Source organism: Olsenella sp. KH3B4 (assembly GCA_900111695.1).
Lineage (GTDB): Bacteria > Actinomycetota > Coriobacteriia > Coriobacteriales > Atopobiaceae > Tractidigestivibacter.
In genome coordinates, this window is sequence record FOHD01000005.1 from 1 (window position 1) to 115343 (window position 115343).

Annotated in this window: 92 protein-coding genes and 1 pseudogene (1 of these 93 running past the window's edge); 25 read left to right on the forward strand and 68 right to left on the reverse strand. The window is 62.3% G+C overall.

Features of this window, described 5'->3' with window-relative positions:
• The 16 genes from BMX94_RS05665 to BMX94_RS05740 form a co-directional block, all read right to left on the reverse strand.
• Positions 1-216, reverse strand: a 216-nt coding sequence (locus tag BMX94_RS05665) for a transposase (protein WP_143052275.1), incomplete at its 3' end; no start/stop codon positions are given.
• Between the two features lie 184 nt (positions 217-400).
• Entirely contained in the window at positions 401-3499 is a 3099-nt protein-coding gene (locus BMX94_RS05670; protein WP_091004664.1) for a DUF4422 domain-containing protein, read from the reverse strand.
• A 55-nt stretch (positions 3500-3554) separates the two neighbouring features.
• Positions 3555-6857 carry an FtsX-like permease family protein gene (locus BMX94_RS05675; RefSeq protein ID WP_286160040.1) on the reverse strand — a complete coding sequence of 1101 codons (3303 nt, stop codon included), beginning with the start codon at positions 6855-6857 and terminating at the stop codon, positions 3555-3557.
• A gap of 53 nt (positions 6858-6910) precedes the next feature.
• The gene (locus BMX94_RS05680) at positions 6911-7612 is read right to left on the reverse strand and encodes an ABC transporter ATP-binding protein (RefSeq protein ID WP_091004668.1); all 702 of its coding nucleotides are present in this window, start codon (positions 7610-7612) and stop codon (positions 6911-6913) included.
• Between the two features lie 254 nt (positions 7613-7866).
• Positions 7867-9213, reverse strand: coding sequence for a Y-family DNA polymerase (locus BMX94_RS05685; RefSeq protein WP_091004669.1), 1347 nt, complete (start codon positions 9211-9213; stop codon positions 7867-7869).
• A gap of 1 nt (position 9214) precedes the next feature.
• Positions 9215-9796 carry a DJ-1 family glyoxalase III gene (locus BMX94_RS05690; RefSeq protein WP_091004670.1) on the reverse strand — a complete coding sequence of 194 codons (582 nt, stop codon included), beginning with the start codon at positions 9794-9796 and terminating at the stop codon, positions 9215-9217.
• A 127-nt stretch (positions 9797-9923) separates the two neighbouring features.
• On the reverse strand, positions 9924-10385 hold the full coding sequence (locus BMX94_RS05695) for a fructose PTS transporter subunit IIA (RefSeq protein ID WP_091004672.1): 462 nt from the start codon (positions 10383-10385) through the stop codon (positions 9924-9926).
• 117 nt (positions 10386-10502) lie between these two features.
• Positions 10503-11645 (reverse strand): glycerate kinase family protein, encoded by a 1143-nt coding sequence (locus tag BMX94_RS05700; RefSeq protein ID WP_091004674.1) that lies wholly within the window; start codon positions 11643-11645, stop codon positions 10503-10505.
• Between the two features lie 173 nt (positions 11646-11818).
• Entirely contained in the window at positions 11819-13009 is a 1191-nt protein-coding gene (locus BMX94_RS05705) for an iron-containing alcohol dehydrogenase (protein WP_091004676.1), read from the reverse strand.
• A gap of 34 nt (positions 13010-13043) precedes the next feature.
• A complete protein-coding gene (locus tag BMX94_RS05710; protein WP_091004678.1) occupies positions 13044-14255 on the reverse strand; it encodes a thiolase family protein in 1212 nt (403 codons plus the stop codon).
• 63 nt (positions 14256-14318) lie between these two features.
• On the reverse strand, positions 14319-15170 hold the full coding sequence (locus tag BMX94_RS05715; protein ID WP_091004680.1) for a 3-hydroxyacyl-CoA dehydrogenase family protein: 852 nt from the start codon (positions 15168-15170) through the stop codon (positions 14319-14321).
• A 52-nt stretch (positions 15171-15222) separates the two neighbouring features.
• Positions 15223-16818 carry an acyl CoA:acetate/3-ketoacid CoA transferase gene (locus tag BMX94_RS05720; protein WP_091004682.1) on the reverse strand — a complete coding sequence of 532 codons (1596 nt, stop codon included), beginning with the start codon at positions 16816-16818 and terminating at the stop codon, positions 15223-15225.
• Positions 16819-16821: 3 nt separating this feature from the next.
• Positions 16822-18426 (reverse strand): class I adenylate-forming enzyme family protein, encoded by a 1605-nt coding sequence (locus tag BMX94_RS05725; RefSeq protein WP_177171346.1) that lies wholly within the window; start codon positions 18424-18426, stop codon positions 16822-16824.
• A gap of 97 nt (positions 18427-18523) precedes the next feature.
• Entirely contained in the window at positions 18524-19411 is an 888-nt protein-coding gene (locus tag BMX94_RS05730) for a class II fructose-bisphosphate aldolase (protein WP_091004686.1), read from the reverse strand.
• A 116-nt stretch (positions 19412-19527) separates the two neighbouring features.
• A complete protein-coding gene (locus BMX94_RS05735; protein WP_091004688.1) occupies positions 19528-20649 on the reverse strand; it encodes a PTS fructose transporter subunit IIC in 1122 nt (373 codons plus the stop codon).
• Positions 20650-20976: a PTS fructose transporter subunit IIB gene (locus BMX94_RS05740; protein WP_091004690.1), complete on the reverse strand. Its 327-nt coding sequence runs from the start codon at positions 20974-20976 to the stop codon at positions 20650-20652.
• 323 nt (positions 20977-21299) lie between these two features.
• Between BMX94_RS05740 and BMX94_RS05745 the strand changes: the two genes are divergently transcribed.
• The 3 genes from BMX94_RS05745 to BMX94_RS05750 are packed head-to-tail and all read left to right on the forward strand — an operon-like array spanning position 21300 to position 23790.
• Positions 21300-21869, forward strand: coding sequence for an STM3941 family protein (locus tag BMX94_RS05745; protein ID WP_091004692.1), 570 nt, complete (start codon positions 21300-21302; stop codon positions 21867-21869).
• A complete protein-coding gene (locus tag BMX94_RS10605) occupies positions 21869-22792 on the forward strand; it encodes an AEC family transporter (protein WP_177171347.1) in 924 nt (307 codons plus the stop codon). The genes BMX94_RS05745 and BMX94_RS10605 overlap by 1 nt, the downstream gene beginning before the upstream one ends.
• A complete protein-coding gene (locus tag BMX94_RS05750; protein ID WP_177171348.1) occupies positions 22789-23790 on the forward strand; it encodes a sugar kinase in 1002 nt (333 codons plus the stop codon). The genes BMX94_RS10605 and BMX94_RS05750 overlap by 4 nt, the downstream gene beginning before the upstream one ends.
• A gap of 39 nt (positions 23791-23829) precedes the next feature.
• Here BMX94_RS05750 and BMX94_RS05755 read toward each other — a convergent pair whose 3' ends face one another.
• Positions 23830-27138, reverse strand: a complete 3309-nt coding sequence (locus BMX94_RS05755) for an ABC transporter ATP-binding protein/permease (RefSeq protein ID WP_091004696.1) — start codon at positions 27136-27138, stop codon at positions 23830-23832.
• A gap of 353 nt (positions 27139-27491) precedes the next feature.
• On the opposite strand from BMX94_RS05755, the gene BMX94_RS05760 reads away from it, so the two are divergent.
• Genes BMX94_RS05760 through BMX94_RS05770 form a run of 3 tightly spaced genes read left to right on the forward strand, consistent with a single transcriptional unit; the run spans position 27492 to position 31293 of the window.
• Positions 27492-28370 carry an Mrp/NBP35 family ATP-binding protein gene (locus BMX94_RS05760; RefSeq protein ID WP_091004698.1) on the forward strand — a complete coding sequence of 293 codons (879 nt, stop codon included), beginning with the start codon at positions 27492-27494 and terminating at the stop codon, positions 28368-28370.
• A 3-nt stretch (positions 28371-28373) separates the two neighbouring features.
• Positions 28374-29618: an aminoacetone oxidase family FAD-binding enzyme gene (locus tag BMX94_RS05765; protein WP_091004700.1), complete on the forward strand. Its 1245-nt coding sequence runs from the start codon at positions 28374-28376 to the stop codon at positions 29616-29618.
• Positions 29611-31293, forward strand: a complete 1683-nt coding sequence (locus BMX94_RS05770) for an NAD(P)/FAD-dependent oxidoreductase (protein WP_091004701.1) — start codon at positions 29611-29613, stop codon at positions 31291-31293. Before BMX94_RS05765 ends, BMX94_RS05770 begins: the two co-directional genes overlap by 8 nt.
• A gap of 33 nt (positions 31294-31326) precedes the next feature.
• On the opposite strand, the gene BMX94_RS05775 is transcribed toward BMX94_RS05770, so the two are convergent.
• From BMX94_RS05775 to BMX94_RS05850, 16 genes are all read right to left on the reverse strand, one after another.
• A complete protein-coding gene (locus BMX94_RS05775) occupies positions 31327-31719 on the reverse strand; it encodes a GtrA family protein (protein ID WP_091004703.1) in 393 nt (130 codons plus the stop codon).
• Positions 31720-31732: 13 nt separating this feature from the next.
• Entirely contained in the window at positions 31733-32017 is a 285-nt protein-coding gene (locus BMX94_RS05780; protein ID WP_091004705.1) for a PTS sugar transporter subunit IIB, read from the reverse strand.
• Positions 32018-32151: 134 nt separating this feature from the next.
• Positions 32152-34377, reverse strand: coding sequence for an excinuclease ABC subunit UvrB (uvrB, locus tag BMX94_RS05785; protein ID WP_091004707.1), 2226 nt, complete (start codon positions 34375-34377; stop codon positions 32152-32154).
• Between the two features lie 112 nt (positions 34378-34489).
• Positions 34490-35137, reverse strand: a complete 648-nt coding sequence (locus tag BMX94_RS05790; protein WP_091004710.1) for a lytic transglycosylase domain-containing protein — start codon at positions 35135-35137, stop codon at positions 34490-34492.
• Positions 35134-35787 (reverse strand): dephospho-CoA kinase, encoded by a 654-nt coding sequence (gene coaE / locus BMX94_RS05795; protein WP_091004712.1) that lies wholly within the window; start codon positions 35785-35787, stop codon positions 35134-35136. Before coaE ends, BMX94_RS05790 begins: the two co-directional genes overlap by 4 nt.
• Positions 35788-35897: 110 nt before the next feature.
• Positions 35898-36308 carry a zinc ribbon domain-containing protein gene (locus tag BMX94_RS05800; RefSeq protein ID WP_091004714.1) on the reverse strand — a complete coding sequence of 137 codons (411 nt, stop codon included), beginning with the start codon at positions 36306-36308 and terminating at the stop codon, positions 35898-35900.
• 356 nt (positions 36309-36664) lie between these two features.
• Positions 36665-37441: an amino acid ABC transporter ATP-binding protein gene (locus BMX94_RS05805; RefSeq protein WP_091004716.1), complete on the reverse strand. Its 777-nt coding sequence runs from the start codon at positions 37439-37441 to the stop codon at positions 36665-36667.
• A 15-nt stretch (positions 37442-37456) separates the two neighbouring features.
• Positions 37457-38302, reverse strand: coding sequence for an amino acid ABC transporter permease (locus BMX94_RS05810; protein ID WP_091004717.1), 846 nt, complete (start codon positions 38300-38302; stop codon positions 37457-37459).
• On the reverse strand, positions 38299-38958 hold the full coding sequence (locus tag BMX94_RS05815; protein ID WP_091004719.1) for an amino acid ABC transporter permease: 660 nt from the start codon (positions 38956-38958) through the stop codon (positions 38299-38301). Before BMX94_RS05815 ends, BMX94_RS05810 begins: the two co-directional genes overlap by 4 nt.
• Positions 38959-39036: 78 nt before the next feature.
• Positions 39037-40041: a glutamate ABC transporter substrate-binding protein gene (locus tag BMX94_RS05820; protein WP_091004720.1), complete on the reverse strand. Its 1005-nt coding sequence runs from the start codon at positions 40039-40041 to the stop codon at positions 39037-39039.
• A 263-nt stretch (positions 40042-40304) separates the two neighbouring features.
• Positions 40305-40733: a Dps family protein gene (locus BMX94_RS05825; protein ID WP_091004722.1), complete on the reverse strand. Its 429-nt coding sequence runs from the start codon at positions 40731-40733 to the stop codon at positions 40305-40307.
• Between the two features lie 190 nt (positions 40734-40923).
• Complete coding sequence (gene rpsA / locus BMX94_RS05830; protein WP_091004723.1) at positions 40924-42120, reverse strand: 30S ribosomal protein S1; 1197 nt, start codon at positions 42118-42120, stop codon at positions 40924-40926.
• A gap of 294 nt (positions 42121-42414) precedes the next feature.
• The gene (locus BMX94_RS05835) at positions 42415-43275 is read right to left on the reverse strand and encodes a PTS system mannose/fructose/sorbose family transporter subunit IID (protein WP_286160041.1); all 861 of its coding nucleotides are present in this window, start codon (positions 43273-43275) and stop codon (positions 42415-42417) included.
• Between the two features lie 2 nt (positions 43276-43277).
• Positions 43278-44048, reverse strand: coding sequence for a PTS mannose/fructose/sorbose/N-acetylgalactosamine transporter subunit IIC (locus BMX94_RS05840; protein WP_091004725.1), 771 nt, complete (start codon positions 44046-44048; stop codon positions 43278-43280).
• A gap of 82 nt (positions 44049-44130) precedes the next feature.
• Positions 44131-44613, reverse strand: a complete 483-nt coding sequence (locus BMX94_RS05845; protein ID WP_091004726.1) for a PTS sugar transporter subunit IIB — start codon at positions 44611-44613, stop codon at positions 44131-44133.
• A gap of 79 nt (positions 44614-44692) precedes the next feature.
• Complete coding sequence (locus BMX94_RS05850) at positions 44693-45643, reverse strand: winged helix-turn-helix domain-containing protein (RefSeq protein WP_091004728.1); 951 nt, start codon at positions 45641-45643, stop codon at positions 44693-44695.
• 317 nt (positions 45644-45960) lie between these two features.
• Here BMX94_RS05850 and BMX94_RS05855 point away from each other — a divergent pair, with 317 nt between their 5' ends.
• Positions 45961-46722, forward strand: coding sequence for an HAD family hydrolase (locus BMX94_RS05855; RefSeq protein ID WP_091004730.1), 762 nt, complete (start codon positions 45961-45963; stop codon positions 46720-46722).
• 57 nt (positions 46723-46779) lie between these two features.
• Entirely contained in the window at positions 46780-48087 is a 1308-nt protein-coding gene (locus tag BMX94_RS05860) for an L-cysteine desulfidase family protein (protein WP_091004731.1), read from the forward strand.
• 22 nt (positions 48088-48109) lie between these two features.
• On the opposite strand, the gene BMX94_RS05865 is transcribed toward BMX94_RS05860, so the two are convergent.
• The 3 genes from BMX94_RS05865 to polA all read right to left on the reverse strand — a co-directional run bounded on the left by BMX94_RS05865 (position 48110) and on the right by polA (position 52168).
• Entirely contained in the window at positions 48110-48487 is a 378-nt protein-coding gene (locus tag BMX94_RS05865) for a heavy-metal-associated domain-containing protein (protein WP_091004733.1), read from the reverse strand.
• A 415-nt stretch (positions 48488-48902) separates the two neighbouring features.
• Entirely contained in the window at positions 48903-49388 is a 486-nt protein-coding gene (gene rnhA, locus BMX94_RS05870; protein ID WP_091004734.1) for a ribonuclease HI, read from the reverse strand.
• A gap of 29 nt (positions 49389-49417) precedes the next feature.
• Positions 49418-52168 (reverse strand): DNA polymerase I, encoded by a 2751-nt coding sequence (gene polA / locus BMX94_RS05875; protein WP_091004736.1) that lies wholly within the window; start codon positions 52166-52168, stop codon positions 49418-49420.
• A gap of 658 nt (positions 52169-52826) precedes the next feature.
• Between polA and BMX94_RS05880 the strand changes: the two genes are divergently transcribed.
• Entirely contained in the window at positions 52827-54917 is a 2091-nt protein-coding gene (locus BMX94_RS05880) for a glutamine synthetase III family protein (protein ID WP_091004738.1), read from the forward strand.
• A gap of 409 nt (positions 54918-55326) precedes the next feature.
• On the opposite strand, the gene BMX94_RS05885 is transcribed toward BMX94_RS05880, so the two are convergent.
• From BMX94_RS05885 to BMX94_RS05905, 5 genes are all read right to left on the reverse strand, one after another.
• On the reverse strand, positions 55327-55866 hold the full coding sequence (locus BMX94_RS05885) for an HdeD family acid-resistance protein (RefSeq protein WP_177171349.1): 540 nt from the start codon (positions 55864-55866) through the stop codon (positions 55327-55329).
• 141 nt (positions 55867-56007) lie between these two features.
• On the reverse strand, positions 56008-57084 hold the full coding sequence (locus BMX94_RS05890; RefSeq protein ID WP_032110949.1) for an ABC transporter ATP-binding protein: 1077 nt from the start codon (positions 57082-57084) through the stop codon (positions 56008-56010).
• A gap of 3 nt (positions 57085-57087) precedes the next feature.
• Positions 57088-58809, reverse strand: a complete 1722-nt coding sequence (locus BMX94_RS05895; RefSeq protein ID WP_091004741.1) for an ABC transporter permease — start codon at positions 58807-58809, stop codon at positions 57088-57090.
• A 69-nt stretch (positions 58810-58878) separates the two neighbouring features.
• Entirely contained in the window at positions 58879-60033 is a 1155-nt protein-coding gene (locus BMX94_RS05900) for an ABC transporter substrate-binding protein (RefSeq protein WP_091004742.1), read from the reverse strand.
• Positions 60034-60263: 230 nt separating this feature from the next.
• On the reverse strand, positions 60264-60830 hold the full coding sequence (locus BMX94_RS05905) for a manganese efflux pump MntP (protein WP_091004744.1): 567 nt from the start codon (positions 60828-60830) through the stop codon (positions 60264-60266).
• A 178-nt stretch (positions 60831-61008) separates the two neighbouring features.
• Here BMX94_RS05905 and BMX94_RS05910 point away from each other — a divergent pair, with 178 nt between their 5' ends.
• Positions 61009-61929 (forward strand): zinc dependent phospholipase C family protein, encoded by a 921-nt coding sequence (locus tag BMX94_RS05910; protein WP_091004746.1) that lies wholly within the window; start codon positions 61009-61011, stop codon positions 61927-61929.
• 55 nt (positions 61930-61984) lie between these two features.
• Here BMX94_RS05910 and BMX94_RS05915 read toward each other — a convergent pair whose 3' ends face one another.
• The 3 genes from BMX94_RS05915 to gltB all read right to left on the reverse strand — a co-directional run bounded on the left by BMX94_RS05915 (position 61985) and on the right by gltB (position 68523).
• Entirely contained in the window at positions 61985-62314 is a 330-nt protein-coding gene (locus BMX94_RS05915; RefSeq protein ID WP_143052278.1) for a hypothetical protein, read from the reverse strand.
• A 112-nt stretch (positions 62315-62426) separates the two neighbouring features.
• Positions 62427-63899, reverse strand: a complete 1473-nt coding sequence (locus tag BMX94_RS05920; RefSeq protein ID WP_091004752.1) for a glutamate synthase subunit beta — start codon at positions 63897-63899, stop codon at positions 62427-62429.
• 4 nt (positions 63900-63903) lie between these two features.
• On the reverse strand, positions 63904-68523 hold the full coding sequence (gene gltB / locus BMX94_RS05925; RefSeq protein WP_091004754.1) for a glutamate synthase large subunit: 4620 nt from the start codon (positions 68521-68523) through the stop codon (positions 63904-63906).
• A gap of 345 nt (positions 68524-68868) precedes the next feature.
• Between gltB and BMX94_RS05930 the strand changes: the two genes are divergently transcribed.
• The gene (locus BMX94_RS05930) at positions 68869-69909 is read left to right on the forward strand and encodes a DUF2804 domain-containing protein (RefSeq protein WP_091004755.1); all 1041 of its coding nucleotides are present in this window, start codon (positions 68869-68871) and stop codon (positions 69907-69909) included.
• A gap of 463 nt (positions 69910-70372) precedes the next feature.
• Here the strand turns inward: BMX94_RS05930 and larC are convergent, their stop codons facing one another.
• The 3 genes from larC to larE are packed head-to-tail and all read right to left on the reverse strand — an operon-like array spanning position 70373 to position 73274.
• A complete protein-coding gene (larC, locus tag BMX94_RS05935) occupies positions 70373-71698 on the reverse strand; it encodes a nickel pincer cofactor biosynthesis protein LarC (RefSeq protein ID WP_091004757.1) in 1326 nt (441 codons plus the stop codon).
• Positions 71695-72399: a nickel pincer cofactor biosynthesis protein LarB gene (gene larB / locus BMX94_RS05940; protein WP_091004759.1), complete on the reverse strand. Its 705-nt coding sequence runs from the start codon at positions 72397-72399 to the stop codon at positions 71695-71697. Before larB ends, larC begins: the two co-directional genes overlap by 4 nt.
• Complete coding sequence (gene larE / locus BMX94_RS05945) at positions 72396-73274, reverse strand: ATP-dependent sacrificial sulfur transferase LarE (RefSeq protein WP_218138464.1); 879 nt, start codon at positions 73272-73274, stop codon at positions 72396-72398. The genes larB and larE overlap by 4 nt, the downstream gene beginning before the upstream one ends.
• A gap of 179 nt (positions 73275-73453) precedes the next feature.
• On the opposite strand from larE, the pseudogene BMX94_RS10860 reads away from it, so the two are divergent.
• A pseudogene (locus BMX94_RS10860) lies at positions 73454-73525 on the forward strand (zinc ribbon domain-containing protein); the annotation flags it as partial.
• A gap of 12 nt (positions 73526-73537) precedes the next feature.
• On the forward strand, positions 73538-74080 hold the full coding sequence (locus BMX94_RS05950; RefSeq protein ID WP_286160042.1) for a hypothetical protein: 543 nt from the start codon (positions 73538-73540) through the stop codon (positions 74078-74080).
• A gap of 20 nt (positions 74081-74100) precedes the next feature.
• On the opposite strand, the gene BMX94_RS05955 is transcribed toward BMX94_RS05950, so the two are convergent.
• The 4 genes from BMX94_RS05955 to BMX94_RS05970 all read right to left on the reverse strand — a co-directional run bounded on the left by BMX94_RS05955 (position 74101) and on the right by BMX94_RS05970 (position 78801).
• Complete coding sequence (locus BMX94_RS05955) at positions 74101-74967, reverse strand: EamA family transporter (protein WP_091004764.1); 867 nt, start codon at positions 74965-74967, stop codon at positions 74101-74103.
• A gap of 39 nt (positions 74968-75006) precedes the next feature.
• The gene (locus tag BMX94_RS05960) at positions 75007-75954 is read right to left on the reverse strand and encodes a polyphosphate kinase 2 family protein (RefSeq protein WP_091004766.1); all 948 of its coding nucleotides are present in this window, start codon (positions 75952-75954) and stop codon (positions 75007-75009) included.
• Between the two features lie 79 nt (positions 75955-76033).
• The gene (locus BMX94_RS05965) at positions 76034-76939 is read right to left on the reverse strand and encodes an HAD family hydrolase (RefSeq protein WP_177171351.1); all 906 of its coding nucleotides are present in this window, start codon (positions 76937-76939) and stop codon (positions 76034-76036) included.
• 350 nt (positions 76940-77289) lie between these two features.
• Positions 77290-78801: a radical SAM/SPASM domain-containing protein gene (locus BMX94_RS05970; RefSeq protein ID WP_091004770.1), complete on the reverse strand. Its 1512-nt coding sequence runs from the start codon at positions 78799-78801 to the stop codon at positions 77290-77292.
• 438 nt (positions 78802-79239) lie between these two features.
• On the opposite strand from BMX94_RS05970, the gene BMX94_RS05980 reads away from it, so the two are divergent.
• From BMX94_RS05980 to BMX94_RS05995, 4 genes are all read left to right on the forward strand, one after another.
• On the forward strand, positions 79240-80877 hold the full coding sequence (locus tag BMX94_RS05980) for a class I adenylate-forming enzyme family protein (protein ID WP_091004773.1): 1638 nt from the start codon (positions 79240-79242) through the stop codon (positions 80875-80877).
• A gap of 53 nt (positions 80878-80930) precedes the next feature.
• Complete coding sequence (locus tag BMX94_RS05985) at positions 80931-82736, forward strand: thiamine pyrophosphate-dependent enzyme (RefSeq protein ID WP_091004775.1); 1806 nt, start codon at positions 80931-80933, stop codon at positions 82734-82736.
• 27 nt (positions 82737-82763) lie between these two features.
• Positions 82764-83402 carry an indolepyruvate oxidoreductase subunit beta gene (locus tag BMX94_RS05990; RefSeq protein WP_218138465.1) on the forward strand — a complete coding sequence of 213 codons (639 nt, stop codon included), beginning with the start codon at positions 82764-82766 and terminating at the stop codon, positions 83400-83402.
• Between the two features lie 257 nt (positions 83403-83659).
• Entirely contained in the window at positions 83660-84589 is a 930-nt protein-coding gene (locus BMX94_RS05995; RefSeq protein ID WP_218138466.1) for a polysaccharide deacetylase family protein, read from the forward strand.
• Between the two features lie 86 nt (positions 84590-84675).
• Here BMX94_RS05995 and BMX94_RS06000 read toward each other — a convergent pair whose 3' ends face one another.
• Both BMX94_RS06000 and BMX94_RS06005 read right to left on the reverse strand, forming a co-directional pair.
• On the reverse strand, positions 84676-85602 hold the full coding sequence (locus BMX94_RS06000; protein ID WP_091004778.1) for a PLP-dependent cysteine synthase family protein: 927 nt from the start codon (positions 85600-85602) through the stop codon (positions 84676-84678).
• A gap of 2 nt (positions 85603-85604) precedes the next feature.
• Positions 85605-86831: a trans-sulfuration enzyme family protein gene (locus tag BMX94_RS06005; RefSeq protein ID WP_091004780.1), complete on the reverse strand. Its 1227-nt coding sequence runs from the start codon at positions 86829-86831 to the stop codon at positions 85605-85607.
• A 544-nt stretch (positions 86832-87375) separates the two neighbouring features.
• On the opposite strand from BMX94_RS06005, the gene BMX94_RS06010 reads away from it, so the two are divergent.
• Complete coding sequence (locus BMX94_RS06010; RefSeq protein ID WP_091004782.1) at positions 87376-87747, forward strand: YegP family protein; 372 nt, start codon at positions 87376-87378, stop codon at positions 87745-87747.
• A gap of 239 nt (positions 87748-87986) precedes the next feature.
• Here BMX94_RS06010 and gatB read toward each other — a convergent pair whose 3' ends face one another.
• The 3 genes from gatB to gatC are packed head-to-tail and all read right to left on the reverse strand — an operon-like array spanning position 87987 to position 91341.
• Positions 87987-89522 carry an Asp-tRNA(Asn)/Glu-tRNA(Gln) amidotransferase subunit GatB gene (gene gatB / locus BMX94_RS06015; RefSeq protein ID WP_091004784.1) on the reverse strand — a complete coding sequence of 512 codons (1536 nt, stop codon included), beginning with the start codon at positions 89520-89522 and terminating at the stop codon, positions 87987-87989.
• Complete coding sequence (gene gatA, locus BMX94_RS06020; protein WP_091004786.1) at positions 89522-91015, reverse strand: Asp-tRNA(Asn)/Glu-tRNA(Gln) amidotransferase subunit GatA; 1494 nt, start codon at positions 91013-91015, stop codon at positions 89522-89524. Before gatA ends, gatB begins: the two co-directional genes overlap by 1 nt.
• Positions 91015-91341, reverse strand: a complete 327-nt coding sequence (gatC, locus tag BMX94_RS06025; protein ID WP_091004788.1) for an Asp-tRNA(Asn)/Glu-tRNA(Gln) amidotransferase subunit GatC — start codon at positions 91339-91341, stop codon at positions 91015-91017. The genes gatA and gatC overlap by 1 nt, the downstream gene beginning before the upstream one ends.
• 858 nt (positions 91342-92199) lie before the next feature.
• Between gatC and BMX94_RS06030 the strand changes: the two genes are divergently transcribed.
• Complete coding sequence (locus BMX94_RS06030) at positions 92200-93303, forward strand: DUF8462 domain-containing protein (RefSeq protein ID WP_091004790.1); 1104 nt, start codon at positions 92200-92202, stop codon at positions 93301-93303.
• 15 nt (positions 93304-93318) lie between these two features.
• Here the strand turns inward: BMX94_RS06030 and BMX94_RS06035 are convergent, their stop codons facing one another.
• The 5 genes from BMX94_RS06035 to pepT all read right to left on the reverse strand — a co-directional run bounded on the left by BMX94_RS06035 (position 93319) and on the right by pepT (position 100324).
• The gene (locus BMX94_RS06035) at positions 93319-95193 is read right to left on the reverse strand and encodes an ABC transporter ATP-binding protein (protein ID WP_091004792.1); all 1875 of its coding nucleotides are present in this window, start codon (positions 95191-95193) and stop codon (positions 93319-93321) included.
• Positions 95194-95195: 2 nt separating this feature from the next.
• The gene (locus tag BMX94_RS06040) at positions 95196-96950 is read right to left on the reverse strand and encodes an ABC transporter ATP-binding protein (protein WP_143052279.1); all 1755 of its coding nucleotides are present in this window, start codon (positions 96948-96950) and stop codon (positions 95196-95198) included.
• Positions 96937-97443, reverse strand: coding sequence for a MarR family winged helix-turn-helix transcriptional regulator (locus BMX94_RS06045; RefSeq protein ID WP_091004796.1), 507 nt, complete (start codon positions 97441-97443; stop codon positions 96937-96939). Before BMX94_RS06045 ends, BMX94_RS06040 begins: the two co-directional genes overlap by 14 nt.
• Before the next feature lie 127 nt (positions 97444-97570).
• Positions 97571-98860: an MFS transporter gene (locus BMX94_RS06050; protein ID WP_091004798.1), complete on the reverse strand. Its 1290-nt coding sequence runs from the start codon at positions 98858-98860 to the stop codon at positions 97571-97573.
• A 180-nt stretch (positions 98861-99040) separates the two neighbouring features.
• Positions 99041-100324 (reverse strand): peptidase T, encoded by a 1284-nt coding sequence (gene pepT / locus BMX94_RS06055; RefSeq protein WP_091004800.1) that lies wholly within the window; start codon positions 100322-100324, stop codon positions 99041-99043.
• Positions 100325-100981: 657 nt separating this feature from the next.
• On the opposite strand from pepT, the gene sufC reads away from it, so the two are divergent.
• From sufC to BMX94_RS06085, 6 genes are read left to right on the forward strand one after another with little or no spacing between them, the layout of a single operon-like run.
• Positions 100982-101752 (forward strand): Fe-S cluster assembly ATPase SufC, encoded by a 771-nt coding sequence (gene sufC / locus BMX94_RS06060; RefSeq protein WP_091004802.1) that lies wholly within the window; start codon positions 100982-100984, stop codon positions 101750-101752.
• Complete coding sequence (gene sufB, locus BMX94_RS06065; protein WP_091004804.1) at positions 101749-103164, forward strand: Fe-S cluster assembly protein SufB; 1416 nt, start codon at positions 101749-101751, stop codon at positions 103162-103164. Before sufC ends, sufB begins: the two co-directional genes overlap by 4 nt.
• Positions 103164-104264 (forward strand): SufB/SufD family protein, encoded by a 1101-nt coding sequence (locus BMX94_RS06070; RefSeq protein WP_091004806.1) that lies wholly within the window; start codon positions 103164-103166, stop codon positions 104262-104264. Before sufB ends, BMX94_RS06070 begins: the two co-directional genes overlap by 1 nt.
• Positions 104265-104273: 9 nt before the next feature.
• Positions 104274-105545 (forward strand): aminotransferase class V-fold PLP-dependent enzyme, encoded by a 1272-nt coding sequence (locus BMX94_RS06075; RefSeq protein WP_091004808.1) that lies wholly within the window; start codon positions 104274-104276, stop codon positions 105543-105545.
• Entirely contained in the window at positions 105532-106029 is a 498-nt protein-coding gene (gene sufU, locus BMX94_RS06080; protein ID WP_091005007.1) for a Fe-S cluster assembly sulfur transfer protein SufU, read from the forward strand. Before BMX94_RS06075 ends, sufU begins: the two co-directional genes overlap by 14 nt.
• A gap of 2 nt (positions 106030-106031) precedes the next feature.
• Positions 106032-106481, forward strand: a complete 450-nt coding sequence (locus BMX94_RS06085; protein ID WP_091004810.1) for an RrF2 family transcriptional regulator — start codon at positions 106032-106034, stop codon at positions 106479-106481.
• Between the two features lie 627 nt (positions 106482-107108).
• On the opposite strand, the gene BMX94_RS06090 is transcribed toward BMX94_RS06085, so the two are convergent.
• The 7 genes from BMX94_RS06090 to BMX94_RS06120 form a co-directional block, all read right to left on the reverse strand.
• Positions 107109-108074 carry an NAD(P)-dependent oxidoreductase gene (locus BMX94_RS06090; RefSeq protein ID WP_091004812.1) on the reverse strand — a complete coding sequence of 322 codons (966 nt, stop codon included), beginning with the start codon at positions 108072-108074 and terminating at the stop codon, positions 107109-107111.
• Complete coding sequence (locus tag BMX94_RS06095; protein ID WP_091004815.1) at positions 108074-109453, reverse strand: TldD/PmbA family protein; 1380 nt, start codon at positions 109451-109453, stop codon at positions 108074-108076. Before BMX94_RS06095 ends, BMX94_RS06090 begins: the two co-directional genes overlap by 1 nt.
• A gap of 9 nt (positions 109454-109462) precedes the next feature.
• Positions 109463-110869, reverse strand: coding sequence for a TldD/PmbA family protein (locus BMX94_RS06100; RefSeq protein WP_091004817.1), 1407 nt, complete (start codon positions 110867-110869; stop codon positions 109463-109465).
• Positions 110870-110925: 56 nt separating this feature from the next.
• On the reverse strand, positions 110926-112578 hold the full coding sequence (locus BMX94_RS06105) for a peptide ABC transporter substrate-binding protein (RefSeq protein WP_091004819.1): 1653 nt from the start codon (positions 112576-112578) through the stop codon (positions 110926-110928).
• Positions 112579-112680: 102 nt separating this feature from the next.
• Entirely contained in the window at positions 112681-113673 is a 993-nt protein-coding gene (locus BMX94_RS06110) for an ABC transporter ATP-binding protein (protein ID WP_091004821.1), read from the reverse strand.
• Positions 113670-114764, reverse strand: a complete 1095-nt coding sequence (locus BMX94_RS06115) for an ABC transporter ATP-binding protein (RefSeq protein WP_091004823.1) — start codon at positions 114762-114764, stop codon at positions 113670-113672. The genes BMX94_RS06110 and BMX94_RS06115 overlap by 4 nt, the downstream gene beginning before the upstream one ends.
• A gap of 10 nt (positions 114765-114774) precedes the next feature.
• Positions 114775-115343 carry the 3' portion of an ABC transporter permease gene (locus tag BMX94_RS06120; protein WP_091004824.1) on the reverse strand. Its footprint extends 442 nt past the window's final position, so only the last 569 of its 1011 coding nucleotides appear in the window; the start codon falls outside the window, past its right edge; it ends in the stop codon at positions 114775-114777.

Here is a 115343-nt window from a genome sequence, read left to right on the forward strand (position 1 = left end):
GTAGGCGGGGCTCCCCTCGCCGTGGGCGCAGTGCATGCGGGAGGCCCGGTCGGGCATCTCGCGGGCGGCGAGCTCGCCCGCCTCCTCCATGCGCAGCCACCGTCTCAGGTTCCACTCGTTGGGGAACAGCGCGAGCCTGCGGCAGGCCTCCGCCACGCTCATCCCGCTCTGGTGGAACTCCCAGAGTATCCCCTCGCGCTCCTCTTTGGTATACATCCCGGGCTCCCTCCCGGACCGAGAAGGTCCGATCGTTCGTCCGGGGTCCCTCATCCATACGTTCTCATCAAATATTACGCCGGAATCTGCCAACGGGAACGTCTCCGAGTCAATACAAAAGCGCAGCCAGTCTCCCCAGTTGAAGTATAAGGAGACTGGCCGAGCGAGTTTCTGCCTTATCTAATTATCGACGCCCGCGAAGTCCACGGCCAATCGACTTAAGCATCTCTCTGCGCGCGCTTCCCACAGGCGCGATGGGGTCAATGATTTGGCGAATCGGGTTGTCCTCGCCCACCGCTCGCGGAGGCCTTACCAGCTCGTGAAGCTTCTGGGGATACTCATTGTCGATGTAGTTCATCATATGAGACTCGGACCGGCGAGCCTCGAACTCGCTCAGACCGGCAAGTATTGCCTCGTAGAGGGGCGTCTCACGCGCATAGCTCCAAAAGTGCTCGGAGAGGTCAATCCAGCCGTAGGTCCAAGGCTTTGCGGCACCGGCGAAATGCACAATCTTGGGGTTGCGGCACGACGCCAGGTACGCGTCGTAGGCAGCTGCGGGAGCGTTGGGATAGAGCGCCGTCGCCCGATGGAAGATGTCGTTGGTGACGTTCCACGAGGCGTCGAGGTACGTAACCCTCCCCTCGCACTCGGAGTTGAGAATGTCCTGGTCGTTGTAGATGAAGTCGGGGCGCTGGGACACCTTGAGCCACTCGGGAACCGTGTGAAGCTTACGCATCGCACGCGTGTTGAGCACCAGCACGCCTGCCTGGAAGTAGTCATAGGGGTTCTTCATCTTGAGGACCCCGCGGGTGTAGCGCAGGCGATTGCCGTCCGGCAGATTGAGGTTGGCGAGATAGTCAACATCACGTGTTGCTCCCACCAGGTTGTCCCCAAGCTGGGTATCGTAGAGCTCCGCCACATCGCCCTCGACCACGAGGTCGGAGTCGAGGTAGAGAACCTTGTCGTACGCCGAGAGAACCTCCTGCACGAGGAAGCGGTAGTAGGTCTCGACCGAGATATGCTCGTTGTTGGTGTCCAGGTCATAGCCCCTCACCATGCGCCACACGTTAAAGAAGGTGATGCGGGCGTTGGCGTGGCGCTCAAGGTAGGTGCGCATGATGGCCTGGTGGTCTCCGGAGATGTTGCTTGTGAGCACCACCACATCGTAGAAGCGCTTGGGGTTGGCATTTCTCAGCATAGATTCAATTGCAACCGTGAGCACGGGCGCGTAGGCGTCATCGGATGCGAAGACCACAGGGACCACGTTTGGCTCCAGCACGGATTCGCGTTCAACGAAAACGGGGGTAAACGTAGGCTCCGGCTCGGGATGCTCGAAATGGACGCACTGGAGCTGCTTGGTCTTCCACGCAGCCCCCTCGCCCGTGCGCATGGCATGCAGGTACCACACATTGAAGAGCCGCTCCGCCAGGTGGCCGGGGGTGCGCACCGCCTCGCGGCTGTAGGTGGACATGTCCGTCTCGCGTACGAACTCGTCCAACACGGGGAACAGGAACTCGCAGTAGGACGAGAAGATCTCGCGACGCATGATGTACATGTTGCAGAAGCAGGAGCGCTCGCCAGCAAGGAAGGCGTCAAAGTCCTGAGCGTACTCGGGGAAGAGCCGGTGCACGATTGCCGCACAACGATTGAGGTCCTCGATGTGGAGCGCTGGTGCCGCAGCATAGTGTTCACGCGGAGTGGCGAAGTCCCCAGGAAAATCCGCAAGTCGCTTGAAGCCAGTGGTGATTACGTCGTAGCCCTCAATGCAGGAGCGAATGGTCGCATCGTCCAAGCCATAGCGCTTAATCGCATCGTCGTCGATGAAATCATCCATCACCTCGCCATAGGGGTTCTCCTCATAGACATTCGAGGAGAAGTTGAAGTAGCGGCGATAGTGGCAGAAGCCCACATAGGGAGAGGTGGTGTTCTTCCACGCCCAATACTGCGTCGTAAGCTCGCAGTACATGGGATTCTTGTCCGAGATGTTCTCGCCCTCGTCGTCATGGAGCGCCCAGTCAAAGCGGTTGGACTTGTTGCCGGGACCAACCTGGATGGGCTGGAGAATCTCGCTCTTGGGAACTACGACGTCCTTGTGCGTTGTCACGAGAATTCGAATGTCCTGGGAACCAAAGCTGGCCACATGTTCGACATGGGCAATCTGGGAAAGGTGCGTCTCCGCTCGAGCCCGCATGTTTCGCTCACGCGAGTAGTCCACGCGGTCCGCTGATGTGGGGTCGATGGCTTCCTCTGTGCGCTCAGCCAAAGAGCGCAGCAGGTAAAGCCGGTCGTCCGTTGGAGGGAGCTCTCGGGTAGCCACAAAGTGATATGCACGGTCACGCACAAAGCGCCAAAGCTCGCGCGCCGCAGCGGCAGGGCCAAAAGTGTCGGCAAGGTGGGATGCCGCCTGGTCCCACCCGGATGCAGGCACTCGTTCGACAAGATCGTTTGCGAGAAGCTCGAGCATCTTGTGCCGCATGCCAACGAGGGAGGAAGCCAGCTCGGGGCGTGCCTCGGGTGCGGCGTAATCCGCTGTCGCATCGATGCACGCTCCGAACTGATCGCAAAAGTCACCAAAGCGAGCAGCGGTGATGTCACTTGCGCCGGTAACGCCCACGCCGTAGTGGTAGATGTAGCCCCTACACTGCTCAAGACCAACGGACCGCTTCGCCATGTCAGAGACCACGAAGACCTCATAGCCGTCCTCGGCGCGCTCGAGTCGCTCGCTGGTCATAGCGGCAAAGGCGCGCTTCAGGAGGTCCGTTCTATAGAGGCGCTGCGTTGCGCGCCAGTCGACGAGCTGGCCGTGTGATTCATCAAAAATGTCGAGCAGAACGTCTCTGCCTTCACTCACGCCGCTGGGGCGATTGATGAAGCCCGCGAACGAACTAGCGACATCGTCTGTGACGCCGTTCTCGCCTACCACAGTGATGCCAACATGAAAGACGTCTGCATCGTTTGCCCCGGCTGCTTGGTCAAGCTCCGAGAGGAACTCCGGCGCCAGCTCGTCATCACCGTCGAGAAGGAACGACCACTCTCCCGTTGCCGCCTCGACGCCCGTCTTACGCGCCAGGTGAAGGCCGCAGTTCTCGTTGTGATGAATCACACGGAAGCGAGGGTCTGCCTGGGCGTAGGAGTCTGCGATAGCACCGGAGGCGTCCGTGGAGCAATCGTCCACGACGATTGCCTCCCAGCCCTCAAACGTCTGGGCCTTCAGGCTGTCAAGGCAGCGCTCGAGGTAGGCGGCCACGTTGTAGGCCGGGACGATCACGGAGATTCTGGGCATTGTCCCTCCAAAGGACCGCATGTCTGCAGGATAGTTCTTGAGCCATGATACCCGACTAGTCCACGCTCTTCAGGCTCTCCACCATGTCAACGGCGTCCAGCCGGCGGCGCATCGCAAGCATCACGAGCAGTGCGAACGCCATCGTGAGCGCAAAGGCGAAGCCGTAGCTCGCGGCATGGATGGTACGCCCAAACATCACATAGTCGACCTCGGCGGTGGTGACCACGTAGTTCTCGAGCCAGGTCCCCAGAAGCAGGCCAACGGCATCGCCAAGAACCGCGGTGATGGCAATCTCGCGGAAGATGTAGGCGTGCACCTCTCGGCGCGTGAAGCCGAGCACGCGCAGGCTCGCAAACTCGCGTACCCGCTCGGCCACGTTGATGTTGGTGAGGTTGTAGAGCACGATGAAGGCAAGCGCCGCAGCCGAAACCACTAGCACAACCACGACCGCATCCACCACCGAGAGCATTGACCGGTAGAGTTCGATCGTCTCGGACGAGAAGGCCACGGTCGAGACGGCACCCTCGTCGTGGAGCGCCTCGGAGAGGGCGGCGCGCCCCTCCGCGCCAAGCGTGGTTGCCACCAGAACAGTCGAGAAGGACGGATCGGCCGCATCGACGCTCCTCCAAGCCTCACGTCCCACGTAGACGCTGTTCCCCACGTAGTTCTCGCAGACGCCGGTCACCGTGAGGGCATGCCCCTCGCCCGTGGCGTTGCCCACCTCGTCGACGTCGCGAAGCACCACCGCGTCGCCAACGCCAATGCCCAGGCGGGTCGCAAGCTTCTCGGTGATCACGACGGAGCCGTCGTCGAAGGGGATCTCCTCGTGCGTGATGCGGTTCCGCAGCGTCACTGCGCCTTCGAAGGTCGACGCGTCCTGAGGCACGACCACGCTCACGCGCAGCGTGTCCGTGGTGCCGCTGCTGGCGCCGGCGTGCATGGTGACCTCCTGCACGCGGTCCTCGCGCATCACCTGGCCGGTCGAGGCAAGGATCCCCTCCACCGCTGCCATGTCCCCATCGGTCGCGCCGTCCTTGAGGCCAACGGTGGTGTCGTAGTGGACGATGGGCCCGTACTGGCAGTCGATGATGTCCCAGATGGCATCGTGGAGGCCAAAGCCCACCAGGAGTAGCGCCGTGCAGCCCGCCACGCCGGCAACCGTCATGGCAAGGCGCCGCTTGTAGCGGAACAGGTTGCGACAGGTGACCTTCCACGAGAACGAAAGGCGGTCCCAGATGGGACGCATGCGCTCGAGAAGAATTCGCTTCCCAGGCTTGGGGGCAAGGGGCAGCATGAGCTGCGCGGGCGTCTCGCGCAGACTCGAGACCACGGCACCCCACGTTGCAACGAGCGTCACGCCAACGCCCACGCCTCCGGCGAGAAGCGCAACCGAGGGGTCAACGGGAAGAGGCCATCCCATCGCCGGCACGGCGTAGATCACCCCATAGGAAGACATGATGATGAAGGGAAGCGCCTGCGAGAGAACGGCAATGCCCAGCACGGCGCCACCCCCGCTCGCGATGGCGGCGTAGGCGAGGTAGCGCGAGGCGATGCGGCCCTTGGAGTAGCCCAGTGCCTTGAGCGTGCCGATAAGGACGCGGTCGTCCTCGACCATGCGGGTCATGGTGGTGAGCGCGACAAGCGCGGCGACAAGGAAGAAGAAGACCGGGAACACGTTCGCGATGCCGTCCATGCGCCGCGTGTCCTGCATGTAGGTCTCGACGCCCTCGTCCTGCGTTCGGTCGAGAAGGAAGACGTCAGGCTGCTCGAGGGCGTCCACCTGGGCCTGGGCGTCATCGATCTCTGCCTGTGCATCGTCGAGCTGGGATTGGGCGTTCGCCTCTTGCTCCTGGTAGCTGGCAAGGCCCTCCTCGTAGCTTGCCTTGGAACTTGTCAGCTCGTCCTCGGCCTCTGCGAGCTTGGCCGCGTTCTGGTCGAGCACGGCCTGGGCGTCAGCAAGTTGCGCCTCGGCACTCGCCCGTTCCTGGGCGAGCTGGGCCCTGGAAGCGTCGAGCTGGGCCTGTCCGTCCGCAAGCTGCTCCTGCGCCGTCTGGAGCTGCTCCACGCCGGCCAGCGCCTGACTCACCTGGTCAAGGGAAGCCTGCGCAGTAGCAAGCTGCCCGCGCAATGCATCGAGTGTTGCCTGGTTCGCGGGATCGTCAAGCGACTCAAGGGCTGAAATCTGTTGTTCCAGGGCGGCAACGCCAGCGCCCGCTTGCTCCTTCTGAGCAGAGAGCGTAGATGCAGCCTCGTCGAGTGTGGAAGTGCCCGTCTGCTCGAGCATGGTTGCAGTGCCTGACTCCAGCTCCTGACGCTGCTGGTCGAGCGTCGCCTGGTTGGCGTCAATCTGGTCCTGAGCCTCCTGCAGCTGCGAGGTTGCCTCGGCACGCTTCTGCGCGAGCTGGGCTCTGCCGTCCTCCAGCTGCGCCTTGCCGGAAGCAAGCTCCTTCTCGCCGTCCTCTATCTGCAGCGCGGCGTCATCCAGCTGCGACTTGGCATCCGCGAGCTGCGACTCCGCGTCCTCGCGCTTCTGGTCAAGCTGGGCCTGCGCATCGTCCACCTTCGCCTGTGCCTCTTTTCGCAGGTCATCGAGGCGCGCCTGTGCCAGCTCGCCAAGACGCGAGGAGAGCGCCTCCTTTGGAGCCGAGACGGCATCCTCGTAGGAGGGGCTCCCGCTCAAGGCCGCGTCCGCCCCGTCGACGCTCAGGTAAAGCGTGGTCCGGGGATAGTCGTCCGAGAAGGCCGAGGGCAGCACGTAAGCCACCTGCTTCACGGAGCCGTCGCCCAACGTCGTGGTGCCAAACGTGCCCGTGTAGGGGTAGCTCGGCGAACTCATGAGCCCGACCACAGTGAAGGTGCGCACCGAGAGCGTGCCGTCGAGGTCGTCGGTCCCATAGAGGACTTCCACCGTGTCCCCCACCTCAAGGCCTGGCGTAGCCGCGTCGCCATCGAGCAGGCACTCGTCTGCAGCCTGCGGCCAGCGCCCCGCCGTCAGGCGCACGCGGTTGAGGTAGGACACGTCCGGGGATTCGATCTCGTCGTCAGAGACGACCATCGCCTCCTGGGCCGCATTCACATCGAGCGACGTGACGCGCACGGCCATCTGCTCGTTGCCTATGCGCGCCATCACGTCGGCAGAGCTTGCCGGCATGACCGACGTGACGCCCTTGGTTGACGAGACACGCTCGACGTCCTTCTCGGAGAAGCCCTTTGTGGAAACCAGTCGCAGGTCATAGAGGTTGCAGCCATCGAGCCAGAGGTCCGCGGCAAGGCGCATGTCCCGCCCGGACATCTGAAGGCCGGCCAAGAAGCCGCAGCCCAGCGCCACGATGCCCGTGATGGCGAGAAAACGCCCCAACGAACCGCGAATGCTCCTCCACACGCTCTTTGTGAACGAAGAGGCGGCCACCCCTACCACTCGACCTCTGCTGCGTCGAGCGGATGCGCGTTTGTCTCGACGCTCTCGGCACGTCCCTCTCGCACGCGAATCACGCGGTTTGCAATCTGGGTGAAGGCAGAGTTGTGGGTCACGATTGCCACGGTACGCCCGCGCTCGCGACACGTGCGCTGGAGAAGTCCCAGAATCTGCTTGCCCGTCACGTAGTCGAGCGCGCCGGTGGGCTCATCGCAGAGCAGAAGCTTGGGGTTCTTGGCGAGCGCGCGGGCGATGGCAACGCGCTGCTGCTCGCCGCCAGAGAGCTGCGCCGGGAACATGTCCTTGCGAGAGGAAAGGCCAACCTCGTCAAGCACCTCGGCGGCCGTGAGTGGGTCCTCGCAGATCTGGCTTGCAAGCTCGACGTTCTCCAACGCCGTGAGGTTCTGCACCAGGTTGTAGAACTGGAACACGAAGCCCATGTCGTGGCGTCTGTAGAGCGTGAGGTCGTGCTCGGAGAGTCCCGAGACCTCGCGGCCGGCGAGCCGGATGGACCCGGAGGTGCAGGAGTCCATGCCTCCGAGCATGTTGAGCACCGTGGTCTTGCCTGCGCCCGACGGGCCCACAATCACGCAGAGTTCGCCCTCCACGATGTCGAACGACATCCCCGCCACGGCGTGAACCTCGACGCTACCCATGCGGTAGGTCTTGCAGACGTCCCTGAACTCAACGAATGCCATGTCACACGCCCAATCAACGACGGCCTCGGGGTTATCGGTCTACTTCATTATGACCGGGACCGCAATGAATGGCAGGTGACGCCGGGTGAGGCCACGGTCTTGGCCCGTGGGCGGCCCCCTCCTCCTGCTGGCGCTCTCGCTCGGCGAGCATGGCACGATACCCCTTGAGCGGGTCGAACGGCGAGAAAATCTTCGCGCGCTCCGAGAGGGGCATGGGCTGGCGGGTCGATGAAGTTACATGTCCGCTGGTAGCGTTACTCGCCACTTCGGTGGCCCCCAATCTGGAGGTTGCGCTCGCGCGTGGTGGCTTCCGGAAGAAGGTCAACGCCCTTGAGCAGCGAGTTCTTGCCGAACTTGCGTTTCACGGCGCTTATGGCCTCCTGCCTGCGCCGCTCGCGGGCGTCTGCCTCGGGCGTGGAGAAGAGGCTGTCTTGAACGCCAGGCGCGTCCTCGGGAAGTACGCCCGTAGCCGTGAGCCCCAGGCGGTGCACCGGACGCGAGCGATCGACCTCGGCGTCGAAGATGCGCGTTGTCGCTGCGAGGATCTGCTCGCGCGAGTTCGTTGGCACGAGAAGGTGCTCGGTACCGCCAGCAGAAGCAACGGCACGATACCACGCACGTGGGTCGGAGCGGTCACGGATGCCCGCGCGCTCCTCGGCCGAGAGGTCATATCCCACGTACAGATTCACACCGCTGGCAACGATCCGCTGGTCAACCAGGTCGAGTGCGAGGGAGTCTGCCATCTCGCGAGCAATGATGCGCGCACCGGCGAAGTCGCGGTTGCAACCGAGCACCTGCGCCGTCGAGACGGAGTGCGAGCCGGAGCGGTAGGCCTTGATGTCTGCCATGGTGACGGGCTCCACGCCCCAGGCATGGTCGATGAGAATCTCGGCGTCCACGCCAAACTCCCGGTAGAGTGGCTCCGCCGGATACGTGGCAACCTGTCCCATGGTGTGGATGCCCATGGCTGAAAGGCGCTCGGCGATGCCCGGCCCCACGCGCCAGAAGTCCGTGATGGGGCGGTGGTTCCAGAGCGTGGCGCGATAGATCTCCTCGGTAAGCTCGCCCAAGAAGTCCCTGCTGTGCTTGGCGGTGATGTCGAGCGCAATTTTGGCAAGGTAGAGGTTGGTGCCCAGCCCACAGGTGGCGGGAATGCCCGTTGTTCTCACCACGTCCTCGCGGATGCGTTCCCCCAGCTCGCGCGCCGTGCAGCCGTAGAGGTCGAGATAGCCCGTGACGTCCATGAAGGCCTCGTCTATCGAGTAGACGTGGATGTCCTCCGATGCAATCCAGCGCAGGTAGACGGAGTAAACGTCACATGAGCGCTCCATGTAGAGGGCCATTCTCGGCGGCACCATGAGGTAGTCGATGGTCTGGGGAATCTCGAAGACGCGGCAGCGGTTGCGCACGCCGAGCGCCTTCATGGCCGGCGAAACGGCAAGGCAGATGGTCTTCTCCGTGCGCGAGGGATCTGCCACAACGAGGCGCGTGAAGAGCGGATCGAGCCCGCGCTCCACGCACTCGACGCTGGCATAGAAGCTCTTGAGGTCTATGCAGAGGTACTGCCGCTCTTGTGTGCGCGGCGCGGGGACGTCTGCCACGCTATCCCTCGAGCACGATGCGGGGCTTGAGGTCCTCGACGGCGGCGTCTCCCAGGAACCAGCGAACGATCTCGAGGCCAAAGGGAATGGCCGTCGCCATGCCCTTGCTGGTGATCACGTTGCCATCGACCACGGCCGGCTCCTCCGAGAGGATGGCACCGTTCTCGACAAGAACGTGCTGGAAGTTGGGGTTGGATGTGGCGGGGCGGTTCGTGAGGATACCCAGCTCGGCTAGGATGGAGGGTGCGGCGCAGATGGCTGCGACACCCTTGCCAGCCTGGTCGAAGGCCTTGACCGCCTTCGTGAGCGGCTCGCACGCCTTGAGGTTGGGCGTCCCCGGAATGCCTCCGGGGAGCACGAGCATGTCGTAGTCGTCGAAGGAGAAGCCCTCGTCCGCAATCGAGCGGTCGCAGGTGATGGTAACCTGGTGCGAGGAGGTCACGGCATGCTCCGGAGTTATGGACACGGTGTCCACGGGTATGCCGGCACGGAACAGAAGGTCCACGACCGTGAGGCCCTCAATCTCCTCGAGTCCGTTGGCCACGAACACCGCGACGCGCTTGTCGGTCGACTGCCTGAACATGTGCGCTCCTCTCATAAGACAAAGGGAGTTTCCCTTCGTCTCATCATAAGAAGGGCGGCACGCATGCGCGGCCGCCCTCAAAATCCAACAAAAAATGACCGAGGGGAATGCCCCCGCGTCACGCACGCTAGTCCTGATCGTCGATGCCCTTGTTGATGGCGTCAGCAATGACCTGGGCGTCATCGGAGCCACGCACGAGGCTCTTGAAGTCGTCCTTCATAAGGAGGACGGCAGTCTTGGACAGCAGCTTGATGTGCGTGGTGCCAGCCTCGCCAGCGGGGACCAGCAGCGAGATGGCAATGTCGACGGGCTTCTCGTCAAAGGAGGGCCAATCGAGGGCATGATCGTTCTTGAAGACGATGACGGCGGCCTTCTTGATGGAGGCGTCCTTCGCGTGCGGCACGGCGAAGCCGTCGGTCATGCCGGTCTCGCCCATGTCCTCACGGGCGATGAAGGCCTTGTAGACGGCGTCGGCATCATCGGTGACGCCAAGCTCGACAGCCTTCTGGGAGATGAAGCGCAGCACCTCGTCGCGGCTCTCGGCGTGCTGGTTAACGAAGACGTCGTTGGAAGATACGAAATCGCTCACTGGGTGCTCCTTTGGACGTAGGAAAACATGGGCCATCACGCGGACGCGATAACCTCTCTACATAATAGTAGCAGGGAAGCTCAACACGCCCAAGAATCGAATCTGAACGGGGAATCGTCAGAGCTTGGGCAGGTCCATCCCAATCGCCAGGAGCGAGAAGACCCTGGCCGCAGCGAGACGATAGTTCCTCTCGGCGTGCGCAAGTGCTTCCGCCACGTCACCGCAGTCGATGACCGTGGGCACGAGCGCATCCACCCCCAAGTCCATGAGGTCCGAGGCTCCGGGGTCCATGCCGCCCACTACGGCTACGCAGGGCACGCCCGCCCTCTTGCAGCGAGCTGCCACGCCCGAGACCACCTTGCCGTGAGCCGACTGCGCGTCTGCGTGACCCTCGCCGGTGACGCAGAGATTGGCGCCGAGAAGTGCCTGGCCAAGCCCTACGACATCGAGGACCCAGTCGATGCCCGGAACTGACTCCGCCCCAAGGAAGAGGCGGGTCGCCGCGCCGAGGCCACCAGCAGCACCATCACCCGGCTTGTCTGCGGCGCGCCTCAGAGTCCGCTCGAGGACTCGGACGTAGGAGGCCATGCCCCGCTCGAGCTCCTCGACCTGCTCGGAAGTTGCCCCCTTCTGCGATGAGAACACACGAGTTGCCCCGCGTGGGCCAAGGAGCGGGTTGTCAACGTCGCAGAGCAACCGGAAGCTTGCCCGCGAGACGAGGGGGTCAAGCCCTGAGATGTCAATGCTGGCCACGCGGCCGAGGTCTGCGCCGGTACCTTGGAGTTCTCCGCCTGCGCCGTCGAGGAACCGCACGCCCAGCGCGCGCATGGCTCCCATGCCGCCGTCGTTTGTTGCGCTGCCGCCAATGGCGAGCGTTACCTCGGCGGCACCGTTGCGCAGCGCGTGGAGCACGAGCTGCCCCGTGCCGTACGTGCTCGTGAGCATGGGGTTTCTCTCCGCGTGCGTGAGAAGCGGCAGTCCCGAGGCAGCGGCCATCTCGATGATGGCACGGTTCCCGGGGAGCATGCCGTAGATTGCCTCGACCGGTCTGCCAAGGGGGTCCTCGACAGTCGCGTCGATGCGAGATCCTCCGAGAGAGGCAACTACGGCATCGACGGTCCCCTCTCCTCCGTCTGCCACGGCAAGCCTGGTGCAGGACACGCCGGAAAACACGCGCGTGGCCTCCTCCTCGAGAATGGCAGCCGCGCGAGCAGAGCTGATGGTGCCCTTAAGCGAATCGGATGCAAAGACAAATCTCATGTGCGCTCCCCCTCTGTTACCTCTCTCGTCGCTACACGCCAGGCACTTGACACTGTCAAAGAGAGAGTCCTTCCGCAATAGCACGCCGGACCCTCACTATCATCTTCCCCATATTGGTTATAAGAAGCGGGCCGCCCAAGGAACAGAGGCGGCCCGCGTCACATACCGTTTGTCTACCTTGCGTTTTTGAGAATGTTCACGATATCCTCGACGTGTAGCTTCATGAAGTTGCCAGCATGATCGCCACCACGCGCCTCGACGGCACCCTCGGCCATCTCCTGAATTTGCTCGTTCGTGGGATTAACCCCCAGCTCATGCAGATTTGTGGGCATCCCGATGGAATGGCACCACTGATCCCAAGCCTCAATACCGCGCAGGCCAGTCGCCATGGGATCGTGGAAGTCGTTCTGAACGCCCCACACGTTGACGGCAAACTGGGCAAAGCGCTCGGGATCAACATGGATAACGTACTTAGCCCAGCTAGACCAAATTGCCGTGAGTCCGGCACCATGGGCAACGTCAAACATTGCGCCAATCTCGTGCTCGATAGCATGGCAAGCAAAGTCGCCCACCCTGCCAAGCCCCGTAAGTCCATCATGAGACTTGGCGCCTGCCAGCAGCAGATTTGCACGTGCTGTATAGCTCGTGGGATGGGCAAGGGCCTCGGGAACCATGGTCTTGACGGTGCGGAGAAGACCCTCTGCAATCTCGTCGGTGAGCTCTACGTCACGCTCGGTCGTGAAGTATCGCTCCATGGTGTGCATCATGATGTCAGCTCCAGGCGCAGCCGTCTGGTAGGCAGGCAGCGAATAGGTAAGCTCAGGGTTCATGATGGCAAAGAGAGGACGCGCGCACTCATGGTTGTAGGAGCGCTTGAGAGTCTTGGGACCCATTGTGTCAATATCGATGACTGCCGAGTTCGACGTCTCAGAACCGGTACCCGCCAAGGTCGAGATGGCGCCAATCTTTGCAATCTTGTCCGTCGAGACCTTGCCAAGGAATAGGTCTTCCAGGTCAAAGTCATTCGCAAGGCCATAGGCGATTGCCTTGGAGGAGTCAATAGCAGACCCACCTCCAATGGCAAGGATAAAATCGACGTCCTCTTGCTTGCAGAGTTCGACACCCTTCTTGACCAAGGAAAGACGCGGGTTGGGCACAACACCGTCAAGGTCTACGTATGTAATCCCCGCGTCCTCAAGCCCCTTGTGCACACGGTCGAGAAGGCCGGTGGTGCGAACGTAGTCCCCACCCCAATGGATGAGTGCCTTATGTCCGCCAAACTCCTTGATGAGCCTACCGGCTTCATTCTCAGTTCCCTTGCCAAACAGAATCTTTGTGGGGACGAGATACTCAAAGTTGACCATTATCGGTTCTCCTTTCGTGCTTCAGCGTTTGCATCTAGTCCTTCGTGAAGTACATCGAGATGCCCTGTCCGCCTCCGATGCACATCGAGACCATCGCATCACGCTTTTCGGTGCGAGCGAGCTCATAGGCACACTTAATGACGAGGATGGCACCAGTAGCTCCAATGGGGTGCCCCAGAGAAATCCCGCCACCGTAGATGTTGAGCTTCTCGGAGTCAAGGCCAAGATCGCGGCTCACGGCAACCGACTGAGAAGCGAATGCCTCGTTAAGCTCAAACATATCAATTGCTTGCGCATCAATTCCGAGCTGGTTACAAAGCTGGGCCGTGGAGAAGTAGGGGCTGTAGCCCATGAGGGTAGCATCATAGCCCGCAACGGCCCAGCCACGGATGGTCAGCATGGGAGCACATCCCAGCTCCTCCGCCTTCGAGCGCTTCATCATAACCACGGCGGCAGCTGCGTCGTTCAAGCTCGAGGAGTTACCTGCGGTTACAGTACCCGTGCCATCTGTCACAAAGCAGGGCTTGAGCTTGGAAAGACTTTCGACCGTCACGCCCTCACGCGGGCCCTCGTCGGTGTCGAAAACCGTCACGGCGCCATGGCGACCCTTGATCTCAACGGGAACGATTTCGGTCTTGAAAACACCGGAAGCAACTGCATCACACGCGCGCTGCTGCGAGCGAGCGGCGAAAGCATCCTGCTCCTCACGGCTTACGCCAAACTTCTTAGCAACGTTCTCGGCAGTAATTCCATTGTGGTTTCCGTCAAGCGGCCAAACGAGGGCGTCGATGACGCCATCCTCGAACTGCTTGTGGCCCATGCGCGCACCCCATCGCGCCGACGGCACATAGTATGGAAGTGTGGAGAGGGACTCCGCGCCGCCTGCCACAACCACGTCGCGGAAGCCCGTCTGAATCTCCTGAAGACCGTCAGCAATTGCCTGAACAGACGAACCGCACTGGCGGTTCACGGAATACGCGGTGCACTCGTTGGGCATCCCTGCCTTGAGGGAAATCGCGCGAGCAAGAAAACCATTGGGACCCCAACCACCAACGTTGCCAATGATAACCTCGCCCACCTTGCTCGGGTCAACACCGGAGCGCTTGACCGCCTCTTTGACCGCAATGGCCCCCAGGTCAATGGTGGGGACGGTCTTAAGACTTCCACCAAACTTGCCGATAGCCGTACGTGCGCCCGCAACAATCACGACGTCATCGGGGTTCTTTTCAAACTGCCTGTTGCTCATTGGTCTTTCCCTTCGTAGTGTCTGTCTTGAACATGGAGGAGCTACGCCAGCGACTGAACTTCTCTACTCGTAGTCATAGAAGCCATGACCGGTCTTCCGACCAAGCTTGCCGGCGTCCAGAAGCTCCTTGAAAACGGGAGCAGGACGGTACAAATCATCGTGGTCATAGCCTTCGTAGAGATTCATGAGTGAGGCGTACACCACGTCGATGCCCGAGAAATCCATGAGCTCGCAGGGACCCATCGGGTGGTTGCATGCCAGCTTCATTGCAGTGTCAACGTCCTTGGGAGAAACGCCCTCGGAGACGAGCCAGGCACCCATGTTCTCGTACGGGTTGATGATTCGGTTGACAATGAATCCAGGTGTGTTGGGAGCGTCCACGGTCGTCTTGCCGATGGCCTCAGCAAACTCCTTGGCCTTCTCGTACGTCTCCACAGAGGTCTTCTCGCCACGAACCAGTTCGACGAGCTTCATAACGGGTGCGGGATAGAAGAAGTGCATCCCCATAACCGATGCTGGGCGCTTGGTCGCCGAGGCAATTTGGTCGATGTCGATGCCGGATGTGTTGGTCAGAAGAACTGCATCCGCATCGGCAACCTCGTCTACCTTCTCGAAGGTCGACCGCTTGAAGTCGAGTCGCTCGGGAACGGCCTCGATTACATACTTGGCGCCGACAAGCTCACCGTAGTCTGTCGAGTACGTAAGGTTACCAAGGATGGTGTCACATTCCCCCTGGGTAATCTTGCCCTTTGTAACCTTCTTCTGTACAAGCTTGTTGACAAGCGCCTTTGCCTTATCGAGCGGCTCCTGGGCAATGTCGATGTTCACGACCTGGAAGCCAGCAGTCGCGCACGCCTGGGCAATACCAGCACCCATGAGCCCGGACCCAATAACAGCAACCTTTATAGTATCCATCTCTGAATCCTTTCCGTGAGTATCCAAAGCTTGATAGCGATAGTCCAACGGCCTACTTTTTGCCGAAACTCTCCAGGAGCCCACAGGGCCCGTCCTGAACAAAGAGACTTGGACTCATAGTCTTGAGATCGTCTGCGACGATGGGATCGAAATCCATCATGTCTAGAACCTGCGTCTTGAGGTCGATGCCAGGGGCAATCTCGACGAGCTTGACCCCCTCTTGCACCAGTTCAAAAACAGCGCGCTCGGTTACGACGACCACTCGCTGGCCGCTCTTGCGAGCTCGTGGGCCATTGAAGGAGATCTGCCGCACGTGGCTGACCATCTTCCTCACGGCACCCTCTTTGAGGATGTGCAGTTCGTTGCCATCAAAGGAATACTCGGCACCCTTGGCCGTGAACGTTCCAAGGTAGACAACGCACTTCGCATTCTGGGTGATGTCGACAAAGCCCCCTGCGCCGGTGCACCTCTCGCCCATCTTGGTTGAGTTGGCGTTTCCCTCTCCGTCAAGCTCTCCCAGCCCCATGTACGTGACGTCAACACCAGCCCCGTCGTAGTAATCGAACTGCTCGGGATGGCTCACCATGGCATAGAGATTCTGGCCTATGCCAAAATCGATGCCGCCGAGTTGCACACCGCCATAGATGCCGCTCTCGACAGTAATCATGACCTTGTCGGAAAGGCCCTCCTCAGCACAGACCCGTCCCACCATGTCGTTGGGGATGCCTGTGCCGAGGTTGACGACGCAGCCGGGGTACAGCTCCTGGCACCCTCGCCGTGCAATGAACTTACGCACGTTGAACGGAGCGGGATCAATCGCGGCCATCGGTCGCCTGAGCTTTCCCACATACGAGGGGTCGAAGTAGATTGAGGAAGTCATGCGATGGTCTTCCTCGGGATTGGGGCAAACCACCACCTTGTCAATAAACACGCCAGGAACCGTCACGTCCTTGGGGTTGAGCGTGCCGGTTTGGGCAACGTCGCGTACTTGGGCTATGACCTGCCCGCCATAGCGCTTGGTTGCGAGAACCGCGTTGAAGACCTCCAGCTTCATGGCTTCGTCCGTGGTGGTCATGTTGCCCATCTCGTCGCAGGTGGTACCGCGGATAAGAAGGGTGTCGATGGGTACCTCGTTGTACATCATGTATTCTTCGCCATGGTAGGTGACGACTTCAACGATGTCTGGCTCGCCTTTGGTTCGCTCGTTCATCTTGCCGCCCTCGATACGCGGATCGATGAAGGTGCCCAGACCAACCTTGCTCATCTTTCCTGGCAGTCCGCATGCCATGGCTCGGTAAAGCTGGGCAATCTGCCCCTGTGGGAGGCAGTACGCGACTACCTTGTTGCTCGCAATCATGTCCATCCACTTGGGCTGGAGGCCCCAGTGCGAGCCGATGATGCGCGTCACGAGTCCCTCGTGCGCCAAGTGCTGAATACCACGGGCCCTATCAGACTGGCCGCACGAGTGCAGAAGGGTAAGGTCGCGCGGATGTCCGGTCTCGATAAACCGCTTCTCAATCGCCTTAAGGTTGGACTCAGAGGCGGAGACGAGCGTCATCCCAATTGTGCAAATGGTTGTCCCATCTTCGATTGATGCTGCCACCTCCTCGGGAGCGACAAAATTTGCCCGAAGGTCCCTGTTAGCCATGAATCAAACCTTTCTCGGTGTTTTCTCCAAAAGCGACTGGCGAACTAGCTCAAGTGCAGCGCGCCTATCAGGCTTTTCGCCTCTCGTCTGAGGTATTTCATCCGCAAACGCAACGTGGACAGGAATCTTGAAGTGAGCAAGCCTCCCCTTGAGTGCCAGCTTGACCTCGTCCTCTGTGACGTGCGACCCCGTCTGTCTTACGCACAGGGCAACGGGAACTTCTCCGTAGAGGTCATCGGGCATCCCGCAGGCACAGGCCCCATTGATTCCCGGAACCTCGCAGAGTACCTCCTCAAGGGCAGAGCACCACACCTTCTCGCCGCCGCGGTTGATCATGTCCTTCTTGCGGTCGACTATCCAAATCATGCCCTCACTGTTTGCGTAACCCATGTCTCCCGTAAGGAGCCATCCGCCGGGGAGCAGGTCGCTTGACTCATGGTGAAAGTAGCCCTCGGTAACGCACGCACCGCGCAGGGCAAGCTCGCCCACCTCTCCAACGGGAACCTCATGGTGATCTTCATCGAGAAGAACGGCGTCAACTCCGGGAATCGGCTTTCCCGTAGCACCCGCATAGATTGAGGTTGCAGAATCCCAAGGAAAGAGGAGCGCTGGCGAGCTTGTCTCGGTCATGCCATAGACTACCTGGAACGTAGCCGTAGGCATCCACTCGTGGAAGGCACGCATCTTTGACACCGGCTCATAGCTCGATCCGGAGAGCATGGCGCGCACACTTGGGAGGGAGGGGAAGTCCGACCTCAGAGGCAGAAGCTCGGCAAAGCTCGTCGGGGATCCGTGGAGGTAGGTTATCCCCTCGTCACGGATGCACTCGAGCACCCTCCTAGCATCGAACCTGCGATGGAGGAACACGGTTCCCCCAACGTAGATGAACTGTGCCAAGAGAGCAATCAGACCCGTAACGTGATAGATGGGGATGGGGACAAGGCAGGAATCTGCCGGAGTCGTTCCCATGAGCCTCTGGTAAATCATGGTAGCAAATACGAGGTTGTAGTTCCTAAGAACCACCCCCTTCGCTGCTGAGGTTGTTCCGCTCGTAAACATCATGACTGCTGGATCCGATGGACTTCCAGAGCCGTTGGCGGCAGGATAGGAATAGCCGCAGACCCCATCGAAACCATAGCCATGCTCAACATCACGGGACCAGATGCACTTTTCTGGATCAACGGGGAGACTCGCCGCCCAGCCCTCGAACTCCTCGCCAGCAATCATGGCGCTTGGTTTGGCGATGTCCAGGAGCGAAGCCACCTCGCGCACACGGTACTTGGTGGGTATCGGCACACAAACAGCACCGAGCTTCGATATGGCATATAAGGCAACCACAAACTCGAGGTCTGCGTGCATGAGAAGAGCGATGAGCGAACCGTGCCCAAGGCCCTTCTCGGAAGCAAGGTAAGCAGCAAAATCATCCGTCAGGGAGAGGAGACGCTCGTAAGTCGTTGGACGTCCCCAGTCATCAACAACGGCTGTAGCTTGGGGATTAGAGGAAGCTGATTGCACGAGCTGATGGTAAAGACTGGGTGCCATGTCATCGAAGGCGTACATCGTTCTGCCTGATACGGAATGTGCCGACATTCCTCGCTGAAGCGTCATGCTCCAGCAATCCTTCCCGGATATCATCTTTGACCACCTCCAAGATGCATTGGTGTTCCTGCAATCCACTTCCAAAGACCTGCGAGCATAGACGGGGCTAGTCCGTTGCCTCAAGCGTCTCAGTACCGAATTGGTAGCGGTTGGACGATCCAAACAACCTCATGTAGTGCCTGAGCCAATCGGAAGCCTTGCTCTCAACGGCACGAGAGAGAAGCATGTAGTCGGGCTTCTCCTCGGCGGCAAGCTCTTCGCGCAAGCCGCGAACGTACGCGGCAGAATAGTCAGTCCAAAGGTTTACCTTGTTTATGCCGCCATCGACGGCCTTCTTGAAGTTCTCGTCCCCCGAGCCAGATCCACCATGCAAAACCAACGGATAGTTTCCAACCGCATGCTTGAGCTCCTTCAGGCGCTCAAAGTCTAGTTTGGGAACAAAGTCTTTAGGGTAGTTGCCATGTGCGGTCCCAATGGCAACGGCCAGGGCATCGCACCCGGTCCTCTCGATGAATTCGACGGCCATGTCCACATTTGTGTACATGTCCGCACTGCGGCCGTCACCAGCCGCAGCCTGTCCGACGTGTCCAAGCTCCGCCTCGACACTCACTCCATGGGCGTGGGCGAGAGAGACTATCTGAGACACGCGGCGAACGTTCTCCTCAAACGGAAGGCTTGAGGAGTCAACCATGACTGACGTATAGCCAGCCTTAATGCACCGGCAAATGTCCTCGAACTCGATTCCATGATCAAGTTGAAGGGCAACGGGCACGTCGAGGGGTTCTGCAGCAGCGCGCACCATTGCAGCAGCAACCTCTGGGGCAATGTGCATGTTCATCTGCCTCGGCGAAATGTCGATAAGGACGGCAGAGTGCTCCTCCTGCGCTGCCATGAGAGCGGCCCTTACGGTATTGAAGTCCGGGCAGTTGGGAGCTGGAACAGCATAGTTGTTAGTGCTCGCATGCTTGAGCATTTCGCTAACTGAGACGTACATGGAATAATCCTTCCGATGTTTGAGCCAGCCTGTCTCTCCGGCTGTACACCAGCGAATGTGGGAATGCCCTGAAAGAATGGAGGCGCCCGCAGGCGCCTCCATAACATCGCTCTTGGTTAACCCAACAGCTTGTCGAGGACACCGTTCCGTCCCATCTCCTGCTCTTCTGCAACAGGCTTGCGAAGGAGGAAATACAGGACACCAGTAACCATTGCGCCGATGAACCAGAACAGAACGAACTGAAGCGGGTTACTCATAAGGGCAATTACGAACACACCGCCGTGAGGGGAGGGGGACTCGAGACCGGTCATGCCTGCCAGGCCACCGGAAATCGCACCGCCAATCATGCAGGGAACGAGGCAGCGCCAGGTGTCCTGCACCAGGAACGGAATGACATACTCCTGGATGTAGCAGCACGCGAGGACAATGCCGGAGATGGTGGTATCGCGCTCCTGCTGGGTAAACTTCTTCTTGCCCGTGAAGCGATCGATAATCTGCGCGATGCAAATGCCAAGCGGGTTCTGCATGCCGCCACACATCTTGCAGGCGGTAGGACCATAAATGCCGTCAGCATTGAGACCGTTGGTCACGAGGGCAACTGCCTTAGAGATGGGGCCGCCCTGGTCAATCGACATGCCAGCGCCAATAGCAGCGCCAAAGACAAAGCCGCCAACACCCTGCAGGTTGGTGAGAGCAGAGGTGATAATCCCCATAAGCCAGCTAATGGGCACACCAATCACATACCACATAAGCAGAGACGTCGCCGCAGTCGCCACAACGGGAATGATCAGAATTGGGAAAATCGACTGAAGCGAATCGGGCACGTTCTTAGAGAGCCCTTTCAGCCATATGACAAGATACCCAGCGATGATGCCGCCGAGAACTGCACCAAGGAAGCCGGCCTTAATGGTGTTGGAAATGACGCCGACGGCAAAACCTGGAGCAAGACCGGGCTTATCAGCCATCGCATATGCAATGTAGGCGCCGATGATGGGAACGCAAACGTTAAAGATGGCGCTACCGATGGCATACACGACCATTGCCGGCGTGTACTCGGTGTAGGCAAGGCCCGCCATCTCATTACCAACGTTATATCCCCCCATTGCCTTCGCGATGCCCCAGAGCACACCGCCGCCAACGATAAAGGGAATCATATAAGAGATGCCAGTCAACACTGCGTCCCACACAAACGCACCTTGAGACTGCTTCTTGGCACCCTTGCGCTGAATCTCGGCCATCTAGCCAATCGCCTCCAATAGCTCCGCCACGACTTCCGCGGCCTTGTCCTTTGTCATGACTTCCTTGGTCTTGCAGCTAAGCGTGGGAACCGGATCAAAGCGCTCCTTGCCCTTGATCTTGACGTCTGCGGCGACGATTGCACCGTCCGCACGAGCAATGTCCTCGTCAGTAATGACATGCTCGGCACCAGTTGCCCCTTGGGTCTCAATCTTTGCCTCACAGCCAGCCTCCTCCAGAGCCGCGCGAAGAGAGTCTGCTGCCATGAAGGTATGCGCAATGCCAATCTGACAAGCGGTGACGCCCACGATGTACTTCTTCTTTGCCATCTGTCTTTCCTCCTCTCCCGTAACACTCGTGCTTGAACATCCCTCATGCGCTTGCGTTTGTGCCGACCATTAATGGACGGCCTCGCATGGCTGAATCATATTTCCTTCACAGTATTTGAGGGCTGAAATCCCCTATTTGGTATTGCTTACATGTTTTCACCATTATTTGTTCTTATTTTTGTTCTGATTTTTAAATTCTAACGTGATTATTGTAGGGTTTGTTCATATTTTCTTCATATTTATGGCTATCTAACGTCTTCTTGATGGGCAACGCACTTAGAATGCAGACACATGGAGTTCAGAATCCTCGGAAGGAGATAGTAGTGAGGGTCGAGAAACAAGTTTCTGACACGAGCTTCGCGGTGAACAACGATGTCGTCATCCATCTGCTGCTGATATTCATGGGTGTATGTATTCTGGTCGCAGCATTCCTCGCGGCAACGCAAGATTTGCCCTTCGCGCCTAACCCGATTCTCATGAGGTACACCACGGGCTATCTGGGCATACCGTTTGCAATTCTCTTCATCGCATACAACGTCCACAGAATCGTGAATCGACACAATGCCATCCTCATTGATGAAAACGGCGTGACCGACCACACGACATCGTTCTCTGCGGGATTCATCGCTTGGGATGACATCAAGGAGGTCTACCTTCTCCGCCTTCACGACGATGACTACATGTGCGTGGTCCCTGCCGATTTCGACACCTGGTATGCAACGCTCAACAAGCGTCAGCAGCGCCTCGCCAAGGCGAACATGGACGCGGGCTTTGCGCCCATTCGAATCCAGTTCAAGAAGGTAACCGAGAAGGTCAAGTCAAAAGAGGGCGTTGCCTTTTGCAAGAAGATTCAGCCTAAAAAGGTCTCACGTGTCAGAAAGCCAAAATACTAATGCAGGAAGCTCTTCTTAAGGTTCTATCGTTTGCCATCGTTATCTGCATAGGCATCGTCTTCTCCAAACTTGGTTCTCTCGGTGACGGTGCGGGACGGCTCATTTCCAAGGTCGTGTTCAACCTCACTCTGCCCTGCGCCATCGTAAGTGCCTTTGGATCTGCCGAGTTTCACGCAGAGCTACTTGGGCTAGTGGCTCTTGGTCTAGCAGTAACCGTCCTCCAGTTCTTCCTGTCCCTTTTTATCTATCGGTCCTTGGACAAGAAGGAGCTCACATATCAGCTCTCAAACGTCACTGGTTACAACATTGGGTGCTTCGCGCTCGCGTTTATCCAAGAGTTCTTTCCTCCGTCGGCAGTTATTGCAGCATGCCTCTTTGATGCGGGAAACGCACTCATGGGAACCGGGGGGACCCTTGCGCTGATAAAGACCTTAGTTCTTGGTGAAGAACACCAGGACAAGTGCAAAGTCTTCGCAAAGACACTATTCTCTTCTGCCGCCTTTGACGCTTATGTGATACTCATCATCCTGGGAATACTTGGTATCAAGATTCCAGGCGAAATCATTCAGCTCATCTCACCCATGGCAAATGCGAACGCCTTTCTCTCCATGCTTATGATTGGCCTCATGTTCAAGCCATGCGCTGATTCCGCCGGACGGCGAGAGCTCAATAGACTCCTCACCTGGCGCTATGCATGTGCCGTGCTACTATCATTTTCAGTCTTTCCGCTCCTGCCCATAGGCGATGAGGTTCGCGCTGTCCTTACGATTTTGGCGTGGGCACCCATGCCTTCCACCGGGCCGGTGTATACGCTTTGGTGCGGCGGGAACGAGGGATTGGCAAGCATGGCGAACGCAATCAGCGTTCTAGTTGGTATCGTAGCGGTCACGATTATCATTACTTCGACGGGGGCCCTCGGTTGAACATTCTCTGCTTTGGTGAACCCCTCATAAGACTTGCAACCACAGGCTATGAGCGTCTTGAGGACGCCCATAATCTCGAGGTCACCTACGGTGGCGGTGAGACAGTCGTTGCGGCATCTTTGGCGTCCCAGGGAGAAAACGTTGCCTTTGCTTCAAAGGTTTCAGCAAACAGACTGGGCACCAATTCCCTCATGATGCTTGCGCGCTGTGGGGTCGACACCTCGCGCGTACTCAGATCAAACGAGCGCATGGGGCTCTACTACTCCGAACGCGGCCGCTCAATAAGACCTTCTATTGTCACATACGACCGCAGTGGCACAGCCATGGCCATGGCATCCCACACCGATTTCGATTGGGACCGCATGCTCAATGGCGTCGATCTGTTCTTCTTCTCCGGCGTAACTCCGGCCATCTCGGAAGAGATGTACACGGCATGTAAGGAGGGCCTCTACGCATGCCGCGGCCGTGGAATACACGTCGTGTGTGACCTCAACTACCGCAGTACGATGCTGGAGCCAAGCGTTGCCCTAGAGCGCATGCACCAGCTGCTGCCCAACATTGACGAACTCATTGCCTCGGAAGACGATATCCTCTCGATAACAAGCGCAAGCATCTCAAGGGGCGAGACCTTTGACTACTGCCACACCAAGCTCAAGGGACTGTTCCTTGATTATCCACTCCGTGAGGCATGTTTCGTCGTTAGACAGAGCGACCGCTATGACTTTGGCAGCTTCCGAGGCGCACTGATCACCCGCGATGGAGAGTATCTCTCCAAGACCCAGAGGGCTGCAATAACGGACCTCTCGAGTAGCGGAAGCATCTTTGCTGCGAGCATGGTTCACGCACAGTGCTGCAAGTGGGATCCACAGTTCTGCATCGATTACGCAACCATGGCAAGCGCCTACAAGGCAACCGTCGCAGGAGACCTTTGCTTTGCCACCGAGACCGAGCTGGCCAGCCTCCTGGCAGATACCGCCCAGCCCTCAATCCGACAGTAACCCTACCGACACAAATCGGTCCCCACTGCCCCCGAGGTCCTACTCGCTCCTGAGCGCCTCGACCGGGTCTTCGCGCGAAGCCTTTGCCGCCGGAATGAGGCCGGCGATGAAGGTGAGCGCCACGGAGATCGCAATGAGGGCTACCGCCGCCTGGGGCGGGAGCTGCGCGAGGTTCGCCACGTCGAAGTTGCTCTCGATGATCGCGTTTGCGGGAACGAGCAGCGCCAGAGTGATGAGTATGCCCATGGCACCGGCAACGAACCCCTCAATCACGGTCTCGGCATTGAACACCTCGGAGATGTTGTGCTTGCTCGCGCCAATCGAGCGCAGGATGCCGATCTCCTTCTTTCTCTCGAGCACCGAGATGTAGGTGATGATGCCTATCATGATCGACGAGACCACAAGCGAGATGGACACAAACGCAACCAGCATGGCGGTCACCATGTTGAGGATGTCCGAGACCGAGCTCATCATAGCCCCCACCATGTCGGACCAGCTCACGACCTTGCCATCCTCCCCCGCTTCCCGCTGCATGTCGTTGTAGCCGTTGAGAATCGAGATGACGTTGTCCTTGGCCGTGAAGTCCGTGGGATAGATGTCGATCTCGGAGGGCTTCTCGAGATCGGCGTATCCCAGCTTGGAGAGGTTGCTGTCATAGGTCGCGCTTCCGGACCCCATGAGCGAACTCATGATGGCCTTGAGGTCGTCCTCAGTGAGGCTGAACTGGAACGCGCTCGCAAGCTTGGACTCATCCACCTGCATCGCATTTGCCATGTTGCCCATGAAGTTCTGCATGGAGGCGGTGAGCGCACTCTTGAGACCAGCCTCGATCTGGGCGGCTGCCTGTGTCATGACCTGCGTCATCGCCGCCTGCAGGTACTGGCTCACCGCGTTAGTGATCGCCGTGGTGAGAGCGTCCGCGACCTTGTCCTGGTAAAGTCCGAGCACCCTGTTCACAACGTCCTCGCCTACCCCTTCGGGCGTGGTTGCCTCGGAGCCCGTGAGCTTGCCCACGGCGGTTGCCAGCTGCTGCTTGAGGTCATCCGTGTCGATGGCATCCACTACCGCCGCACGGATCTTCTCGCTCACCTCGTTTGAGGCGAGGTAGTCGGAAACGCTCCCCTGTGGGTTCTCCTTCTGCCAGGCTGCCCAGCCCTGCGCGACCTGCGTAAGCGCCTGGGCAAGCCGCTCCTGCCCCCCATCCTTGAACTTTACGCTCACTTCCGAGAGCGCCTCGCGTATCTGTTCCTCCGTGAGATCGGGGAAGAGCTGCTTGAGGTCGTCAGCCGAAAGCTGCGGGATGTCGGCGGTGTCGAGTTGGAGTTCCGAGGGGTCCATCTGGGGCACGGTGATGGACGAGAGGTCCATCGACGACAGGTCGAGGCCGGAGAGATCCAGATTCGACGCGCTCGAGGCAAGCGCAGCGCTATCAAACGAGAAGGCCGACTGGAACTTGGTCCCGTCAACGGTCACAAAGGACGAGAAGTCCAGCTTGCTCGTGTTGCCAGCAGCCTCGTTCTCGAAGGTCTCGCCGGTGAAGACGTCCACGTCGGGATTGGCAATCTGGTCCTGAACGATCTGGGACCCCTTTGCCGCCTCGATGACCTGCTGCGTGAGCGCCTTGGTGTAGTAGATACCCGAGGAGAGCGTATGCGCGCGGTCCCCCTTCTTGGGCTGCACCACGCCCACGATATGGAGCTTGGTGCCGTTCTCGACGAGGGACTTCATGTACTCATCGTCGTCAGAGCGATCTGACCACACGCCCAGGCTGTCCTCGTAGCTGTACATGTCGCTGGCGTTCACGAGCGAGAAGGTCGGCGACATGAGCTGGTCGTAGGTGTAGGTGGCCGAGGTGTCGTCCATTTCGACCGCCTCCCCCGAGACGAACTCGTTCACCATCTTCTCGAGCTCCCCGTGATCTCGCAGGCCCATGTCGTAGGCAAGGAGGTCGAGAAGCTTCCCCTTGGAGTCGAGCACGAGCACCAGCTCGTCCGCCGACTCCGGCCAGCGGCCGGCCTTTACGTTGTATTGGTCCTCGAAGAGAGAGAGCGAGCCAGGAAGCTGGGAGAACACGTTGGTCGACATACCCATGGACGAGGAGCCCGCCGAGCCCATGCCTAGCGACGAGAAGGACGACTCCGGGTTAACCTGTACCGGACCGTTTGTGGTGTCCGCGAGGAAGATCTGTGGCGTGACGTTGTACTGGTAGTCGATGGCCGAGACCTGGCTGTTGATGCCGCCCCCGTTGCCGTCGAGATACTCCTTGAGCGACGCCGTGTCGTTGGTGCCCACGTTTGCGGCCATGTTCGACACCATGGGCGTGGTACCCACCGTGCCGTCAGGGCTGTCGCTGTCGTCACTGGACGAGTCGCTTCTCTCCGCGCTTGCCGAAGAGAGCATCGACGCCATGTCGACGCTCTGCTCGGAGATCTGGACCGGATAGGCCGAGAGGGTCTCCTCCTCAACGTTGTTGATGTAGTTGTTGACGCCGTTGGCGAGCGAGAGGATCGCGGCGATGCCAATGATGCCAATCGAGCCCGCAAAGGCCGTCATGAGCGTGCGGCCCTTCTTGGTCATGAGGTTGTTGAACGAGAGGCCAAGCGCGGTGAGAAACGACATCGAGGTCTTGCGCGTAGGCTTTGCAGGGCGGCGCTCCTCCTCCGGACCTGGCTCGAAGGGGGCGGAGTCGTTCGTGATGTGGCCGTCGCGAAGCTCGACGATGCGCGTGGCGTACTGGCGGGCAAGCTCGGGGTTGTGCGTGACCATCACCACGAGCCGGTCGCGCGAGACCTCCTTCAAGAGGTCCATCACCTGCACGGACGTCACCGAGTCAAGGGCGCCCGTGGGCTCGTCGGCGAGAAGGATCTCGGGGTCGTTGATGAGGGCGCGCGCGATGGCCACACGCTGCATCTGCCCGCCCGAGAGCTGGGCCGGCCGCTTGTCCACGTGGTCTGCCAGGCCCACGTCCGCTAGCGCCTTGAGGGCGCGCTCACGGCGCTCGGACCGAGAGACGCCCGAGAGCGTGAGCGCCAGCTCGACGTTCGCGAGGATGGTCTGGTGCGGGATGAGGTTGTAGCTCTGGAAGACGAAGCCAATCCGGTTGTTGCGGTAGGCGTCCCAGTCGCGGTCGCGAAAGCGCTTCGTGGAGATGCCGTCCACCAGGAGGTCGCCGGAGTCAAAGTGGTCGAGACCACCAACGACGTTGAGCATCGTGGTCTTGCCCGAGCCAGAGGGGCCGAGAACCGCCACGAACTCGGAGTCGAGGAAGGCCACGCTCACGTGGTCGAGCGCGACCTGCGTGAAGTTCCCGGTTACGTACTTCTTTGAGATGTCCCTGAGTTCGAGCATGTGGTTCCTGTCAATCGGTGCGATTCTGGCTCATCCAAGCTTACCCAAGGCGGCCTTCAGGAAACACCCCCGCAAATCGCGCAAAGAATATCGCCATTTCTTAAAAACTGCTCGCGTTTGCGCAGGTCGGCAGCCTCACGCTTAAGAAATGGCGATAAACTACGCGCCTAAGGGCGACAGTTGGCAGATCACGAAAGCCCCCGGCTGTCGACAATCGGCTGCCTTCCCATTGTCGACAGCCGGGAATAAGCGGCAAGCCCCGCAGGCGGCACGACCCTCTCGCCTCCTGCGCCCTTGGGTAGAATTGAGCGTGCAATAGACGCGCCGCGCAACGGCGAGACGAGAGGAACGCAATGTCCAACGAGGATCAGATCAGGCAGGAGATGGACGAGGTTCTCCACGGCCACTCAAAGGCCGCTCAGGGCCCTGCCGGCTTCAAGCAGAACGAGTACACCAAGATCCACCATGTGATTGGGGTCATTTCCGGCAAGGGCGGCGTGGGCAAGTCGTTTGTCTGCGGAAGCCTGGCCATCGAGCTGGCTCGCTCCGGCGCTCGCGTGGGCATCCTGGACGCAGACATCACCGGCCCCTCCATCCCCAAGATGCTGGGCCTTGCAGGCGAGCGTGCCACGGCTGTGAATGAGGTGCTCGTCCCCGCTGTCACCAAGGGCGGCATCGAGGTCATGAGTGCCAATCTCGTACTCGAGAACGAGACCGACCCAATCGTGTGGCGCGGGCCCGTGATTGCCGGCGCTCTCAGGCAGTTCTTCGAGGAGTGCGCCTGGGGAGAGCTTGACTACCTGCTCGTCGACATGCCTCCGGGAACCGGCGACGTGCCCCTCACGGTCTTCCAATCCCTTCCCATCGAGGGCGTCGTGGTGGTCTCCTCCCCGCAGGACCTCGTCCAGATGGTCGTTGGCAAGGCCTTCAACATGGCGTCCATGATGAACGTGCCGGTCCTCGGCCTGGTGGAGAACATGGCCTACGTGGCGTGCCCTCACTGCGGCGAGAAGATCTGGCCATACGGCCCGAGCCACCTCACGCAGACGGCAGACGAGTACGGCATCGACGCGCTGGGCGAGCTGCCCATCGACCCCGCACTTGCCGCTGCCTGCGACCACGGCACCCTCGAGGAGGAGCTTCCCCAGGGATTCCTCCCCAAGGCGGTCGCGGCCGTGGTCTCCACCTGCGAGTTCGATGACGCCAAGGCGTCGTCGGGGGCGGCGGAGTAGTTCATGTCCTCTCGGCCGAGAAGCGCGTCTCGCGCCAGCCGCGCTCCGTCGCGCCAGGCGCGGGAGCGGGAGCTTGTCGCACAGGCACGCGCGGTTAGTCTTCCTTCCCAGGTAGACGTGGCTGTCGTGGGTGGCGGAGCTGCCGGTCTCGCCGCCGCGATAACTGCCGCCGAGGTGGGAGCGCACGTTGTTGTCGTGGAGCGCTCGCTTGAGTGTGGGCGAAGCATCCTCGCCACCGGCGGTGGACGCTGCAACCTGGCAAACACGCGGCTTTCGGCCGAGAGGTACCGGCATCCCGGCTTTGTGTCCGCGGTCTGCGGTGAGCGCTTCCTCGCGGACGTGCTGGGGTTCTTCTCGGCGTCCGGCCTTGCCGTGGCCGAGGAGGAGGGCGGGAGGCTCTATCCCGTGACGCGCGAGGCGTCCTCCGTGCGAGAGGTGCTGGTGGCGCGAGCACTCAGGGCTGGCGTAACGCTCGCGTGCGGACGCGAGGTCACGGCTGTCACCCAAAGTACCAGGGGTTTTGCGCTGGAACTGACTCCTGCGTTCGGGGACGGCGGGAAAGGGCATCTTGGGGCACGCGCGATCGTGATTGCCACGGGAGGCGGCAGCGGGTCCCTAGCTGGATGCCTGGGACTCCCCGTTGTTCCGCCGAGGCCAGTCCTCTGCCCGCTCGCGTGCGAGGGACTCGACTTCCCCGCACTCGACGGGCGTCGCACACGGGTCTCCGCCGCGCTCGTTCGAGGCGGCGAAACGATTGCGAGGGAGGCCGGGGAGCTGCTCTTTAGGCCATACGGAATCTCTGGCATCGTAAGCTTTGACCTCTCGCGCAACGCGCTGCCGGGAGACTGCGTGGTACTCGACCTGCTTCCCGAGGTAGATGCGCATACCGCCCAAGAGCTTGCGATGCGCGGGGGAACCGCAGGGCTTCTCGACGGCTCGGTGGCAGCCCAGCTTAAGCGGCAGGGGGGAACACCCGAGGACGTGGTGAGGCGCGCCAAGTCAGTCAAGCTGCTCGTGAAAGGCACGGCAGACGAGAAGCGCGCCCAGGTCATGGCGGGAGGCATCGACGTGACGGCGCTGGACGTCTCGACGCTCGAATGCCAGGGGGTGCCAGGGACGTTTGCCAGCGGCGAGGCAGTGGACGTCGACGGAGCCTGTGGGGGCTACAACCTTGCCTGGGCGTGGAAGAGCGGAATGGTGGCAGGCCTTTCGGCAGCCCGCCATGCTGGAGGGAAACGGCGTGATTGAGGTATCCGGCATACGCGTGGCACTCTCGAAGCTCGACGGGTCAGACGCACGAGAGCTGACGGTACTGCGTCGGGCTCTCGCACGCCGCCTGCATGTGCAGTCGGACGAGCTGACTCACGTCTCAAGGCGCAAGCGCTCCATCGACGCACGCAAGAAGGGCGATATCCAGCTCATCTTCACGCTGCGTGCGGAGCTTGCAGGCGGAGACGATGCCGAGAAGGCCCTTCTTGAGAGGCTCTCGTCCAGGCGCGAAGCGGGCGGGGTGCGCCAGGTTTCCGCAGCGGAGAAGGGCTTCCCCATGCCTGTGGGGCGAGCGCCTCACGACCAGGGTCCCATCGTCGTTGTGGGCGCCGGGTGCGCCGGCCTCTTCTGCGCGCTCTCGCTCGCGCGGGCCGGTCTGGAGCCGCTCCTCGTCGAGCGCGGTGACGACGCCGCGCGAAGGTCGCGGGTGGTACGCGCTCACAACGAGACCGGCAGGCTCGACCCCGAGAGCAACATCCAGTTTGGAGTCGGCGGAGCCGGGACCTTCTCCGATGGAAAGCTGCAGACTGGTACGAAGAGCCCGTTCCACAGGCTGGTGCTCAAGACCTTTGCGGAGGCCGGGGCCCAGCGGCGCATCCTCTGGGACGCCAAGCCACACATCGGTAGCGACGTCCTCCCCGACGTCGTCACTCACATCGTTGAGATGATCGAGGAAGCGGGCGGCACCGTTCGCTGCCGCTGCCGCTTGGTCGACCTCCACGTGAGCGAGGGACGCGTTCGTGCGGTGACGCTGCGCTCCGAGGATCCGGAGACCGGCATCGTCACCGAGGAGCGCGTGCCCTGCTCGAGGGTGGTGCTCGCCTGTGGCCATTCTGCCAGGGACGTCTTCGAGCTGCTCCGCGACCGCTCGGTTCCCATGGAGCGAAAGACCTTTGCGATGGGCGTGCGCATCGAGCACCTCCAGGCAGACATCGACCACGCGCTCTACGGACCATCCGCCGGCAGTCCTGCCCTGGGCGCCGCCCCGTACAGCCTCGCCGTGCACCTCCCCTCGGGACGCTCGGCATTCTCGTTCTGCATGTGCCCCGGAGGCTACGTGGTCTCGGCAGCGAGCGAGCAGGGCGGGGTCGTGACCAACGGCATGAGCTATTCGGACCGCGCCGGCGAGAACGCTAACTCCGGGCTTCTCGCCAACGTGTTCCCGGAAGACCTCCCCGGAGACGACGTCCTTGCGGGCGTCGACCTGCAGCGCTCGTGCGAGCAGGCGGCGTTCGAGGCGGGCGGTGGCGCGTTTGTCGCACCGGCGCAGCTTGTTGGGGATTTCCTGCACGGCAGGCCCTCCTCTGCGGTCGGCGGGATTCAACCCACCTATCCACGTGGCGTAGCATGGGGAGACGTCTCCCGCTGCCTTCCCCCATACATCACGGAGACCATCCGCGCCGCCATCCCCGAGATGGGACGCAAGCTCCATGGGTTTGACCGGACAGACGCCGTTCTTACGGGCGTCGAGACCAGATCAAGCTCGCCCGTACGCGTGACTCGCGGAAACGACCTGCAGAGCGTTGGCGTTCGTGGGCTCTGGCCCGTTGGCGAGGGTGCCGGCTACGCAGGCGGCATCATGAGCGCCGCCGCCGATGGTCTGCGCGTGGCAGAGGCCGTTGTGGCGGACGTCTCCGACGAGTTGCGCAAGTAGAGCTAAGGGCGCCGGGCGCCGCCAAGTTCTGGGTTAGCGTTGGCGAAACGTCACCGACCTGTTGAGGACAAACTGCATGAGCCCTCCGGTCACGAGGGCAACGAGCTTTGCCACGAACGGCACCGAGAAGGGCACCGCAGCATGCGTGGTAAGGGCAGCAATGACCAGCTCCTGCACGCACATGCCGCAGAGCCCCACGCAGATGAAGACCACATAGCGACGCGCCGGCCTATCCGTCACGTGGAAGGTATGCTTGCGGTTGAGGAAGAAGCTCAGCGTAAGGCCAACCGCCACGCTCGTCACGTTGGCGACGAGGGGCTCCCATCCAACCCACGTGGTGAGCGCGAGAAAGACAAGCATATCGACTGCAGAGCACACGCACCCAAAGAGCGCGTACGAGACGAGCTGTCGAAATGCCTGGCGCATGGCAACGCTATCGCTATTTGTCCCTCACTGCATCGGCAAGGCGCTTGAGTTCCTCGTCCTGGTTCATGCCCGTGAGGAATGCGACGCCGTTGAACACGGGGACGTCGAACTCGCCCTCAGGGCGAACCACGGCGACGTAGGCGTCAGCATCCTTGAGGGCCTCGTCAAGGTCGGCAACCGCGACTGCCTGGACGTCTGCCTCAATTCCCTCGGCAGCAAGCAGCTTCTGGACCTTATAGGCAACGGTCGCAGAGGTTGCGACCCCGGAACCACATGCAACGACGATCTTCGCAGCCATGATGCCTCCCTAATCGATGAACAAACGGACGAACCGTGACGCAATTGTCCTGTCGACTCCCATCATACCGCAGGCAAAGTTCACGTCCTCCGGACGACACGGTTGCCGCAATCGACAAGCCAGCAAGTCAGGCTCTAGTGCTTTCCGCGGTACTTGCGCCTTGTGGCGTGGGCGCTCCCCTTTCTCGCGCCGGCCTTGAGGCGCTTCATGACCTCCTCCTCGCTCGTGCCCTCGAACTGGCTCTTGAGCTCGACGAGCTGGTCGCGGATGCGTGCGGCCTGCTCGTACTCCATGTTCGCCGAGGCGGTTGCCATCTCCTCCTCAAGGGAGGCGATGACGCGCATGACCTCGTCACGTGGCAGCTTGGAGAGTTCGGCGGCCACCGCCTCTGCGGTGGACACCTCGGCGGGAGCACCTTGCTCCTCTGCGCCCTCCCCCGACGCCGTGTAGAAGGCCCCGTCCTTGCGCTGTCGCTTGCCCACGTTGGCCTGGGCCTCGGCGAGAAAGCCGGAGATGTCGTTTATCGCCTTGCGAACCGTTTTTGGTTCGATGTGGTGCTCCTCGTTGAACTTCTCCTGGATGGCGCGTCGGCGGCGCGTCTCGTCGATTGCCTCGCGCATTGAGTCCGTGACCTCGTCGGCGTACATGATGACCTCGCCAGAGACGTTTCGCGCAGCTCGTCCCATGGTCTGGATGAGCGACCGGCGGTTCCGGAGGAAGCCCTCCTTGTCCGCGTCCAAGATAGCAACGAGCGAGACCTCGGGGATGTCGAGACCCTCGCGCAGGAGGTTGATGCCCACGAGCACGTCAATCTTGCCCTCGCGCAGGTCTCGAATGATGTCCACGCGATCGAGCGTGGCGGTGTCCGAGTGCATGTAGTTGACGCGGAAGCCCTCGTCCAGGAGGTGATCGGTGAGGTCTTCGGCCATGCGCTTGGTGAGCGTGGTCACAAGCACGCGCTCATGCCTGCCCACCCTCTCTCGAATCTCAGAGATGAGGTCGTCGATCTGGCCGTGAACGGGACGCACCTCGATCTTGGGGTCGAGAAGGCCCGTAGGACGGATGATCTGCTCAACCTCCTGCTGCGTCACAGACTCCTCGTAGTCTCCCGGCGTTGCCGAGACGTAGATGAACTGGGGAATGCGTGCTTCGAACTCGTCGAAGCGTAGCGGCCTGTTGTCCAACGCCGAGGGAAGGCGGAAGCCGTGCTCCACAAGCGTCACCTTGCGCGAGCGGTCCCCCTCGTGCATGCCTCGAATCTGAGGTACCGTCACGTGGCTCTCGTCAATGATGCAGAGCATGTCCTTGGGGAAGTAGTCAATGAGGGTATAGGGCGGCTCGCCTGGAGCGCGGCCGTCAAGGTGGCGCGAGTAGTTCTCGATGCCATTGCAGTAGCCCATGTTCTCAAGCATCTCGAGGTCGTACGCGGTGCGCTGGGAAAGCCTCTCCGCCTCCAGCAGCATGTTGTTGGCCTTGAGCTCGGCCACGCGCTGCTCGAGCTCCTCCGAGATGGTCTTGAGTGCATGGGTAATCTTCGGGCGCTCGGTCACGTAGTGGGATGCCGGCCAGATGGGGATGGCGTCATACTCGCGCACGACCTCGCCCGTCATGTTGTCCACTTCGGCGATCTGCTCGACCTCGTCCCCGAAGAACGAGATGCGCAGGGGGTTCTCGGCATAGGGAGGGAACACGTCGACGGTATCCCCGCGAACGCGGAAGGTGCCGCGTTGGAGGTCGTAGTCGTTTCTGTCGTACTGGATGTCAATGAGGTTCTTGATGAGGTCATCTCGCTCGAGAGGAACCTCCTTGTCCACGTTGGGTGCAAGGCCGGCGTAGTCCTGGGGGCTGCCGATGCCGTATATGCACGAGACGGACGCCACCACGATCACGTCGCGGCGCGAGAGCAGGCTCGAGGTTGCCTGGTGACGGAGCTTCTCGACTTCTTCGTTGATCGAGGCGTCCTTCTCGATGTATGTGTCGCTCTGGGGGACGTAGGCCTCTGGCTGGTAGTAGTCGTAGTAGCTCACGAAGTAGACCACGGCATTGTTTGGGAAGATCTCGCGCATCTCGCTTGCCACCTGCGCGGCAAGCGTCTTGTTTGGTTCCATGATGAGCGTGGGACGCTGTACTGCCTCTATGGTCTTGGCCATGGTGAACGTCTTGCCGGAGCCAGTCACGCCCATGAGCGTCTGGTAGCGCAGGCCCGCTTCTACGCCATGCGCGAGCTTCTCGATGGCCTGTGGTTGGTCTCCGGCAGGCTCGAAGGGCGAGACGACCTTGAGCGGCGTTCCCGCGCGCTCGACGCCAAAGCGCTTGAGCTCGCCACCAAAACGCTCACCCGTGTTCTGAGACACCGCCATGGCCCTGCTCCTTTCCTCGGAACTCGAGTATAGCAGAACGCTTGTTCTAATTCTAGGTCCCGCACTTGTTTTCTCGGAGGCTCGGTCATGCTCGGGGGCGGCTCCACCAAGCCTACTGGTCGACCAGGAGACCATTCGGGTAGCTGTCCCGATAGCCCTGGTAGGCCTCGCTGACACGACGCAGATACTCACGCGTCTCGGAGTAGGTAATGTTGTCGGCAAGCTCGCCGGGCTGGGCAAGCCACTCCTCGACCTTCCCCATACCCGCGTTGTAGGCGGCGATCACCTGGTCTGTCGAAGAGAGGTTCTTCCCGAGAAATGCCAGGTAAGCAGTGCCGTATTCGATGTTTGTCGCAGGATCGAGGAGGTTTTCCGGATCGTAGGTGCCAGAGTCGACAAGGCCCATGCGCGCAAGCTCGGAGGACGTCTGCGGCATCACCTGCATGAGGCCAAGCGCGCCCGCAGAGGACTGCGCGTTCTCGTCCCAGTCTGACTCACACTTGATCACGGCCGCGACCAGCAGCGGATCTACGCCATGGCGCTCGGCGGAGTCCTGGATGTCGTTCGCATGGCTCACGGGATAGAGCGCCTTTCGCGCAAGCGTGGTAGGTGTTGCCGCGAGAATGGCACACGCAATGAGCACCGCGCCGACGAGCACCAGCGGGACCACGCGATACCAGCGCCAGAAGCTCTGACCGCGCCTGCGGCCGCGCCTCCTGCGAGGCTTTGCTCCCCTGCCACGCCGGGAACGCGCGCTCATCGGCACGCTCCCTCGTTGGGGGATTCGGCCTTCGCACAGCGCTTCCAGCCTGCGTTCTCACGAACCGTCCACCACGCATGGACCTGGTCTGCGAGGTCCTTCTCGCCACGGGCATTGTCGAACACGGTGTCCGCGTGAGAGCGCAGGTACTCGTCGGAGGGCTGCAGGGCCACTCGGCGATCGAAGTCTGCCGGATCCATGCCGCGACCCTGCGCGCGCACGCGTCGCACGTCGAGCGGGGTCACGACGCAGAGCACCTCGTCAACCTGGGAAAGCATGCCCTCGACTCGATCGAGTAGCGGGACCTCAACCACGCAGACGGGAGCATCGCCCGCACGCTCTGCAGCGTCCAGCTCCTTTGCAAGCGCTTCCGAGATGAAGGGCAGCTCAATCGCCTCAAGCCTCGCGCCCCCCTCTGGCGTGGCAAACGCCCTCCTGGCAAGAAGGGCACGGTCCATCTCGCCCGTGTCGGGATCGGCGAGGTCCTTCCCAAAGGCATCGGCGACTGCTGCGGAGCATGCGCTTCTCGGCGAAAGCACGCTGCGCGAGACCTGGTCGAGGTCGATGCGCCTAGCCCCCAGACCCTCCAGGATCCGGGCTACGGTCGACTTGCCCGAGGCAATGCCTCCGGCGAGAAACACCTTGTACACGGGTTGCCTCCTGCTGCGATTGTGCTGCGTTCAAGGGATACTATCATCATCGCACGCGCGACGGCGGGCAAGCCCCCTCGCAACGCAGACGCACGCCGCAAGCGCACAGCCTAGGACTTGACCTCGAACTTCTCATGGCACTTGGGGCAGGTCACGCGAAGCTTGCCCTTGCCACGAGGAACGCGCACCTTCTGCCCGCAGGAGGGACACTTCGCATGCTTGTAGGCACGCAGCTCCTGAGCGGCGCGACCAGGGTTCTGCAGCCACGGCTTCGCGGGGCCAAGGGCCTTGAGGAAGGCTTCGTTCTCATTCATGCGAGCGTAGACGTTCTTGGAGCACATGCGCCAGACCGCGTAGATGACGATTGCCAAGGAGACCCAGCTCAGCCAGCCCGTGCGGGCAAAGAGATTGACTATCGCGAGAATGACCGCCACCCAGACGCAGAGGTTTGCCAGCTCATCCGGCCCGCGACGGCCCCTCATGAACTCCTGCACCTTGCGGTTATAGTCGCCCTGCGCCATGTCTCCCCTATCGTCATTCTCGCCCGTTGCGGGCATGCACCAGCAGAAATGCCAACGCAGACATGTCTACCCAAACCGCAAGGCGACAAACGGCGTGACCGCCTCGCGTGGAGGGCTCATGAAGCCGCGTCGAGACAAAGGCCACACGGCTGCGGACTGGGGCGTGACACTTCTGGCTCCGCGTATTCCGGACAGTTAGGACAGCCTAAACGTCGAGACAGCGCGCCAAGATAAGGACTTCGCGGATTCCGGACGGTTAGAGCTGCCTAAACGTCCGGAATCCGCGTCATTAGCCGAGAAGCTCGCGCCAAGAAACCCGCAGGTGTCCGCCGGCCGAAAAAGTCCGGCGTACCTGTCTAGTGCCCCTTGATCGAGTCAAGGAACTCGCGTGCGCGCGCGGAAGTGGGATGCTCGAAGAACTCGTCGGGCTTGCCCTCCTCGACGATCGCACCATCGGCCATGAAGACCACGCGGTCGCTCACGCGACGGGCGAACCCCATCTCGTGCGTGACCACCACCATGGTCATGCCGCCGCGGGCAAGCTCGACCATGACGTCAAGGACTTCGTTGATCATCTCGGGATCGAGCGCAGAGGTGGGCTCGTCGAAGAGCATCGCCTTGGGATGCATTGCCAAAGACCTCGCGATGGCCACGCGCTGCTGCTGGCCACCGGAAAGCTGCGCGGGCATCTTATCTGCCTGCTCCGCCACGCCAACGCGGCGCAGCAGCTCCAGCCCCTCGGCACGCGCCTTCTCGCGCGGCACGCCGAGCACCTCGACCGGGCCCATGGTCACGTTGTCGATGATCGAACGGTGCGCGAAGAGGTTGAAGGACTGAAACACCATGCCAATCTCGGCGCGCATGGCGGCAAGCTCCTTGCCCTCCTGCGGAAGCGGCTTGCCCTCGATGAGCACCTCGCCTGAGTCGATGGTCTCGAGCCGGTTGATGGTGCGGCAGAGCGTCGACTTGCCCGAGCCGGACGGGCCGATAACCACGACGACCTCACCCTTGCCAACCTTGAGGTTGACGTCCTTGAGGACGTGGAGGCTGCCAAAGTGCTTGTCCACGTGGCGAAGCTCGATGACGGGGGTGCCCTCTGCGGCGATCGCCTCGCCGGTTTGCGTCTGTGTCAACGTAGCCTCCTTTGGCTAGACGGGGTTCTCGCTCGTGCGTGAGATGATGCTGGTACCAGAGCGGCGCGCCAGCGAAACCGCAAGGTGGTTGATGGCATAGTTCACGAGGATGTAGAGAATCGCGACGACAAAGTACACCGAGACGAGCGCGTCGTAGTTGGTGATGAGCACGCGCGCGTTCTGCAGCATGTCGGGGAAGCTCACCACGTAGGCGACGGTGGTGTCCTTCACGACAACCACCAGCTGCGAGATGAGCGAGGGGATCACGTAGCGCACGGCCTGCGGGAACACGATCTTCATCGTGACTTTCATCTTGCGCATGCCCAGCGAGTACGCAGCCTCGGACTGCCCCTTGGGCACGGCGTTCATGCCGCCGCGGAAGACCTCGGCAAGGACGCCGGAGGCGGCAAGGCCAACCGGCAGCGTTATCATCCAGAACGAACTCATCTTCACGCCGTAGGTGGGAACCACCAGGAAGAAGAAGTAGATGAGAAGAAGGCTCGGCACGCCGCGGAAGAAGTTGATGATCACGCGGCACACGGCCGAGAGCACGCGAGACGAGCTCATGCGGCCAAGCATGAGCAAAAAGCCCAGCACGATGGCGATGACGCCGGCGGTGAGGGAGACCTCGATCGTTCCCAGAAAGCCTCGGCCAAGGAAGATCCACGTGGTCGGGCGCGTGAAGAGCTCCCAGTAGCGCGGGGCAAGCTGCCCCGTGATGTAGAAGCGCCGGACGACAAGGCAGATGCCCGCGGCAACGAGCACCAGCGAGACGGCCGTCCAGAATCGGATGCGCCTGCGCGTGCGAGGACCGGGTGCCTCGTAGAGCGCGTCACGCATGGAGGTCTTTGTTGCACTCATCGGGCGATCCTCACCTTCTTGTCAATGGCGTTGCCAACAACGCCAATCACAAACGCCGTGCCGGCGTACATGAGGGCAGAGATCACAAAGGGCACAATGCCGCCGACGGTTCGCGTGTTGATGTAGGAGACAACCCCCGTGAGCTCGGGTGGCGAGAGCGGCACCTGAGAGCCTAGGGCGGTTGTCAGCAGAACGGCAACCGCAAGGTTGGTCATAGGCAGCACAGCGGAGCGGAGCGCCTGCGGGATAACAACCAGGCGCAGCATCTTGCCAAACCCCATGCCAAGCGAGCGCGCGGCCTCTATCTGCCCCACGCCAATGGTGTTGATGCCGCTCATGAAGTTCTCGGAGCCAAAGGCCGAGGCGACGAGAATCACCGTGACAATCACGCAGAGGCGATAGTCCATCACGAGCTTGAGGTACGGCAGCGCGTACACCAGGATGATAAGGAGCGAGATGCCCGGGATGTTGCGGAATATCTGCACGTAGAGATCACCCACCACGCGCAGGGGCTTGATGGGACTCACGCGGAACACGGTGATGATGAGTGCCAGAAGCATGGCGAAGACAAACGACACAAGCGACATCCACCACGTGCCGAGAAGCGCTTGGACGTACATGTCTCCGTACTCAGAAAGAAGCTCCGAGATGCTCAAGGCTCCCCCTCTCCAATAATGAACCAAGGCCCCCCGCGCCTTGCGACGCAGAGGGCCCGTACCAGACGTTATCTGGTGTTAGGCGCCAATTGCGGGCGGCTCGGGAACCTTATCGATGCCCGTGCGGTCACCGATGCAGATCTTCCAGAGCTTAGCCCAGGTTCCCTCGTCCTCGATCTTCTTGAGCCAGGTGTTTACGAACGTGACTCCATCAGAGTCGAGCTGCAGGCCAATGCCGTAGGGATCCTCGGGGCCGAAGGAGTCGCCGGCGAGACGATACTTGCCGGGGTTCTTGACGATGGAGCTCATCTGCATGGTGGCATCGATGACGTAGGCGTCAACGCGACCCTGCTCAAGAGCGGTGCGGGCCTCCTCGTCGGTGGTGAACTCCTGGACGGTCGCAGTGGGCGCGTACTCTGCGACAATGCTGGGGCCAGTGGAGCCGGACTGAGCGGCCACGGTCTTGCCGGCGAGGTCGTCGACGGAGTTGATGTCGGTGTTGTCGGCCAGCACGAGGATGCCCTGCTGCGTGGAGTAGTACGGACCAGCGAAGGAGATGACCTCCTTGCGCTTGTCGGTGATGGAGTAGGTCGCGAAGACGGCGTCCACCTGGTCGTTCTGGAGGACGGACTCACGGGTGTCAGACGTCACCTTGGTGAACTCGTACTTGGACTCGTCGCCCAGGATGTAGCGGACGAGCAGTTGCGCAAGGCCAGCGTCAAAGCCACGGAGCTTGTTGTCCGTCTCGTCAAGCGAGGCAAAGAGCGTGGAGGTCTGGACGCCGCCCAGGCGGAAGCTGCCTGCGTCCTTGATCTTCTTGGCCCAGCTGCTCGAAGCGACCGTGGCGTCATCGGCAACCTCGCCAGCGGCGAGCAGGCCGTCGAAGGCCTCCTTGTCAATCGCTGTCGAGGCAGTGGAATCGGTGCTCGACGAAGCGTCGGACGAGGTGCCAGTAGTTGCGGCGGAATCGGAGCTGGTGTCGGTGCAGCCAGCAAGGGCAACAACACCCGCAGCGGCAACGCTGCCAAGGCCGAGACGAATTGCCTGGCGACGGCTCACGGAAGTGCTCGAAAGTGACTTCATAAGAGTCTCCCCTCTCTAGGCGGTGCGATGATCCCTCTCCCACCCCTCCGAGGGCAGCACTGACAGGGACATCTCTCGTTTTCCTAGTGTACCAATTGGAATTGATACCTTCTCGAACGGAATTCCGATAGCTAACCATTTGGAAACCAGATACCGGAACCCTATGTCTATACCCCAAAACAAAGTCGTTACTAACCCTAACGCAAACGCAGGGCCGAGGAGCTCGACCCTGCGCGATGACTTGGCGTGTTCAGATTGTCTTTCTAGGCGCGCTGCTGGCGAATCATCCAAAGAGTCTTCGAGAGGTTGGCAATGTAGTCGTCCATGAGGGCGCTCACCAGGTAGTTGCCCTCCTCATCTGCAGCAATCTTAATTGCGGTGACCTCATCGAGAAGTGCCGAGAAGTCGCCAAGGACAATCTCGAAGACCTGCGAGCTCCGAACGGGAGCGTCCTCGCGCTCCTTGATGCTTGCCGTGGCGAGAACCTCGCCCAGACTTGCGATGGGCTTGCCGCCCAGCTGCAAGATGGTCTCGGCCACGTCGTCGACAATGGGAAGCAGGGAGTCGTAGAGCTCCTCGAGCTTGGCATGGACCTGGAAGAAGTCGCTGCCCGAGATGTACCAGTGAAGGTTCTGGAGCTTGTGGTACTCGACGGTGACGTTAGCGAGAAGGTGGTTGAGTCTGGTTTCCATGATGTCCTCCTGTTAGTGTTATTAGTACTTATTACTAATTGCTGTAATCAGTATTCCACAGGAGGGTGACATTATTAATGAGATTTATTCCTATTAATGTTCTACACAACTTGCGCACAAAAAAGGGAGCCACCCAAAGGCGGCTCCCCAATGACGCACGTAGGCTCGGCACGCAGCCGATGAGACCGTCCTACTCGGCAGCGGGCTCAGACTCAGCCTCGGCAGCCTCGCTCTTCTCGGCAGGCTTGTCGCTCTCGGGCAGAGGCTTGACCTCAACCTCGGTGCCGAGGGTCTCGGCAGCGGCCTTCATGGAGAGAGAGATGCGACGACGGTCGAGGTCGATCTCCATAACCTTCACCTGGACGGTGTCGCCAACCTGGCAGACCTGCGAGGGGGCATCCACGTGGCTCTTGGCCATCTCGGAGATGTGAACCAGGCCCTCGACGCCCTCGCCAAGGTCGACGAAGGCACCAAAGGTGACGAGCTTGGTGACCTTGCCCTCAACGATGGCACCCACGGGATACTTCTTGACGAGCGTACGCCAAGGATCCTCGGTGGTCTGCTTGAGGCCAAGGGAGATGCGCTCGCGGTTGAGGTCCACGTCGAGCACCTGGACCTCGACCTCCTGGCCAACCTTGACGACCTCGGAGGGGTGGTTGACGTGGTTCCAGGAGAGCTCGGAGATGTGAACCAGGCCGTCGATGCCGCCGAGATCCACGAAGGCGCCGAAGTCCACGATCGAGGAGACGGTACCCTTGAGGCGCATGCCGGGCTTGAGCTTGGAGAGAATCTCCTGGCGCTCGGCCTTGCGGGCCTCCTCGAGCACGACACGACGAGAGAGGACGACGTTGTTGCGGTTGCGGTCCATCTCGATGACACGAGCCTCGATGCGGGTGCCCAGGTAGGCGTTGAGATCCTTCACGCGGCGAAGGTCAACAAGGGACGCGGGCAGGAAGCCGCGAAGACCGATGTCGAGGATAAGGCCGCCCTTGACGACCTCGATGACCTCGCCCTCAACGGTCTCGCCGGAGTTGAACTTCTCCTCCACGCGGTTCCACGCACGCTCGTACTCGGCACGCTTCTTGGAGAGGACGAGACGACCCTCCTTGTCCTCCTTCTGAAGGACAAGCGCCTCAATCTGGTCGCCCAGAGAGACGACGTCGGCGGGGTTGACATCCTTGCGGATGGAGAGCTCGCGAGCAGGAATGACGCCCTCGGACTTGTAGCCGATGTCAAGCAGGACCTCGTCGCGCTCGATCTTGACGACGGTTCCGGTGACAAGATCGCCCTCGTCGAAATCGGTAACAGTACCGTCGATGAGGTTGTTCATCTCCTCGTCGGAAATATCATCCAGCGCGAAGACGGACGAGTTCTGAATCTCACTCAAAGGTGGACCCCTCTCGAAACGGGGCCCCGGTCGTCATGGTCTGCGCTTCCGCGCTCGCGCACGAACGCTTAGGCGAACTTACATGCTCTCGGGGGCCGACAGATACGCTGCATGGCGGACGCGCATGCAATGGATAGATTAGCCTGTTCATAGCCATAATTTCAAGCGTCAGGTGGCATTTTTTCTAAATGCCATGAGACAAAGGGACTGTCCCTTTGTCTCATGTGAAGGGGCGCGCCGTGCCGGATGGCAGGCGCGCCCCACGAAGGCGTTGCGGTTATGCGCTCCTTGCTTCTAGACCGCAAGGATCGTGGTGAAGTACCCCACGATGGAGATGACGAGCATGAGCAGCATCATCTTGCCGGCAGACCAGTTCTTCTTGACCATGAGCCAGTAGGTCACGAAGGAAATGATGAGCACCGGCAGCTCGGGGAAGATCGAGTCCAGGATATCTGCGATGTTGATCGTGAGATCGCCGCTGGTGTAGACAAGGCCAATGTTGAACTTGGCGTACTGCGCGCAGATGGCACCCACGACAATGAGGCCAACTACCTCGGCGGCACGGGTGACCTTGTCCTTGATGCCACCCGAGAGCACGAGCTCTGCAGCGTTGGCGCCGGCCTTCACGCCGTAGGAGAACAGGAACCAGGTGAGCGGCAGCATGATGGCCAGGAAGACCACGATGTAGAAAATCGGGCCGGTGACCTCGCCGTTGGGCGACATGCCAAGGGCGATGGAAAGCAGGATCGGGATCAGCGTGCCGGGGAGTAGCGAGTCACCAATGCCGGCGAAGGGACCCATGAGCGCGGTCTTGATCGAGTTGATGAACTCGGAGGAAATCTCGTCGTTGCCCTCTGCCTTGCTTGCCTCCATGCCGAGGACGATACCGGGGACGATGCTGCCCAGGTACGGCTCGGTGTTGAAGAAGACCTCGTGGCGCTCGAGCATCTCCTGCTGGGCCTCGGGATTGCCAGGGTAGAGGTCCTCGCGGACGTCGGCCAGCATCTTGATGATGGCAGGGCCCTGCATCCTCTCGAAGTTCTGCACGGACAGGTTGTAGAACATCCAGTCCCAGTACGCGCGGCGAATGGCGCTCTTGCTGAGCTTCTTGGCGCCGCCCATCTCCTGATCCTCAGTGGTGATGTCGTTTGCCATGTCTACTCACTCCTCTCGGGGGCAGCGGCGGCATTGGTGCCGCGGTAGTCGAGGTAAGCAATGCCCAGGGCGAAGATCACGATGGTGACCATGCCGAGCTTGAGCACGGACATGAGCGCAAAGCCTACGCAGAAGAGGATGAGGTCGACGTCACGCTTGCAGATCATGCGCATGAGGAGCATGAAGCCCACGAGCGGCAGCATGTTGGCAAAGATCTGGAGGATGTCGGTCACCTGGACGGGCAGGGCGTTGACAAGCGCGGTGATGAGGTCCTGACCAAAGAAGTTGATGAGAAGAATCGGGAAGAAGCGCAGCACGAAGTTGGTGATCTGGCCAACGATGGGGATGCGTGCGGCGGCATCGAGCTTGCCGGACTCAACGTCGGCATCCTGCTTGTGGACAAAGTACAGGTTGATGGCGCACAGGCCATAGACGGCGAGGACGCCGAGAGATGACAGCGGCACGGCAAGCGCGAGCGCGTACTCCTTGCCGGCACCGGCGACCATAGCCAGCGGGATGCCAATCCACGCGGCAAAGTTGACGTCGGCAGGCATCGTGCCACCAGGGGTCACGAGGCCAATGTAGAGCATCTGGATGGCAGCGCCCATGATGATGCCGGTCTGGACGTCACCAAGGATGATGCCGATGATCATGCCTGAGACCAGCGGCCGGCCGATCGTATACCAGCCTGCGAGTCCTCCTATGAGCACCGGCGAGTAGATGGAGCCCATCCACCCAAACAGTGCCAGGAGCAATGCCTGTAGAAAACTCATGGCAATACCTTCCTTTCCTCTGACACCAGGACCTATCCCGCCGTGGCGGGATCTTGCTCAGGCCTAGGTCCGCGCACGGAACCTAGAACCTGCCCTTCACGTCGTCCCACTCGACGACGGGTTGGCTGGGAACCTGCTGGAAGAACACGTGGGCACCCTGGTCCACGACGTCCTTCACCGCCTGCGCCTCGTCGGGCATGAGGTGGGAGGTGGGGGTCACCTCCGTGGTACCCTTGCGCTTGGACATGGGGCCAACGTTGAGCTCCTTGGGAAGCTCGGGTACCTTCTCCAGCAGACGCTTGTACGTGATGGGAGACTTCATGAGCACGAGCGTGCGAACGTCGTCCCCCATGGCCTTCTCGATGAGCGGCGCCGCGTCGTCCACCGTGTAGACGCCAGCCTTCATGTCGGCCGGGACGGCGGCCTTGAAGACCGAGCGGAGGATCGAGTTGCTCGCCGTGAGGTCATCGACGACGACGATGCGCTCGATATGGTTGCCCTTCACCACGACGGTCATGCACTGGCCGTGGATGAGGCGGTCGTCGCACCTAACGAGAACTACCATGCTTACCCCTTCCCTTTTCGCGCCTTCGCGCGCGACATGCCGTGGTTTGGCCACGGCCCCATGACCTGTGCGAACCCGGTCAACCGGTGCACAGGAGCATGCCCCGTACCTGCGCGGTCATGATGCGTGACATCTCCCGCGAGGTCTGGCTCACAACGACGACCCTGGGAAGCTCCCCGGAGACGCTTCCTGCCTTGGCGATGTCTCCCAGGTCGACGGGAACGCCTGCGAGCAGGGCCTCCTCGCCGGAGCCCATCATGAAGATGGCATCTATGGTGAAAAGCGAGGTGAGGATCGAGAGGACGTCGACGAGGCGGTCGACGATCGCGCCCTCGGGCTCGCCGCTATTGGCGAGGGGTCGGCTTATCTCGGCATACGAGCCGTTTCTCAGCGGAAGGCGCTTCCCGCCCTGGGCGATGCCCACGAGGACCTCGGAGCCAAGGCTCACGAGCAGGTGGTTCTCGCTCGCCTCCTCAGACTCGTCGTGAAGGATCTTGTACTCCGCACAGTCCTCCGCACGCTGCTCGAAGGTGGGAACCCCGAGGCAGCGCGAGAGTGAGTCCGCGAGGCCACGGACGGCGTCCCAGGAATCATCGCAATGAAGAATGCCCACAGCGCGAAGCGTCTTCTCGAACTCCGCGTCAGAGCGCGAGAGATGCGCCGCAACCACACGCGGGAGGTCCGCCGGGGCAAAGTCTCCCTCAAGCGAGATGGGCTCGGTGCAGGGCTCGAGCGCCATGTCATACTGGTAGAGCGTGGCGCCACGGTACGTGAGGCCCACGATGGCAATGCGGCCATAGCTCGCGTTCACCATAACGGGGATGCGGCTCCTGCCCTCCGTGCGCACGCGGGCGGTGTCCTCCGCGAGCACGCCAACCGTCATGAGATAGGCGACGTTGCGCGTGACGGTTGCCGGAGAGAGACCGCTCACCTGGGCAATCTCGATCCGCGAGAGGGGACCGTGGTCGACGAGCGCACGCATGATGCGAGCGCGGTTGGCATCCGCGACGAACTCCGTGCCACCCGACATGCGCCCACCTCCAAGGAGAACCAAGCCCCGCACCAGACACCAGAGCCCTGTACCAGAACCATCCGCGCGCTCTCGCGCTCTTGCGTCCTGTTATAGCCGCACTTATTTTCTGCATGAAAATATATAGGTTTCCGGAAGATGAACGTAGTGTGAAGCCGCCAGCGGTCAAATTGGAACGCGAGCGGACTGGCTCGGCTATCACGTAGGGTAATGAGATGGATGCGCGTAGCCTAACATGTGAACGTAATGTTTTGTTGGGCTGCAAAGGGGTACGAGGGCATGGTCACGAGCAAGACAGGGAAGGAGGTCCGGGCAGCATGATCAAGGCGGTTCTCTTCGACCTCGACGACACCCTGCTTGACATCAACTTCACCGCGTTCATGACCCGTTATGTCGCCGGTCTCTCTGGGCTTATCGGCGATATCTCCCGCACGCCGGCGCCGCTCATGGGTGCCCCCTTCATGAGGAGCTATCTCGCGCTGGAGGACCAGGCTCGCTCGGACGACCTCACCAACCGCCAGCTCTTCGTCCGCGAGTTTCACGCCCTCACTGGCATCCCGCTTGACGACCCTGTAATCGCGGACGCAATCGACTTCTACGAGCGCGAGGTCGTGCCCAGCATGCGCGGCGGCATCGTTGCGGCACGCCCGCAGCGCGGGGGTCGCGCCGCCGTCGATATGGTGCACGAGCTGGGTCTCACCTGCGCGCTCGCGACAAACCCCGCCTTCTCAGAGGCGTGCGTCGAGGCGCGCATGGACTGGGCGGACGTCTCGCCAACGGACTTCTCGCTTGTCTCGAACTGGGACAACTCGCGCAGGCTCAAGCCAAACGCCCGGTTCTACCAGGAGTTTGTCAACGCGCTCGGGCTCACGTGCGACGAGTGCCTCATGGTGGGCAACGACTCGCGCCGCGACTTCCCCCATCCCGACTGCGGCCTTCGCACCATCTACGTTGGCCACGCGTGGCCGAGGCGCGCCGTATGGCATGGCCCCATGTCACGGCTTGCCCGCGAGCTGCCCAACATCATCCGGAGGTTTGACGGCGAGGAGTCCAACAAGCGTGACATCGGCTCCCTCTAGCGCTACCGTTTCCTCCAACCGCGCGCGAAGCCGCGCACAACGACGGCTGGAGGGCCCATGGACCGCAGCACCTACGACACCTATCTGGACATCCTGGGGCGTGAGCTTGTCTGCGCCCTGGGCTGCACCGAGCCCATCGCCGTGGCCTACGTTGCTGCCCTCGCCCGTGACGCACTGGGTGCCATGCCGGAGCACCTCGAGATCTCTTGCAGCGGCAATATAATCAAGAACGTAAAGAGCGTGACGGTGCCCAACTCGGGCGACCAGCGCGGCATTGAGGCCGCGGCTACGCTTGGTGCCGTTGGCGGGGACGCCACGCGGGCGCTTGAGGTGCTTGAGGGCGTAGGCGAGGAGGACCGCCGGCGCACGCGGGAGCTTGTCTCGGCAGGGTTCTGCTCGGTCTCTCTCGCCGAGGGCGTGCCTAACCTCTACGTGCGCGCGGTTGCCACAGCCCAGGGTCATACCGGCGTGGCGTGCGTGGCCGGCAGGCACACCAACGTGGTCGAGCTTGCGCGCGATGGGGCGACCGTTGGCGTGGATGGGGTCGCGCCGAGCGAGCAGGACACCTGCGAAACCGACGGCGAGCCGGAGGAGCCGGGCCTCTCGTCCCTCTCCCTCGAAGGAATCTGGGAGTTTGCGCACGAGGTCGACGTCGAGGACATCCGCGAGATGGTCGAGCGCCAGGTGGAGCTCAACGGCGCCATCTCGGACGAGGGACTCTCGGGCGACTGGGGTGCGCGCATTGGGAAGACGCTCCTGCTCACACGGCCGGATGACATCTCCTGCCGTGCGCGGGCGGCCGCGGCGGCAGGCTCTGACGCACGCATGAGCGGCTGCGCCATGCCTGTGGTCATCAACTGCGGGAGCGGCAACCAGGGCATCACGTGCTCGCTGCCGGTAGTCGAGTACGCCCGCTACCTGCGGGTGCCCCACGACGAGATGCTGCGCGCCGTGGCGCTCTCGGACCTCACCGCCATCCACGCCAAGCGATTCATCGGCGAGCTCTCGGCGTTCTGCGGGGCCGTGACCGCAGCTACCGGCGCGGGTGCCGCAGTGTGCTACCTGCGCGGGGGCTCCTTCGGGCAGTACCAGGCGACCATCGCGAACACGCTTGCCAACGTGGGCGGCATCGTGTGCGACGGGGCCAAGCCCAGCTGCGCGGCAAAAATCGCTGCCGCGGTGGATGCGGCCATTCTCGGCTGCGACATGGCCCTGGCAAACGTGGACTTCAGGCCTGGCGAGGGCCTTATCGGCGAGACGGCCGAGGAGACCATTCGTTCAATGGGCTACGTTGGCCGCGTGGGCATGCACCCCACCGACGTCGAGATCCTCAACATCATGATTGGCAAGACCGTCTGCTCGTGAGACAGAGGGAGTTCCCTTTGTCTCATCCCACCAGACGGTAGCCGGCCTCCTCGACGACCTTGCGGTATGTCTCCTCGTCGATGGGCGACTTCGAGCGCACGTGCGCGCGACCGCCCGCGAGCGAGACCGTCGCCCAGGTGCCGTCGACAGAGTCTAGGGCGCGGGTGACATTCTCCACGCAGTGCTCGCAGCTCATGCCGCCAATCTCAAGATCTGCCTGGTAGGGATAGTGGTTCTCGTCTGTGTCCTCTATCGTGCGGGCGCGGAACTGCTTGCCTGCAGACTTCTTCGCGCCACTGCAGCAGTCGCGCGTGCCCGTTGCTGTGCCAACAAAGCGACGGATGGCAACGGCGAGAATGGCGACGACTGCCGCAACGAGAATGACGTCAATCGGCTTCATGTGATGTTCCTCTCTTTGTGGTTGAGGCGACCTATAGTTAACCATAGATAACTATAGCACCGAAAAGCGCACACGCCTCCCCCTACAAGAAGGGGCTCCCCCACAAGAAGGACGACGGACCATGCGAGAATGGCGCCTTCGGTGAAAAATGGCGCTCGAAGCCCCGTTGTTGCAGCAATCGCCCACGGGACGATTCCTCCGGCGCCAAAATGACGCCGGAGAGGACTTCTCGTACGGGATACCGTCGGAACCCCTTGCTCCGGCGCCCGTTTCTCGCCGGAGGGCAGACTTTCGCAGCGCTTGCGCACTAAGTCTCGGCTCTGGCGTCAATTCCTCGCCGGAAGGCAGGTTTTCTCAGTAATGACCACCAAGCAATACCCACCGGCGTCACGTGAACCGCGTAAGCACCAAGCGCCTATACGTCCGCGTCCGAGAAGCCCTCGTCCTCCGCGAGCGCGTCACCGTCCGCCGCCGTGGTGGCAAGCTCGTCGCAGCGCTCGTTGAGGTCATGTCCCGCATGGCCCTTCACCCAGACAAAGCTCACGTCGTGCGGCGCCATCGCCGCGAGCAGGCGGTTCCACAGGTCGACGTTCTTCACCGGCTGCTTCTGCGAGGTCTTCCAGCCCCGACGAATCCACCCGTCGATCCAGTGGTCGTTGAACGCCTTCACTACGTACTGCGAGTCGGAGTGCAGCTCCACGCTGCATGGCCGAGTGAGCGCCTCCAGTGCGGCGATGGCGCCCATGAGCTCCATGCGGTTGTTCGTCGTGCGCCGATACCCCTGCGAGAGTTCGCGCCTGTGCGTCTGCCCAGCGGGATCCGTGTAGAGCAGCACGGTCCCAAAGCCTCCCGGACCAGGATTGCCTCGGGAGGAGCCGTCGGAGTATGCCACCACGCGCATGCGCGTCTTTCCCTGTGCCACCGTACCCCCTACTTCGCGTCGGCCCACGTAGCGCCAGAGGAGACCTCCGCGATGAGCGGCACCTTGAGCTGCACCACGCCCTCCATAGTCTCCTTGACCAGCGCAGACGCTGCGTCAATCTCATCTACAGGCACCTCGAGGTCCAGTTCGTCGTGAATCTGGAGCACGAGCTTTGAGCGCAGACCCTCCTCGGCAAGGCGCTTCTCAACACGGGCCATGGCAATCTTGATGATGTCCGCCGCCGTGCCCTGCATGGGGTGGTTCATCGCCGTACGCTCGCCAAAGGCAACAAGCTGCTTGTTTCTCTGCTGGAACTCGCGGATGTGGCGCTTGCGACCGTACATGGTGATGGCATAGCCGTGCTCGTGTGCAAAGGCAACGGACTGGTCAAGGTAGGCCCGAACCCCAGGGTACGCCTCGAAGTAGCGATCGATCATCTGCTGCGCTTCGGCGCGTGGGATCTTGAGCGATGTGGCAAGGCCGTATGCCTGCTGGCCGTAGACAATGCCAAAGTTCACGGCCTTCGCGCGGCTGCGCAGCTGCGGCGTAACCTCCTCGACGGGCACGCCAAAGACGCGCGCGGCGGTGGCGGCGTGGAAGTCCGCGCCCTCGTTGAAGGCGGCAATAAGGTGCTCGTCGCCAGAGAGGTGCGCGAGAAGCCTCAGCTCGATCTGCGAGTAGTCGCAGGTGAGAAAGACCGATCCCTCGGGCACCGTGAAGGCAGTCCGCACGCGATGCCCCAGCTCAGAGCGGGTGGGGATGTTCTGCAGGTTGGGATCTGAGCTCGACAGGCGCCCGGTTGCCGCGACCGTCTGGTTGAACGTGGTGTGGATACGGTGGTCGCCCCTGATGAGCGCCGGTAGCGCGTCGAGGTAAGTCGACTTGATCTTGGCGCGCTCGCGGTACTCCAGCACCTTGGCAACCAGCTCGTCCGTCTGGGCAAGGTCGGCGAGGACCTTGGCGTTTGTCGAGTAGAAGCCGCGCTTGGTGCGCTTCATGCCAAACGTGGGCAGCTTGCGTACGTCAAAGAGAATGTGCGAGAGCTGCTGCGGAGAGTCGATGTTGAAGTCCTCCCCCGCCATGGCGTGGATGTCAGAGACCATCTGGTCTATCTCGGCGCCAAGCTCGGCAGACTGTCGCGCGAGAATTGCTGGATCAACAGAGAGCCCCACGCGCTCCATCTGGGCAAGCACCGGCAAAAGCGGCATCTCAATCTTGTTCATGACGTCAGCGGACCCGTCGTCGGCAAGGCGCTGGGCAAGCACCGGCACCAGCAGGCGCGAAGCGACGGCCTCGACGGCAGCCGCAGGCGCCGAGCCCTCCTCGGGAAGCGCGGACGAGAGGAACTGCTCGGCAAGGCCGCGCACCTCAAAGGAGGAGCGGTCGGACTCCAGGAGGTAGACAGCAACGCCCACGTCGAAGATGCGCTCGGGGGCGACGCTCCTTGCCGGCATGCTCTCTGGAAGCGACGAGTCGACCGGCGAGAGCTGGTGGAAGAGCGCCTTGACGTCGCCCGACACGACGTGCCCTTCCGCAAAGGCGAACTTGAGCGCAGCGTCTGCCGCGGCGCCTTCGAAGCGAAGCAAGGTGTCGTCGGACACCGAGACCCACAGCGTGTAGCCCTGCGAGAAGAGCGTACCAGCAGAGGGATCCTCCTCGACGGCGCAGCCGAGCCAGCCCTCCCCCTTTGCAGCGCCCTCCAGGGCAGCCATGGCGGCCTCACCCTCAAGCGGCTTGGGCACCGAGACTTCCGTACCTGCCACGTCACCGGTGTCAACGGCGGTACCAGAATCCGCGTCACCCTTTGTGGCAGCAGCTGAGACACGGCCAGCTCCGCCCCCAAGGCGCGCGAGCCTTCCCGTAAGCCCGGTGAACCCAAGCGCCGAGAAGGCCTTGGTGACCTCGGCGGGATCGAAGGTGGGGAACTTCGCGTCAGAGAGCTCGATGTCGATTGGGGCATCAGTGCGGATGGTCGCTATCTCGCGGGAGATAAGAGCGTCATCCACGTGGGCGCGGAGGTTCTCGCCCATCTTGCCCTTGACCTCATCCGCATGGGCAATGACCTCGTTGAGGTTGCCGTACTTCACGATGAGGGCGGCGGCCTTCTTGGGACCAATGCCCGGCACGCCTGGGATGTTGTCGGAGGTGTCACCCTTGAGGCCGTAGAAGTCCGGCACGAGGTCGGGCGTGATGCCGTGGTAGAGGTCATCGACGCTCTCGGGAGTCATGATCTGGACCTCAGAGACGCCCTTCTTTGTGGAGACGATTTTCACGTGCTCCGTGGCCAGCTGGTACATGTCACGATCACCGGTGAACAGCAGCATCTCGTAGCCCGCTGCCTCGCCGCGTCGTGCGAGGGTACCCAGGATGTCGTCGCCCTCCCAGCCCTCGAGCTCGCAAACCGGCACGTCGAGCGCGCGCAGCAGGTCCTTGACCATGGGGAACTGCTCGTGCAGGGCATCGTCCATGGGCGGTCGCTGTGCCTTGTACTGGGGGAGCTTCTCCATGCGGACCTTTGGCTTGCCCTTGTCGAAAGCGCAGATGATGCCATCTGGATGGAAGGTCTCGACCATCTTGATGAACATGTTGAAGAACCCAAAGAGGGCGTTGGTGGAGCGACCGTCCGGAGCGGTCATGGGCTGCATGATCGCGTGGTACGCACGGTGCATGAGCGAGTTGCCGTCGATAACGGCTATGGTTCGGCGGGCGGTGTCCGCGATATCGATAGCGCCCGGAATGAGTTCCTCGGATTCTGACATGTGACTGTCCCCTCTCGTCTTGGCCCATCCATTTTACCGAGGAGCCAGACGGAATTGGTCACGGCGGAAGGATGAACGGGAGGTGCCCATAGCTTCCCGGATCAATTCCTCCTGGGACATCGATGCCCGGAGGCAAGGGAAGGCTCATCAGAGCTTGGTTGAAGCAAGCTCTTTGCATCGAACTAGCCTTCCTTACACTTTTTTCGCCATCTTTGCGCCGAACTGTCCTCCGTTACACCTAGTTATTGGCAACCCCTGAGTATCAGCTGTCTAATGTACACAACATATAGTGGTATATGGCGACAGCATTACTACATACGGGTCATGCTACTTTGCCCCCTGCTATAAACCCATGTAACGAAGGCCAGTTCGATGCAGGCAGTGGCAAATAAATGTAACGAAGCGTGTTTTGGCGCATGCGTGAATTCAAAACGTACGAGCAAAGACTCCACGGCGAGAAGCGCTACGCCAAATCGCAGCTCGCGAACCCGCAACATCTGTCCCTCAACCTTCCCTTCCTTGAAATTGCGTAGAAACAAGCTCTGCCAACATTGGGAAACAAAGCCACGGTACAGTGGTGTCCGTACAAGGGCGCTAGACGAGCAGCAACCCCCGCATGGCGCCTCCGGGACAGTTCAGGGACAGGAGAAGAGGCAGTATGGCAACAGACAAGGTCTCAGAGGAATACGGGAGCCTGCTGTTCACCGACAAGGACATGCAGGAACGCCTCCCCAAACCGACCTACAAGAAGCTCATGCAGGTCATCAAAGAGGGCGCGCCTCTCGACATCGACATCGCCAACGAGGTCGCTCACGCTATGAAGGAGTGGGCCCTCGAGAAGGGCGCCACGCACTACACCCACTGGTTCCAGCCGCTCACGGGCATCACGTCCGAGAAGCACGACAGCTTCATCTCCCCCAACGGTGACGGCTCGGTGCTCATGACCTTCTCCGGCAAGGAGCTGGTCCAGGGCGAGCCCGACGCCTCGAGCTTCCCCTCCGGCGGCCTGCGCGCCACCTTCGAGGCCCGCGGCTACACCGTGTGGGATCCCACCAGCCCCGCCTTCATCAAGGACGAGGTCCTCTGCATCCCCACCGCCTTCATCAGCTACACCGGCGAGGCGCTCGACAAGAAGACCCCGCTGCTCCGCTCCGAGGTCGCCCTCGAGAAGCAGGCCAAGCGCCTGCTGGCCCTCTTCGGCCAGAAGCCGCACCGCGTCTACACCACCATCGGCCCGGAGCAGGAGTACTTCCTCATCAAGGAGGAGGACTACCAGTCCCGCCCCGACCTCATTCTCACCGGCCGCACGCTCTTTGGCTGCGAGCCCGCGAAGGGCCAGGAGCTCGAGGAGCACTACTTCGGTGCCATCCGCCCGACGGTCAACGAGTTCATGAAGGAGCTGGACGACGAGCTTTGGAAGCTTGGCATTCCCGCCAAGACCAAGCACAATGAGGTTGCGCCGAGCCAGCACGAGCTTGCCCCCATCTTCGAGAAGGGCTCGCTCGCCATCGACGACAACCTCCTCACCATGGAGAAGATGAAGCTCATCGCCTCCCACCACGGCCTGGTGTGCCTGCAGCACGAGAAGCCCTTCGACTACGTGAACGGCTCCGGCAAGCACAACAACTGGTCGCTTTGCGCCGACAACAAGAACCTCCTCGAGCCGGGCGACGACCCGCAGGACAACCTGCAGTTCCTGGTCTTTCTCGCCTGCCTGGTTGCTGCCGTCGACGACCACGCCGACCTGCTGCGCATGTCCGTGGCCTCTGCCGGTAACGACCACCGCCTTGGCGCCAACGAGGCGCCTCCGGCGATCATCTCCGTCTTCCTGGGCGACGCCCTCACGCCTATCGTCGAGGCACTCGTGAAGAAGGAGCAGCCCGAGGCCCACGATCGCGAGTCCATTGACCTGGGCGTCCCGCAGCTGCCCGAGGTCCTGCGCGACAACACCGACCGCAACCGCACCTCCCCGTTCGCCTTCACCGGCAACAAGTTCGAGTTCCGTATGTGCGGCAGCCAGCAGAACCTCTCCGACCCCAACGTCATCCTCAACACCGCCGTCGCCGAGCAGTGCGAGCGCTTCGTGGACTACGTCGCCGACCGTGCCGACGAGGACTTCACCACCGTCGCCATGCGCTTCGTGCGCCACACCTTCCGTGACCACCAGCGCATCCTCTTCGATGGCAACGGCTATTCCGAGGAGTGGGAGGCCGAGGCCGCTCGTCGTGGCCTGCCCAACCTCAAGACCACGCCGGATGCCCTGCCCGCGCTGATCAAGCCCGAGAACATCAAGTTCTTCGAGAAGTACGGCGTCCTCAGCGAGCCCGAGGTCCACGCCCGCTACGTGGCAAAGGCCGAGCAGTACGCGAAGCTGCTCAACATCGAGGCCAACACCATGGTCTACATGACGCGCCACATGTACCTGCCGGCCCTCTTCGACTACTCCGGCGACATCGCCACGAGTGTCGCCACCAAGGCCGAGCTGGGCATCGACGCCAAGGCCGAAAAGAGGATGGTGAGCGTCCTCACCGACGGCATCAATGCCATCTCTGACGCCGTGGACGACCTCGAGGCCAAGAACGCCCAGGCCAAGGGCCTTGAGGACCCGCAGGCCGCCGACAACTGCTACCGCGATGTCGTCATCCCCGCGATGGCCGCGCTGCGCACCGCCGTCGATGGCATGGAGAAGGTCTGCGGCCACGACTACTGGCCCGTCCCGAGCTACAACAAAATGCTCTTCTACGTGTAGGCACAGGACAAGAGCAAAAAACGGGAGCACCTCCGCAACTAGACTTGCGGAGGTGCTCCTCTTTACCATGACAGCTGCAAAGCGCCCCTCCGAAGGCATCGAAGGAACCCCGTTAGGGGCCCCGTTGCCCAAAATTTACGGTTGCCGGTCAAAAAACGGAATTTTGCTTAGTATCACCTTGCAGGTGCCTTTTTCCTACCTGCGGCTCTGCAAAAAGTTAGAAGCTTCGTACTCGGCGATTCGCCCAAATAGGACCGGCAACCGCAATTTTTGGGCAGAGGGCTCCCAACATCAATGAATCAGGCCACTGAGGAAAAGCGGCTGAGACCAAAGCCACGCGCACCTCAGCGATTATTGGCTGCCATCCGCGTGGTCGTCGCCCGCAGTTCCCTGCGACCGCCGAGCTCTCCTACGCCCTGTGCTCGCTGGGCATGCGGACACCATCCACGATACGAACTACACCCGCATAGATGAGCGCAATACCGCAGATGATCATGGCCGTGTCGGCAAAGAGCCCCGGCGAGACAAGCACGAGAACGCCCAGCACAATGGCAAGGATCGCCCCACCCTTGGCCTTCCCGGCGCTCTGCAGCCCCAGTGCCTGAAGGGCGTTTGCTCCGTACAGCGAATTGAGACCCGAGACCAGAACAAAGATGCCCAGCAGGATAAAGATCCACGTCACAAAGAAGCCGGGAATGTTCACGAGGAGAACACCAAAGAGCAGTTCGACAATACCCGCGTAGAGGTCTGCCGTCGAGAGAATCACGCTCCACCGCGTTAGAGCACTCGCAAGAGAAGCGACACCCATGACGACCAGCACCCATCCAAGCATGACGGTTATGGTCATCATCGCCGTCGTGGGATTGGTGAAGAGGATAAACCCCATGACCACCAGAGCAACGCCGGAAACGATGGCCCCCAGCTTCGTGCTCGTGAACTTGCTATCCATGGCATGCCTCCAGACACGCGAACCAAACGTACATGTTTTTGTCATACCCATCAGTAGTGCCGACCAATACCAAGAGCGGGCGGCCCCTGCACCATAGCGTAGGAGCCGCCCGCAAATGAGACAAAAGACTGCCACTTTGTCTCACAGTGCGTGAACGTCGCCTTTTGTGAAGCTCACAAAGGCATCGTCGCCCACCTCATAGATCTTGTGGGTCTTGGGGTTGAAGTCCTGAATCTTGACAAGGGTGTTGCCTACCATGACCTGGTAGTTCTGGTAGCTGCCCATGAAGCGCGAGAGTGTGACCTTGCAGTGGAGGACGCCCTCGTCAGCGAGGGTGGCCGCCTCGGGACGCAGCACCAGGGTGATGTCATCGCCCACGCTGTGGGCGGAAACGCCGTCAACCTCAACGCTGTGCCCCTCGATGGTCGCGACACCGGTGTCACCCTCCTTCTCGGCAAGCTTGCCACGCAGGAAGTTGGACTCGCCAATGAAGTCGGCCACAAACTCGTCGACGGGACGATAGTAGACGGCGTGCGGGTCGCCAACCTGGTCGATGACGCCACGCTTCATGACGATGATCCTGTCGGCGATTGCCATGGCCTCGGACTGGTCGTGCGTCACGTAGACTGCGGTGATGCCCGCCTCCTGCTGGATGCGACGCACCTCGGTGCGCATCTCCACGCGCAGCTTGGCGTCAAGGTTCGAGAGAGGCTCGTCGAAGAGCAGGACCGAGGGCTCGATGACCAGGGCACGCGCCAGGGCAACGCGCTGCTGCTGGCCACCCGAGAGCTGGTTGGTCATGCGATCCTCCATGCCCTCCAAGCCAACCATGCCCAGGATTCGCGTGACCTTGTCGCGAATCTCGTCGGCGGGGAGCTTGCGGATCTTGAGGCCGTACGCCACGTTATCAAAGATGTTGTAGTGCGGGAGCAGAGCGTAGCTCTGGAAGACCATGGCCGTGTCGCGCTTGTTGGGGGTAAGGTCGTTGATGGGCTCGCCGCCCAGGTAGATCTGTCCCTCGTCCGGGCTTTCGAAGCCGGCGATCATGCGCAGGATGGTAGTCTTTCCGCAGCCAGAGGGGCCAAGCAGCGTCACGAACTCACCGGGCGCTATCTCCAGGTTGGCATCGTGGACGGCGTAGAAGTCCTTCTTGGTCTTGGGATCCTGGTAGATCTTGGAGATGTGCTCAAGACGCACACCCTTCTTCTCCTTGGCCATGGGTTACTCCTCCTCGCTCTTGGCGTTGATCTTTGCGCTGGTGCCGAAGTGCTTGATGAAGAGGTTCATAAGCAGAACGGCCGCGTAGGTGATGATGATGAGGATCGTGGCAAAGGCGCAGGCAATGCCATAGGCGCCCTTCTCGGCGTACTCGTTGATCTGGACGGTGATCATGAGGGTCTGCGGTGTGACCAGCAGGATGACGGCCGAGATTGCCGTGATGGAGCGCACGAACGCGGTGACAAGGCCCGAGAGGAACGAGTCCTTGATGAGCGGCAGCGTGACGGTCATGAAGACCTGGAAGCTGTTGGCACCCATGTCGTAGGCAGACTCCTCGATGGACTTGTCAATCTGGCGCAGCGCCGAGATTCCCGAGCGGGTGCCGGTGGGCAGCGACCTCACGATAAACACGATGACGAGAATGGCGGCCGTTCCGTAGAGCCCCTGCATGAAGCCGCTGTGGAAGACGCCGCTCGAGAAGCCGCGAATGAAGCCGACGCCCAGGACGGTGCCGGGGACGGCCATGGCAAGCATCGAGACAAACTCGATGAACCCGCGGCCGGCGAAGCGACGCTTCACCACAAGGTACGCAATGACCATCGAGAGCAGGGCCGTGAGCGGTGCCGCAATGAGCGACAGGCCAAACGAGTCGGCGAAGGCCTCGAAGCCGTGGTGGAGGGTGAAGACCTGGATGAACCACTTGGGCGTGAGCGAGTAGTCATAGCCCCACGTCTTGAACAGGGCGCCGAACGGCACGCACACGTAGAGGGCAACGACGAAAATGGCGACGGCGCCGCAAAGCACGGACAGCGGGATGCGCACGGAGTTGTCGGTGATGAGCATGCGGCCGCGCGCCGCCTTGCCCGTGAGGGTGGCCGTGCTCTTACGCTCGAGCACGTACTTCTGGACAATGAACATGATGAGCGTGATGCCGAGAAGCACGCACGACATGGCCGAGGCACCCTGCTTGTCGTAGGCGCCAGTGATCTGCAGGTAGATGGATGTTGCGAGCGTGTCGTAGGAGCCGCCGATGATCATGGGGTTCGCGAAATCCGCGATCGACTCCATGAAGGAGACGAGAAACGCGTTGCCCATGCCAGGAAGGATGAGTGGCAGCGTGACACTTGTGAAGACCTTCCAACGAGAGGCGCCCATGTCGCGGGCAGCCTCCTCGAGCGAGGGGTCGATGTTTCTCAGGAGGCCCCTGAACATCATGTAGCACACAGGGAAGAACGTGAGCGTCTGCACGAGGGCGATGCCCCAGAAGCCGTAGACGTTGTTGTCATAGATGCCCAACAGTGAGCGAGTGATGAGGCCAGCCTTGCCGAAGAGCAGAATCACCGAAAGCGACAGAACAAACGGCGGAGAGACCACGGGTAGCATTGAGACAAGCTTATAGAGCCCGCTCATGAAGCGCGACTTGAGGTTGACGTACACCTCGACGTAGGCAAAGAGCAGGCCAATGAGCGTTGCCACAATGCCCACGAACAGCCCCAGGACAAGCGTGTTGCTGATGGCCGTCTCGAAGGACGGCATAGCCAGCACGCGCTGAAACACGGAAAACGTGGGGCCATTCTCCCCCACCACGGCATCGACGAGCAGAATTGCCAGCGGATACAGGATGAACAGGGTCAAGAACACGATCAAGACGATGATCGTGGTGACAAGTATTGGGTCTGCCAGCAGCTTCTTTTGGTCCAGCCGAGCACTCTGACCTCGTGCCATGGCATCTCTCCTCTCGCTTTACGCACTCCGCCCCAAGGCATACGTCGCCTCGGGGCGGAGGGCAGGGTGCTACTCGGTCTGGAAGCGGTCGTCGCCACCACCGAGGGCGTTCATGATGTCGGAGACGTACTGTTCAGTGTTCTCCTTGGCGTCCTCGAAGTTGTAATCCATGACGTTGTCGGGGTCGAGGCCGTACTCCTCGACGACGGCAGGCTGCTTGGCGTCATCGATGACCAGGAACTGGTACGCGCCAACCTCCTGCGCGCGCTCGACGCACTGCGGCGAGAGAGCGTACTCGATCCAGAGCTTGGCGGCGTTCTCGTGCTTGCAGCCCTTGAAGATGGCCGTCGCGCCAACCTCGTAGGAGGCGCCAGAGGACGGAATCACCAGGCCAATGTTGTCATAGCCGTTGTCGACGATCTGGTAGATGGCGTCATGCAGGAAGCCAATGCCGATGGTGCATTCGCCGGTACCCACGTTCTTGGACGGGCCAGAGCCGCTCTTGGTGTAGACCTGCACGTTCTTGTCCAGGTCAACAAGGTACTTGATGCCCTCGTCGTGCCCGTACTTCTGGATGACCGTGTTGAGGATGAGCTTTGCCGTACCGGCGGTGTTGTAGTTGGACATCCAGATGAGGTCCTTGTACTTCTCGTCGAGAAGGTCGGGCCAGTCCTGCGGGACGTCGAGGCCCTTGCGCTCGAGCTCGTCCTTGTTGTAGAAGAAGCCGAGGATGCCCTTGTAGATGCCGTACCAATTGCCATCGGCATCACGGAACTTGTCGGAGATGAGGTGGGAGGCGTTCTTGGCCTCGTAGGGCTCGAGGATGCCCTTGGTGACTGCAACGTTATAGGGGTCGGTGGTGCCGCCAAACCAGACGTCGGCAGAGGGGTTGCCGTTCTCCTCCTCAACCTTGGACTCGACCTCGCCCGTGGAGAGGCGCTGGTAGGAGGTCTCGATGCCAAAGAGCTCCTGGAAGTGCTGCGCACAGGCGGCCACGTGCTGCTCCTCGCAGGAGCCGTAGACCACGAGTCCGCCGTCCTTCTTAGCGGCCTCGATCAAGTCGTCGCTCGCGATGCGGGACAGGTCGTCCGAACCGGAGCTGGAGCTGGTATCGGTGCCGCTGGAGCTCGACGAGCTCGCGCCGCCTCCGCATGCCGCAAGCCCAAGGCCCGCTGCTGCGACAGCGGTTGTACCGAGGAACTCCCTGCGAGATACGTTCTTCATGGGACACCCCAATCCAACGGGCCTTCCCAGGGCCCGTTACGTTATGCCGTGGCGTACCGCGGCTCTCCCTATAACCCCCGGGCAACACAGCCTGGGTCTTTTATCAATCTTTACTCTTTTCGCTTATTTTTCTTACAAAATTCGATTACCGAGAGGGAGCTCGCCCCTCAGCGGCACGACAGGGCCGTGAGTGGCGCTTGATTGCTCTTCTGTGGGATGGCCCCCAGGGGTTATGCCAGCAGCGCCTTGATGCCAATACCAATAAGAACGCAGCCGCCAAGGATCTCCGCTCGGTCGCCAAGGATCGTGCCGAGCTTGCGACCAAGCACCAGCGCAATAACGCAGCAGACGGCGGTGGTGAGGCCGATCGCGCACGCCGAGAACGCAAGATCCACGGCCTGGGCACGCAGAGACACGCCAACGGCAAAGGCGTCAATCGCGGTGGCGACAGCCTGGACAAGCAGCGTTGGCAGGGTAAGCCTCCCCTTGGCAGGAGCCGGTTCGCAGTTGCGACACGCCCGTATGGACGATACGCCCTCACGCACCATGTTGCCGCCAATAATGCCCAGGATAACCAGGGTAACAGCACCTGCGTAGGCCTCGATGAGCTTTGCCGCAACGCCACCTAGGAAATAGCCCGCGACAGGCATGAGTGCCTGGAAGACACCAAAGAAGACCGGCATGAGCGCAAGCCGAGACATGCGCTCATGCCGGTAGGCAAAGGTGTTGGAGATAGTGACCGAGAACGCGTCCGCAGAGAGGGCAAGGCCAAGCACGACAATCTCAAGCAGGCTCAATGTGGCTCCTTGGGGCGGACGACAGTTAAGCTCTTAATGTTACCCAAGCAATACCAACGTAAGGTACCGCATGCGGTGCTCCCCAAAACGCACAAGTTCGACTATCCTAAAGACTTGATTTCGTCCGTTGTAGAGCCATGCTCTACGGCCAGGCATTGTGTACCCGAGGAGTTCGACCATGCCCTCTCTGATAACGCACCACATCTTTGGCGAAGACGCCGCGCAGCGTCTTCCCGAAGGCCTTGTCGACGGCGAGGAGGAGCTTCTCGCCTTCCTTCTGGGCAACGAGGGCCCGGACCCATTCTTCGTGCGCTTCCGCACCATTCCGGCGCGGTCCTCGGCCTGCCGCCACCTCGCACACGACATGCACGCAAGCCACGTCACCAAGGCGTTTGGTGACATTCGCTCCTCGGTGGGCCATCTGCCCGTCGAGGACGAGCGCATTGGCCGGGCATTTGCGCTGGGGCTTCTCGGCCATTACATGCTTGACCGCACGGCGCACCCGCTCATCTACGCGCAGCAGTACGCGCTGCTTGAGCAGCCGGGCCTCTCTGACGCCTCGCACGAGATTCACGCGATCATCGAGAGCGACATCGACTCCTGGATTCTCTGGGAAAAGCGGCACACCACCGTACTTGAGCACCATCCGGCCTCTGACCTCATGCGCACCGCGCGCATCGACCGCGTGGGCGGGACGATCTTCTCGCAGGTAGCACTAGCCGTCTTTGGCCTCAACGTGGGCCCGGAGGAGTACGGCGCTGCCGTGAGCGACTACCAGTGGGTCTATCGCCGGATCGAGCCTGCCGGATCTACCAAGACACGCCTCATTGGGGCGGTCGAGCGTCTGGCGCGCCCGCACTCCATGGCCGAGTCGTTTGCCCACCGGGTTACCGAGTCGGACGAGTGCGTCTCGGCGAACCTCGAGCGGCACGAGTGGGCAAACCCATTCACGGGCGAGAAGAGCCACGCGAGCTTTGCCGACCTCTTCGAGGAGGCGCTTGCCGCCTACCCGCAGCTGGCCGAGGCGTTTGTCCGTGGGGACAAGGAGCACTTCGACGCGATTGTGGGCGGCATCAACTACGACGGCCGTCCGGCTTAGGGGCGAGTACAGGCACCCTTGCTGCTGAAAGTCGCCTTGTGGCGCAATCCCTCTCTCACAGCCACACCAGGGTGTTTGGGGGCGTGGGGTCCACTCCCCCATCATCGGCGCCGTCGGCACCGCCGGACACGCCCGCCGCGCCACCCGTCCACTCGGACGACTCCTCGAGCCACGTCCTCGTGGGCTCGTCGAGCTCCGGCGCATCCTTCTCGACACCGTCCTCCATCCAGAGGAGCTTGTCGGTATCCCTTTGCGAATCCTGCGAGGACCAGATCAGGCCATCTGTCCCAATGGCATCTGCGCGCCGTGTCCCTCCCCTTTTGAGCGAGAGGTGTCTCTCGCGCATCTCGGTCATCCTGAGCGGTGCGGACGAGGCGTGTGACATGGCCTTTCCTCCAATCGGGAACGAGAGGTGACAAGGACGAACGGCGAGAGCAGCGCGGGCGACGAATCCAAAAGCACTCGGCCGGCCCCAGGGGGACCGGCCGAGAGATGCGTTAGAGTCCAAGCGCGTTGGCAACCTCACCAGCGCAGGCAAGACCATCGGAAATGGCAGCAACGACGAGAGACGAGCCGGAGCGCGCGTCGCCGGCAGCGAAGATCGGCGTCTCGCCCTTGCTCACGGTGCGGTGGGAGCCCGCTGCGGCGAGCTTGGGCCTCACGCCGCCACGTAGCTCCTCGGTGGTGACGCCAAGCGCCTCGTAAATCGAGGCCTCGGGACCGGTGAAGCCCATGGCGAGAAGCACCAGCTGCGCGGGAATCTCGCGCTCGGAGCCCTCGATGGGCTCGGGCTTGCCGTGCGACCAGTCGAGCGAGACCACGCGAAGGCCACGGACGCCGCCGTTCTCGTCCTCGAGCACCTCAAGGGTGTTCGTTGCCCAGCTGCGCGGGTCAGCGCCCTGCACGAGCTCGGCCTCGACCTGACCGTAGTCGGTCTTCTTGGTGTTGGGCCACTCGGGCCACTGGTTGGAGGCGGCGCGCACCTCGGGAGGCGCAGGCAGGAACTCAAGCTGGTGGACGCTCTTTGCGTGCTGACGAAGCGCCGTTGCAACGCAGTCGGTGCCGGTGTCGCCACCGCCGATGACAACCACGTCCTTGCCCTCGGCGCTCACCGCGGGGGTCTCGGCGTGGCCGTCGAGCAGGGCCTTTGTCTGCGCCGTGAGGAAGTCCACGGCGAAGACCACGTTGGGGTTGTCCGCACCGGGAACGCGCAGGCCGCGAGCCTGCGCGGCGCCCGCGGCAACCACCACGGCGTCGAAGCCGGCAAGCTCGGCTGCAACCTCGGGCGAGGTGGCGTCGACGCCGCAGCGAATCTCGATGCCGCTCTTCTCCATGAGGTCGAGCCTGCGCTCGACAACCTCCTTGGGGAGCTTCATGTTGGGGATGCCGTACATGAGCAGGCCGCCCGCACGGTCGTGACGCTCGAAGAGCGTCACGCGCGCACCGCGGCGCGCGAGCTCCCACGATGCAGCCAGCCCGGCGGGGCCAGAGCCAACCACGGCAACGCGAGGTGCGTCCTCAGCCGCCGGGGCAAGGGGCGCGGGGCCGCCCTCTGCCCACTCGTGATCAGAGATAGCGCGCTCGTCGTCCTTGATGGTGGTGGGGTCGTCCGCCAGGCCCAGGTTGCAGGCCGCCTCGCACGGGGCGGGGCACACACGGCTCGTGAACTCGGGCAGCGGGTTGGTGAGCGAAAGTCGCTCGGCGGCGTCGGCCCACATGCCACGCCACATGAGATCGTTCCACTCGGGAATCAGGTTGTGAAGCGGGCAGCCCGAGCTGCGCGCCTTGCCAAACGAGAAGCCCGTCTGGCAGAACGCCACGCCGCAGTACATGCAGCGGCTCGCCTGGGCGCGCTGGTCCTTCTCCTCCAGCGGAACCGCGAACTCCCCAAAGTCCTTGAGCGTCTCGGCTGCGGGTCTCTCGCCGTGGGCGACCCTTCCGAGGTCGATATATGCTCCGACCTTGCCCATGGCACTACCTCCCGTTCCTCATGGTCTCGAAGGCGATCTCGACCGCCTCGTCGTGGGTCTTGCCCGCGGCCTCGGCGGCCTCGGTGAGCTCGAGCGCGACCTCGTACTCGTGCGGGATGACCTTCACGAACTTCTCCTTGATGTCGTCGTACATGTAGAGCATCTTGATGCCGCGCGGGCTCTTGGTCCTTCTCGCATGCTCCTCGATAAGGGCACGGATGGTCTCGAAGTCGCGCTCGGTGGGGCGCTTGAGCTCCACCATGTCGGTGTTGCAGCGGCTGGGCAGGGTGCCGTACTCGTCGTAGACAAAGGCGACGCCGCCGCTCATGCCTGCTGCGAAGTTGATGCCTACCTCGCCGAGGATGAGCGCCATGCCACCCGTCATGTACTCGCAGCCGTGGTTGCCCACGCCCTCGCACACGATGGTTGCGCCGGAGTTGCGCACGCCAAAGCGCTGGCCGGCCAGGCCGTTGATGAAGCCCTTGCCCGCCGTGGCGCCGTAGAAGGCCACGTTGCCGATGGAGACGTTCTCGTCGAACTTGTAGGTGGCGCTGGGATCCGGGGACACCGTGAGGATGCCGCCGGAGAGGCCCTTGCCAAAGTAGTCGTTTGCGTCTCCGATGACGTTGATCGTGATGCCTGCGGGCAGGAAGGCGCCAAAACTCTGGCCGCCGGAGCCCACGCAGTCGATGGTGATGGAGCCCTCGGGGAGCCCCTCGGGGTGCGCGCGCGTAACCTCGGAGCCGAGCATGGTGCCCACGCAGCGGTTCACGTTGGCGATGTCGGCGTGGAAGTGCACCGGAGTAAGCGTACGGCGCGCGGTCTCGGTGTAGGGCACGAAGAGCGTCGCGTCCAGTGTGCTTGAGAGCTCGTCGGCAGGTCCCATCTCGGGCAGGTAGTGACGGGCGGCGGCACCGGGGACGCTCTTGCCAAACTCGTTGGTGACGCTTGCGAGAACAGGCGAGAGGTCGATGGTGTTTGCCTTCCAGTTGCCCGGAACCTCGACCTGGCGCAGGCACTCGGGGTGTCCAACCATGTCCTGGACCGTGCGGAAGCCCAGCTCGGCCATGATGTGGCGCAGTTCATCGGCCACAAGGTACATGAAGTTGACCACGTGCTCGGGCTTGCCGCGGAAGCGCTTGCGGAGCTCGCAGTTCTGCGTGGCGATGCCCATGGGGCAGGTGTCCGTCTGGCAGTCGCGCTGCATGAGGCAGCCAAGAGAGAGCAGCGCGGCCGTACCAAAGTCAAAGACCTCGGCGCCGAGAAGCGCAGCCACCGCCACGTCGCGACCGTCCATGAGCTTGCCGTCAGCCTCGAGCTCAACGCGCGAGCGCAGGCCGTTCCTGAGCAGCGTCTGCTGCGTCTCGGCAAGGCCAAGCTCGAGCGGCAGGCCCGTGTGGTAGATGGAGTCACGCGGAGCGGCGCCGGTGCCGCCGTTGGCGCTGGAGATCAAGATCTTGTTGGCTCCGCCCTTGGCAACGCCGGTGGCGATGGTGCCCACGCCCGCCTCGGAGACGAGCTTGACCGAGACCGTTGCCTTGGGGTTGGCGTTCTTGAGGTCGAAGATGAGCTCGGCCAGGTCCTCGATGGAGTAGATGTCGTGGTGCGGCGGGGGCGAGACAAGGCCCACACCAGGCGTGGAGTTGCGAACCTTGGCGATCCACGGCCAGACCTTGGTGCCAGGCAGGTGGCCGCCCTCGCCAGGCTTGGCGCCCTGGGCCATCTTGATCTGGATCTCCTCGCCGGAGACCAGGTAGCGGCTCGTCACGCCAAAGCGCGCGGAAGCAACCTGCTTGACCTTGGAGTTAGCGGAGTCACCGTTGGCGAGCGTGGTCTCGCGGTCGGGGTTCTCGCCGCCCTCGCCCGTGTTGGACTTGGCGCCAATGCGGTTCATCGCGATGGCGAGGGCGCGGTGCGCCTCGTCGGAGATGGCGCCAAAGCTCATGGCGCTGGTCTCGAAGTGCTTCACGATGGAGTCGGCGCTCTCGACCTCGTCGAGAGGCACGGGACCGGACGCCAGCGGCACAAACTCGAGGAGGTCGCGCAGCATGATGGCGCGGCCCTTAGGGTGCAGCGCCTGGGAGTACTCGGCAAAGAGCTCGGGGCTGTTCTCGCGCACGGCACGATGCAGCAGATAGATGACCTGCGGAGTGATGATGTGCTCCTCGCCGCCAAGCGGGCGCCACTTGGTGATGCCGGAGCTCGCCAGCTGCGTGGGCGCCGGGGTCTTGAGCAGCGCCAGCGCCTCGTCGTAGCGCTCGTTGCACTCGCGCTCGACGCCGTCCTCGTCAAGGCCGCCAACGCGTGAGACGGTGCCAGTGAAGCAGCGGTCAACAAAGCCCTGGTCAAAACCAACAATCTCGAAGATCTGCGCGGAGTGGTAGCCCTGCATCGTGGAGATGCCCATCTTGGACATGATCGAGGTGATGCCGGCGTTGACCGCGCGGTCGTAGTTGGCGATGCCCTCCTCGGCGCTCACGCCCAGCGAGCCGCGCTCGGCAAGGGCAGTGATGCACGCATGCGCCATGTAGGGATAGATGCCCGAGGCGGAGTACCCCACGAGCGTCGCGTAGTCGTGCGGGGTGATGGCGTCGCCGCACTCCACCACGATGTCGGCCTTCATGCGGATGCCGGTGCGAATCATGTGGTTGTGGACGGCCGAGACCGAGAGCAGCGACGGGATGGGCACCTGGCCGTCACCGGCGCGGTCGGAGATGACCACCACGTTGGCGCCGGCGCGCACGGCCTTCTCGACGCCCTTGCAAAGCGACTCGAGCGCCTTCCGAAGCGCGCCCTCTCCCGCCTCGCGGGGATACGTGGCCGAGAAGCATGCGGCATGGAAGCCCTGGCGGTCGAGCGTCGCGATGCGCTCGAACTCGTCCTTGGTGAGGATGGGGTCATCCAGGCGGAGGAGCTGGCAGTTCTTACGCGAATCCTCGAGCATGTTGCCGTGGTTGCCCAGGTAGAGCACGGAAGACGTCACGAAGCTCTCGCGCAGCGCGTCGATAGGCGGGTTAGTGACCTGCGCGAAGAGCTGGTTGAAGTAGTCGAAGAACGAGCGCGGGTGGCCGGAGAGCACGGCGAGAGGAACGTCGGAGCCCATGGAGGCCAAAGGCGGCTTGCCCGTGTTGGCCATGGGACGCACGGCCTCCTCGACGTCGTCGAAGTGGTAGCCGTGACGCGCCAGGCGCTGGGTGAGAGACACGCCGGCGTCAATTGCCTCGAAGGGGTCCTTCTCGCCCTTGGCAAGGTCGCTTACCGAGAGAGTCTCCTCGTCGATCCAGTCGCGGAAGGGCTTCTGTGCCGCAAAGTGGGCCTTGACCTCGTCGTCCCAGATGATGCGGCCCTGAGAGGGGTCGACGACGAACATCTGGCCAGGGCCGAGCGAGCCCGTCTGCAGGATCTCGTCGGGCTCGACGGTCAGGGCGCCCGCCTCGGAGGCGAGAATCATGCGGTCGTCGTGGGTGACGTAGTAGCGGGCGGGACGAAGGCCGTTCCTGTCGAGGGCGGCGCCGGTGATGCGGCCGTCCGAGAAGGCGATGGCAGCGGGGCCGTCCCAGCTCTCGGTGAGCATGGACTGGTAGCAGTCGTAGGCGCGACGCGCGTCGGAGAGCTGCTTGTTCTTGTCCCACGGCTCGGGAAGTAGCATCGTGACGGCGCGGGAGAGGGGCCTGCCGTTCATGGTGAGGAACTCGAGCACGTTGTCGAGGATGGCGGAGTCCGAGCCCTCGCGGTTGATGACGGGCATCACGTGGCCGAGGTCCGCACCCAGCACGGGCGAGTAGAACTCCGACTCGCGGGCGCGAATCCAGTTGACGTTGCCGCGAAGGGTGTTGATCTCGCCGTTGTGGACGATGTAGCGGTTGGGGTGGGCGCGCTCCCAGCTGGGCGTGGTGTTGGTGGAGTAGCGCGAGTGCACGAGCGCCAGCGCAGACTCCGCGGCGGCATCGTTGAGGTCCAGGTAGAAGTTGCGCATCTGGGTGGCGACGAGCATGCCCTTGTACACGATGGTGCGCGAGCTCATGGAGCACACGTAGAAGATCTTGCCCTCAAGCGCGTGGTGGGCACCCGCTGCCTTCTCGCTGGTGCGGCGGCACACGTAGAGCTTGCGCTCGAACTCGTCGCCAGCGGGGACATTTGCCGGACGGCCAAGAAACGCCTGGTAGATGGTGGGCATGCACGCGAGAGCCGTCTCGCCCAGGTCATGCGGATCAATGGGGACCTCGCGCCAGAAGAGCAGGGGTATGCCCTGCTCGGCGCAGCCCTCCTCGAAGACGCGACGGGCGACCTGCGCGCCCTCCTCGTCCTGCGGGAAGAAGACCATTGCCACACCGTACTCGCCCTCGTCGGGGAGCAGGTGGCCGTACTTCTGGGCCTCCTTGCGGAAGAAGCGGTGCGGAATCTGGAACAGGATGCCGGCGCCGTCGCCGGTGTTTCTCTCCAGGCCCTTGCCGCCACGGTGCTCAAGGTTCACGAGCAGCGTAAGCGCATCGTCGAGCAGCTGGTGTGACTTCTGGCCCTTGAGGTGAGCAATTGCGCCGATGCCGCAGGCGTCGTGCTCGAACTCCTCCCGGTACAGGCCCTGACCGGTGCTGGTGTCATTGGCCACCTGGTTGGATGCCATGTATTCCCCTCTCCAAGCGCCCGTGGACGGGCGTGCCATGCGGGTTTCCGCCGTTTTGCACGGGAACCCCTACGTACCGATGGAAGTCTATGCTGGGTGTGTTTCGTCAAGAAAAACGGGGGCAGCTTGCTTCCCAACATACACACGCCTGAAACGCACTCGAAAAGTGCCCGGGGAAGGCGCCGCGCCCACGCGGGATTGAGTTTCCCGGCAATGGGATTCCATTCCCCGGCAATGGGATTTCATTGCCCGGCAACTCAATCCCACACGCCGAAGAGGCGCCGTTAGCTCCATTCGGTTGACGGATGCTGAATCCACGGAGAGGTCTCGTGGAGAGGGGTTGCCATGTCCGAGCATCGCATCACCGGAACCGGCAGGCTTCTGGACGAGAAGGGCCACCTTCGCGAGCCCGGCTGGGCAACGCGCCCGCCCTTCGCCTACGATCACGCGGACATACAAGCGCCGTCGTGGCGCATCAAGGATTGGGATTACTACCTCATAAACGACGGTCGCTACGCCGTGGCACTCACGTTTAGCGACCTGGGGTACCTGGGGCTTGTCTCGGCATCGGTTATGGACTTCTCGGCGCGCTCGTTCAAAACCACTTCCGAGACGGTGCCGTTGCCGCTGGGGTCCATGGGACTGCCAGCCAGCTCTGACGCAGGCGACATCTGCTGGGAGAACGCGCGCTGTCGCGTGGAGTGGCGCCACGTGAACGGCGACGGACGGCGGCTCTCGTTTGCCATGCGCAACTTTGATGGGGACGACGACCTTGAGGTTGAGGTCCTTCTCGACCAGCCGCCACGGGACTCGATGGTTATCTGCACGCCCTGGGACGATGACCCGAACGCGTTCTACTACAACCGCAAGATCGTGGGCATGCGCGCATGGGGCGGCTTCAGGCGCGGGGCACTCTTCCACGAGTTCTCGCGCGACGACTCGTTTGGCCTTCTCGACTGGGGCCGCGGCGTGTGGACGTACGAGAACACCTGGTACTGGGCTGTTGCGCAGGGTCGGCAAGGCGGGCGTGTGGTGGGCCTCAACCTTGGCTACGGGTTTGGCAACACGAGCGCTGCCAGCGAGAACATGGTCTTCGTGGACGGCGTGGCGCACAAGCTGGGGCGCGTTGATTTTGGCATTCCGGTTGGCGAGAAGGGCTACGCGTACCTCTCGCCATGGCACGTGACCGACGATGAGGGAAGGCTTGACCTGGCCTTTGAGCCGCTGATCGACCGCACGGACAACATCGACCTTGCCGGCATTATCGTGAGCCGACAGCACCAGGTGTTTGGGACGTTTACCGGGACCGTCGTGCTCGACGATGGGAGCTCGCTCTGCGTCACGGGGCTGCGCGGTTCGGCGGAGCACATCTACAACAAGTACTAGCGCCAGGTACGGCGGCGCGGCAGGGCGTCGCGGCGGACGGCGGTCGGGAGCGCTTCTCGTACGGAATCCCGTCGGAAGTCCCCGCTGTGGCGCCGTCCTGGCGCCACAAGGCCCGTTCCTGCAGCAACTACTGCGGAAACCTTCGCCGTGGCGTCAATCCGGCGCCACAAGGCGCGTTCTCGCAGCAAGTGCGTACGAAACCCCCGCTGTGGCGCCGTTTTGGCGCCACAAGCCCATTTTTGGCAGCAAGCGCGTACGAAGCGGGCCCTCGGGCGCCGACGCAGGAGAAAGCTGCGACTTAATTGCAGTCCGAACAGGACTCTGCCGAGAAAAACAGCAGGTAAACGCGCTGCGATCTTTTCAGGGGGTGCAATTAAGCCGCAGTTTTTGTGCGAGCCCAGGGATTAGCCCGCGGACGGCGGGCGGTAGCGACAAGGCGCCCCAGGCAGTCGGCACCACTCCCCTAGGCAGACGTCGCCGCAGCTAGGTATACCGTACGGAAATCGGTCCCGGCAGCACGCGCCACCTCGAGAACGGACTCGTACTCGGGATAGGCGCGGAGAAGCCCGTCTCGCCCACAGACTTTCACGCGCACGGTACCAAAGCTCGTCTCAACGTCGCGCCAAGAGACGCTCATCACGCTTCGCTCCATACGCTGGCGGCGAATCCCGATGGTCGTGGTCTCGGCGAACACAAGGCGTTCGAGTGCCTCTCGGTGAGCGTCGTCGCAGATAATGGCCAGCTCGTAGGCGGGCCGGTTCTTCTTCATGAAGACGGGAAGGAAGTGGGCGTCGCGGGCGCCCGCCGCCATGAGGTCCTCGAGAACGGCGCCGAGCATCTCGCCCGTGCTGTCATCGATGTTGCACTCGAGCTTCCAGATCCAATCGCCCGGCACGGAGGTGCCGGGAGCGAGAGAAACACCCGGCGCGGGGGCGAGAGGGACTCCCGGTGCGGGGACGTCAACCTCCTCGATGAGCAGCGCCCTCAGAATGCTGGGCGGATCGTAGTCGCGCTTGCCGGCGCCCATGCCACATGCCTTAACAGTAAAGCGCTCCGGCAGCGCATCCGAGGTCATGGCTGCCGCGGCAATCGCCGCGCCTGTGGGGGTGACAAGCTCGCCCTGGCGCGCGCTCACGCAGAGCGGCAGCCCGGTGGCCGCGGCAATGTTCACCACGGCGGGAACCGGCACGGGAATCACCCCGTGCTGGCAGCGAACCATACCCGTGCCATCAACCACGCACGGCACGACAACCTTCTCCACACCCAGGCTGTCCAGGCAGACAGCGGCCGCCACCACGTCCACGATGGCGTCAATGGCGCCCACCTCGTGGAAGTGCACCTCGTCCACAGGGACGCCATGCGCCTTGGACTCGGCCTCGGCGAGAAGGTGGAAGGCCTTCTCGGCAAGCGAGCGCGCCCGAGGCGCAAGGTCGAGCGACGCAAGCACCTCTCGCACCTGCGCGTAGCTGCGGTGACCGTGCCCGCGCGCGCCATCGTGCCCGCACGCGTCACCAGCGGCGGTGCTCCCCTCCCCCGGCTTCCACTCGGGATCGTACAGGTACGCCATGTCGTGGTCGTGGCCGTCGTGCTCCTCGTCCAGCACCACGTCAAAGTCGCAACAGTCAAGGCCGGCCTTCTCGACGCGCCCCACGCGCAGCTCGAAGCCCTCACCCGCAAGCGGGGCCAGCGCCGTCCGCACGGCCTTCTCGCTGGCGCCCAAATCCAGCAGAGAAGCCACCGCCATGTCGCCACTGATGCCGGTCTGGCAGTCCCAGAAGAGCGTGCTCACAAGACGCCCCCTCCCACCGCAAGGCGGTTGATCTGCGTGGCAAGGTACGCCGCGCCAAACCCGTTGTCGATGTTGACCGTGGCCACACCGTTGGCGCAGGTGTTGAGCATGCTGAGAAGCGCGGCCAACCCGTTGAACGACGCCCCGTACCCCACCGAGGTGGGCACTGCAATCACCGGCACCGAGACGAGCCCGCCCAGCACGCTCGCGAGCGCGCCCTCCATGCCGGCGACCGCCACAACGCAGGTGGCAGCACGGATGCCGTCGGGCTGATCCATCTGGTCGAGCAGCCTATGGATGCCGGCCACACCCACGTCGTAGTGGCGCGTCACGCGGGAGCCGAAGAACTCCGCCACGCGCGCCGACTCCTCCGCCACCGGCGTGTCCGCCGTACCGGCGCACACCACGGCCACGTGCCCCACCAGCGGCACCGGCACCTCCGGCGCCACGCTCAGGATGCGCGAGACCGAATCGTAGGCGGCCTGGGGCAACACCCCCTGCACAAGTTGCGCCTGGCGCTCGCTCGCACGCGTTCCCAGCGCTCGCCCGTCCTCCTCAACCAACCGCTGGAAGATTTCCGGCAGATAGGCGTCAGGCTTGCCCTCGCAGAGAACCACCTCGGGAAAGCCCGTGCGCGCTTCTCGGCTGGTGTCCAGCTTGGCAAAGCCCAGGTCGTCATAGCCAACGCCATGCTCGCTCATGCGCGCGCCTCCCCCAGCGACTGGTTCATGGAGCCCGTATGGTACCCCGCCAGGTCCATGGTCACGTACGAGAAGCCCAGCTTTCGAAGGTCGGCGGCAACCTGCGCGGCGTTGGCAACGAGCAGCCCAAACTCCTCGGGCAGCACCTCGATGCGGGCGATGGGGTCCATCTCGCCATGGACGCGCACGCGCACCTGCGTGAGGCCAAGGTCGAGAAGCTCCTGCTCTGCCCGGTCCACCATGGCAAGGCGCGACCGGGAGATGAGCTCGCCGTACACAAAGCGCGACGACAGGCACGCAAACGACTGCTTGTCCCAGGTGGGAAGCCCAAGCTCGCGCGAGAGCGAGCGAATCTCGGCCTTTCGCAGGCCCACGTGGCGAAGCGGGCTCAAGATGCCCTGCTCCGCAACCGCGCGCAGTCCGGGACGGTAGTCGCCCTCGTCGTCCACGTTGGAGCCCTCGGCCACGTGCGCCAAGCCCCTCTCGCGCGCGATGCGGCAGATCCTCTGGAAGAGCTCGCTCTTGCAGAGGTAGCAACGATCCTTGGGGTTGTGGTCAAAGCCCGGGATGTCCAGCTCCTCGGAGTCCACGAGCACGTGCGCGATGCCCTCGCGCTCGCAGAAGGCGTCGGCCTCGGCCCGCTCGCGCTGCGGGAACGACTTCGAACGCGCCGTGACCGCCAGGCACTTCTCGCCCAGCGCCTCGTGCGCCGCATGCAGGAGCAGCGTGGAGTCGACCCCGCCCGAGAACGCAACGGCAACGCTTCCCTGCTCGCGCAGGTAGTCCACCAGCCGGCAGTACTTCTCGCGCATCTCGTCACTTACCGACGGCACGCGTCGCGCCACCGGGTTCTCGTTTGCCGTCTTCTCGTCCAAGAGCGTCGAACCTCCCGCCATAGGTGGCCGACAAGCCCTGCGCTTGCCAACCCAAGCATCATCCATGGTAGGAGATGCGGGCGGCATCGCACAGGAAACGATTTGTTGTGCAACAAGTTTTGGAAATCCGGACGAACAATGACGCTGTCAGCGGGTCAAAGAGAAAGAGAGGCAACACCATGTCGCGTACCTGCCCTTACTGCGGAAAAGCCCTTGAAGACGGCGCCAGGTTCTGCAAGCACTGTGGAAGGAAGGTCGATGGAATGCCAGCTGGGAACGCAACCTCGGCGTCTTCCGCGCGCATCGTTCACCCAAACGTCACCCCCAGCAAGCAGACCAGCCGATACCCCCATGCACTGGAGAAGGGCCGCACCAGGACCTACGACGCTGGAAGCAGCTCGGTTGTCATCAGCCGCGACAACATCCAGGTCCGTACAACCGAGCGCAGCATCATCGTCACCGACAAGACGGGCTACGAGGTCATCCCCATGCGATCCGTTACTGCGGTGGGGCTTGGGGCTGCCAACAAGTACATTGGCATTGCCCGCATGCTCATTATCTTTGGCGTCATCGCCGTGGTTGTTGCCCTCTGCGTAGCATCCCGCGAAGTATCCCAGGTAGGACTGCTGGGCGTTCTGCTCGTCATTGTCGGCGCGGTTCTCATCGCCATGGGCAACAGGGCAAGCGTCTATGTGGAGAACGGCTGCTCCAAGCACTTCCTGCCCGTGGTCTTCAAGGACACTGCCGAGGCAGAGGAGATCGTGAGAACCATCGCCGACACGTCCAACGCCGTGAAGGCAGAGTAGGACGGTCCGCCGACTCGCCACTACCTAAAGACCGCCATCAAGAGCGTGGATGCCACAATAATTGCCAGGCCCGTAAGCGAGCGCCTGGTGTAGGTCTCCTTGAAGACCGCCGCCGAGAAGGCCATGGCCACCACAATCGACAGCTTGTCGATGGGCACCACGACAGAGACCACGCCCGTCTGGATGGCGTAGTAGTAGCAGAGCCACGAGGCGCCCGTGGCCACGCCGGAAAGGCAGATGAAGAGCAGCTCGTGGCGGTCGATGCCGCGCACCTCGCCCAGCTTGCCGCGCATGGCGACAACAACCCAGGCCATGACCAGAACAAAGCAGGTGCGGATGGCCGTCGCGAGGTTAGACTCCACGCCCTCGATACCCACCTTGGCAAGGATTGACGTAAGCGCCGCAAAGACCGTCGAGCCCACCGCGTACCACATCCAGGAGCGGCCTTGGACGTCGTGGTCCTGCTGCCTGCGCTCAATCATGAGAAGCGTTCCCACGAGGATTCCCGCGCAGCCCACGAGCTTCGCGGCAAGGTTCTCGGTCTCGCCAAAGAGCAGGATGGCGAGAAGCACCGTGAGCACCGTGGAGCACTTGTCAATGGGCACGACCTTGTTGACGTCGCCCATCGAGAGCGCCTTGAAGTAGCAAATCCAGCTCGCGCCGGTGGCAAGGCCGGAGAGAGCCAGGAAGAGGAGCGACTCGGCCGTTATCTGCCCGATGGTAGTGACGGAGCCAACAACTCCCGCCATGAGCCACGCAAACGCGAGCACGACGATGGTGCGCACCGCCGTTGCCACATCGGAGTCGGTGTGACGGATGCCGCACTTGGCAAGTATTGATGTGATGCCCGCAAAGATCGCTGAGCCGACCGCAGCCAGAACCCACATGCGCATCCCCTCCCGTTGCGACGCATAGCAAGAGTTATCTTAGCTGTTCTCGCTCAGCGCCACGGTGAGCTCGCTCTCGTCGCGCTCGCCTCGGTCGTCATGGCCACCCGTCTCGGCGAGCAGGGCCTCACGCGCGGACGCCAGGTCGTCGCGCTGTTCGGCGGGAAGCTCCGGGTAGCGTGGGCCGCACTCCTCCAGCACGCGAACCATGGCCTCCGAGACGAGCCAGCGCGCGTAGAACTTCTGGTCGGCGGGGATGACGTACCAGGGTGCCTCCTTGGTGGCGGTGCGGTCGATGCACTGCTCATAGGCGTCCATGTACTTGGGCCATAGCTCGCGCTCGGCCACGTCGGACGAGGAGAACTTCCAGTTCTTTGCTTCGTCGTCGATGCGGTCGAGGAAGCGCCTGCGCTGCTCGTCGCGACTCACGTTGAGAAAGATCTTGAGGACGCGGTAGCCGTTCTCCCAGAGATAGCGCTCGAAGTCCCTAATCTGACGGTAGCGCTGCTCGAAGAAGTCGTCCTTGGGCGTGTCGAGCACGCGCTTGGGCATGCGGTACGTCTTCTGGAGGTCGTGCACGCGCACCACAAGCACGTCCTCGTAGTAGCTACGATTAAAGAGGCCAATGCAGCCACGGCGCGGCAGCTTGGTGACGGCGCGCCAGAGGAAGTCGTGGGCGAGCTCCTCGGAGGAGGGCTGCTTGAAGCTCGCGACGGTGACGCCCTGCGGGTTGAGGCCGGTCATCACGTGCTTGATGGTGGAGTCCTTGCCCGCCGCGTCCATGGCCTGGAGGATAACGACGACCCCCTCGCACCCCTCGGCGTAGAGCTTGTCCTGGAGCTCTGCCATGCGCTGGGTGTTCGCCTCGGTGAGGGCCTCGAAATTGGGTTTGAGCCTCTTCTCCACGTGGACGTCGGTGGGATAGCCATCGAGCTTGAAGTGGCCCGACCCGTCGAACCTACAATCCCTGAGCTTCTGGAACTCCATGTATATGCATCTCCTCGGGCTTCTCGACCGGCGCATTGCGCGCTCGTGCTACCTCTCTACCTACCCCACGAGGGCAGGTCTAACCCGCCGAACTTGCCCGAGCAACGCCGCCGCTGCGACGCTTGCTCTCCTCGTCCATAAATGCTGGTAGCGAGCCCGTCTTGGCTGCGTTTGCGATGTCGAGAAGTGCTTTTGCAACGGCATCTTCCGTCACGGGGCCAATGTGCCAGCGCGCTGCGGCCGCAACCTGGGGCGTCGCGTTGGACACGGCGACGGAGTTGGGCACGCTTTCGATGATGGCCAGGTCATTCTCGGAGTCGCCAAAGACGCAGACCTCGTCGAGGCCAATGCCCAGCTGGTCCATGAGGACCGCAAGGCCGGTCATCTTCGAGACGCCTGCGGGAAGGATGTCCAGCGTCGATGAGGTGGGGCTGGGGAACACGAAGTCAAACTCCGGGAAGTCGCGGACGAGCTCCTCGCGAAGCGCCTCCATGTGGGCGCGCGAGTGGTCGCTGTGGATGTTGGTCTTCACGTAGGTGCCTTCGGGGAGGCGCACGGACGAGCGATGAAACGCGTGGAAGGCCTTGGGATGGCGCGCGAGCTCCTCGTCGGTGATACCCACGCAGACGTCCTTGTCCCCGCTGTTGTTGTCGTAGCAGGTGAGGGCGGTGCGCTCGCCGTCGCGTTTGCGCAGGTAGGGCACGAGACGGGCCAGGCCATCGCGCGAGGGTAGCTTCTGGGAGACGATGCTGCCGCGCAAGCGGACAACCTGCCCGTTCACGAAGACGCCGGTCTGGAAGCAGTCCGCAGCGGAGGGCCCGAACATCCAGGACATCATGGCGATGGTCCGACCCGAGATGGGGCCGGCGAGCACGCCTGGCGCGGCGTTTGCGGCGCGCACGGCGGCGATGGCCGCGTCCGACGCGCGACCTTGGCCGTAGGGGATCAGGGTGTTGTCGAGGTCCGAGAGCGCCAGGCGTATCAAGGCGGCCTTCCCTTCTCGTGCGTGGTCTGCCGAGAAGAGCATACGGCAGCGAGGGGCGGTCCGGGGGCCGGGGCTGCTGCGGCGACGAGGCTGCGGCGGCGACGGGCATCCGCCGCCAAAACTGCGACTTAATTGCAGCGAGGAGAGAAGTCGCAAGCCACGTACCTGCGGTTATTCTCAGCGACGCTTGTGGCTAACTGCAATTAACCCGCAGTTTTCCAGCGGGCGGAGCAGAGCGCCGGCCGGCCGCCGCCGGCATCGGGCCTCATAACGAAAACGCCCCACCGCTGCAGCCATGCGGCGACAGCGGCGGGGCGACAAGCGCATCAGCGCGAGAGGAACAAGGGCCCCTACTTGGCGGCGCCGACGGTCTCCCTCTCCTCCTTGAGCTCGTTCGCGACCTCGGCGTTGAGCTCCGCGTCCTTCTCGGCAAGCATCTTTGCCTTCTTGTCGACGTCCATCATCGAGATGTCGTCCTCGTAGATCTTCTTGCCGGTGGGGTGCTCCTCAAGCCACAGGCGGTCACCCTCGGGCGCCCACTTCTTGGCGTACTCGGCCGTACGGGCGCACAGGTGGTCGACGTCCTCGGGCGAGGTGTACTCCGTGGACTTTGCGTTGGCTTCGTGAACCATCTTGGGCAGGACCTGCGGGTTCTCGAGCATGGGGCACGGACGCAGCATGTTGTCGTTCCAGGGCCAGTTGGCACGGTACTCCTGGAAGATGGGCTGCTGCAGGCACTCAAGCCAGCTCTTCTCGTGGATGTTGGCGTTGGAGTAGTGAATGAAGACGCAGGGCTCCACGTCGCCACGGGCGTTCACGTGGCAGAACACGCGGCCGCCGGCGATGCAGCCGCCCACGAACTCGCCGTCGTTCTGGAAGTCCATGGCCATGATGGTCTTGCCACCCTCGTAGTCGCGCACCTCGCGGATACGATGCAGCATGTACTCGCGCTGCTCGATGGTGGGCATGAGGTCGGCGTTGGCGCCCTCGCCCACGGGCATGTAGTGGAAGTACCACTGCCACAGCGCGCCATGCTCGATGATGAAGTCGTAGTACTCGTCGGACGTGACGTCCTCGACGTTGTTGCGCGTGTAGCAGGTGGAGATGCCGAAGGGCACGCCGTTCTTGGTCATGAGGTCCATGGCGCGGACGACCTCGTCGAAGGAGCCGTCGCCACGGCGACCGTCGTTGGCGGTCTTGAAGCCCTCGAGCGACATCGAGAAGATGATGTTGCCCAGGCGCTTGCAGTCGTCGCAAAGCTGCTGGTCGATGAGGGAGCCGTTGGTGAAGAGGCTGAAGATGCAGTCGTCGTGCTTCTCGGCAAGGCGGACAACATCCTTCTTGCGTACCAGGGGCTCGCCGCCGGTCATCATGAAGAAGTGGGTGCCCAGCGCCTTGGCCTCGGTGACCAGGCGATCCATCTCGTCAAAGGAGAGGTTGAGCCTGTTGCCGTAGTCGGCCGACCAGCAGCCGATGCAGTGCTTGTTGCAGGCGCTGGTGGGGTCGAAGATGATAATCCAGGGCACGTTGCACTGGTACTTCTCGGCAGACTGGGTGGTCTCGCGCAGGCCGCGGAACGCAGACTCGTAGGCGCCGTTCAGGACGGCGGTCTTGAGGATGTTGGGATCGACACGGTCCCTCACCAGCTGGATGAGGAAGTTCTCCCACTTGGAGCCAGGATAGAAGGCGCGGCTCAGCGAGTTGGCCATGTCGGGCGCGGTGTCGGCGAGAAGCTTGCCGCCCATGTCCAGGAACTTGTTGATGGCCTCCTCCGGATGATCACCCCTGACACCCTTGATTGCCTGGTCGATGACAACACCGAAAGCCTTTCGCTCGGCTGCGTGTGCAATTTTCGACTGCATAACCGTTCCTTTCGCCCAGTGGCGGCGGCCGAACTACCTTCGACCGATTTGTCGCACCTTTGTATGGACGGTCAAATATTTTGACCAAGATTTGAAAAAAATCAACCCGCATCGAGAAAGCCTACAGAAGCGTTTACAAAAGGCGAGAAGAACGCTGGGGCGAGCCCCGCGGTGCCGATTTGACGCCACGGCGGGGGTCTCATACGGAGTTGCTGCTGGAACCAGCCTTGTGGCGCCAGGTTGACGCCACGGCGGGGTTACGTACGCAGTCGCTGCGGAAACGCGCCCTCAGCGCCGCTGCCGCGGCATATTCTCGCCGACGGGCCAATCTCCCCCACCCCCGTTGCCGCCCACCCGACTAGAATAAAAAGGCTGCTGGCGCGCGCCCGCGGCATCCCCAGGCACACCCGCAAGTCCACCAGGTCATTTGGAGGCATCGTGACCATCGTCGACATGCTTCGCAAGAACGCCGAGCTCTACCCCAATGAGGTCGCCCTCGTGGAGGTGAACCCCCAACGGCGCGAGAACCGCCACATCACCTGGCGCGAGTACGAGCTCGTCGAGACCACGGACGATGAGCCGTTCCGCCGCGAGATGACCTGGCAGGTCTTTGACGAGAAGGCCAACCGCTTTGCCAACCTGCTGCTCTCGCGCGGCATCCGCAAGGACGACAAGGTCGCCGTCCTTCTCTACAACTGCATCGAGTGGCTCCCCATCTACTTTGGCGTGCTCAAGAGCGGCGCCACCGTGGTGCCTCTCAACTTCCGCTACTCTGCCGACGAGATCCGCTACTGCGTCGAGAAGTCCGACGCCGACATCCTGGTCTTTGGCCCCGAGTTCACCGGCCGCGTCGAGGAGATCGTGCCCCAGATCCAGAAGGGCCGCCTGCTCTTCTACGTGGGCGACGACTGCCCCACCTGGGCCGAGCCCTACCAGGAGCTCGTGGGGCTGTGCTCCTCGGCAGACCCCATGATCCCGCTCTCGGAGGACGAGGACGCGGCGGTTTACTTTAGCTCGGGCACCACGGGCTTCCCCAAGGCGATACTCCACCACCACCGGAGCCTCACCCAGGCAGCCATCATGGAGCAGAAGCACCATGGCCAGACGCACGACGACGTGTTTCTCTGCATCCCGCCCCTCTACCACACGGGCGCCATCATGCACTGGATGGGGTCGCTTGCCGTGGGCGGGCGCGGCGTGCTCCTGCGCGGCGTGAGCCCCAAGACCATCCTCGAGACCGTCTCCAACGAGCACTGCACCATCGTGTGGCTGCTCGTCCCCTGGGCGCAGGACATCCTTCTCGCCATCGAACAGGGCACGGTCACCCTCACCGACTACCACCTCGACCAGTGGCGCCTCATGCACATTGGCGCCCAGCCCGTACCCAAGAGCCTCGTGCGCCGCTGGCTCAAGGTCTTCCCCAACCAGCAGTACGACACCAACTACGGCCTCTCGGAGTCCTGCGGGCCGGGCTGCGTCCACCTGGGCGTGGAGAACGTTGACCACGTGGGCGCCATCGGCGTGCCCGGCTACCAGTGGGAGTGCAAGATCGTGGACGAGAAGGGCGAGGAAGTCGCGCACGGCGAGGTGGGCGAGCTCTGCGTCAAGGGTCCGGGCCTCATGGAGTGCTACTACAAAGATCCCGCAGCCACAGCCGAGACCCTCATCGACGGCTGGCTGCACACCGGCGACATGGCGCGCCAGGACGAGGACGGCTTCTACTGGCTGGTCGACCGCAAGAAGGACGTCATAGTGATGGGTGGCGAGAACCTCTACCCCGTGCAAATCGAGGACTTTCTCGCCTCCAACCCCGCCATCCAGGACGTGGCCGTCATCGGCCTGCCCGACGAGCGCCTGGGCGAGATACCCGCGGCGATCATCGAGCTCAAGCCCGGATGCGAGGACACCACCGAGGACGACATCAACGAGTTCTGCCTGGCCCTCCCCCGCTACAAGCGGCCGCGCAAGGTGATTTTTGCCGACGTGCCGAGAAACCCCACCGGCAAGATCGAGAAGCCGCTTCTGCGCGAGAGGTATGGGGCGACGCACCTGGTTGACCAGGAGAACAAGGCCTAGCGGGCCGTTTGGAGAAGAACCAAGGCGGGCAGTCCGCCGGGAGAGGAGAGCGCATGGGAAAGCAGCTACTGTCGGGCAACGAGGCCATCGCCGAGGGGGCGTGGTCGGCCGGCGTGGACGTGGGAACGGGATACCCCGGCACCCCCTCCACCGAGACCCTCGAGAACCTCGTGCAGCACGGTGACGTCTACTGCGAGTGGTCGCCCAACGAGAAGGTCGCCCTCGAAGTGGGCATTGGCTCTGCCATGGGCGGGGTGCGCACGCTGGTCACCATGAAGCACGTGGGGCTCAACGTGGCGGCCGACCCCTTCATGAGCGTCACCAACACGGGCATCAATGCTGGCCTCGTGCTTCTCGTCGCCGACGACCCCTCCATGTACAGCTCCCAGAATGAGCAGGACACGAGGAACTACGCGGCGTTTGACCGCGTGCCGTGCCTCGACCCGTCCGACTCCCAGGAGGCCTATGACTTTGCGCGCGCGGCGTTCGACATCTCCGAGCGCTTCGACACGCCGGTCATTCTCCACGAGACCATGCGCATTGCCCACACCAGGACCATGGTCGAGTGCGCCCACGAGCGCAACCTTGAGGCCGCCGCTCCGCGCGACTACCAGAGCCAGCCCAGCAAGTACGTCATGATGCCCGCCTATGCCGTGGCGCGCACCCGCGTGACCAACGAGCGCGAGGATGCCCTGGTGGAGTTTGCCGAGACGAGCGACCTCAACCGCGTCGAGATGCGCGACACCAAGGTTGGCGTCATTGTCGCCGGCGCCCTTTACAACCACGTGCGCGAGGCGCTGCCCGAGGCCTCCACGCTCAAGCTTGGCCTTACCTGGCCGCTGCCGCCCAAGCTCCTCGCGAGCTTTGCGGCTTCGGTCGAGAAGGTCTACGTGGTGGAGGAGTCCTGCCGCTACTTCCGCGACCACGTGGCCGCGCTGGGCGTCAAGCTCTCCGAGCCGCCCGCGGTGCCGCTCCCCCGCTCCGGCGAGATCTTCCCCGCCGACATCCAGCGGAGCTTTGGCGTGGCCACGCCCGCGCACCTCGAGGCCGCGAAGGACCTTCCTCCTCGCCCGCCCGCGTTCTGCGCCGGCTGCCCACACCGCCTGGTCTTCAACGAGCTGCGCCGTATGAAGGCCATCGTGACCGGCGACATCGGCTGCTACACGCTGGGTGCCGTCGCGCCCTTCCGCGCCGTCGACTCGGTGATCGACATGGGCGCCTCTCTCAGCATGAGCCATGGCATGGAGCTTGCGGGCGTGCCCGGGCGCACCAAGCGGCCCGTGGTTGGCGTCATTGGCGACTCGACCTTCGCTCACTCCGGCATCACGTCGCTTCTCGGCACCGCCTACAACGGGGGCAAGGGGACGCTGCTCATCCTGGACAACCGCACAACGGCTATGACCGGCACCCAGGGCAACCCCGTGAACGGCCTTACCCTCTCCGAGCAGGGCGCGCGCATTAGCCCGCTGGTGGACGCGGACGACAAGCCCTCGGTCCTCGACCGTCCGGCTGGGCGTCCGCTCGACCTTCCCGCGCTCTGCCGCGCCATTGGTGTCGACGAGGTCATCGAGGCCGACGCGCAGGACCTCAAGGCCGTGCGCGCGGCGCTCAAGCAGGCCGTCTCGCACGAGGACCTGCTCTCGGTGGTCATCTTCCGCTCTCCGTGCCGTCTGGTTGACCGCACGCACAAGCCCGCGCCCGTCATCCGCGACTGCCGCCGCTGCGGCACCTGCGTCCAGATTGGCTGCCCTGCGCTGGGCAAGGACGAGACCAACTACGCCATCATCGACCCCACGCAGTGCGTGGGCTGCGGCCAGTGCGAGCAGGTGTGCCCCTTTGGGTGCATCCAGTCCGAGTAGCCCGGCCCAGGCAAGGGAGGTAGACATATGCCACACGCAACAGCATCCGCGGCAAGCTCGACCGTCCACATGGGCGAGCGCGTGCAGCTTGACCGCACCATGACCGTCCTTCTCGTAGGCGTGGGTGGGCAGGGCACGATTCTTGCCGGCAACATCCTCGCCATGACCGCCTCGGAGGCGGGTCTCGACGTGAAGGTCTCCGAGATCCACGGCATGAGCCAGCGAGGCGGGTCCGTCTCGACCATCATTCGCATGGGCGAGCATGTGGACTCGATGGTGTGCGACCCGGGCACGGCCGACGTCCTTGTGGCGTTCGAGGCCATCGAGGCCCTGCGCAACCAGCAGTTCCTGAAGGAGGGCGGCCGTCTCTTTGTGAACGACGAGACCATCGTCCCCGTGCCCGTGAACATTGGCAACGCCCAGATGCCCCGCAGGGTGGGAGCTCGCCTGGACGAGATTGGCGCCGTTCGCATTGACGCCGGCGAGATCGCACGCAGCGTGGGGAGTCCCCGCTCGACCAACGTGGTGCTGGTGGGCGCGCTCTCGACGGCGCTCCCTTTTGCCGTGGACGAGTGGCGCGACGCCATTAGCCGCCGTGTGCCGCCCAAGACCGTGGAGGCGAACCTCCAGGCGTTCGACGCCGGCCGCAAGGCCGCCGAGCGCTAACCAGCGTTGAGCGCCGGACGGCGGGGAACCGTCGTCCGGCGCAGCCGCCGAAGGCGACGCCCCTGGCAGAGCCCCCAGAGCCTGGCACGGTGCACCCGGCAGCCCAACCCCCACACTTCGATTGCTGCAACAGTTTCGTATGACTTCTCTGCTTCTGGCAATCGGCGGCAGTTTTCAGGATACTATCAGTATCCCTGAATGGTGAATGCCCTCGAGACGGTCATCACCAGCATCGCTGCCGCATGGGGGGGATCGGCATGTCAAAGCACTTCAAGCAGGATTGGACACCTCGTCAGGATTCCAAAGAGAACCCGGCTCGCCGCAACCAGACCAGAAGGGCTTTTCTCGCCTTGTCGGCAGGCGCACTGGTCGCGCTCGGCGTAGGCGCCGCGTTGGCGCAGACCCCTAGCAAGAACGATGCAGCATCGACGAATGGTGGCACGTTGGGAAACGACAACGCGGCCAAGACGCCAGCCGCCCCCGATGCCCCCAACGACCCGCGCGCGGCCCAGCTCGCCGTGGACCCCAACGCCCAGACCGAGTGGAACTACAAGAACAACGGCGAGAAGATCGTCTATCTCACCTTCGACGACGGTCCCTCCAAGAACACGCAGCGCGTGCTCGACATCTTGGACCAATACGGCGCCAAGGCGACGTTCTTCGTGGTTGGCCATGACCCCGACCATTACGACATGATCAAGAAGGCCTACGACGACGGCAACACCATCGGCCTGCACTCCTTCACCCACGACTATGCCCAGGTCTACTCGTCCGAAGATGCCTACTTCAACGACCTTGACCAGATTGCCCAGGTTGTCAGCGACCAGATTGGCTACGTACCCTACCTCGTGCGATTCCCCGGCGGTTCGTCTAACACCATCTCCGAGAAGTACTGCTCGGGCATCATGGACGTTCTCGTGAATGACGTCCCAGCGCGCGGCTACCAGTACTACGACTGGAACGCCTCGAGCGGAGACGGTGCCACATGCTCCACCGACCAGGTCATCCAGAACTCCTGCGCATACGACAACTACCCCAACATCATCCTGCTCTGCCACGACGCCGCCACGAAGGACACCACCGTCGAAGCTCTGCCCAAGATCATCGAGCACTACCAGGCGCTGGGCTACCAGTTCCAGGCCATTGACCGGACCACGATGGTGCCGCACCACAAGGTGGCCAACTAGCTGGCGCCACAAGGCCCGTTCCAGCAGCGACCCCGTACGAAACCCCCGCTGTGGCGCCACCCCGGCGCCGCAGCGGACCGCCGACCCTACGCGTACAGCCCCTTCGAGAAGTACCTGTCGCCGCGGTCGGGAAAGACCGTCACGATGGTGGCACGCTCGCCCTTCTCGGCAAGTCGGCCCGCAAGCGTGAGGCTCGCGGAGAGCGCCGCGCCGGAAGACGAGCCCGCAAAGATCCCCTCCGCCCGCGCAATGAGGCGCGAAGCCGAGAAGGCCTCGTCATCCGTCACCTTGATGACCTGGTCCACCAGCGACATGTCCATGGTCTTGGCCACAAAGTCGTTGCCGATGCCCTCGATGTCGTAGTCGCCGTGCTCGCCGCCACCCATGGTCGAGCCCACCGGATCCGCAAGGACGCCCACGACCTTGGGGTTCTTCTCCTTGAGGTAACGCGCCACGCCCGTGTACGTGCCGCCGGAGCCAGCGCCTGCAACAAAGTAGTCCACATTGCCGCCCAGGTCGCGCCAGATCTCGGGACCGGTGGTCTCGTAGTGCGCCTGCGGGTTCGCGGCGTTCTCGAACTGACGGAGCGCGATGGAGTTGGGAATCTGGCCGAGAAGTTCCTCCGCCTTGGCAGCCGCACCAAGCATGCCGTCCTCACGCGGGGTGTTCACAATGCGTGCACCCAGGGCGCGCATGAGCGTCTGCTTCTCCTCGGAGAACTTTTCGGGCACCACAAAGACCACGTGGTAGCCGCGTCCGATTGCCGCAAAGGCAATGCCCAGCCCCATGTTGCCGGCGGTACCCTCAACGATGGTGGATCCCGGCTTGAGCAGGCCCTGCTCCTCTGCCGCGCGCACCATGTAGAGGCCCGTGCGGTCCTTCACCGACCCGGCGGGGTTCCACAGCTCCAGCTTGGCAAAGATGTCCACGTCCTCGGGCGCGCCCACGCTGTTGAGCTTGAGCAACGGCGTGTTTCCAACGAGCTCCTCGGCAGAGTCATAGTAGTGACGCATGGCTAGGCCTCCCTGCTTGCCGCAATGGCACCCTCGACGTCTGCGAGGATGTCGTCCTTGTCCTCAATGCCAACGGAGAGCCGAATGAGGCCGTCGGTGATGCCGACCTTCTCACGCACCTCCGCAGGGATTGCCGCATGGGTCATCGTGGCTGGATGGCAGACGAGAGACTCGACACCACCAAGGCTCTCCGCCAGCGCAACCAGGTGCGTGGAACGGAAGAACGCCCGGTAGTCGTGGCCCGCAGCCAGCTCGAACGAGATCATCGCCCCGGCACCGGAGGCCTGGCGACGCTGGACCTCGTAGCCGGGGTTATCCGGAAGCCCCGGGTAGTGCACGGCCGATACCTCGGGGTTTCTCGCCAGCGCCTCGGCGATGTACTGGGCGTTCTCCACGTGCCGGTCCATGCGCACTCCAAGCGTCTTGATGCCGCGCACGAGAAGGAACGAGTCCTGCGGCCCAAGAACCCCGCCCGTGGAGTTCTGGATGAAGGCGAGACGCTCCGCCAGCTCGTCCGTGGACACAACCACCAGACCCGCGACCACGTCCGAGTGCCCGCCGAGGTACTTGGTCGCGGAGTGCAGGACGATGTCCGCGCCCAGCTCGAGCGGACGCTGGAGCCAGGGGGTCATGAAGGTGTTGTCGACAATGGAGAGCACGTTGTGCTCACGCGCCACATCGGCAATCGCGGCAAGATCGGTGACGCTCATGAGCGGGTTGGCAGGGCTCTCGATGAGAACCGCCTTGGTACGTGGCCCAATTGCGTGCTCGAACTCGTAGGGCTGGGTGGTGTCGACCATGCGGTACGTGATGCCAAAGTGGTTGAAAACCTTATCAAGCACGCGGTACGTACCGCCATACACGTTGGTGGGGATGATGACCTCGTCGCCCTGGTCGAGGAGCGAGAGGACCGCGGTGATGGCAGCCATGCCGCTGCCAAAGGCAAAGCCGGCCACGCCGCCCTCGAGGTCCGCGATGAGGCTCTCGAGCGCCGCGCGGGTGGGGTTGCCCGTACGGGAGTACTCCCAGCCAGAGACGGTGCGCCCCACCTCCACCTGCCGGTACGTCGAGGTCTGGTAGATGGGGACATTCACCGAGCCCGTGGCTGGGTCCGTGGTGGTTCCAGCGTGGATAAGGCGGGTCGAGAGGTGCTGCGCGACAGGACGCGATGGCGTCACGGCGCCGAGGGATACGGAATTCTCGTTGGACTGGTGGGTCTCTGCAGACATGGTTCCTCTCCTATCCGGGTTGCCCGGGGGGCGCACCCGACGCTACGTGCACAGATATGGCCGAGCAGGACCAGGCCCCATGAGGCAGGGACCTTCTCGCATGCTTGATGTGATGTGGAATGAAATGCGGCACCAGCCTCTTTACCAGGCTGGGCAAAAGGAGTGTCTAACGGCGACAGCCAGCGAGCGTGCAACAGGCGCGGGTAGCGAGCGTGCTCGGATGTGCGAGGTTCTCCAACTCCTGCGCCTCCCTTAGGGGACTTGGCCACCACGTGGCTTCGGTTAATTCCTGGTGTTGCACTGGGGTATTTATACGGCCGCAGAGATTATGCGTCGCGGTCACCCTCCAATGCGAAACCCGATGGAAACGAAACTGCGTGTTGGGGCACCCGACAGGCAACGTGACACACCCCTGCCGATTCCGTCCCAAAAACGACCGCTCGCCATCTCGGTCGCTTGACTGCCCCGTTGGAGTGGAATCAATACCCTAACGTCGGCCTACGGGCCCAAGGTGTATCCGCTTCAAGCGTTTGGGGTGATTAGTATGGGGCAGTACGTACTCAACGAGAACGAAGGAAAGTACCTCTTCAACCTATGTGCAAGCAACGGCCACATCGTCGCCACGTCCATGGTCTTCCCGTCCAAGGACGATTGCCTTGATGGCATCAATCGCATTCGCAAGACCGCGAAGGACGCAGCAGTCGAGGACACTACCTCGCTCGACTGGCAGCCGGTGGCGGCGCCCAAGTACCGCATCTTCCAGACCCTCTCGGGCAACTACTTCTTCCGCTTCTATCCAGACGAGAGCAACGACATTGCCCAGTCGCACTCCTATCCGCACAAGGACAGCCTGCTGAGAAGAATCGAGCGCATGCGCGCCGAGGGTGATTCTCCGCTGGCGCAGAGCGAGGAGTAGCGCGCGAGGTCCACGCGCGAGAAGGCGACGGCCCTCTCTGCAAGAAGTGCCGCTCCGGCGAGAATTTGGCGCCGGGGCGGCATCTTTGTGCGGAGGTGCCGCGGGAATGGGCCCTCCGGCGTCAGATTGACACCGCAGCGGCGACTGCGTACGCACCTGCTGCCAAAACGACCCCTCCGGCGCCAAGCCGACGCCAGAGGGGCCACGCATTCACAACAGCGCTGGGTACCGTCGTCGCCCTACGCCTCGAGTCGCGCCGTGAGCAGCTTGTTGAAGAGCTTGGGGTTGCCCGAGCCCTTCGACGCTTTCATGCACTGCCCCACCAGGTAGCCCACAACCTTCTTGTTGCCGTCGCGGTATTGCTGGACCTGATCGGTGCAGCGCGCCAGCACCTCGTCCACGATGGGCTCGAGCGCCGCCGTATCCGTCACCTGGCGCATGCCACGCTCGTCCACCACGCGCTCCGGATCCTTCTCGGTACCATTGACCGCCTCGAGCACCTCGCGCGCCTGCGCAAAGGTAATGGCGTCCTCGGCGAGAAGCCCGGAGATGCTCCGCACCTGCGCGGGCGAAAGCGCGTCGAAGCTCGGCGCAAGGTTCACCATCACGTTGGCGATGATAGCCACCGCCTTCTTGGGCGCGCCCTCAAGCGCCTGCTCAAAGAAGTCAGCGACGGCAGGGTCGCCCGCAAGTTGGACGGCGTCAGCACGCTTGAGGCCGTAATCGCGCATGTAGCGGTCGCGCTTGGCATCCGGAAGCTCCGGGATCTTCTCGCGCGCCTCCTCGATGAAGTCATCGGTGAGGTCGAAGGGTGCCAGGTCCGAATCGGGGAACAGACGGTAGTCGTCCGCCGTCTCCTTCACGCGCATCACCACGGTGCGGCGTCGGCTGGGTTCCCAATGGCGCGTCTCCTGGTAGATGATGCCACCCTCCTCGAGCACCTCGGCCTGGCGACAAATCTCGTACTCAAGCGCATCGTGCAGGCTCTTGAACGAGTTGATGTTCTTCATCTCGGTCTTAGTGCCCAGGCGCGTCTCGCCGCGGCGACGCAGGCTGATGTTGCCGTCGCAGCGCATGGAGCCGTTCTCGAGCGAGCAATCGGAGATGCCGAGCGTCTTGAACGTCTGCTGCAGCTTCTCCATGAAGAGGCGGGCCTCCTCGGGCGTGCGCAGGTCGGGCTCGGTGACCAGCTCGATCAGTGGGGTGCCGCAGCGGTTGTAGTCGATGAGGCTCTCGGTGGCCGCGGTGATGCGGCCCTCCTCGCCGCCCACGTGCACCATCTTGGCGGCGTCCTCCTCCATGTGGATGCGCAGGATGCGAATGGGAGCCACGTAGGAGCCGTCCTTCTCGCGCGAGATGGGCGTCTCACCGTCGCCGGCCGTGTCCTCCCAAGTCGGACGCTCTGCCGCGCCCTCGCCCGAGACCTCCAGGTCAAGGTGCCCATGCATGCAGAAGGCAACGGGACCCTGCGTAGTCTGGTAGTTCTTGGCCATGTCGGGATAGAAGTAGTGCTTGCGGTAGAACATCGAGTGACGCATGATCTGGCAGTTTGTGGCCAGGCCCGCCATCACGATGGACTGGATTGCCGCGCGATTGGGCACCGGAAGCGCCCCTGGCATGCCCAAGCACACGGGACATACGTTGGTGTTTGGCGGGTCGTCGTGCGTGTTCTTGCAGTTGCAGAACATCTTGGTCTCGAGCGTGGTGAGCTCGGTGTGAACCTCAAGGCCAATGACGGCCTCCCAGTCCTTCAGAACCTCGGCGAGCTTCTTCACTAGAGCTCACCCCCCTTCCCGGCGAACTCAGGCGCAACGACACCACGCGCCGAGAAGGACTTCTCAACGGCGCGGGCAAAGCGCAGGAGCCTGCGGTCCGAGAAGGCCGGCCCCTGCAGCTGCACCGAGACGGGCAGGTGGGACTCTGTCCCCAGGCCGAGCGGCACCGAAATGCCGCCGTTGCCGGCGATGTTGTTCGAGATGGTGAACATGTCCGAGGCGTACATCTGCGTTGGGTCGCTTATCTCGCCAAACTTGAAAGCCGTGCGCGGCGAGGCGGGCATGAGAATGACGTCGCACTGCGCGTATGCGCGCTGGTAGTCCTGGGTGATGAGGGTGCGCACCTGCTGCGCCGGGTAGTAGTACTTGTCGTAGACGCCGCTGGAGAGGAGATACGCCCCCAGCATCTGGCGGCGCTTTGCCTCCTCGCCAAAGCCGTGGGCACGGCTCTTGGAGGTCTGCTCGGCAAGCGTGAGGCAGTCCTTCTCCTGGTAGCCGTAGCGCACGCCGTCAAAGCGGGCGAGGTTGGAGAAGGCCTCGCACGGCGCGATCACGTAGTATGCGGCAATTGCAGACTTGATGTTGGGGAGGTCGACCTCAACCAGCTGGGCGCCGGCGTTCTCAAGCGCATGGGCAGCGCCCTCGACGGCCGTGCGAACCTCTGCCGTGAGGCCGGCTGCCTCCATGAGCGCAGGCACCACGCCCACGCGCATGCCCTCGACGGAATCGTCCAGGTGCTCGAGGAAGTCGACGGCGCAGGGCTGGCTCGTGGAGTCGTATGGGTCGCGGCCGGCGGCCGTGAGTGCATTCATGGCCAGGGCCACGTCCTCAACGCTGCGGCCAAAGGGCCCCACCTGGTCGAGCGAGGAGCCAAAGGCGACCACGCCGTAGCGGCTCACGGCACCATAGGTGGGCTTCATGCCCACCACGCCGCAGAGACTTGCCGGCTGGCGAATGGAGCCACCCGTGTCGGAGCCGAGCGAGATGGTGACCTCGCCCGCAGCGACGGCAGCGGCTGAGCCGCCGGACGAGCCGCCAGGCACGCGCTCGGTGTCCCAGGGGTTGTTCGTGCGATGGAACGCCGAGGACTCGGTGGAGGAGCCAAAGGCGAACTCGTCCATGTTGGCCTTGCCCATGGGCGTGGCGCCCGCATCGAGCATGCGCTGGACGCACGTTGCGGTGAAGGTGGACTCGTAGTTCTCGAGCATCTTTGATGCGCAGGTCGTACGCGTACCCACGAGGTGCATGTTGTCCTTGAAGGCAACGGGCACGCCAGCCAGGGGACCGAGCTTCTCGCCTGCTGCGCGACGGCGGTCCGTCTCGGCGGCGGCAGCGAGGGCAAGGTCGGACGAGACCTGCAGGAAGGCCTGGACCTGAGGGTCGCGGGACTCGATGGCGTCGAGGGAGGCCTTGGCCACCTCGGTTGCGCTGAACTCCCCGGCGGCCACACCGGCGGCGATGCGCGCGGCGGAGAGCTGGTCGATGTTTGCCATTAGGCGATGCCTCCCTCGTCCTCGTCGGTGCCCAGAATCGAGGGCACGCGGAAGTAGCGGTCGCGCGCGGAGCCTGCGTTCTTGAGCGCCACGTCTATGGGCAGCGCGCGGACGGAGTCGTCAATCACGTCCTCGCCCATCACGTTTGAGAGGTCGCCAATGGGGTGGAAGGTGGGATCAACCCCCTCGAGGTCGTATTGGCGGATGGGCTCGAGAAGGTCGACCGCCTCGTTCATGTAGGTGGTCATCTCGTCGAGCTCGTCATCCGTGAGGGCGATGCGCGCGTAGTCTGCAATGCCTGCTACGTCTTCCCTGCTGAGTGCCATGGGTCCTCCCGTCTGAAGCAGTTTCACGACGTCCATTCTACGGGACGGGACGGAATGCGGCGGCGTCACATTACCAAGGTGCAACACGGGGGCGAGAAGGGCGCGGGCCGCCGGGAGGCGGGCAGGTGCGACGGGGCGCGGCTATCGCTTTCTGGCGGATACAGATTCGTGCCCGAATGTGTGACGCGCGCAGGTCGATACACATTCGCACAACGAATGTGTATCGCGTGCGGGCTGGCGTGTATCGCGTGCGGGCTGGCGTGTATCGCGTGCGGGCTGGCGCAAGACATTCGTGCGAGAAGGTCGCTCGAGAAGGCCTCGCCTTTACGTCGAGAAGCCCTGGCTTACGAAACCGTAAGGCAGCCGTAAGCCTGGTCGATGGCACCAAATCCCTGCTCGCGGGAGTATAGGGTCAACGAAAAGCAACGACCAGGAGTCGCGTCGGAAGGAGCCACCATGAACGTCCTCGAGCACATCGCCTTCATCGCCATCGTGTGCGTGCTGAGCCTCATCGTCATCATTGGCGACGGTGGCGAGCGCAACCGGCGCCCCCTCAGCCGTCGCCGCCGCTAGTGCGAATCGCCGCTGGCAGAGCGCCTGCCACAAGCGCCTGCACCCCAACAACGCCCACCTTCCTCCCACGGGGAGAGGGACCCACGTCCCTCTCCCCGGCCCTTGTTTATGGCAGGGGAGCTTTCGCTCCCAAGACACCCGCATTACACGTGCGAGAGGACGTCCGTGCCGCCAATGAAGAGCCGATTCCAGAAAGGAAACCCATGCGGCTTGCCCGCAAAGGCGAACAAGGCGAAAATAGGCGAACAAGGCGAAAATAGGCGAACAAGGCGAAAGGCACCCACGATGCCCCCAATCAACCCCTTCACCCCCGAGTTTGGCAGCGTCCCCCTGGTAATGGCGGGCCGCCAGTCAATAAGAAGAGAGCTGTTCGACGCCTTTGTCCAGGGCAGGGGCAACCCCAATCTCTCCAGCATTCTTGTGGGCCCGAGAGGATCCGGGAAGACCGCGCTTCTCACGTATCTTGGCAAAGAAGCCTCTGGCCAGAGATGGATCGCAGTCCATGCCGTTGCCATGCCCGGCATGCTCGAGGACATATACGAGCAGACGCTTCTCGCCTGCGACAACATCCTGGACGAGGGAAGGGTAAAGTCTCTTCGTCTTACAGGCATTGGCGTGGGACCCGTGAGCGCTAGCTGGGAAGCCGCACCTGCCCCTTCTGAGAACTGGCGTACCCGCATGGGCAAGCTCGTGAGCATGATTGAAGGCGCAGGATACGGTCTCCTGATCACAGTCGATGAAGTTGTTGCCACGCTCGACGAGATGGTCACTCTCGCTGCCGTCTATCAGCTCTTCGTACGCGAGCAGCGTCGCGTAGCCCTGGTGATGGCGGGTCTCCCCCACAACATAAGCGCCCTTCTCAACGACAAGAGCGTTTCCTTCCTGAGAAGAGCGCAGCAGCACACCCTGGGAACCATTCCCGACGCCGACGTGAGGGAGGCCTTCAGGGAGACAGCGGCAATCGGCGGAAAAGACGTCACGGACAACGCGCTCGAAGCATGCGTCCGTGCAATCGGGGGCTTTCCCTACATGCTCCAGCTCGTGGGGTTCAGATGCTGGCAGGCAACCAGTCCAGACGGCGTCATATCTGCACAGGAGGCACGCCGAGGAATCCAAGATGCACAAGAGGACTTTCGGTCGCACATCCTTGCGCCAACGTTTCGGGAGCTCTCTGAAATTGATCTGCAGTTCGTCGAAGCGATGCTCGAGGACGAACGCGAGAGCCGCATATCGGATATCGCCAAGCGCATGGGAGTGGAAAGCCGGTACGCCTCGAAGTACCGAAGCAGGCTCCTCGCCGAGGGGGTCATCGAGCAGGTCGCTCGCGGAGTGGTGCGCTTCGCTCTTCCCGAGTTCAGGACGTTCGTTCGGGAAGAGCTCGGGGTCTAGCCAACCTCCGCTTCCCTACGCGACCTCCTCGAACTGCGACTGGTACAGCTGCGCGTAGAAGCCGCCCGCGGCGAGAAGTTCCTCGTGCGTGCCCTTCTCCACCACATCGCCGTCGCGCAGCACGAGGATGGTGTCGGCGTTCTTGATGGTCGAGAGCCGGTGGGCAATCACGAAGCTCGTGCGCCCCGCCATGAGCTTGTCCATCGCGCGCTGGATGCGCCACTCGGTGCGCGTGTCCACGTTTGACGTGGCCTCGTCCAGGATGAGGATGGGCCTGTCGGCAAGAACCGCGCGGGCTATGGTGAGCAGCTGGCGCTGGCCCTGGCTCACGTTGGTGGCACCCTCGTCCAGGTCGAAGTCGTAGCCGCCCGGCAGCGTCTTGATGAAGTGCTCGCAGTGCGCATAGCGCGCGGCGGCCTCCACCTCCTCGTCGGTGGCGTCAAGCCGCCCAAAGCGGATGTTCTCGCGGATGGTCCCCTTGAACAGCCATGCGTCCTGCAGGACCATCGAGAAGTTCTGTCGCAGGTCGGCCCGCGAGACGTTGCGCACGTCGTGCCCGTCCACAGAGAGCGCCCCCGCGTTAACGTCGTAGAACCTCAGCAGCAGCTTCATGAGCGTCGTCTTGCCGGCGCCAGTTGGCCCCACGATGGCAACCGTGCGGCCAGGCTCCACGTCCGCCGAGAAGTCGTGGATAATCTGCTGCCCGGGCAGGTAGCCAAACGAGACATGGTCGAAGTCCACCGCGCCGGCAGCGTTGCCGATGGCCTCGACAGGCTTGCCCGTGGCGGGGTCAAGCGCAGCCGTCTCTTCCTCCTCCGGCGCGTCGAGGAACTCGAACACGCGCTCGGCACAGGCCGCCATCTGCTGCAGCACGTTGGAAACCGTGGCAAGCTGCGTGATGGGCTGCGTGAAGTTCTTGACGTACTGGGTGAACGCCTGGATGTCACCGGGCTGGATGGCTCCCTCAACGGCAAGCCATGCGCCCACAACAACAACGCCCACGTAGCCCAGGTTGCCCACGACGGCCATGAGCGGCTGCATGAGTCCCGACAGGAACTGGCTCTTCCAAGCGCTCTCGAAAAGGCGGTCGTTCTCCTCGCCAAAGTTCTCCACGGCGCGCTCGCCGCAGTTGAACGCCTGAATCACCACCTGGCCCGAGAAGTCCTCCTCGACGCGACCGTTGACCGCACCAAGCTGCTCCTGCTGGAGCTTGAAGTACTTCTGCGACTTGCGGATCACCACGCCAAGGATAACGGCCGAGACGGGCAGCGTTATGAAGGTGACGCCCGCCAGCGTGACCGAGATCGTGAGCATCATCACCGCAACGCCCACAATCTGGGTGAGCGAGGTGACCAGCTGAATGAGCCCCTGGTTGAGCGACTGGCTCAGAGTGTCAACGTCGTTGGTCATGCGCGAGAGCACGTCGCCCTTCGAGACGGCTCCGCCGTCGAAGTACGAGAGTGGCACCTTGGAAATCTTGTTGGCAATCTCCCCACGCATGCGGTACACGACCTTCTGCGTGATGCCCGTCATGATCCAGCTCTGGATGCCAGAGGCGGCCGCGCTAGCTAGGTATATGGCAAGAAGCGTCACCAGAATCTTGCCAATGAGACCAAAGTCGATGCCACCCGAGCCCGCCGCAAGGGCCTGCGCACCATGGATGACCTCGGTAGTGGCGTTGCCCAGGACCTTTGGTCCCACCACGGAGAAGACCACCGACGCCATGGCGAGAACCACCGCCGCTACAAGTCCCACGCGATACGGCCCCATGTAGTGCATGAGCTTTCGAATGGTGCCCTTGAAGTCCTTGGCCTTCTCGCCCGGCGCCATGCGGCTGCCTGGCCCGTGCGGACGCGGCGCCTGCCTGGGCTGCTGCGTTCTCTCAGCCATGCCTACTCCCCCTCCGCAAGGCCAAGCTCCTTGGCGCTGAGCTGGCTCTTCGCAATCTCCAGGTACTCGGGGCAGCTGCGCAGGAGCTCCTCGTGCGTGCCCTGCCCCACCACGCGGCCCTCGTCGAGCACGATGATCTGGTCTGCTCCCATGACGGTGGCGATGCGCTGCGCCACCACCAGGACCGCCGTGTCCGCCTGCTCGCGCGCAAGTGCCTGACGCAGCCGGGCGTCCGTGGCGTAGTCAAGCGCCGAGAAGGAGTCATCCAGCACCAGAACCTCAGGGTGCGTCGCAAGCGCACGGGCTATGGCCAGGCGCTGTCGCTGACCGCCTGAGACGTTCGTGCCGCCCTGGGCGATGGCAGTCTCAAGGCCGTCTTTCTTCTGGGCCACAAGCTCCGTGGCCTGCGCCACGTCAATGGCGTGGCGCAGGTCCTTCTCGTCAGCCTCGTCTGTGCCAAAGGCAACGTTCGAGGCAATGGTGCCCGAGAAGAGAAAGCCCTGCTGGGGCACGTAGCCCACACGCGAGCGCAGGTCGGCGAGGGACATCTTGCGCGTGTCCACGCCGTCAAGCGTGATAGTGCCCGCCGTGGGGTCATAGAGGCGCGGCACCAGCTGCACGAGCGTCGACTTGCCCGAGCCGGTGGAGCCCACGATCGCTGTCACCTTTCCGGGCGTGGTCGAAAAGCTCACGTCGCTCACAACGTTGCCCTCGGCGTCCGGGTAGTGGAAGCTCACGTGGTCAAACGCCAGACGTCCGCGTGGGGCGTCCGTCGCAGGAGCGACGGGATTCTTGGGCTCGCGCACCGCGGGCGTGACGTCGAGCACTTCTTGCACGCGGCCAACGGAGACCTCGGCACGCGGCAGGATGACGGCAACCATCGAGACAACGAGAAAGCTCATCACGATCATCATGGCGTAGCTGATGAAGGCCATCATGTCACCAGCCTGCATGGCGCCGGCAGCAACCCCGTGCGCGCCAAACCACACGATGGCGACGGTGGCCACGTTCATCACGAGCATCATGAGGGGCATCATGAGGGTCATGGCCCGGTTCACAAAGAGCTGCGCGTCGCGGAGGTCGCCGGACGCTGCATCAAAGCCCTCGAGCTCGTAATCCTGGCGGCCAAAGGCGCGGATGGTCATGATGCCGTCGAGCATCTCCCGCGCCAAGAGGTTCACGCGGTCCACCAATGACTGCATGACCTTGAAGCGCGGCATGGTGAGCGTGAAGAGAACCGAAACAATGCCCAGCACGGCGAGAAGCGCCGCGCCAACGATCCAGGCGAGGCCGCCACCCATGGTCATGACCTGGACCACCGCAACAATACCCATGACCGGCGCAAACATCACCATGCGCAGCATGATCACGATCATGTTCTGGATCTGCTGCACGTCATTGGTGCAGCGCGTGATGAGTGACGACTGCGAGAAGCGATTGACCTCCGCGGGCGAGAAGGTCATCACCTTGGCGAAGACCTCGCGCCGCAGATCGCGCGCAACGGCCGCTGCCACGCGAGACGCGATGAGCCCCGAGAGCACGGCCGCCACGAGCGACCCCGCGCAGAAGCCGAACATCACGAGCGCCATGGGACCAAGGTAGGCGGAGTTGCCCGCCTCGGCACCGACCACGCCCACGTTCACGATGTCGGACATGTAGCGCGGCAGCGACAGCTCGCAGAGCGCCTGTACGATAAGAAACACGAACACCACGACGACTTCGCCGACATGTGAGCGCAGGAGCCTAGCGAGTCTCATCTGTGCCATCCCCTCCCGCAGGGCACCCGGCAACCGGTCGACCTGCCTCTCGCGCGTGGTTGACAAAGATGGCCGAAAGGCGCCCGCAGATGCGGACGAGCTCGCGCGCGTCCTTCTCGCCCAGCTCGCGCAGGACGCCAGCCACGTGCCTGTCAATCTCGCCGACACGACGCCCAAACTCGGCCTCGCCGTCCCCGGTGAGACGCACGGTCACGCTGCGCCGGTCCTTGGGGCTTGCCTGGCGCTCCACCAGACCGCGCCCTTCGAGCTGACTGACGGTCTTGGTGATGCGGGCTGTCGATACCCGGCATGCGCGCGCCAGAGCGGTTGGCGTCATGCCCTCGGGATGGTGGTGAAGCACGTGCAGGGCATTTATCTCGCCGTGCATCTCGATGTCCTTTGTGGGTGGGCGTCCGCCTGGCCGCAGGTCGTGCAGCGAGGCCATGAGCTGCCTCGCAAGCGCGACCCAGTCCGTCTCGTCTCCGTCTGCCATGCCACGCTCCTCTCGATATGGTAGTTAACCCCGTTAGCAGTTGGAGATGGTACCCGTGGGAGAGTGAGTCGCTAACGGCATTAACAAATTTTTGATAGCTTCACGGGGCCTTCACTTATTAATGTCGTTAGCTATCTTTTGGAGACGGGGCAGCGTCGGCACCGCCAGCGGACTTGCCATCGCCGCGTCGCGCGAGCTGTAGAAAGACCAGTGCGAGCCCCGCAACGATGGCGGAGGCCGCAAGCAGCGTCCCCTGCACGCCTAACACGCTTGCCACGAGCGGCGCCACGAGCAGCGGCAGGGTCCCCGCACTGTTGGTGCCCGCATTCATAACAGACGTCACGCGTCCCACATACGAGACATCGCAGCTGCGCTGCAGGATGGTGTCCTTCACGGGCCGCATGGCGCCAAAGCCCAGACCACACACGAGCTGCCCCACCACGGCAACAGCCACGTTCGCCGTGCCCACGTAGATCATGGAGCCCACACCGGTCACGAGGAGCAATGCAGAGAGGGTGCCCAGCGTCAGGCGCTTCGTCGAGACCCGCAGCACCAGCAGCGAACCCACCGTTGCGCCCACGCCGGCACAGGCGGAGAGCCACCCCATCCACTCACCGCCCACACGCAAGACGTCGCGGTAGAAGAGCGACTCCAGCGAGTCAAAGGCGCCATAGGCAAAGAAGCCCAGGAAGTAGAGAAGGAAGAGCGCGCGAAGGGTCCTGTGCGAGAAGGTCACGTGGAAGCCCTCCGCGAGCTGGTGCCAGAAGCCTCCGTGAGCGGCGGTTTTCTCGCCATTTGCGTGGTCTGCGCGATGCTCGCCCGCGGCTCCCGGAGCCTCCGGCGTTGCCCAGACAAGCGCCGCGGCGACGAGCGATGCTACGGGGATGGTGGCAAAGCAGGTCTGGTTGGTGGAGAGCGTTGTCACGGCACCGCCAATGAGCGGGCCCACGATGACCGCGGCGGAGACGGCGGTGCCGCAGAGGCTGTTCATGCGCTTGAGCTCGCGCGGACGGTCGGTGAGGTAGCGCGGGTAGGCGCTCACGGCGGTGCCGCAGAAGCCATCGGCCAGGCCCTCGAGTGCCGAGACAACGGCGAGCATGGGATAGCTTAGCGGCATGAGCAGGGCAAAGACGCCGATAAGCGCAAAGCCCACAAGTGAGGCCGCAAGCGTGAGGAGCGGCCCAACGCGGTCGGTGACCACGCCTGCAAGGGCGCCTCCCACCACGAGCGTGACGTTGACGAGCACGACAAGGGCCGAGACCGCAAGGGCGTCGGCGCCAAGCTGGTAGGTGGCACAACCGATGAGCCCAACGAAGTACGTGGCCGTAAAGCACACCACAAGCAGGAAGTTTGCAAGGACAAGACGGCGCGCAGGCGTAGAGAGGAGGTGCCGCAAGGAGCTCAGGAAGGAAGGCATGGTGTTCTCCGAGAGACATGGCGATGGGAAGGACGTTGCCCCGTCTTGGGGCGAGTGATGCGTCGCTACTTAGCGAGCAGCCCTCCAGCGATCCCAGCCATAAAATGCCTCCTCGGTTAGCCAATCCTTGTACGATGTTACGCTCACGCGAGCCGCCCAGCAAGGGCGAGCCTTGGGGTATTAGCCTTCCGCGTAGATGCCCACGAGTGCCTGGAGCACGTCGACCATGGTCTCGAGCTCGCACACCGGCACAAACTCGGTCACGCCGTGCGCGTTGTGATAGCAAGCCGAGAGGTTCGCGCACGGCAGGCCGCGGAACGAGAGCTGCGCGCCGTCGGTGCCGCCGCGCATGGGGACGGCGTGCATGGTCACGCCGCACGCCTCGTACGCGCGACGCGCAGACTCAATGAGGTGCGCGTTCTCCGGGCGCGTGATGACCTCGGCCATGTTGCGGTACTGGTCGCGAATGTCGATGGAGAGGACGGGCTGGCCATCCTGCGCGGAGGGGCGAAGGGCGTACTCGGCGTTCACCTGGGACACAGCGGAGCGCAGCAGAGCCTTTCTCGCCTCGAAGCGGGTGTGGTCGTGGTCGCGAATGATGTAGTCCGCACGGGCGTCCTCGCAGTCGCCCTCAATGCGCTCCAGGTAGAAGAAGCCCTCGCGCTCCTGCGTAAACTCCGGGCGGTCCTGGGGCGGAATGAGCTGGTGCATGCGGAGAAGCGCCTCGGAGGCGTTGACCATCACATCCTTGGCGGTGCCCGTGTGGACCGAGCACCCGTTGGCGCGGATGGTTGCTTCCACGGCGTTGAACGTCTCGTAGCAGAACTCGCCCAGGGGGCCGGCATCGATGGTGTAGCCGTAGGCGGCACCCAGCGCGTCAAGATCAAGCAGGGCGGCGCCGTGGCCGATCTCCTCGTCGGGGACAAACGCCAGCGCGAGTGCGGGGTGTGGGAGCTCGGGGTTCTCGCGCAAGCGGGCGAGAAGCGAGACGACCATAGCAACGGCGGCCTTGTCGTCTCCGCCGAGAAGCGACGTGCCGTCCGTAGTCACGAGGGTCTCGCCGACAAGGTCTTTGAGCTCCGGGTTTGCCGCGGGGTCGAGGGCAACTTCGGCGCCGTCGCGGCCACGGCCGAGGACCAGGCGGCCACCCTCGTAGAGCTTGACCTGCGGGTGCACCGGACTACCGTAGGTCTGCCAGGCGGTGTCGAGGTGGCAGCAGAACGCGAGCGTGGGGTTCTTCTCGGCGCCGGCGCTTGCCGGCCAGTGGGCCGTGACGTAGGCATGCTCGTCGAGCTTGACGTCTTGGGCACCAAGGGCGCGCAGGTCAGACGCGACGACGCGCGCCATGTCGAGCTGGGCGGGGGTCGAGGGAACCGTGGTCGCGGTGCGTGGATCCGACTGCGAGGGAACCTTGCAGTAGCGGACGAACCTCTCGAGCACGTCACTTGTCGGCTTGCATCCCATGTGATGGCACCTCTCCCCTCGTGGCATTCGGTGGTGGGGTGACAGCTGCGGTGCGCGGCTAGTCCCCGGGTGACTACCCTACCGCAACGCACGTGGCGTGTCGGGCGGCGACGCGAGGCGAGAAGGACGTCGCGGCCGGTGCTGCGGTCGGCGCCGGAGGCAGGAGGCGCTCCGGCGACGTGAGGGAACGCCGTTGTGGCGTCGTTTTGGCACCACAAGGCGTGTTTCAGCAGTTAGTGCGTACGTAACCCTCGCTGTGGCGTCTTTCTGGCACCACAGGGCCAGTTCCAGCAGCAACTGCGTACGCAGCTCTCGCTGTGGCGTCTTTCTGGCACCACAGGGCCAGTTCCAGCAGCGACCCCATACGAAACACCCGCTGTGGGGTCACCCCGCCCCCGCTTCTCGCCCAAAATGCCCCCTTCGCCGTAGGAATTTGTGAAACCACCGAGAAACCCCGGTCTCACCCTTGCCTTCTATTTCCTACAAACTAGTATGAATTAGGTCGCAAAGGGTACCCTGCGGTTAGGTCGCGAGGGTTGCCCCGCGACTCGCAACACGCGACCCGCAACGCGCGCGCCGGACCACCGGCCACGCGGGGAGAGGAATCCGCGCCGGCCGGCTCTCCGCCCGCCAGCGCATTCGAGCTAGGAGAAAAGAATGGCAGACACGCTTCTCGACGTGAGCGGCATCTCCGCAGGTACGAAGGACAAGCCCATCCTCCACGACGTCAACCTCAAGGTTGGCGCAGGCGAGACCCACGTCCTCATGGGCCCCAACGGCGCCGGCAAGTCGACGCTCGGTCACGTCATCATGGGCGACCCCACCTACAAGGTAACCTCGGGCACCATCACCTTCGACGGCCAGGACATCACCGAGCTCTCGCCCGACAAGCGCTCGCTTGCCGGCATCTTCCTGTCCTACCAGGCCCCCGTCGAGGTCCCCGGTGTGCCCCTCTACAGCTTCCTTCGCTCCATCTCCCAGATGCGCCCCGAGCTCAAGTGCACCGCGCGCGAGTTCCGTCGCCGCGTGGGCGCCATCGCCGACGAGCTCAACCTCGACCAGAGCTTCCTCATGCGCGAGCTCAACGTGGGCTTCTCGGGCGGCGAGAAGAAGAAGATCGAGATGCTCCAGCTGCTGCTTCTCCAGCCCAAGCTCGCAATTCTCGACGAGACGGACTCCGGCCTCGACGTCGACGCCCTGGCCACCGTCTCGCACGGCATCCAGCGCTACCGCGAGACCGTGGGCGGCGCGCTCATCATGATCACGCACAACACGCGCATCCTCGAGCGCCTCACCGTCGACCGCACGCACGTGATGGTCAAGGGCCACCTGGTGGCCGAGGGCCCCGCAAGCCTCATCGACGACATCGACAAGAACGGCTTCGAGCGCTTCGAGACCAAGGCCGCGAGCGAGGGTGATGCAAGGTGACAAAGGAGAGGACGCAGGTCGCAGACGTCGACCGCTCCCTCTACGACTTCACCAAGTCCGAGGAGGGATACGAGCGCTACGCCGACGGACTCACGCCGGACATCGTACGCGCAATCTCGGCCAAGAAGGATGAGCCCCAGTGGATGCTCGACCTGCGCCTGAAGGCGCTCGACGAGTACCACCGCCGCCCCATGGCCACCAACTGGGGCCCCTCGATCGCAGGCCTTGACCTCGACCACATCTCCACGTACGTCTCGCCCAAGACCAAGCAGGCCTCGAGCTGGGACGACGTGCCGGCAGACATCAAGGACACCTTCGAGCGCCTGGGCATCCCCGAGGCAGAGCGCGAGTCGCTCGCCGGCGTGGGCGCCCAGTACGACTCCGAGATCGTCTACCACAACATGCGCGAGGAGGTCGCCAAGCAGGGTGTGGTCTACACCACGATCGAGGACGCGCTGCACGACCCCACCTGGGAGCCCGTGGTGCACGAGTACTTTGGCACCCTCATCCCCATGACCGACCACAAGTTTGCGGCGCTCCACTACGCCGTGTGGTCGGGCGGCTCCTTCGTGTACGTGCCCGCGGGCGTCTCGCTTGACTATCCGCTGCAGAGCTACTTCCGCCTCAACGCCCAGGGAGCAGGCCAGTTCGAGCACACGCTCATCATCGTGGAGCCCGGCGCCAACCTGCACTTCATCGAGGGCTGCTCGGCACCTAAGTACTACGAGGCAAACCTCCACGCCGGCGCCGTGGAGCTCTTCGTGAAGGACGGCGCACGCCTGCGCTACTCCACGATCGAGAACTGGTCCAAGAACATGTACAACCTCAACACCAAGCGCGCGACCGTGGGCGCTGACGCCAAGATGGAGTGGGTCTCGGGCAGCTTTGGCAGCCATGTCTCCTACCTCTACCCCACCACGATCCTCGCCGGCGACCGCTCGAGCTGCGAGTTCACGGGCATCACCTTCTCCGGCGCCACGCAGGACCTCGACACCGGGTGCAAGGTCATTCTCAACGGCCGCGACACCACCGCCTCGGTGAGCACCAAGTCCATCTCCAAGGACGGCGGCATCAACACCTTCAGGAGCTCGGTCGTCGTGGGCCGTCACGCGGACAACGCGCGCTGCACCGTGAGCTGCCAGTCGCTCATGCTCGACAACATCAGCCGCTCCGACACCATCCCCGCGATGGACGTGCGCAACCCCACCGCGTCGGTTGGCCACGAGGCCACCATCGGGCGCATCTCGGACGACACGATCCTCTACCTCATGAGCCGCGGCTGCTCCGAGCAGGAGGCCCGCACGCTTGTGGTGAACGGCTTCGCCAACCCGGTCTCGAAGGACCTCCCCATGGAGTACGCCGTCGAGATGAACAACCTCATCAAGCTCGAGATGGAAGGGGCGATCGGCTAATGGCAGACGAGAACGCCACCGTCGTGCTCGACCGCGTGAACGAGCCCCCCGCGCAGACCTGGAACCGCCTGCGCGCCAATGACATCACGCTCACGGTGCCCAAGATCTCACGCAAGGGCGACGTGTACTTTGCGCTTCCCCAGCTCTTCTCGCACATCGAGTGCGGCATGGGCGAGAAGGTCACCAGCTGGGTGACCTCTCAGGCCGCCGACGCCCGCTACGTGGAGGTCCCCGCGCACACTGTGCGCGAGGAGCCCATCGTGGTGGCCGTCGACACCGACAAGGGCGAGGTCGCGGACACCGGCGTCATGGTGCGTGCGGGCGCCACGGTCTCCATCGTGGTCGCCGCGGGCGGCACCAACGCAGCCGCAACCACCTCCGCCTCGCTCCTGCGCGTGATCGCCGAGGAGGGCGCAACCGTCACGATCACCGAGGTCGTTGGCATCGGCTCTTCTCAGCAGCACCTCGAAAGCGTGGGCGTGGACGCAGACGACGACGCCCGCGTGGAGGTTCGCCAGTACGCGCTTGGCGGCGGTACCGTGGCCTTTGGCACGGCGGTCTCCCTCTCCGGCGACCGCGCCCGCGCCAACGTGGGGCTGCGCTACTTCGCCGATGGCAAGGACCACCTGGACGTGAACCATGTGGTGCGCCAGCGCGGCAAGAACACCATCGCACACGTGCGCGAGAACGGCATCCTTGATGACGCGGCCGAGAAGGCCCTGCGCGCCACCATTGACCTGGTCCACGGCGCCCGCGGCTCCAAGGGCGACGAGGCGGAGAGCGTGCTGGTCTTTGGCGACGACGTGGTCAACAAGACCGTCCCCGTAATCCTCTGTGACGAGGACGACGTCCAGGGCAACCACGGTGCCACCATCGGCACCGTTGGCCCCGAGCAGATGGACTACCTCGCCGACCGCGGCCTCTCCCGCAAGGACGCAGAGGCGCTCTTCGTGCGCGCCCTCTTCGAGGACGCCATCATCAACGCACCCGAGGCACACGCGCATGACGTTGCCGTGCGCCAGGCCGAGCGCGTGCTGGGCGCCGAGGTGGCGCACGACTTCGACGCGAGCGTGCAGCTCGCGGAGGACGAGGAGGCATAAGGCAAGCCCATGCTGACACAAGACGAGCTTTCAACCATCGAGCAGAACCCCTACAAGGGCGACTACCCGCTTCTCTCGGCTAATCCTGACCTCGCGTTTCTCGACAGCGCCGCCACCGCACAGCGTCCGGCCGTTGTCCTTGACGCGCAGCGCCACTTCTACGAGACCATGAACGCCAACCCGCTGCGCGGCCTCTACCGTCTCTCCGTCGAGGCAACCGAGGCCATCGCGCAGACGCGCGACAAGATTGCGGCCTTCCTGGGCGCCGTGGACGAGGCGGGCAAGCCCTGCGGCAGCCAGGTTGTCTTTACGAGAAACGCCAGCGAGTCCCTCAACCTTGTGGCTCGCACGCTGGGCCGCTCTGTGCTCAAGCCCGGCGACGACGTGGTCATCTCCATCATGGAGCACCACTCGAACCTCATCCCGTGGCAGCAGATCTGCCGCGAGACCGGCGCCAACCTGGTCTACCTGCGCATGGACGAGAACTACCGCATCACGCCCGAGGAGGTCGCCGCAAAGGTGGGCCCGCGCGCCAAGATCGTCTCGGTGACGCAGGTCTCCAACGTCCTGGGCGTGGAGAATGACATCCCCATGATTGCCAGGCGGGCGCACGAGATGGGCGCCTACATGGTGGTCGACGGCGCGCAGTCCGTACCGCATGTCCGCGTGAACGTGCGCGAGCTTGGCTGCGACCTTCTCGCCTTCTCGGCGCACAAGATGGGCGGCCCCATGGGGATTGGCGTCCTTTGGGGCAAGCCCGAGGTGCTCGACGCCATGCCGCCCTTCCTTACCGGCGGCGAGATGATCGACTCCGTGACCGAGACCGACGCAGTCTGGGCGCCAGTACCGCAGAAGTTCGAAGCTGGCACGCAGGACGCCGCTGGCGCGTATGCCTTTGGCGCCTGCCTGGACTACCTAGACGAGAAGGGCTTCGACGCGCTTGAGGTTCGCGAGCGCCTGCTCGCACGCTACCTCACGGACTCGCTGGCTGCCCTCCCCTACGTGGACGTTATTGGTCCCACTGAGGGCGAGCGCCACGTGGGGTCGGTTGCCTTCAACGTGCGCGGCATTCACCCGCACGACGTGGCGTCGATTCTCGACATGAACAACGTGTGCATCCGCGCCGGCCACCACTGCGCGCAGCCGCTTCTCGCCTACCTGGGCGTGGAGAACGGCGCCACCTGCCGCGCGAGCATTGCCTTCTACAACGACAAGTCCGACATCGACGCCCTTGTCGACGGTCTCGCGAAGGTCTGGGAGGTCTTCCATGGACGTGACTAGCCTCTACAACGCCGAGTTCATGGACCACGTGGCCCATCCCGACTACAAGTACCAGATGGAGAACCCCACCTGCACGCACGAGGGCGTGAACCCCTCCTGCGGCGACGAGCTGAAGTTCTCCGTGCGGCTGGCAGATGACGGTACCATCGACGAGGCCGCGTTTACGGGCCACGGCTGCGCCATCAGCCAGGCCTCGGCCGACATCATGAGTGACCTCATGGTGGGCAGGACCCCCGAGGAGGCCATTCACCTGTGCGACCTCTTCGAGCGCATGGTGCGCGGCGAGGTCACCGATGAGGCCGAGCTTGAGCCCCTCGAGGATGCCGAGATGCTCAAGGACATCTCGCACATGCCGGCGCGCGTGAAGTGCGCCGAGCTGGCATGGCGCACGCTCAAGGAGATGCTCGAGGCGCGTGAGGGCGATGGGGCCGCGGCCGCTGGCACCGTGGCGGCCGCCGCGGACAAGGCCGAGAAGGGAGCCTAGCCATGGCTGGGATGTTCTCGACAAAGGGCATGTATGCCCTGCGTGCGATGGCCGACCTTGCATCCCACGACGGGTGGGTGTCCCTGGGCGACGTGTCAAAGCGGCAGAACATCTCGCGCAAGTACCTTGAGCAGGTCATCTCTCTTATGCACAAGGCAGGCTACGTTGAGAGTCAGCGCGGGAAGGGCGGCGGCTACCGCCTTACCCGCAAGCCCGAGGAGTACACGCTGGGCGAGCTGCTGCGCGCTGCCGAGGGGTCGCTCGCGCCCGTAGCCTGTCTGCAGTGCACCAACGACACGTTCTGCTCGCAGATGGACACCTGCTCCACCGTGGGCGTCTGGCGCGACCTGGGTCGCGTGACCTCGGCGTATCTCGACAGCAAGACCCTGGCCGACCTTCTCGAGCCCACCGACGTGAACGAGGACGCCGCCCGCCTGAACCGCGACGAGTGAGACAAAGGGAGTTTCCCTTTGTCTCATTCTTCTCGTCCGGTGCGCCGGGGACTCTCGGCCAGATGCCGCGCCATTTCGCCGGTTAGGGATTTTCCGAACGTTTAGAACCCTCTAAACGGCGAGGACCCGCGGCAGGTTAACCAGATGCCGCGGATTCCGAACGGTTAGCCCCTCCTAACCGTTCGGCTTTTTCCTAAACGGCGAAATCCGGCGCCTTATAGCAGCCGCCAAGAAAACTGCGGCTTAGTTGCAGTCAGACAGAGGAGCTGCCGAGAAGAACCGTAGGTAGACGGCTGCTGCCCTTCTCGGCACTGCAACTAAGCCGCAGTTTTGCCGAGACGGGGCCTGACAGGCCCATCCCATGCAGAGTCGAGAGACGAATGCGTTCAGGGCTCACGGCGAACTTCGCCGCATTTGGCCGACTCCTTAGCCGCTTATAGCGCCATGTTCTCCTGTTGTAGCAACCTTCTCGCCAACAGCGCACATAAAAAACAATTCGACAGTCTCGAGAACAGCATTTCCGAGAAGACTGGTAGTTGCAAGTTTGTTGACGTACGTCTATGGTGACATTGACGCTCTTCCAGATGCCATATATAGACACTGAACCATAGTCGTCCTACGAGAACCTTACCCCCTTCGTCCCAGCTCAAGGGCCTTAGCCACCGCCTTCTCCACCATCTCGTTCACAGCTTCAGCCGTATAGAAGGCCATGTGTTGGGTGAGCACCGTATTAGGGAACTGCCTAAGATAGGCCATGTCACGATTCGATATTATCTCGTTCATGAGCGACTTGTGATATATATCCTGTTCACCGTCAAAGACGTCCATTGCTAGGGCGCCAATCTTACCTGACTCGATACCACGCACGAGCGTGTTCACGTCCATGATGCCGGCTCGCGCCGTGTTAACAAGCACGACGCCATCACGCATGCAAGCAAGCGTCTCATCGCAGACCATATGATGGTTCTCTGGACGTTCAGGAATGTGAAATGTAATGAGGTCAGACTTCGCGTAGAGCTCGTCCAAGCTCACGTACTCTCCTAGCTCGGCAACGCGAGGGTTCTGGTGGTGTCCGAACGCCAGGATGGTAGGGCCAAAGCCCGCCAATCGTTCCGCCACGGCACTACCGATAGCCCCCGTACCCACGATTCCCACCGTAAGCGAGGAGAGGGTGCGCCCCATGAGCCCATCAAGTGCAAAGTCGTTTACATTTTGCAGGTAAATGGCGGGCTTGTACTTACGCAGTGTCACAAGAATCAGCATGAGAGTGAAGTCGGCAACACTGTCTGGTGCATAGGCAACGTTTGAGGTCGCTAGACCAACTGCCCGCGCGGCGTCCACATCAACGTAATCAAGTCCGACGGTTCTCCCAACCAGCACACGGACATTCTGCTCCGCAATGCCAATTAGAAAGTCCTTGTCGTAGTTGTTTGCGCCCAGCACCAAGACGGCATCGAAACCTGCGAGAACACCTAGGTTGCCCCGGTCACTTTTCTCGCTGAAAAGGGCCAGCTTCTCTACCCCTGGCACTTGCGCCATACGCCCAAACGCTTCGCGCTCGTCTTCGCGAACCTCAAATGCCGCTATTCTCATCAGTGCGTCTCCATGGCTCCGACAAGACCCAGGGAAGACACAAGAATGTCTGGGCTTCCGCACCAATATGCGTTCAGGTCTTCCAAATCAACCCAGCTCACCTTGTCTCCGCGGGCAGAAACATTCGCGAAAAGCTCCTTCAGATTGGAGGAGATAGAGAGTGCGCTTAGTGGCTCAGCAAGACGACCGTTCCGCACACGAATCCCTCGCACTGGTGTAGAAATTCCTCCTGATGCCAAATTGAACGAATGGTATACGTCATCGATGTCCGTAATATATACACCGTCGCCCATCGCAGAGAATAGTGCGTCAATGTCATTGTTGCCGGGAACAATGCAGAGATTGCCCGGAACAACGGTAAGGTCATTTGGAACAATTCGTCCAAGAGTGTCCCTGCGACCACAGTCACCCGTGGATGCGCCAAGTCCAAGCTCACCGGCCCATTCTGCCGTAGCAAGGGGCGAGACGAAGATGCCCGAACGCACTACGTCATGCTCCAACCTCGGAACTCCCTGGGCGTCAATAGCCAAGCACCCAGGACCACCCCAACGAGGAACCGAGCCATCACGTATGGTCAGCGCTTCTGAGCCAACGCGTTTGTCAAGCATGCCATTGAGATAACTCTGGCCAGTTGCAACTTTCTCAGCCGAGAAGAGCTGCCAGAATCCCACAAGCATCTGGCACATGACTTCGCCCGATATCACTACCGGATACTTACCGCTCTCGATAGTCCCACCATCAAGCGACCCCTCTCCCATGAGAATCGCACGCGACACGAGTTCCGCAACGTCGATGTCAGAGGAATCTTCAGCATAGCTCCTGACCACCACATTGTGCATCTCGCGTTCCCCTGGGGCGATATAGGTGAGCAAGACAAGGGTGTGCCGATGAGAGCAGGCTCGAGAGAGCCCCAGTGAGTTTGAAACGAGCCTCCGCTGGTCAAGCGTACGAACGATGCAGCGCACCGCACGATGGCGTCGAGCGCGAGACTCAAGCAGAGAGACTGCGTGCCGAGCAATCCCAGCTAGCTTGGCAGCGTCCGGTAGGGCCTGCACCTCCGGCAGAACTGCAGCCTCCTCTCTGTCGGGCGCCACGAGAACCCCCGCCGGCTCTGACGCGTCAACAATGCGCGACTGTTGCAGAGTCTCGTCAACGAGCTCTTCGATGCTTGCCCCATCACCCTCGGCACGTGCGTATCCAACCCGACTGCCCGCACAACGCATGTACTTTTCATTTAGTTCGTAGGTTGTTCCGCCTAGCGAATCACTAGTCGCGACAACCTCAAGACAGGATTCGCAGCTTTCCTCAAGTTCAAAGCCATCACATTCGTCAGCATGCTCGGCGGCAAGTTTCGCAAGCTTTTCGCATATGTCAGTCATAGACCGCTCCTATCCAACCATCATGCCATCAATAAGAATGCGGGGCATAAACGCGGTAACGTAAATGAGCCCAGAGTCGGCACCGCACAGCGATCCCGAGTCGGGGAAGTAAGTATCGCCGACGGCGACAATGCGCTTAAGAGCGTCAATGCTCTGCCCGGACAGATTGATGTTGGAAATCGGATATGTAAGTTCGCCGTTCTCGATAATGTTGCCAGACACGGCGAGGAAGTTGAAGTTTCCGGTGGTGGGATTAACGTTTCCGCCGCCAACTTCACGCACGTACAAGCCATGCGAAACCGAAGGAATTATGTCCGCAGTAGGCGTCGTTCCCTTCCTGAGGTATGTATTAGACATTCGCGCCACGGGAGCGAAACGATAGTCTTGACGCCTGCCGGCCGAGGTCTGCGGCATACCAAGCTGACGGCTACCCAGGCGATCGACCATATAGCCGCGTAGGATGCCGTCTTTAATAAGGACGTTATCCATAGCTTCAACGCCCTCGTCGCTCATGGCAAATGATCCGCAGAGCTCCGGCCAAGCGCTCGAGTCCCCAATCGTCACCAGTGGGCTCGCAACCTGCTGTCCAATCTTTCCATAAAAAACACTCGTGCCACCCACTAGGTGAGTAGACTCAAGCGGATGACCGCAATCCTCGTGGATGAACGTACCAGAATCGACCACGACTGGCATAACCTCCGGGGACACCGGACGTGCCATAAGCCCGTTTATGGCACTCTTGCAGGTGGAGACTATCATCTTTGAGCGCTCAGCATCATCTTCTAGATACTCGAATCCATGCCCCGAGCTAAAGTTATTCCAGGCAGCATTCATCTGGCCGCCGTCCGAGGCAGTGACGAAGAGCCGCAAAGTAGTAATCACACGACGCTCGCGCGCGAGAAGTCCCTCCGAATTGATGACTGCGACGTTCTGTATTCGATCCTGATAGTCCGCATGTACCTCAACGATTTTAGGAGAGAAGCCTCGCGCCTCGTCACAGACCCGATTAAGCAGAAGCGCCTTCTCGCATGAAGGAACGTCCGCAGGATCTCTCAGCACCGTGTTGTGCGGCGCAAAGACCCGCTCCTCGGTTGGCAATGCGGTAGCCACTTTGGCCCCCGCGCGCCAAGGAGCCAGCCCGCCCAGTCTCGATGCCAGCGCTTCAAGCCCAGCCGCATCGAGACGATTGGTGTAGCCATAGCGCGTAACGGTGCCACTCATAAGGTAGAGGCCTGCGCCGGTCATATGCGTTGTGCTCGATGCAACGATGTGACGCCCATTGGACGAGATGCGCGTCTCCCTTTTGTCTTCGAAGAAAAGCTCTGAGAAGTCCGCTCCATGGGCAAGCGGAAGGGAAATCGTCTCAGCTGCCGGCTCTACCCACTCTGACGAATTCAAATTATCAAAGGCTGTCATGAGACTTCAACCTTCCCTGCCCATATTGCGTTTGCCTCTCGGATTGTCCGCTTCGCCTACCAGCTTGTCTTTGTCATGAACTGATAGAGCGTCGTTCCCGTAGGATCGCAAACGATGTTCTGAACGTCCTTGCCATAGCCGGTAACGTTATAGCCATACAGCACAGGACGGAACGCATAGTTATCCTTTATCAGAACCTCCTCCGCCTGATGGAGAAGATCAGACTGCTCCTGTGGATTAGTCTCAGTTGTAACTTTGCTCATAAGGTCATCGTATTCGGGAATGGAGATGCCAAACTGCTCGCCTGAGGTGGTATAGAAGGAGAGCACCTCTTCAGCGTTATCACATGAAGCATCCTGAGTGGCATACGTAAAGGCGTAATCAGAACCGGAGAGCATCGAAAGATAAGTGGGGATATCGTAAGAGCCGACTTCGACACGAATACCAAGATTGTCTTTCAACATGGCTTGGAAGAACTCGGCACGCGCATTACCGCGCGTTGTGTTGGTCGTAAGGTAAACAAGACTTGGCAAACCCTCACCATTTGGATAGCCCGCCTCAGTAAGAAGCTCCTTGGCCACCTCCAACTTGCTGTCGTCAAAGTCCTCGACCAGAGAGTTGCTGCTCGTACGGAATGAACCTCCGTTAGGATCAGAGAACTTATCACCAACGGCACCGCGAGCGATGGTGGCATTCCCACTCTCCAGGGTGTCATTGGTGTAGGAAGCGTCAACAGCCAGGAAGATAGCTTGACGAACGCGTACATCATCAAGCGGCTTGCATGCCCAATTGAAGAAGAGAGATGCGGTGGAGAGCTGCTCGCTGTCCACGACCTGAATGTTGTCTCCCAGCTGTGAGACAAGACTATCCCCAATATACTTGTAGACGTCAATCTCGCCGTTACTCATTGCAACGTCAGCGGCAGAGCTGTCTGCAAAGAGTCTGAAAGTAATCTTGTCAGCCGTGGTACTCGCGGTACCAGAATATGCCTCGTTCTTGACGATGACCACAGACTCGTCGGGATTAAACTCCGAAAGCTTGTAAAGCCCATTGGAAAGATGCGTCTCAGGGTTGGTTGACCAGCCATCGCCGCCCTCCTCGATGGCACTCCGGTTCATGGGATAGAGGAAGGAGCCAGTAAAAAAGGCCTTCACCGTGACCTCGGGAAGCACGGAGGCCATAGTAACCACGAAGGTCGCATCATCAGGGGCAGAGACGGCAATATCATCTACCGAGCCTTCCCCACTATAGGCTTCAGCAGCGCCCTTTATGTACGTCAGGTAGCTGTTGGCGTTTTCGGAGGCAAGCTCTGGACTGAAGAGACGCTTAACTGCATAGACGAAGTCGCCCGCAACAACATCGGTCCCATCCTGCCACTTGGAGTTCGCAAGCGTAAAGGTATAGGTCAGGCCATCCTGAGACACTTCATAGGACTTGCACAAAGCGGGCTCAGGTGTGATGCCATCGGAGGAGTAGCGGAAGAGCCCCTCGCCGAGAAGCCCCGTAATTTCGCGATCGTCAGAGTTCGAATCGTTCTGCGGATCGAGAGTCGCGATGGAGGAGACCACATAGGAATTGATATCGTGTGACGAGGCATTCTTCTCTTCACTCGTGCCGGTCCCCGTTCCGCACCCAACCAAGGCGCCCATTGCACATGCGGCCGTTGCCCCGCCCAAGAAGCTGCGCCTAGTGATAGCTGTGTTGACCATGGTGTTTCCTTCCTCCCTTGCGGTTTACGACCGCTTTACGACCGTATAACTGTTCCTACAAAACGCCGCAGACGTTACCTGCGACGCAAGTACCCTGATGTATCAAGCGCCCACGAGCTGGAGCTCGTCCGCACGCAGACAAGCACAAAGATGCCCGGGACGATGCTCCTGAAGCTCGGGTCGCTCTTGACGGCACCGCTCGGTCGCATAGGGACACCTTGTGCAGAAGATGCACCCCCTGGGGAGACTGGTCAGAGCCGGCAATTCCCCCTCCAGGACAATCCTGTGCTTGGAACGGGCACGACGAGGATCCGGCTCGGGAACTGCAGACAGCAACGCTTCAACATAGGGATGCAGCGGTTGCGAAAACAGCTCATCAGTTGAGGCCGCCTCGACAATGTGGCCAAGGTACATGACGACGATTCTCGTGCAGAGATGACGTACTACTGCAAGGTCGTGACTTATGAAGAGATATGCAACACCCGTCTGAGCCTGAAGCTCTGCAAGCATGTTCAATACCTGAGCTTGGACGGAGACGTCAAGCGCCGAGACGGCTTCATCGCAAATGACCAAACTCGGATTCGAGATGAGTGCACGCGCAATGGCAATACGCTGACGCTGGCCGCCCGACAACGAAAATGGGTATCGGTCAAGACAGTCCGCTTCAAGGCCCACTCGTTCTACAGCCTCGCCGGCAAGCCTGCGCCACTGAGACTTTGGCGCCACCTTTTGAAGTCGTAGTGGTTCTGCAAGAATATCGGCGATTGTCTGGCGCGGATCGAGTGACGTGTAGGGATCCTGAAAGACCATCTGGACACTTTTGCTGAGAGCCTTATCGCCGCTCTTACTCGTCTTCTTGCCATGCAGAAGCACTTCGCCACCATCACGCTCATAAAGGCCAACTATGGTACGACCAACGGTGGTCTTGCCGCAGCCAGACTCACCTACGAGCCCCAACGACTCACCTCCCATGATGTCGAAGGACACTCCTTCGACAACGGGAACCATCTTTTTGTGATGGCCAGCCCGAACGGGAAAGACCTTGGTGAGCCCGCGCACGCTCAGAAGCGGCACTCCAAAGGCGTCTGTAGTCATCGCTGCTCCTCCTTGGAGATCTGGGCGGATATGGGCGGAACTCTCAGGAGCTCTGAGGAGAGCCCTTCTGACATGCAGAGCCAACAGGCACATGAATGTTGACCCTCAAGAACAAACTCGGGAGGCATCTCCCTCATACAAATCTTCATGCGTTTCGAACAGCGCGAAGAGAATGGGCAACCCACGACCTGGGAGCGAGGGTCGGGCACCGTACCCCGAATGGGCACAAGAGGTTCTTCGCGGGGGGTCTCGAGCGTAGGCATGCAGGCAAGGAGACCCTTAGTGTAGGGATGGGCCGTTTGGTAGAAAATCTCGTCTACCGTGCCGCGTTCGACAATTTGCCCTCCATACATGACCGTCACGCGATCGCACAGCGAGGCGATGACACCCATGTTGTGGCTAATGAACACCACGGAATTACCGAGCTGCTCGTGAAGTTCGCGAATGAGATCAAGAACCGTTGCTTGAATAGTTACGTCAAGCGCCGTGGTGGGTTCATCGCAAATCAGGAGACTTGGGCGGCAGCACAGGGCAATGGCGATAATAACGCGCTGACGCATACCTCCGGATAGTTCAAATGGATATTGGGAAAGTCTCTTTTCGGGTTCCGAGAGCCCAACGCTACGCAATGCCTCTATCGCTACCTCGCGCGCCTCATTTCCACGCGCGCCGGAATGGCGCTCGATGGCCTCGAGTATTTGGTCTCCAATTGGGTAGAGGGGATCCAGGGCTGTCATGGGATCTTGGAACACCATGGCAAGGTCACCACCGCGTAGCTGCTCCATGAGTGGCTCGCCCGCCTGTACAAGGTCGATGCCTCTGAATGCCACCTTCCCAGAAGTCACCCGAACGTTTGATGGTAGTAGGCCCATCACGGCGTTCATGGTAATGCTCTTGCCACATCCCGATTCCCCAACAATACCCAGAATCTCTCCGGCAACAACATCAAAGCCAATGCCATGAATGACGTCATAGCTCCCCATACGCGAATTGACACTCACGCGGAGGTCTCTTACCTGGAGCAGAGGCTGGCCCCGCCTTGTGGACGAAAGAGGCCCCTGAGCACGTATTGCTTCTGTCTGCTTTGCCATTTCTAGCTCCTTAAAGCATACGTGGGTCGAAGGCGTCCTCAAGGGCATCTGCGATGACGTACAGCGACCAAGTAATTACAAAGATAAGGATGGTCGGTTCAATCATTTCGTAGGGATAGAGCAACATGTTCGTCCGCGCATTATTAATAAGCGTTCCCAACGACGCCATCGGTACAGAGACACCCATTCCAATAAACGAGAGGAAGGCCTCGCTGAATATGGCATCCTTCACGAGCTGTGTTACCTCGACCACGATGAGCGAGAGGCTATTGGGGAGCAGGTGATGCCAGACAACAGAGGGGCCTTTGGCGCCCATCGAGCGTGCTGACATGGCATAGCCCTCGTTCTTAAGTTGCAGAACTGAGCTGCGAACGATGCGTGCAAGCCCCGTCCAGTAGAGCAAGGAGAAAGCGATTAGGATACAGAACATGCCACTCCCCGCCTGGGTAATGAATGAATCGGGAAGTCCCTCAAAGAGAGTATCAATGGGAGACTTCAGGGTAATCGCCATGAGGAGTACGACGAGCTGGGCTGGCAGTGAGTCAACTATTTCGACGATGCGCATAAGAACCAAGTCCA

Excerpts from the sequence above, each read along its gene's own strand:
- BMX94_RS05800 (WP_091004714.1), bottom strand. The coding sequence starts at position 36,308 with ATGGCGCAGGGCGACTATAACCGCAAGGTGCAGGAGTTCATGAGGGGC.
- BMX94_RS05880 (WP_091004738.1), top strand. The coding sequence starts at position 52,827 with ATGGCAACAGACAAGGTCTCAGAGGAATACGGGAGCCTGCTGTTCACC.
- BMX94_RS10605 (WP_177171347.1), top strand. The coding sequence starts at position 21,869 with ATGCAGGAAGCTCTTCTTAAGGTTCTATCGTTTGCCATCGTTATCTGC.
- BMX94_RS06050 (WP_091004798.1), bottom strand. The coding sequence starts at position 98,860 with ATGCCTTCCTTCCTGAGCTCCTTGCGGCACCTCCTCTCTACGCCTGCG.
- BMX94_RS05890 (WP_032110949.1), bottom strand. The coding sequence starts at position 57,084 with ATGGCCAAGGAGAAGAAGGGTGTGCGTCTTGAGCACATCTCCAAGATC.
- BMX94_RS06100 (WP_091004817.1), bottom strand. The coding sequence starts at position 110,869 with ATGACAGCCTTTGATAATTTGAATTCGTCAGAGTGGGTAGAGCCGGCA.
- BMX94_RS05950 (WP_286160042.1), top strand. The coding sequence starts at position 73,538 with ATGCCAGCTGGGAACGCAACCTCGGCGTCTTCCGCGCGCATCGTTCAC.
- BMX94_RS05680 (WP_091004668.1), bottom strand. The coding sequence starts at position 7,612 with ATGGCATTCGTTGAGTTCAGGGACGTCTGCAAGACCTACCGCATGGGT.
- BMX94_RS05790 (WP_091004710.1), bottom strand. The coding sequence starts at position 35,137 with ATGAGCGCGCGTTCCCGGCGTGGCAGGGGAGCAAAGCCTCGCAGGAGG.
- BMX94_RS06005 (WP_091004780.1), bottom strand. The coding sequence starts at position 86,831 with ATGTCTGCAGAGACCCACCAGTCCAACGAGAATTCCGTATCCCTCGGC.
- BMX94_RS06110 (WP_091004821.1), bottom strand. The coding sequence starts at position 113,673 with ATGACTACAGACGCCTTTGGAGTGCCGCTTCTGAGCGTGCGCGGGCTC.
- larB (WP_091004759.1), bottom strand. The coding sequence starts at position 72,399 with ATGAGCGAGCATGGCGTTGGCTATGACGACCTGGGCTTTGCCAAGCTG.
- BMX94_RS06085 (WP_091004810.1), top strand. The coding sequence starts at position 106,032 with ATGGCTGGGATGTTCTCGACAAAGGGCATGTATGCCCTGCGTGCGATG.
- BMX94_RS05810 (WP_091004717.1), bottom strand. The coding sequence starts at position 38,302 with ATGAGTGCAACAAAGACCTCCATGCGTGACGCGCTCTACGAGGCACCC.
- BMX94_RS05845 (WP_091004726.1), bottom strand. The coding sequence starts at position 44,613 with ATGGTAGTTCTCGTTAGGTGCGACGACCGCCTCATCCACGGCCAGTGC.
- BMX94_RS05920 (WP_091004752.1), bottom strand. The coding sequence starts at position 63,899 with ATGGGCAAGGTCGGAGCATATATCGACCTCGGAAGGGTCGCCCACGGC.
- BMX94_RS05860 (WP_091004731.1), top strand. The coding sequence starts at position 46,780 with ATGGACCGCAGCACCTACGACACCTATCTGGACATCCTGGGGCGTGAG.
- BMX94_RS05835 (WP_286160041.1), bottom strand. The coding sequence starts at position 43,275 with ATGGCAAACGACATCACCACTGAGGATCAGGAGATGGGCGGCGCCAAG.
- BMX94_RS05855 (WP_091004730.1), top strand. The coding sequence starts at position 45,961 with ATGATCAAGGCGGTTCTCTTCGACCTCGACGACACCCTGCTTGACATC.
- polA (WP_091004736.1), bottom strand. The coding sequence starts at position 52,168 with ATGTCAGAATCCGAGGAACTCATTCCGGGCGCTATCGATATCGCGGAC.
- BMX94_RS06010 (WP_091004782.1), top strand. The coding sequence starts at position 87,376 with ATGGGGCAGTACGTACTCAACGAGAACGAAGGAAAGTACCTCTTCAAC.
- BMX94_RS05740 (WP_091004690.1), bottom strand. The coding sequence starts at position 20,976 with ATGGCAAAGAAGAAGTACATCGTGGGCGTCACCGCTTGTCAGATTGGC.
- BMX94_RS06075 (WP_091004808.1), top strand. The coding sequence starts at position 104,274 with ATGCTGACACAAGACGAGCTTTCAACCATCGAGCAGAACCCCTACAAG.
- BMX94_RS06000 (WP_091004778.1), bottom strand. The coding sequence starts at position 85,602 with ATGCGTCACTACTATGACTCTGCCGAGGAGCTCGTTGGAAACACGCCG.
- BMX94_RS05915 (WP_143052278.1), bottom strand. The coding sequence starts at position 62,314 with ATGTCACACGCCTCGTCCGCACCGCTCAGGATGACCGAGATGCGCGAG.
- BMX94_RS05725 (WP_177171346.1), bottom strand. The coding sequence starts at position 18,426 with ATGACGCTTCAGCGAGGAATGTCGGCACATTCCGTATCAGGCAGAACG.
- BMX94_RS05885 (WP_177171349.1), bottom strand. The coding sequence starts at position 55,866 with ATGGATAGCAAGTTCACGAGCACGAAGCTGGGGGCCATCGTTTCCGGC.
- gatA (WP_091004786.1), bottom strand. The coding sequence starts at position 91,015 with ATGGCAAACATCGACCAGCTCTCCGCCGCGCGCATCGCCGCCGGTGTG.
- BMX94_RS05850 (WP_091004728.1), bottom strand. The coding sequence starts at position 45,643 with ATGTCGGGTGGCACGGAGTTCGTCGCGGATGCCAACCGCGCTCGCATC.
- BMX94_RS05690 (WP_091004670.1), bottom strand. The coding sequence starts at position 9,796 with ATGTTCAGGCAGTCGACCGACAAGCGCGTCGCGGTGTTCGTGGCCAAC.
- BMX94_RS05865 (WP_091004733.1), bottom strand. The coding sequence starts at position 48,487 with ATGAAGCCGATTGACGTCATTCTCGTTGCGGCAGTCGTCGCCATTCTC.
- BMX94_RS05765 (WP_091004700.1), top strand. The coding sequence starts at position 28,374 with ATGTCCTCTCGGCCGAGAAGCGCGTCTCGCGCCAGCCGCGCTCCGTCG.
- BMX94_RS05985 (WP_091004775.1), top strand. The coding sequence starts at position 80,931 with ATGGGAAAGCAGCTACTGTCGGGCAACGAGGCCATCGCCGAGGGGGCG.
- BMX94_RS05710 (WP_091004678.1), bottom strand. The coding sequence starts at position 14,255 with ATGAGCAACAGGCAGTTTGAAAAGAACCCCGATGACGTCGTGATTGTT.
- BMX94_RS05960 (WP_091004766.1), bottom strand. The coding sequence starts at position 75,954 with ATGGAGTTCCAGAAGCTCAGGGATTGTAGGTTCGACGGGTCGGGCCAC.
- pepT (WP_091004800.1), bottom strand. The coding sequence starts at position 100,324 with ATGGGATGCAAGCCGACAAGTGACGTGCTCGAGAGGTTCGTCCGCTAC.
- BMX94_RS06040 (WP_143052279.1), bottom strand. The coding sequence starts at position 96,950 with ATGAGACTCGCTAGGCTCCTGCGCTCACATGTCGGCGAAGTCGTCGTG.
- BMX94_RS05840 (WP_091004725.1), bottom strand. The coding sequence starts at position 44,048 with ATGAGTTTTCTACAGGCATTGCTCCTGGCACTGTTTGGGTGGATGGGC.
- BMX94_RS06030 (WP_091004790.1), top strand. The coding sequence starts at position 92,200 with ATGCCCCCAATCAACCCCTTCACCCCCGAGTTTGGCAGCGTCCCCCTG.
- BMX94_RS05715 (WP_091004680.1), bottom strand. The coding sequence starts at position 15,170 with ATGGATACTATAAAGGTTGCTGTTATTGGGTCCGGGCTCATGGGTGCT.
- BMX94_RS06070 (WP_091004806.1), top strand. The coding sequence starts at position 103,164 with ATGGCAGACGAGAACGCCACCGTCGTGCTCGACCGCGTGAACGAGCCC.
- BMX94_RS05990 (WP_218138465.1), top strand. The coding sequence starts at position 82,764 with ATGCCACACGCAACAGCATCCGCGGCAAGCTCGACCGTCCACATGGGC.
- sufC (WP_091004802.1), top strand. The coding sequence starts at position 100,982 with ATGGCAGACACGCTTCTCGACGTGAGCGGCATCTCCGCAGGTACGAAG.
- BMX94_RS05755 (WP_091004696.1), bottom strand. The coding sequence starts at position 27,138 with ATGCTCGAACTCAGGGACATCTCAAAGAAGTACGTAACCGGGAACTTC.
- BMX94_RS05700 (WP_091004674.1), bottom strand. The coding sequence starts at position 11,645 with ATGAGATTTGTCTTTGCATCCGATTCGCTTAAGGGCACCATCAGCTCT.
- BMX94_RS06045 (WP_091004796.1), bottom strand. The coding sequence starts at position 97,443 with ATGGCAGACGGAGACGAGACGGACTGGGTCGCGCTTGCGAGGCAGCTC.
- BMX94_RS05895 (WP_091004741.1), bottom strand. The coding sequence starts at position 58,809 with ATGGCACGAGGTCAGAGTGCTCGGCTGGACCAAAAGAAGCTGCTGGCA.
- BMX94_RS06095 (WP_091004815.1), bottom strand. The coding sequence starts at position 109,453 with ATGACTGACATATGCGAAAAGCTTGCGAAACTTGCCGCCGAGCATGCT.
- uvrB (WP_091004707.1), bottom strand. The coding sequence starts at position 34,377 with ATGGCGGTGTCTCAGAACACGGGTGAGCGTTTTGGTGGCGAGCTCAAG.
- BMX94_RS05780 (WP_091004705.1), bottom strand. The coding sequence starts at position 32,017 with ATGGCTGCGAAGATCGTCGTTGCATGTGGTTCCGGGGTCGCAACCTCT.
- BMX94_RS05955 (WP_091004764.1), bottom strand. The coding sequence starts at position 74,967 with ATGTGGGTTCTGGCTGCGGTCGGCTCAGCGATCTTTGCGGGCATCACA.
- BMX94_RS06105 (WP_091004819.1), bottom strand. The coding sequence starts at position 112,578 with ATGGTCAACACAGCTATCACTAGGCGCAGCTTCTTGGGCGGGGCAACG.
- rnhA (WP_091004734.1), bottom strand. The coding sequence starts at position 49,388 with ATGCGCGTGGTGGCATACTCCGACGGCTCCTCCCGAGGCAATCCTGGT.
- BMX94_RS05900 (WP_091004742.1), bottom strand. The coding sequence starts at position 60,033 with ATGAAGAACGTATCTCGCAGGGAGTTCCTCGGTACAACCGCTGTCGCA.
- BMX94_RS05970 (WP_091004770.1), bottom strand. The coding sequence starts at position 78,801 with ATGCAGTCGAAAATTGCACACGCAGCCGAGCGAAAGGCTTTCGGTGTT.
- BMX94_RS05910 (WP_091004746.1), top strand. The coding sequence starts at position 61,009 with ATGCCCTCTCTGATAACGCACCACATCTTTGGCGAAGACGCCGCGCAG.
- BMX94_RS05720 (WP_091004682.1), bottom strand. The coding sequence starts at position 16,818 with ATGGCTAACAGGGACCTTCGGGCAAATTTTGTCGCTCCCGAGGAGGTG.
- BMX94_RS05775 (WP_091004703.1), bottom strand. The coding sequence starts at position 31,719 with ATGCGCCAGGCATTTCGACAGCTCGTCTCGTACGCGCTCTTTGGGTGC.
- BMX94_RS05825 (WP_091004722.1), bottom strand. The coding sequence starts at position 40,733 with ATGGAAACCAGACTCAACCACCTTCTCGCTAACGTCACCGTCGAGTAC.
- BMX94_RS05820 (WP_091004720.1), bottom strand. The coding sequence starts at position 40,041 with ATGAAGTCACTTTCGAGCACTTCCGTGAGCCGTCGCCAGGCAATTCGT.
- BMX94_RS05705 (WP_091004676.1), bottom strand. The coding sequence starts at position 13,009 with ATGGTCAACTTTGAGTATCTCGTCCCCACAAAGATTCTGTTTGGCAAG.
- BMX94_RS05670 (WP_091004664.1), bottom strand. The coding sequence starts at position 3,499 with ATGCCCAGAATCTCCGTGATCGTCCCGGCCTACAACGTGGCCGCCTAC.
- BMX94_RS05735 (WP_091004688.1), bottom strand. The coding sequence starts at position 20,649 with ATGGCCGAGATTCAGCGCAAGGGTGCCAAGAAGCAGTCTCAAGGTGCG.
- BMX94_RS05730 (WP_091004686.1), bottom strand. The coding sequence starts at position 19,411 with ATGTACGTCTCAGTTAGCGAAATGCTCAAGCATGCGAGCACTAACAAC.
- BMX94_RS06035 (WP_091004792.1), bottom strand. The coding sequence starts at position 95,193 with ATGGCTGAGAGAACGCAGCAGCCCAGGCAGGCGCCGCGTCCGCACGGG.
- BMX94_RS06090 (WP_091004812.1), bottom strand. The coding sequence starts at position 108,074 with ATGAGAATAGCGGCATTTGAGGTTCGCGAAGACGAGCGCGAAGCGTTT.
- BMX94_RS05760 (WP_091004698.1), top strand. The coding sequence starts at position 27,492 with ATGTCCAACGAGGATCAGATCAGGCAGGAGATGGACGAGGTTCTCCAC.
- sufU (WP_091005007.1), top strand. The coding sequence starts at position 105,532 with ATGGACGTGACTAGCCTCTACAACGCCGAGTTCATGGACCACGTGGCC.
- BMX94_RS05995 (WP_218138466.1), top strand. The coding sequence starts at position 83,660 with ATGTCAAAGCACTTCAAGCAGGATTGGACACCTCGTCAGGATTCCAAA.
- gatC (WP_091004788.1), bottom strand. The coding sequence starts at position 91,341 with ATGGCACTCAGCAGGGAAGACGTAGCAGGCATTGCAGACTACGCGCGC.
- gltB (WP_091004754.1), bottom strand. The coding sequence starts at position 68,523 with ATGGCATCCAACCAGGTGGCCAATGACACCAGCACCGGTCAGGGCCTG.
- BMX94_RS06115 (WP_091004823.1), bottom strand. The coding sequence starts at position 114,764 with ATGGCAAAGCAGACAGAAGCAATACGTGCTCAGGGGCCTCTTTCGTCC.
- BMX94_RS05930 (WP_091004755.1), top strand. The coding sequence starts at position 68,869 with ATGTCCGAGCATCGCATCACCGGAACCGGCAGGCTTCTGGACGAGAAG.